At 39.0% G+C, this 115343-nt stretch carries 110 protein-coding genes, 3 pseudogenes and 1 CRISPR repeat array (2 of these 114 running past the window's edge); of the genes and pseudogenes, 66 read left to right on the top strand and 47 right to left on the bottom strand.

The window, feature by feature from the left end; all coding sequences use genetic code 11:
- Positions 1-1140, top strand: the final stretch of a protein-coding gene (locus tag ANA7108_RS27005) for a S8 family peptidase (protein WP_016950099.1). The gene continues 1251 nt to the left of window position 1, outside the view; 1140 of the gene's 2391 nt are visible here — the last part of the coding sequence; the start codon falls outside the window, past its left edge; it ends in the stop codon at positions 1138-1140.
- 97 nt (positions 1141-1237) lie between these two features.
- On the opposite strand, the gene ANA7108_RS0107210 is transcribed toward ANA7108_RS27005, so the two are convergent.
- A complete protein-coding gene (locus tag ANA7108_RS0107210) occupies positions 1238-2104 on the bottom strand; it encodes a TetR/AcrR family transcriptional regulator (protein WP_016950100.1) in 867 nt (288 codons plus the stop codon).
- A 125-nt stretch (positions 2105-2229) separates the two neighbouring features.
- On the opposite strand from ANA7108_RS0107210, the gene ANA7108_RS0107215 reads away from it, so the two are divergent.
- The 3 genes from ANA7108_RS0107215 to ANA7108_RS0107225 all read left to right on the top strand — a co-directional run bounded on the left by ANA7108_RS0107215 (position 2230) and on the right by ANA7108_RS0107225 (position 5565).
- Complete coding sequence (locus ANA7108_RS0107215) at positions 2230-3534, top strand: ABC exporter membrane fusion protein (RefSeq protein WP_016950101.1); 1305 nt, start codon at positions 2230-2232, stop codon at positions 3532-3534.
- Positions 3531-4712, top strand: a complete 1182-nt coding sequence (devC, locus tag ANA7108_RS0107220; protein WP_016950102.1) for an ABC transporter permease DevC — start codon at positions 3531-3533, stop codon at positions 4710-4712. The genes ANA7108_RS0107215 and devC overlap by 4 nt, the downstream gene beginning before the upstream one ends.
- Before the next feature lie 136 nt (positions 4713-4848).
- On the top strand, positions 4849-5565 hold the full coding sequence (locus tag ANA7108_RS0107225; RefSeq protein ID WP_016950103.1) for a DevA family ABC transporter ATP-binding protein: 717 nt from the start codon (positions 4849-4851) through the stop codon (positions 5563-5565).
- 108 nt (positions 5566-5673) lie between these two features.
- Here the strand turns inward: ANA7108_RS0107225 and glcD are convergent, their stop codons facing one another.
- From glcD to ANA7108_RS0107240, 3 genes are all read right to left on the bottom strand, one after another.
- On the bottom strand, positions 5674-7143 hold the full coding sequence (gene glcD / locus ANA7108_RS0107230) for a glycolate oxidase subunit GlcD (RefSeq protein WP_016950104.1): 1470 nt from the start codon (positions 7141-7143) through the stop codon (positions 5674-5676).
- 139 nt (positions 7144-7282) lie between these two features.
- Entirely contained in the window at positions 7283-8413 is a 1131-nt protein-coding gene (locus ANA7108_RS0107235) for an aldo/keto reductase (RefSeq protein ID WP_016950105.1), read from the bottom strand.
- A 132-nt stretch (positions 8414-8545) separates the two neighbouring features.
- Positions 8546-9043, bottom strand: a complete 498-nt coding sequence (locus ANA7108_RS0107240; protein WP_016950106.1) for a bifunctional nuclease family protein — start codon at positions 9041-9043, stop codon at positions 8546-8548.
- A gap of 341 nt (positions 9044-9384) precedes the next feature.
- Here ANA7108_RS0107240 and ANA7108_RS0107245 point away from each other — a divergent pair, with 341 nt between their 5' ends.
- Positions 9385-10062: a riboflavin synthase gene (locus ANA7108_RS0107245; RefSeq protein WP_016950107.1), complete on the top strand. Its 678-nt coding sequence runs from the start codon at positions 9385-9387 to the stop codon at positions 10060-10062.
- A gap of 193 nt (positions 10063-10255) precedes the next feature.
- Here ANA7108_RS0107245 and ANA7108_RS0107255 read toward each other — a convergent pair whose 3' ends face one another.
- Positions 10256-11881 (bottom strand): M23 family metallopeptidase, encoded by a 1626-nt coding sequence (locus ANA7108_RS0107255; protein WP_016950109.1) that lies wholly within the window; start codon positions 11879-11881, stop codon positions 10256-10258.
- Positions 11882-11972: 91 nt separating this feature from the next.
- Positions 11973-12785 (bottom strand): biotin--[acetyl-CoA-carboxylase] ligase, encoded by an 813-nt coding sequence (locus ANA7108_RS0107260; protein WP_016950110.1) that lies wholly within the window; start codon positions 12783-12785, stop codon positions 11973-11975.
- Positions 12786-12862: 77 nt separating this feature from the next.
- On the opposite strand from ANA7108_RS0107260, the gene pgeF reads away from it, so the two are divergent.
- Complete coding sequence (pgeF, locus tag ANA7108_RS0107265; RefSeq protein ID WP_016950111.1) at positions 12863-13642, top strand: peptidoglycan editing factor PgeF; 780 nt, start codon at positions 12863-12865, stop codon at positions 13640-13642.
- A gap of 115 nt (positions 13643-13757) precedes the next feature.
- On the opposite strand, the pseudogene ANA7108_RS28640 reads toward pgeF, so the two are convergent.
- A pseudogene (locus ANA7108_RS28640) lies at positions 13758-13934 on the bottom strand (Uma2 family endonuclease); the annotation flags it as partial.
- A 44-nt stretch (positions 13935-13978) separates the two neighbouring features.
- Here ANA7108_RS28640 and ANA7108_RS0107275 point away from each other — a divergent pair.
- Both ANA7108_RS0107275 and ANA7108_RS0107280 read left to right on the top strand, forming a co-directional pair.
- Positions 13979-14431: a deaminase domain-containing protein gene (locus tag ANA7108_RS0107275; protein WP_016950113.1), complete on the top strand. Its 453-nt coding sequence runs from the start codon at positions 13979-13981 to the stop codon at positions 14429-14431.
- Positions 14432-14433: 2 nt separating this feature from the next.
- Positions 14434-15195: a hypothetical protein gene (locus ANA7108_RS0107280; RefSeq protein ID WP_016950114.1), complete on the top strand. Its 762-nt coding sequence runs from the start codon at positions 14434-14436 to the stop codon at positions 15193-15195.
- A gap of 32 nt (positions 15196-15227) precedes the next feature.
- On the opposite strand, the gene ANA7108_RS28645 is transcribed toward ANA7108_RS0107280, so the two are convergent.
- The 3 genes and pseudogenes from ANA7108_RS28645 to csaB all read right to left on the bottom strand — a co-directional run bounded on the left by ANA7108_RS28645 (position 15228) and on the right by csaB (position 17112).
- Positions 15228-15362 carry a hypothetical protein gene (locus ANA7108_RS28645; RefSeq protein WP_369750738.1) on the bottom strand — a complete coding sequence of 45 codons (135 nt, stop codon included), beginning with the start codon at positions 15360-15362 and terminating at the stop codon, positions 15228-15230.
- A gap of 210 nt (positions 15363-15572) precedes the next feature.
- Positions 15573-16013, bottom strand: a pseudogene (locus ANA7108_RS27010) (Uma2 family endonuclease); the annotation flags it as partial.
- Between the two features lie 52 nt (positions 16014-16065).
- Positions 16066-17112: a polysaccharide pyruvyl transferase CsaB gene (gene csaB, locus ANA7108_RS0107290; protein WP_016950117.1), complete on the bottom strand. Its 1047-nt coding sequence runs from the start codon at positions 17110-17112 to the stop codon at positions 16066-16068.
- A gap of 47 nt (positions 17113-17159) precedes the next feature.
- Between csaB and ANA7108_RS0107295 the strand changes: the two genes are divergently transcribed.
- From ANA7108_RS0107295 to hisA, 3 genes are all read left to right on the top strand, one after another.
- On the top strand, positions 17160-17495 hold the full coding sequence (locus tag ANA7108_RS0107295) for a DUF2499 domain-containing protein (protein ID WP_016950118.1): 336 nt from the start codon (positions 17160-17162) through the stop codon (positions 17493-17495).
- The gene (locus tag ANA7108_RS0107300) at positions 17492-17803 is read left to right on the top strand and encodes a DUF3593 domain-containing protein (protein WP_016950119.1); all 312 of its coding nucleotides are present in this window, start codon (positions 17492-17494) and stop codon (positions 17801-17803) included. Before ANA7108_RS0107295 ends, ANA7108_RS0107300 begins: the two co-directional genes overlap by 4 nt.
- 107 nt (positions 17804-17910) lie before the next feature.
- Positions 17911-18684 carry a 1-(5-phosphoribosyl)-5-[(5-phosphoribosylamino)methylideneamino]imidazole-4-carboxamide isomerase gene (gene hisA / locus ANA7108_RS0107305; RefSeq protein ID WP_016950120.1) on the top strand — a complete coding sequence of 258 codons (774 nt, stop codon included), beginning with the start codon at positions 17911-17913 and terminating at the stop codon, positions 18682-18684.
- Positions 18685-18952: 268 nt separating this feature from the next.
- Here the strand turns inward: hisA and ANA7108_RS0107315 are convergent, their stop codons facing one another.
- A complete protein-coding gene (locus tag ANA7108_RS0107315) occupies positions 18953-20032 on the bottom strand; it encodes a hypothetical protein (protein ID WP_016950122.1) in 1080 nt (359 codons plus the stop codon).
- A 96-nt stretch (positions 20033-20128) separates the two neighbouring features.
- Positions 20129-21112 (bottom strand): hypothetical protein, encoded by a 984-nt coding sequence (locus ANA7108_RS0107320; protein WP_016950123.1) that lies wholly within the window; start codon positions 21110-21112, stop codon positions 20129-20131.
- 692 nt (positions 21113-21804) lie between these two features.
- Here ANA7108_RS0107320 and ANA7108_RS0107325 point away from each other — a divergent pair.
- The 5 genes from ANA7108_RS0107325 (at position 21805) to ANA7108_RS0107345 (ending at position 27239) form a co-directional block, all read left to right on the top strand.
- Positions 21805-22557: a response regulator transcription factor gene (locus tag ANA7108_RS0107325; protein WP_016950124.1), complete on the top strand. Its 753-nt coding sequence runs from the start codon at positions 21805-21807 to the stop codon at positions 22555-22557.
- A gap of 49 nt (positions 22558-22606) precedes the next feature.
- Positions 22607-23938 (top strand): cell wall metabolism sensor histidine kinase WalK, encoded by a 1332-nt coding sequence (locus ANA7108_RS0107330; protein ID WP_026104031.1) that lies wholly within the window; start codon positions 22607-22609, stop codon positions 23936-23938.
- A gap of 30 nt (positions 23939-23968) precedes the next feature.
- On the top strand, positions 23969-24637 hold the full coding sequence (gene phoU / locus ANA7108_RS0107335) for a phosphate signaling complex protein PhoU (protein ID WP_016950126.1): 669 nt from the start codon (positions 23969-23971) through the stop codon (positions 24635-24637).
- Positions 24638-24908: 271 nt separating this feature from the next.
- On the top strand, positions 24909-25499 hold the full coding sequence (locus tag ANA7108_RS0107340; RefSeq protein WP_016950127.1) for a Crp/Fnr family transcriptional regulator: 591 nt from the start codon (positions 24909-24911) through the stop codon (positions 25497-25499).
- Positions 25500-25643: 144 nt separating this feature from the next.
- Positions 25644-27239: an iron uptake porin gene (locus ANA7108_RS0107345; RefSeq protein WP_016950128.1), complete on the top strand. Its 1596-nt coding sequence runs from the start codon at positions 25644-25646 to the stop codon at positions 27237-27239.
- 135 nt (positions 27240-27374) lie between these two features.
- Here the strand turns inward: ANA7108_RS0107345 and ANA7108_RS28650 are convergent, their stop codons facing one another.
- Complete coding sequence (locus tag ANA7108_RS28650) at positions 27375-27626, bottom strand: hypothetical protein (protein ID WP_084776884.1); 252 nt, start codon at positions 27624-27626, stop codon at positions 27375-27377.
- A gap of 81 nt (positions 27627-27707) precedes the next feature.
- Here ANA7108_RS28650 and ANA7108_RS0107350 point away from each other — a divergent pair, with 81 nt between their 5' ends.
- The 3 genes from ANA7108_RS0107350 to ANA7108_RS0107360 all read left to right on the top strand — a co-directional run bounded on the left by ANA7108_RS0107350 (position 27708) and on the right by ANA7108_RS0107360 (position 30126).
- Positions 27708-28319: a DUF3318 domain-containing protein gene (locus ANA7108_RS0107350; RefSeq protein WP_016950129.1), complete on the top strand. Its 612-nt coding sequence runs from the start codon at positions 27708-27710 to the stop codon at positions 28317-28319.
- Positions 28320-28565: 246 nt separating this feature from the next.
- Positions 28566-28904 (top strand): carbon dioxide-concentrating mechanism protein CcmK, encoded by a 339-nt coding sequence (locus ANA7108_RS0107355; protein ID WP_026104033.1) that lies wholly within the window; start codon positions 28566-28568, stop codon positions 28902-28904.
- Between the two features lie 40 nt (positions 28905-28944).
- Positions 28945-30126 (top strand): pyridoxal phosphate-dependent aminotransferase, encoded by a 1182-nt coding sequence (locus tag ANA7108_RS0107360; RefSeq protein ID WP_016950131.1) that lies wholly within the window; start codon positions 28945-28947, stop codon positions 30124-30126.
- A 260-nt stretch (positions 30127-30386) separates the two neighbouring features.
- Here ANA7108_RS0107360 and gyrB read toward each other — a convergent pair whose 3' ends face one another.
- Positions 30387-32825, bottom strand: coding sequence for a DNA topoisomerase (ATP-hydrolyzing) subunit B (gyrB, locus tag ANA7108_RS0107365; RefSeq protein ID WP_016950132.1), 2439 nt, complete (start codon positions 32823-32825; stop codon positions 30387-30389).
- 206 nt (positions 32826-33031) lie between these two features.
- On the opposite strand from gyrB, the gene miaA reads away from it, so the two are divergent.
- Positions 33032-33931, top strand: coding sequence for a tRNA (adenosine(37)-N6)-dimethylallyltransferase MiaA (gene miaA / locus ANA7108_RS0107370; protein ID WP_026104034.1), 900 nt, complete (start codon positions 33032-33034; stop codon positions 33929-33931).
- A 28-nt stretch (positions 33932-33959) separates the two neighbouring features.
- On the opposite strand, the gene ANA7108_RS0107375 is transcribed toward miaA, so the two are convergent.
- A complete protein-coding gene (locus ANA7108_RS0107375) occupies positions 33960-34253 on the bottom strand; it encodes an antibiotic biosynthesis monooxygenase (RefSeq protein ID WP_016950134.1) in 294 nt (97 codons plus the stop codon).
- A 128-nt stretch (positions 34254-34381) separates the two neighbouring features.
- Positions 34382-34783 carry a type II toxin-antitoxin system HigA family antitoxin gene (locus ANA7108_RS0107380; protein ID WP_026104035.1) on the bottom strand — a complete coding sequence of 134 codons (402 nt, stop codon included), beginning with the start codon at positions 34781-34783 and terminating at the stop codon, positions 34382-34384.
- A 433-nt stretch (positions 34784-35216) separates the two neighbouring features.
- Between ANA7108_RS0107380 and ANA7108_RS0107385 the strand changes: the two genes are divergently transcribed.
- On the top strand, positions 35217-35840 hold the full coding sequence (locus tag ANA7108_RS0107385) for a TMEM165/GDT1 family protein (RefSeq protein WP_016950136.1): 624 nt from the start codon (positions 35217-35219) through the stop codon (positions 35838-35840).
- A gap of 202 nt (positions 35841-36042) precedes the next feature.
- Here the strand turns inward: ANA7108_RS0107385 and ANA7108_RS0107390 are convergent, their stop codons facing one another.
- Positions 36043-36954, bottom strand: a complete 912-nt coding sequence (locus tag ANA7108_RS0107390) for a lipopolysaccharide assembly protein LapB (protein WP_026104036.1) — start codon at positions 36952-36954, stop codon at positions 36043-36045.
- Between the two features lie 379 nt (positions 36955-37333).
- On the opposite strand from ANA7108_RS0107390, the gene ANA7108_RS0107395 reads away from it, so the two are divergent.
- A complete protein-coding gene (locus ANA7108_RS0107395) occupies positions 37334-38341 on the top strand; it encodes a hypothetical protein (protein ID WP_026104037.1) in 1008 nt (335 codons plus the stop codon).
- 60 nt (positions 38342-38401) lie between these two features.
- Here ANA7108_RS0107395 and ANA7108_RS0107400 read toward each other — a convergent pair whose 3' ends face one another.
- The 3 genes from ANA7108_RS0107400 to ANA7108_RS30885 all read right to left on the bottom strand — a co-directional run bounded on the left by ANA7108_RS0107400 (position 38402) and on the right by ANA7108_RS30885 (position 41047).
- Positions 38402-39571, bottom strand: a complete 1170-nt coding sequence (locus ANA7108_RS0107400) for a homocysteine biosynthesis protein (protein ID WP_016950139.1) — start codon at positions 39569-39571, stop codon at positions 38402-38404.
- 79 nt (positions 39572-39650) lie between these two features.
- The gene (locus tag ANA7108_RS0107405) at positions 39651-40766 is read right to left on the bottom strand and encodes an AI-2E family transporter (RefSeq protein WP_016950140.1); all 1116 of its coding nucleotides are present in this window, start codon (positions 40764-40766) and stop codon (positions 39651-39653) included.
- A gap of 89 nt (positions 40767-40855) precedes the next feature.
- The gene (locus ANA7108_RS30885; protein ID WP_016950141.1) at positions 40856-41047 is read right to left on the bottom strand and encodes a hypothetical protein; all 192 of its coding nucleotides are present in this window, start codon (positions 41045-41047) and stop codon (positions 40856-40858) included.
- Positions 41048-41491: 444 nt separating this feature from the next.
- Between ANA7108_RS30885 and ANA7108_RS0107415 the strand changes: the two genes are divergently transcribed.
- Together ANA7108_RS0107415 and ftsH are read left to right on the top strand one after the other, a co-directional pair.
- Positions 41492-42160 (top strand): DUF1614 domain-containing protein, encoded by a 669-nt coding sequence (locus ANA7108_RS0107415; protein ID WP_016950142.1) that lies wholly within the window; start codon positions 41492-41494, stop codon positions 42158-42160.
- A gap of 93 nt (positions 42161-42253) precedes the next feature.
- Complete coding sequence (gene ftsH / locus ANA7108_RS0107420; protein ID WP_016950143.1) at positions 42254-44191, top strand: ATP-dependent zinc metalloprotease FtsH; 1938 nt, start codon at positions 42254-42256, stop codon at positions 44189-44191.
- Positions 44192-44371: 180 nt separating this feature from the next.
- Positions 44372-44693: a CRISPR direct-repeat array (repeat unit 36 nt; unit sequence GTTTCCATTAATTCCAATCTAAAGTGATCGGTAAAG).
- 501 nt (positions 44694-45194) lie between these two features.
- On the opposite strand, the gene ANA7108_RS28140 is transcribed toward ftsH, so the two are convergent.
- The 3 genes from ANA7108_RS28140 to ANA7108_RS0107435 form a co-directional block, all read right to left on the bottom strand.
- Positions 45195-48311 (bottom strand): CHRD domain-containing protein, encoded by a 3117-nt coding sequence (locus ANA7108_RS28140; RefSeq protein ID WP_016950144.1) that lies wholly within the window; start codon positions 48309-48311, stop codon positions 45195-45197.
- A gap of 224 nt (positions 48312-48535) precedes the next feature.
- The gene (locus ANA7108_RS0107430) at positions 48536-49096 is read right to left on the bottom strand and encodes a Uma2 family endonuclease (RefSeq protein WP_026104038.1); all 561 of its coding nucleotides are present in this window, start codon (positions 49094-49096) and stop codon (positions 48536-48538) included.
- Between the two features lie 105 nt (positions 49097-49201).
- Entirely contained in the window at positions 49202-50995 is a 1794-nt protein-coding gene (locus tag ANA7108_RS0107435; protein ID WP_026104039.1) for a WD40 repeat domain-containing protein, read from the bottom strand.
- 385 nt (positions 50996-51380) lie between these two features.
- On the opposite strand from ANA7108_RS0107435, the gene ANA7108_RS0107440 reads away from it, so the two are divergent.
- Both ANA7108_RS0107440 and rpoD read left to right on the top strand, forming a co-directional pair.
- On the top strand, positions 51381-52061 hold the full coding sequence (locus ANA7108_RS0107440) for an SDR family oxidoreductase (RefSeq protein WP_016950147.1): 681 nt from the start codon (positions 51381-51383) through the stop codon (positions 52059-52061).
- A gap of 1237 nt (positions 52062-53298) precedes the next feature.
- Positions 53299-54471, top strand: coding sequence for an RNA polymerase sigma factor RpoD (rpoD, locus tag ANA7108_RS0107445; protein ID WP_016950148.1), 1173 nt, complete (start codon positions 53299-53301; stop codon positions 54469-54471).
- 125 nt (positions 54472-54596) lie between these two features.
- Here the strand turns inward: rpoD and ANA7108_RS0107450 are convergent, their stop codons facing one another.
- Positions 54597-54776: a chlorophyll a/b-binding protein gene (locus ANA7108_RS0107450; protein WP_016950149.1), complete on the bottom strand. Its 180-nt coding sequence runs from the start codon at positions 54774-54776 to the stop codon at positions 54597-54599.
- Positions 54777-55127: 351 nt separating this feature from the next.
- On the opposite strand from ANA7108_RS0107450, the gene ANA7108_RS0107455 reads away from it, so the two are divergent.
- Positions 55128-55499, top strand: a complete 372-nt coding sequence (locus ANA7108_RS0107455; RefSeq protein WP_237741497.1) for a hypothetical protein — start codon at positions 55128-55130, stop codon at positions 55497-55499.
- Positions 55500-55567: 68 nt separating this feature from the next.
- Here the strand turns inward: ANA7108_RS0107455 and gyrA are convergent, their stop codons facing one another.
- Entirely contained in the window at positions 55568-58075 is a 2508-nt protein-coding gene (gene gyrA, locus ANA7108_RS0107460; RefSeq protein ID WP_016950151.1) for a DNA gyrase subunit A, read from the bottom strand.
- A 332-nt stretch (positions 58076-58407) separates the two neighbouring features.
- Between gyrA and ANA7108_RS0107465 the strand changes: the two genes are divergently transcribed.
- Positions 58408-58812, top strand: coding sequence for a response regulator (locus ANA7108_RS0107465; protein WP_016950152.1), 405 nt, complete (start codon positions 58408-58410; stop codon positions 58810-58812).
- A gap of 166 nt (positions 58813-58978) precedes the next feature.
- Here the strand turns inward: ANA7108_RS0107465 and ANA7108_RS0107470 are convergent, their stop codons facing one another.
- The gene (locus ANA7108_RS0107470) at positions 58979-59863 is read right to left on the bottom strand and encodes a tetratricopeptide repeat protein (protein WP_026104040.1); all 885 of its coding nucleotides are present in this window, start codon (positions 59861-59863) and stop codon (positions 58979-58981) included.
- 464 nt (positions 59864-60327) lie between these two features.
- Between ANA7108_RS0107470 and ANA7108_RS0107475 the strand changes: the two genes are divergently transcribed.
- The 12 genes from ANA7108_RS0107475 to arfB all read left to right on the top strand — a co-directional run bounded on the left by ANA7108_RS0107475 (position 60328) and on the right by arfB (position 73444).
- Complete coding sequence (locus ANA7108_RS0107475) at positions 60328-61887, top strand: efflux RND transporter periplasmic adaptor subunit (protein ID WP_016950154.1); 1560 nt, start codon at positions 60328-60330, stop codon at positions 61885-61887.
- A gap of 307 nt (positions 61888-62194) precedes the next feature.
- Positions 62195-63472 (top strand): ABC transporter permease, encoded by a 1278-nt coding sequence (locus ANA7108_RS0107480; RefSeq protein WP_016950155.1) that lies wholly within the window; start codon positions 62195-62197, stop codon positions 63470-63472.
- 69 nt (positions 63473-63541) lie between these two features.
- Positions 63542-64213 carry an ABC transporter ATP-binding protein gene (locus ANA7108_RS0107485; protein ID WP_026104041.1) on the top strand — a complete coding sequence of 224 codons (672 nt, stop codon included), beginning with the start codon at positions 63542-63544 and terminating at the stop codon, positions 64211-64213.
- Between the two features lie 12 nt (positions 64214-64225).
- Positions 64226-65602: a TolC family protein gene (locus ANA7108_RS0107490; RefSeq protein WP_016950157.1), complete on the top strand. Its 1377-nt coding sequence runs from the start codon at positions 64226-64228 to the stop codon at positions 65600-65602.
- A gap of 317 nt (positions 65603-65919) precedes the next feature.
- Positions 65920-67572, top strand: a complete 1653-nt coding sequence (locus tag ANA7108_RS0107495) for a sensor histidine kinase (RefSeq protein ID WP_026104042.1) — start codon at positions 65920-65922, stop codon at positions 67570-67572.
- A gap of 64 nt (positions 67573-67636) precedes the next feature.
- Positions 67637-68230: a TetR/AcrR family transcriptional regulator gene (locus ANA7108_RS0107500; RefSeq protein WP_016950159.1), complete on the top strand. Its 594-nt coding sequence runs from the start codon at positions 67637-67639 to the stop codon at positions 68228-68230.
- 291 nt (positions 68231-68521) lie between these two features.
- Positions 68522-69991: an efflux RND transporter periplasmic adaptor subunit gene (locus ANA7108_RS0107505; protein WP_016950160.1), complete on the top strand. Its 1470-nt coding sequence runs from the start codon at positions 68522-68524 to the stop codon at positions 69989-69991.
- On the top strand, positions 69991-71208 hold the full coding sequence (locus ANA7108_RS0107510) for an ABC transporter permease (RefSeq protein WP_016950161.1): 1218 nt from the start codon (positions 69991-69993) through the stop codon (positions 71206-71208). Before ANA7108_RS0107505 ends, ANA7108_RS0107510 begins: the two co-directional genes overlap by 1 nt.
- Before the next feature lie 344 nt (positions 71209-71552).
- The gene (locus ANA7108_RS0107515) at positions 71553-71837 is read left to right on the top strand and encodes a type II toxin-antitoxin system Phd/YefM family antitoxin (protein ID WP_016950162.1); all 285 of its coding nucleotides are present in this window, start codon (positions 71553-71555) and stop codon (positions 71835-71837) included.
- On the top strand, positions 71827-72147 hold the full coding sequence (locus ANA7108_RS0107520) for a Txe/YoeB family addiction module toxin (protein WP_016950163.1): 321 nt from the start codon (positions 71827-71829) through the stop codon (positions 72145-72147). Before ANA7108_RS0107515 ends, ANA7108_RS0107520 begins: the two co-directional genes overlap by 11 nt.
- A 76-nt stretch (positions 72148-72223) precedes the next feature.
- Positions 72224-72988 carry an ABC transporter ATP-binding protein gene (locus ANA7108_RS0107525; RefSeq protein ID WP_016950164.1) on the top strand — a complete coding sequence of 255 codons (765 nt, stop codon included), beginning with the start codon at positions 72224-72226 and terminating at the stop codon, positions 72986-72988.
- A 42-nt stretch (positions 72989-73030) separates the two neighbouring features.
- Positions 73031-73444, top strand: coding sequence for an alternative ribosome rescue aminoacyl-tRNA hydrolase ArfB (gene arfB, locus ANA7108_RS0107530; RefSeq protein WP_016950165.1), 414 nt, complete (start codon positions 73031-73033; stop codon positions 73442-73444).
- Positions 73445-73665: 221 nt separating this feature from the next.
- Here arfB and ANA7108_RS0107535 read toward each other — a convergent pair whose 3' ends face one another.
- On the bottom strand, positions 73666-74199 hold the full coding sequence (locus tag ANA7108_RS0107535) for an orange carotenoid protein N-terminal domain-containing protein (protein WP_016950166.1): 534 nt from the start codon (positions 74197-74199) through the stop codon (positions 73666-73668).
- 217 nt (positions 74200-74416) lie between these two features.
- Between ANA7108_RS0107535 and ANA7108_RS0107540 the strand changes: the two genes are divergently transcribed.
- On the top strand, positions 74417-74794 hold the full coding sequence (locus ANA7108_RS0107540) for a hypothetical protein (protein WP_016950167.1): 378 nt from the start codon (positions 74417-74419) through the stop codon (positions 74792-74794).
- 112 nt (positions 74795-74906) lie between these two features.
- On the opposite strand, the gene ANA7108_RS0107545 is transcribed toward ANA7108_RS0107540, so the two are convergent.
- Positions 74907-75545: an HAD-IA family hydrolase gene (locus ANA7108_RS0107545; RefSeq protein ID WP_016950168.1), complete on the bottom strand. Its 639-nt coding sequence runs from the start codon at positions 75543-75545 to the stop codon at positions 74907-74909.
- On the bottom strand, positions 75520-76515 hold the full coding sequence (queG, locus tag ANA7108_RS0107550) for a tRNA epoxyqueuosine(34) reductase QueG (RefSeq protein WP_016950169.1): 996 nt from the start codon (positions 76513-76515) through the stop codon (positions 75520-75522). Before queG ends, ANA7108_RS0107545 begins: the two co-directional genes overlap by 26 nt.
- Positions 76516-76736: 221 nt before the next feature.
- Here queG and ANA7108_RS0107555 point away from each other — a divergent pair, with 221 nt between their 5' ends.
- Both ANA7108_RS0107555 and ANA7108_RS27020 read left to right on the top strand, forming a co-directional pair.
- On the top strand, positions 76737-77258 hold the full coding sequence (locus ANA7108_RS0107555) for an orange carotenoid protein N-terminal domain-containing protein (RefSeq protein WP_016950170.1): 522 nt from the start codon (positions 76737-76739) through the stop codon (positions 77256-77258).
- 356 nt (positions 77259-77614) lie between these two features.
- On the top strand, positions 77615-78064 hold the full coding sequence (locus ANA7108_RS27020) for a nuclear transport factor 2 family protein (RefSeq protein ID WP_042490910.1): 450 nt from the start codon (positions 77615-77617) through the stop codon (positions 78062-78064).
- Here ANA7108_RS27020 and ANA7108_RS0107565 read toward each other — a convergent pair.
- The 4 genes from ANA7108_RS0107565 to ANA7108_RS0107580 all read right to left on the bottom strand — a co-directional run bounded on the left by ANA7108_RS0107565 (position 78061) and on the right by ANA7108_RS0107580 (position 81794).
- The gene (locus ANA7108_RS0107565) at positions 78061-78501 is read right to left on the bottom strand and encodes a hypothetical protein (protein ID WP_016950172.1); all 441 of its coding nucleotides are present in this window, start codon (positions 78499-78501) and stop codon (positions 78061-78063) included. The two genes, ANA7108_RS27020 and ANA7108_RS0107565, sit on opposite strands and share 4 nt — an antisense overlap.
- A 298-nt stretch (positions 78502-78799) precedes the next feature.
- Positions 78800-79228 carry an anti-sigma regulatory factor gene (locus ANA7108_RS0107570; protein ID WP_016950173.1) on the bottom strand — a complete coding sequence of 143 codons (429 nt, stop codon included), beginning with the start codon at positions 79226-79228 and terminating at the stop codon, positions 78800-78802.
- Between the two features lie 3 nt (positions 79229-79231).
- On the bottom strand, positions 79232-80905 hold the full coding sequence (locus ANA7108_RS0107575) for a SpoIIE family protein phosphatase (RefSeq protein WP_016950174.1): 1674 nt from the start codon (positions 80903-80905) through the stop codon (positions 79232-79234).
- 169 nt (positions 80906-81074) lie between these two features.
- Positions 81075-81794 carry a response regulator transcription factor gene (locus tag ANA7108_RS0107580; protein WP_016950175.1) on the bottom strand — a complete coding sequence of 240 codons (720 nt, stop codon included), beginning with the start codon at positions 81792-81794 and terminating at the stop codon, positions 81075-81077.
- A 492-nt stretch (positions 81795-82286) separates the two neighbouring features.
- Between ANA7108_RS0107580 and ANA7108_RS0107585 the strand changes: the two genes are divergently transcribed.
- Both ANA7108_RS0107585 and ftsE read left to right on the top strand, forming a co-directional pair.
- Complete coding sequence (locus ANA7108_RS0107585; protein ID WP_016950176.1) at positions 82287-83051, top strand: WecB/TagA/CpsF family glycosyltransferase; 765 nt, start codon at positions 82287-82289, stop codon at positions 83049-83051.
- A 43-nt stretch (positions 83052-83094) separates the two neighbouring features.
- Positions 83095-83841, top strand: a complete 747-nt coding sequence (ftsE, locus tag ANA7108_RS0107590) for a cell division ATP-binding protein FtsE (protein ID WP_016950177.1) — start codon at positions 83095-83097, stop codon at positions 83839-83841.
- 201 nt (positions 83842-84042) lie between these two features.
- Here the strand turns inward: ftsE and ANA7108_RS0107595 are convergent, their stop codons facing one another.
- Together ANA7108_RS0107595 and ANA7108_RS0107600 are read right to left on the bottom strand one after the other, a co-directional pair.
- On the bottom strand, positions 84043-84801 hold the full coding sequence (locus ANA7108_RS0107595; protein WP_016950178.1) for a hypothetical protein: 759 nt from the start codon (positions 84799-84801) through the stop codon (positions 84043-84045).
- A 125-nt stretch (positions 84802-84926) separates the two neighbouring features.
- The gene (locus tag ANA7108_RS0107600) at positions 84927-85520 is read right to left on the bottom strand and encodes a hypothetical protein (protein ID WP_016950179.1); all 594 of its coding nucleotides are present in this window, start codon (positions 85518-85520) and stop codon (positions 84927-84929) included.
- A gap of 676 nt (positions 85521-86196) precedes the next feature.
- On the opposite strand from ANA7108_RS0107600, the gene ANA7108_RS0107605 reads away from it, so the two are divergent.
- Positions 86197-87096: an alpha/beta fold hydrolase gene (locus ANA7108_RS0107605; RefSeq protein WP_016950180.1), complete on the top strand. Its 900-nt coding sequence runs from the start codon at positions 86197-86199 to the stop codon at positions 87094-87096.
- A gap of 256 nt (positions 87097-87352) precedes the next feature.
- Here ANA7108_RS0107605 and ANA7108_RS0107610 read toward each other — a convergent pair whose 3' ends face one another.
- Positions 87353-87886 carry a DUF4330 domain-containing protein gene (locus ANA7108_RS0107610; protein ID WP_016950181.1) on the bottom strand — a complete coding sequence of 178 codons (534 nt, stop codon included), beginning with the start codon at positions 87884-87886 and terminating at the stop codon, positions 87353-87355.
- Between the two features lie 336 nt (positions 87887-88222).
- Here ANA7108_RS0107610 and ANA7108_RS0107615 point away from each other — a divergent pair, with 336 nt between their 5' ends.
- Positions 88223-89098 (top strand): M48 family metallopeptidase, encoded by an 876-nt coding sequence (locus ANA7108_RS0107615; protein ID WP_016950182.1) that lies wholly within the window; start codon positions 88223-88225, stop codon positions 89096-89098.
- A 66-nt stretch (positions 89099-89164) separates the two neighbouring features.
- On the opposite strand, the gene ANA7108_RS0107620 is transcribed toward ANA7108_RS0107615, so the two are convergent.
- Entirely contained in the window at positions 89165-89926 is a 762-nt protein-coding gene (locus tag ANA7108_RS0107620; protein WP_016950183.1) for a metallophosphoesterase family protein, read from the bottom strand.
- Positions 89927-90175: 249 nt separating this feature from the next.
- Between ANA7108_RS0107620 and ANA7108_RS0107625 the strand changes: the two genes are divergently transcribed.
- The 6 genes from ANA7108_RS0107625 to ANA7108_RS0107650 all read left to right on the top strand — a co-directional run bounded on the left by ANA7108_RS0107625 (position 90176) and on the right by ANA7108_RS0107650 (position 96940).
- Positions 90176-90454, top strand: coding sequence for a DUF2470 domain-containing protein (locus ANA7108_RS0107625; protein WP_016950184.1), 279 nt, complete (start codon positions 90176-90178; stop codon positions 90452-90454).
- Between the two features lie 361 nt (positions 90455-90815).
- The gene (locus tag ANA7108_RS0107630; RefSeq protein WP_016950185.1) at positions 90816-91133 is read left to right on the top strand and encodes a hypothetical protein; all 318 of its coding nucleotides are present in this window, start codon (positions 90816-90818) and stop codon (positions 91131-91133) included.
- Positions 91134-91226: 93 nt separating this feature from the next.
- Positions 91227-92954 carry a succinate dehydrogenase/fumarate reductase flavoprotein subunit gene (locus tag ANA7108_RS0107635; protein ID WP_016950186.1) on the top strand — a complete coding sequence of 576 codons (1728 nt, stop codon included), beginning with the start codon at positions 91227-91229 and terminating at the stop codon, positions 92952-92954.
- Between the two features lie 77 nt (positions 92955-93031).
- The gene (locus ANA7108_RS27025) at positions 93032-93490 is read left to right on the top strand and encodes a hypothetical protein (RefSeq protein ID WP_016950187.1); all 459 of its coding nucleotides are present in this window, start codon (positions 93032-93034) and stop codon (positions 93488-93490) included.
- A 48-nt stretch (positions 93491-93538) separates the two neighbouring features.
- Positions 93539-95470: a P-loop NTPase fold protein gene (locus ANA7108_RS0107645; protein WP_016950188.1), complete on the top strand. Its 1932-nt coding sequence runs from the start codon at positions 93539-93541 to the stop codon at positions 95468-95470.
- 6 nt (positions 95471-95476) lie between these two features.
- The gene (locus ANA7108_RS0107650) at positions 95477-96940 is read left to right on the top strand and encodes a DUF1802 family protein (RefSeq protein WP_016950189.1); all 1464 of its coding nucleotides are present in this window, start codon (positions 95477-95479) and stop codon (positions 96938-96940) included.
- 51 nt (positions 96941-96991) lie between these two features.
- On the opposite strand, the gene ANA7108_RS0107655 is transcribed toward ANA7108_RS0107650, so the two are convergent.
- The 5 genes from ANA7108_RS0107655 to ANA7108_RS0107680 all read right to left on the bottom strand — a co-directional run bounded on the left by ANA7108_RS0107655 (position 96992) and on the right by ANA7108_RS0107680 (position 100372).
- Complete coding sequence (locus ANA7108_RS0107655; RefSeq protein ID WP_016950190.1) at positions 96992-97354, bottom strand: hypothetical protein; 363 nt, start codon at positions 97352-97354, stop codon at positions 96992-96994.
- A complete protein-coding gene (locus tag ANA7108_RS0107660; protein ID WP_016950191.1) occupies positions 97351-97668 on the bottom strand; it encodes a hypothetical protein in 318 nt (105 codons plus the stop codon). The genes ANA7108_RS0107655 and ANA7108_RS0107660 overlap by 4 nt, the downstream gene beginning before the upstream one ends.
- A 245-nt stretch (positions 97669-97913) precedes the next feature.
- On the bottom strand, positions 97914-99497 hold the full coding sequence (locus ANA7108_RS0107665) for a glucose-6-phosphate isomerase (protein WP_016950192.1): 1584 nt from the start codon (positions 99495-99497) through the stop codon (positions 97914-97916).
- A 375-nt stretch (positions 99498-99872) separates the two neighbouring features.
- Positions 99873-100133: a hypothetical protein gene (locus tag ANA7108_RS0107675; RefSeq protein ID WP_016950194.1), complete on the bottom strand. Its 261-nt coding sequence runs from the start codon at positions 100131-100133 to the stop codon at positions 99873-99875.
- 41 nt (positions 100134-100174) lie between these two features.
- The gene (locus tag ANA7108_RS0107680) at positions 100175-100372 is read right to left on the bottom strand and encodes a hypothetical protein (protein ID WP_016950195.1); all 198 of its coding nucleotides are present in this window, start codon (positions 100370-100372) and stop codon (positions 100175-100177) included.
- Positions 100373-100568: 196 nt separating this feature from the next.
- Between ANA7108_RS0107680 and ANA7108_RS0107685 the strand changes: the two genes are divergently transcribed.
- The 6 genes and pseudogenes from ANA7108_RS0107685 (at position 100569) to ANA7108_RS0107710 (ending at position 103786) form a co-directional block, all read left to right on the top strand.
- On the top strand, positions 100569-101702 hold the full coding sequence (locus ANA7108_RS0107685) for a branched-chain amino acid ABC transporter permease (RefSeq protein WP_016950196.1): 1134 nt from the start codon (positions 100569-100571) through the stop codon (positions 101700-101702).
- Between the two features lie 49 nt (positions 101703-101751).
- Positions 101752-102348: a hypothetical protein gene (locus ANA7108_RS0107690; RefSeq protein ID WP_016950197.1), complete on the top strand. Its 597-nt coding sequence runs from the start codon at positions 101752-101754 to the stop codon at positions 102346-102348.
- Between the two features lie 36 nt (positions 102349-102384).
- Positions 102385-103158 carry an ABC transporter ATP-binding protein gene (locus ANA7108_RS0107695; protein WP_016950198.1) on the top strand — a complete coding sequence of 258 codons (774 nt, stop codon included), beginning with the start codon at positions 102385-102387 and terminating at the stop codon, positions 103156-103158.
- Positions 103159-103326 (top strand): annotated as a pseudogene (locus ANA7108_RS28665) (hypothetical protein); the annotation flags it as partial.
- A gap of 66 nt (positions 103327-103392) precedes the next feature.
- Entirely contained in the window at positions 103393-103569 is a 177-nt protein-coding gene (locus ANA7108_RS27035) for a hypothetical protein (RefSeq protein ID WP_016950200.1), read from the top strand.
- Positions 103562-103786, top strand: a complete 225-nt coding sequence (locus ANA7108_RS0107710) for a type II toxin-antitoxin system HicB family antitoxin (protein ID WP_016950201.1) — start codon at positions 103562-103564, stop codon at positions 103784-103786. Before ANA7108_RS27035 ends, ANA7108_RS0107710 begins: the two co-directional genes overlap by 8 nt.
- Before the next feature lie 92 nt (positions 103787-103878).
- Here ANA7108_RS0107710 and ANA7108_RS0107715 read toward each other — a convergent pair whose 3' ends face one another.
- Together ANA7108_RS0107715 and glpX are read right to left on the bottom strand one after the other, a co-directional pair.
- Entirely contained in the window at positions 103879-105165 is a 1287-nt protein-coding gene (locus ANA7108_RS0107715) for a glutamyl-tRNA reductase (RefSeq protein WP_016950202.1), read from the bottom strand.
- Between the two features lie 157 nt (positions 105166-105322).
- The gene (gene glpX / locus ANA7108_RS0107720) at positions 105323-106360 is read right to left on the bottom strand and encodes a class II fructose-bisphosphatase (protein WP_026104043.1); all 1038 of its coding nucleotides are present in this window, start codon (positions 106358-106360) and stop codon (positions 105323-105325) included.
- 323 nt (positions 106361-106683) lie between these two features.
- Here glpX and grxC point away from each other — a divergent pair, with 323 nt between their 5' ends.
- From grxC to ANA7108_RS0107735, 3 genes are all read left to right on the top strand, one after another.
- Positions 106684-107001 carry a glutaredoxin 3 gene (grxC, locus tag ANA7108_RS0107725; RefSeq protein WP_016950204.1) on the top strand — a complete coding sequence of 106 codons (318 nt, stop codon included), beginning with the start codon at positions 106684-106686 and terminating at the stop codon, positions 106999-107001.
- A 113-nt stretch (positions 107002-107114) separates the two neighbouring features.
- On the top strand, positions 107115-107597 hold the full coding sequence (tadA, locus tag ANA7108_RS0107730; protein WP_144052365.1) for a tRNA adenosine(34) deaminase TadA: 483 nt from the start codon (positions 107115-107117) through the stop codon (positions 107595-107597).
- Between the two features lie 114 nt (positions 107598-107711).
- Positions 107712-108479 (top strand): 1-acyl-sn-glycerol-3-phosphate acyltransferase, encoded by a 768-nt coding sequence (locus ANA7108_RS0107735; RefSeq protein WP_016950206.1) that lies wholly within the window; start codon positions 107712-107714, stop codon positions 108477-108479.
- A gap of 478 nt (positions 108480-108957) precedes the next feature.
- On the opposite strand, the gene ANA7108_RS0107740 is transcribed toward ANA7108_RS0107735, so the two are convergent.
- Positions 108958-111051 (bottom strand): S8 family serine peptidase, encoded by a 2094-nt coding sequence (locus ANA7108_RS0107740; protein WP_016950207.1) that lies wholly within the window; start codon positions 111049-111051, stop codon positions 108958-108960.
- Between the two features lie 171 nt (positions 111052-111222).
- Between ANA7108_RS0107740 and ANA7108_RS0107745 the strand changes: the two genes are divergently transcribed.
- The 3 genes from ANA7108_RS0107745 (at position 111223) to grxD (ending at position 112656) form a co-directional block, all read left to right on the top strand.
- A complete protein-coding gene (locus ANA7108_RS0107745; RefSeq protein ID WP_026104045.1) occupies positions 111223-111804 on the top strand; it encodes a hypothetical protein in 582 nt (193 codons plus the stop codon).
- Positions 111805-111953: 149 nt separating this feature from the next.
- Positions 111954-112190: a BolA family protein gene (locus ANA7108_RS0107750; RefSeq protein WP_016950209.1), complete on the top strand. Its 237-nt coding sequence runs from the start codon at positions 111954-111956 to the stop codon at positions 112188-112190.
- 142 nt (positions 112191-112332) lie between these two features.
- Positions 112333-112656 carry a Grx4 family monothiol glutaredoxin gene (grxD, locus tag ANA7108_RS0107755; RefSeq protein ID WP_016950210.1) on the top strand — a complete coding sequence of 108 codons (324 nt, stop codon included), beginning with the start codon at positions 112333-112335 and terminating at the stop codon, positions 112654-112656.
- Positions 112657-112715: 59 nt separating this feature from the next.
- Here grxD and ANA7108_RS0107760 read toward each other — a convergent pair whose 3' ends face one another.
- Both ANA7108_RS0107760 and ANA7108_RS0107765 read right to left on the bottom strand, forming a co-directional pair.
- The gene (locus tag ANA7108_RS0107760; protein WP_016950211.1) at positions 112716-113930 is read right to left on the bottom strand and encodes a LeuA family protein; all 1215 of its coding nucleotides are present in this window, start codon (positions 113928-113930) and stop codon (positions 112716-112718) included.
- Between the two features lie 522 nt (positions 113931-114452).
- Complete coding sequence (locus ANA7108_RS0107765; protein ID WP_016950212.1) at positions 114453-114707, bottom strand: DUF6761 family protein; 255 nt, start codon at positions 114705-114707, stop codon at positions 114453-114455.
- Between the two features lie 528 nt (positions 114708-115235).
- Here ANA7108_RS0107765 and ANA7108_RS0107770 point away from each other — a divergent pair.
- Positions 115236-115343 carry the beginning of a response regulator transcription factor gene (locus tag ANA7108_RS0107770; RefSeq protein ID WP_026104046.1) on the top strand. It continues 663 nt past the right edge of the window, so only the first 108 of its 771 coding nucleotides appear in the window; it begins with the start codon at positions 115236-115238; the stop codon falls past the right edge of the window.

Here is a 115343-nt window from a genome sequence, read left to right on the forward strand (position 1 = left end):
TCTGCGATCGCACTAACTGTAGGTTCTTTATCCTATGGACATGGTAGTATGACCGAACCTGCGGATGTGCGTCGTCAGGCGATCGCAAAATTACCAGGATATCCTTCTCCCTTTACCAGAACTGGTTTTGGAGTAGATGGAATGATTAAACCTGATGTTGTAGATTTTGGTGGAGATTTAGCATTAGACCTCAGTTATCGAGAAGGTTTAGATTTGCCTAAAGTTAGTCAATTAGGAGATAATGTTGCTGGGGTTTCTGTTGTTACTTTCTCCAAAAATTTCCAAAGTTCTTTATTTCACATCTGTAGTGGTACAAGTTTTGCTGCACCTCGTGTAGCAAACATTGCTGCTCAACTCTTTACAAAATATCCAAATGCCAGTTCTAACCTCATTCGAGCATTAATTGTTAACTCTGCGGTACTTCCCAAAGAAATTCCAGATGAATTTAGTAAGGGTACAGAATCTCAAAAAATTAAAAAGCAGCTACAAATCTATGGCTATGGACAGACTGATTTAGAACGTGCAATGTATTCTGCTGAAAACTATGTTGTTCTATCAGAAGATAATATTTTTATTCCAGTAGGCAAGTTTCATATTTATGAAATTCCCCAACTACCAGAGGAATTTTTTGATATAGAAGGTACTCGTACACTATCAGTTACCTTGGCATTTGATCCTCCAACTCGTCCAACTCGTGGCGATTCATATTTAGGGGTAACAATGGAATTTAATATTTTTAAAGGTATAGATAAGCAAAGTGTCATCAACGCTTATGTAGATGCAAGTAAAACAGATAAACCTGATGAATTTGCAGAAATATCAATCCAAAATTTGAATAAAAAACATCCAAACCGTAGTATCACTATTGATTTATCTCCAGGTTCTAATCTCCGTAAGAAAGGAACTGTACAAAGAGGACAAACACAACTAAAGTCAGGAGCTAAAAAATATAACAATTTACCTATGACTCTGGTGGTGAGTTGTAATCGTAAATGGGCAAATGCAGATGAAATTCCAATACAACGTTATGCTTTAGTCGTTAACATTAGTCATTCCGATCCTCAAGTTAATTTATATAATCGTCTGCAACTCAAGGTTGATGAGATTGATCTAAGAGAAAGAAACCGAGCAAGGGTTTAACTAATGATAGGGTGTGGAACTTACTGCCTCATCTTGGAATCAAGTTAGCGATCGCTCTGACCTCAAGTCCTGTAGCTCTATCCATGTATATACAAAATTACCCCTCCGAACCAAAGCCCTGACGAGCAAAGATTTCAATCATCTCGCTGCGGGTCAAATTATTTGCTTGGGCTAATTCATCCAATTTTGCCCAAGCGGTATCTGTCAGCCGGATAGAACGCAATTTTTTAGACTCATCACCATAATCAGCCTGAAATTTACCCCCTGCTGTACGCTTGCGTCTGGGTGATTTATGCCTTGTTCCTGAATACTTATTGCCATGTATATCTATTTTATTACTGGTAATTAAATTGACCAGATTATCAATCAAGCGATCGCGCTCCATTGGTAAAATATCCGCACCATGTAACATATACTGAATAATCGTAAAATACACCAAAGTCCCCAGAAAAATCCGTGCTGCTACCTGTGCATCTGGTAACTGTAATTCTGGATGGGTGGCAAAATACTGAGTAATTGCCTGTAACCCAGTTTTATCTAAATTACGGACAAAAATCTGTGCTAATGAGGGAAAACGCCCTGATTCAGCAATAACTAACCTGACAAAATTCAGTGATTCTTGGGAACAAGCAATGTTATCTAAAATCTTGTTGGCGATCCGACGCAAAACTATTTCTGGTTCTCCTGCGAGAAATTGCGGATCTTGAGGGTTATAAACAGCTAAATATTTCTGCTGTGCTAATCGTTCAATCAGTGCAGTAAATAACCCTTCCTTATCTTGAAAGTAGCTATATACAGTTGTTTTCGATACCCCAGCGGCTGCTGTCACCTTATCCATTGTTGTCGCAGCGTAGCCGTGCGCTAGAAATTCCTGCATTGCACCAGCCAAGATCGCATCAACTTTTTCTACTAACAGGAATCTTTCCACAGGACTTTCTTCGACTTCTTTGCTCTTTTTTCGCATATCAGCTACCGAGATTAATTATTTTTGCAGTAACTCTTGACAAGATTATAATGTACAGTCTAGTTTAGTTACAGGCAACTAAACTAATTAGTTTACCTCCCATCTTAAATAATAGGGGAAAACTTATGGTGCGTGATGTAACACCCAAAGATTCCGTATTTTTAAAACCTAGTTCCCGTCAGCTAATAATGCTGACAGCAGCTATAGCTATGACAATTTTGGGAATCAAAGGGTATAGATTTTCACAACTTCAACCAAAAACCGCTGCAATCCAAGCTACCCAAGTAACTACACCGCAAATTAAGACGGTGACAGCATTAGGGAGAATTGAACCCAAGGGAACAGTAATTAAACTTTCCGCACCGGCTTCTAGTCAAAGCAGCCGAGTAGAGAAACTTTTGGTCAAAGAAGGGGATAAAGTCAAAAATGGGCAGGTAATAGCCATTTTAGATAATCGTCCCCGTCTCCAAGCCGCTTACCAAGAAGCCCAAGCAGCAGTGAAAGTTGCCCAGGTAAACTTAGATAAAGTTCAAGAGGGCGCGAAAGTAGGAGAAATAAATGCACAAAAAGCTGAAATTGCCAGAATAGAAGCGCAAAAGCTCGGAGATGAAACCGGACAAAGGCAAGCAGTTTCGAGATTAGAAGCACAATGGCAAGGTGAGACAACTGCACAACAAGCAACAATTAATAGACTCCAAGCCGAACTCAAAAATGCTCAAGTAGAACTGCAACGCTATCAGCAACTTTACCAAGATGGGGCAATTTCTCAGTCATTATTTGATACCAAACGTCTCACCTTTGATACTATTACCCAACAATTGAGTGAAGCCAGAGCTAACCTCAATCGTATTGATAGCACGGGACGCAAGCAAATTAGCGAAGCCAAAACCGCGCTCACCCGAATTAATGCCACAGGTAGCAAACAAATTACCTCTGCCCAAGCCACCTTAAACCAAATAGCCGAAATCCGTCCGGTAGACGTAGCCGCAGCCAAAGCCGAAGTTGGCCGCACCATAGCCGCAGCCGAACAAGCAAAAGCAAATTTAGATCAAGCTTATGTGAAAGCACCTCAAGATGGTGTCATATTTGATATCTACACCCGTGCTGGTGAAGTAGTATCCAATGATGGCATCGTTGAAATTGGGCAAACCAAACAGATGTATGCAGTTGTAGAAGTTTACCAAAGTGATATCAAGAAAATTACTCCTCAGCAAAAAGTAAAAATGTCTACTAACTCTATTCCAGGGGAGTTACAAGGAACAGTAGATTGGGTTGGTTGGAAAGTACAACGGCAAAATGTGATCAATTCTGACCCTAGTGAAAATATTGATTCTAGAGTAGTAGAAGTTCATGTGCAGCTAGATGAGACATCAAGTGAGAAAGCAGCAAAATTTACCAATTTGCAAGTTAAGGCAGTAATTTCACTATGATAGGATTAATTCAAAAACTCCAAAGACGCACACCCCTGGGATGGTTGCAACTCAACCATAATAGAAGTCGCTTGTTAGTTGCTTTATCAGGTATTGCTTTTGCAGATGTACTGATTTTTATGCAGCTTGGCTTTCAAAATGCCTTGTATGACAGCAATACCACCTTAAACCGGGCTGTGCTTGCAGATATCGTTCTCATAAGTCCGCAAAGCCGGAATATGCAAAATATGTCCACTTTTTCCCGGAGAAGACTGTTTCAAGCTGCTGATGTCCAAGGTGTAAAATCAGCAGAACCCATGTATATCGGATTAGTTACCTGGAAAAATCCCCAAACACGACGCAAAACCACAGTCCAAGCAATAGCCTTTAATCCTGATCAACCTGCATTAAATATACCAGAAGTCAATGCCCAATTAGATAAAATTAAATTACCAGATAACTTTCTTTTTGATCGTGGTGCAAGAGGAGATTATGATCAAGTTTTTAGCCAAATAGACGCAGGTCAAAGTGTTTCCACAGAAATAGAAAAACGGACAATTAATATTAGTGGATTATTTAAATTAGGAGCTTCATTTGGTGCAGATGGAACGATAATTTCTAGTGACGAAAACTTTTTACGCATCTTTCCTAGAAGACAAGTAGGAAGTATCAATTTGGGCTTAATTTCCATTCAACCAGGATATGAAGTAGAACAGGTAGCAGCAGCCTTAAAATCACACCTGAAAGATAATGAAGATGTGAAAGTTTTCACTAAACAAGAATTTATTAAATTTGAAGAAGCATTTTGGAAAAAAGAAAGCCCCATCGGTTTTATTTTCACACTAGGTGTATCAATGGGATTTATTGTTGGTGTAATTATTGTTTACCAAGTTCTCTCCACAGATGTAAATGCCCATCTCAAAGAATACGCTACTTTTAAAGCAATGGGATATCAAAACTCATATTTATTAGGTGTAATTTTTGAAGAAGCAATAATTTTAGCAGCATTGGGTTTTATTCCCGGATTCATAGTACCTTTAGGAATTTATCAGTTAGCAAGAAACGCCACCAACTTACCGATATACATGACATTAACGAGAGCCTTAATAGTCCTAATTTTAACAATTATCATGTGTACAATTTCCGGGACAATAGCTACTAGTAAACTACAATCAGCAGATCCAGCAGATATGTTTTAAATTAGGGAATCGGAACAGAAAAATTGTAGGTTTGCTTAAGCCATAGCGTAACCAAAGATAAAGTTTACTCACATCTTGGTGAAAATGTTAGATTTCCTTAACTCAACCTACATAATTTTAAAATTAACGATTAATTATGCAAAACCTTAATTCTTCAGAACCAGTAATCTTTGTTCAAAATCTCGACCATTATTTCGGAACCGGACAACTCAAAAAACAAGTTTTATTTAATATAAATCTCACCATTAACACAGGTGAAATTATTATCATGACGGGACCATCTGGGTCAGGGAAAACCACTTTATTAACCTTGGCGGGTGGTTTACGATCCGCACAATCTGGAAGTTTAAAAATATTAGGTAAAGAACTATGTAAAGCTAATGCTAAACAACTAACCCAAGCGCGACGAAATAACGGTTATATCTTCCAAGCTCACAATTTACACGGTAGCCTAACTGCAATTCAAAATGTGAAAATGGGTTTAGAATTACATCCGAAAATATCAACCCAAGAAATGATCAATCGTTCCAAAGCAATGCTAGAAGAGGTGGGATTAGGAAATCGAATTGATTACTATCCAGATAGTTTATCAGGGGGACAAAAACAACGAGTTGCGATCGCACGCGCATTAGTCAGTCAACCGAAAATTATCCTAGCAGATGAACCTACAGCCGCACTGGATAAGCAATCGGGACGGGATGTGGTGGAATTAATGCAGAAATTAGCAAAAGAACATGGTTGTACAATTTTACTTGTTACCCATGATAATCGGATTTTAGATGTTGCTGACCGAATTATTTATATGGAAGATGGACATTTAATTAGAGATGGTGTCGGTGCTGTGACTGCGTAAAGGTGGAATTAAAATCTGGAAGAATTGGGTTAAGCAACAGCATAACCCAACCTACGTAAATATTGATTTTGCTGTCGCAAATAAACTGTATTAGCTGATCTTTCTTAATTAAAATCTTTCCACTCCTGAAAATTGCTGAATTGCAGCCTTTGCTCCTTCTCCACAAGTGCGAGGTGTGGGGAAAATTTTCCCAGGATTTGCTAAACCTTGAGGATTAAAAACTTGTCGTACCCATTGCATAGTTTCTAAATCAGCTTCACTAAACATATCTGGCATATAGCATTTTTTATCAGCACCAATACCATGTTCACCAGAAATACTACCACCTACTTTTACACATAATCTCAGAATTTCTCCGCCTAATTCTTCTACTTTTTCTAATGCGCCATGTACAGAATTATCAAATAAAATTAGTGGATGTAAATTACCATCTCCAGCATGAAAGACATTCGCAATTGGATAACCATATTTTTGACTTAAAGCCTCAATTTCCTTTAATACATAAGGTAGTTGAGTCCGAGGAATTACACCATCTTGCACATAATAATCAGGACTTAAATGTCCAGCAGCAGCAAAAGCGGCTTTTCTTCCTTTCCACAATTTTAATCTCGTTTCTGGATCACTAGCAGTCGTAATATTTCGAGACCCATTCTTTTTACAAATTTCAGCTACTCGCTTTTTATTGACCTCAACTTCTATATCTAATCCATCAATTTCTACTAACAGAATTGCAGTTGCATCACGAGGATAACAATTAGTAGCAACAACATCTTCTACAGCATTAATACTAATATTATCCATCATTTCCATACCACCAGGAATAATTCCCGCGCTGATAATATCTGAAACGGTTGCGGCTGCATCTTCAACGCTAGTAAAATCTGCTAAAAGCACACAAATTGATTCTGCACTTTTGAGAATTCGCAAAGTGATTTCTGTCGCAATTCCTAAAGTTCCTTCGGAACCAACAAATACACCAGTTAAATCATAACCTGGCATTTCGGGAATTTGTCCCCCGACATCAACAATAGAACCGTCAGGAAGCACAATTTTTAAACCCAAAACGTGGTTAGTGGTGACACCATATTTTAAACAATGTACTCCCCCTGAATTTTCGGCAATATTCCCACCAATTGAGCAGATAATCTGGCTAGAAGGATCAGGTGCATAGTAAAAACCAGCACCGCTAACGGCTTGTGTCACCCAGCTATTTATTACCCCAGGTTGAACTACAGCAAGCTGATTTTCTAAATCAATTTTGATGATTTGTCGCATTAAAGATGTGACAATTAAAACTGAATCTTCTGATGGTAAAGCCCCACCTGATAAACCTGTACCTGAACCCCTTGCAATGAACGGGACGGAGTGTTGATTACAAATTTTGACAACTTCGGCTACTTGTTCTGTGGTGCGGGGTAAAACCGCAACTGGGGGAGTTTGGCGATAGCTAGTTAAACCGTCACATTCGTAGGTGATAAGTTCTTCTCGGCGTTTTACTACTCCTTTTTCACCAAGGACAGTGATGAATTTTTTGATTATGGGTTTCCAGTCGATTTGTTTTTTTTCTTGGGTAAGCATAGTCTATTAATGGTAGATGTTTATTTTTACTTTAAGGCTATTTGTGTAGTTATGAAAGTGGTTTTTTTGATCACGCAGAGGTACAGTGGTGCGGAGAGGAGAAGGATTTTGATATAAGTATATTATCGGTAATAAAAAACTAACTCCACAATCTTCTCCCAGCTTTCCCATTTAATCTCTCATGGGTATCTGCTAATAAAGCCGGAATATCTAAATTTTCAGGACATTTAGGTAAACAATCACCGCATTCTGTACAACGATTTCCCTTCATTCCTGGAAACCAATGACCAGCATTTTCAAACATTCCATAACGATATTTTCCATAAGCATTCATGTCATAAGCTACTGCTAAATTTCTTAATCTTAAAACTTCAGGAATATTGATATTTTCAGGACAAGGTAAACAAGCATAACACTGACTACATTTATCAGTATTTAAAACTATATTTTGCTGATTTTCTAATTCTTCAAAAACAAGGTTTTCTGCTGAAGTTAACTCACCAACATGATCAGCAACTTCCAAAGGTACAATTAATTCTTCTGGAGTTGCAGCACCTACACTTAAAGTTGTAATGCGGTTGTCACTCAATAAAAATCTATAGTTTAATTCCAAAGGTGTAAATGGCTGACAGAGTTCTTTTAAAGTTGAAGGTGGTGTATAAAGTCTTCCTCCCTTATCAGCGGGAGAAATAATAAAAACACCCATATCTTTTTTTGCTGCTGCTTGAATAGCTGAAGCATTGTGTTGGAAAAAATAATAATAATGCAAATTAATAAATTCAAAAAAATCTGTATTAATAGCTGCCAGAATTATATCTAATGAAGCGTGGGTAGAAAAACCAACGTGTTTTACTCTGCCATCATTTACTGCTTCTTGTACAGCTTGCATACAGCCGTTTTTAGCTTGTACGCATTCTAAATGTTCTGGGGTATTTAAACCATGAATTCCCAAACAATCAAGATAATCTATATTTAAACGTTGTAATGATTCATCAATACACTGACGCATCGTCTCAGCATCGGGTGTGGGAGTAATTTTGGTAGTAATATACAGTTGATTTCTGGGTACTGACAAACCAGCTTTTATCGCTGCACCTAAATACTCCTCACTTTTACCGTAACCTCTAGCTGTTTCGATGTGATTAATTCCCAAAGATAAAGCTTTTTCAATAGTTTTTTGGGCAGTTTCTGCGTTAGCTAAATAACGCATTGTTCCCAAAGAAAAAACCGAGATGTGTAAATTAGTTTTCCCAAAACGTCGATATTGCATAAATCAGTTTGGATTTATGTTGTCAAGATTTTATATTTCATGAAATTGATTAAATTAGTAGGGGTTTAGCATTGCTAAACCCTTACATTGATAGCAACTTAAACACAAACAGACTTTTAACCCTGTCACCTCTTAACTGTCACCATTATCAAATCTTTTAATCAAATCTTCAGGACGAAGATTGGAAACAAATTCACGGAAAGCTTGCTGTTCAGCTTCGTCAGCATCTCTATCAACTGGGATAGAAGCATCAGCTACTACCTCTTCCATCACCCAAATAGGTGTATTTGTACGGAGGGCAATTGCGATCGCATCGCTAGGACGGGCATCAATTTCTTTTTTAACCTCCCCTTGCTGAACTATCAAAACTGCATAAAATGTATCCTTTTGCAAAGAATGAATAATGACCTTTTCTATAGTCATATTCCATGCTTCTAACATATTCACAATTAAGTCATGGGTTAAAGGTCTAGGAGGCTTTTGGTTTTCCAGCGCTCCCATAATTGCCCTAGCCTGTTCTTGACCGATATAAATTGGTAAAGCCCGACGATCTGAGCTATCTTTTAGAAGTACAATCGGGCTGCGGGTTATGGCATCTAATGCTATACCAGCGACTCTCATTTCAATCATTGGCTAACCCTCTAAAATCCTTTAAGCGCTTGAGTAGTCAGTTGTAAATAATACCCTTGGTTGGGTTTTTCTGGGACAGAAGTAAACATAGGGCTTTTATTCTCTATAATTGCTTCTATTAAACTCCGAACTTGTGGTGAATGCCAGAATAAATCAAATTGCTTTACCAAAACAAGAATCTTCTTACTCAAGTATGCCTTGAGATTGATGTTAATGTGTTAGTGTTAGTTTGTCCAAAAAAAATCTGAAAATTATATTTAAAGGTTTTATATTGTTTTCAGCATTAACAGTTCATTTCAGCCAAAATTAAGCAATAAATAGAATTAGTTTGGCAAAAAACCGTGTTCACAGGATTAATTCAAGGCTTAGGTACTATCAAACCCTTAGGGAAAAATTCTTGGCAGATTAGTTTCGTCAGCGAGTCTGAGACAATTATGCAGGATTTGACTTATGGTGACAGTGTGGCTGTAGATGGCGTATGTCTCACAGTAGAAGAAATTTTAAAAGATGGGTTTATTGCCACTGCTTCACCAGAAACCCTGCGGCGCACGACTTTAGGTAGAGAAGAAACTCAAGAAAAATATGTCAACTTAGAAACATCACTGCGAGTTGGCGGCAAAGTCGGTGGTCATTTTGTCATGGGTCATGTAGACGGAATTGGGAAATTAATTTCTTCAGAACAGACTGCTACTTCTTGGGAAATGACTTTTATGGCAACTCCTGCGATCGCTCGATACATTGTCCCCAAAGGTAGCATCGCTGTCAATGGCATCAGCCTCACGGTAGCCACTTATGAACCTGAACAGTCTCACTTTACTGTAGCAGTGATTCCCGTCACTTATGCCAAAACTAATCTCAACTATTTAGTTCCTGGCAGCTGGGTAAATCTCGAAGGAGATATTCTCGGTAAATACGTGGAAAAATTCCTATATCCTGGCAATCAACCCAATCAAGATGTAGATGAGGTTGGTTGTGATATGATTACACCCGCATTTTTAACAGAACACGGGTATTTGTAAACTGGGGCAGGGTGCAGGGTGCAGGGTGCAGGAGGCAGGAGGCAGGAGGCAGGAGGCAGGAGGCAGGAGGCAGGAGACAGGGAGAAAGAGGGTTTTAATCTACTTAATTGCTGATCAAATAAACTCTCCGCGTCCCCGCGTCCCACCGTCACCGCGTCTCCTACTCCTCGCGTCACCCCATCTCCCCATCAACCTATTGTGCAGAAGCTGTGCCTGTGCTTTGCGCCAAGTTACCGAGTCCAGATTGTAATTGTACACCTGGGTCAACAGCAACCCAACCATTTGCTGTCAAATGGCGGACTTCAAAATGGAGGTGAGGTCCTGTAGAGTTGCCAGTGCTACCAACTCGACCAATGACAGTTCCTGGTTCTACCCATTGACCGGGACGAACAAAGACTTCTGACATATGACCGTAGAGAGTTTGTTGAGCAGAACTATGATTAATAATTACTGCTAAACCATAACCACCAACCCAGTCAGCAGTTTCGATTTGACCTTTAGCCGCTGCCAAAACTGGTGTTCCCATTGGCGCACCCAAGTCTGTACCAGCGTGGAAACGTCTATCCCCTGTAATAGGGTGAACCCGCCAGCCAAACAAAGAAGTAATAGGCGCGGCTACAGATAGGGGAAACATCATTCCCCCACCACCACCACGATAAGCAACAGCACCACTATAAGGAATTTGTGGTAAGACTGATGCCAGCGAAAACTCATAAGACACATTGCTGGGGCGAGGTGCAATGTTACCCTCTGCCATTGGTGCAGGTAAACTACCAAAACTAGGCGCAATGGGAGTAGCACTCACGCTTGTAGTGCTGAATTCGCTTGGTTGAGGAATAAAACGATTGGAGCGATATGCAGTTTTTGTATGACTGCTACGACCAATGTGGGAATTACTCCAACTTCTGTTATTCACAGCACTAGCAACAGTCTCAACAGCATTTCGAGGTTCTGGGCTGTCCTTGGTTGCTATTTGCCGGACTGTTGGTGGTACTTTGTCTAAACTAGCGGTTTCACTTTTTCTCAGCCAAGTGGGTGCTGATTTTTTGAGAGAATCAGCTACACGGGGATTGTCAATTGCTTTTTTACCACAAGCACCACGAGCAATTTCTCGTGCTGAGAAAACCGCTCGACAGCCCCCAGCGTGTTCTGTGACTACTACAGAACTGGGTGCTTCATAGTTACTTGTAGCAGTACCGTTGTAATTTGTGGGGTCAATGAGGGTGTTATTGTAATCTTTTGTTTTCCTGGCGGTGGTACTAGCAGTTTCGTTTGAGTTATTTGCTGGTTTAACAAATTCTACGGCTTGATCGGGTGCTGAATTAGCAGAAGTTTGCGGTTTTTCAGCCTGTACTCTTTCTACTTTGGGTTTAGAAATTCTGACAGTAGCCTTAGGTTCAGAATTCTCTACTCTGGGTTTAGAAATTCTTACAGTAGGTTCAGGTTCAGAATTCTCTACTTTGGGTTGAGAAATTACGACAGGTTGTTTTGATTGGGAAACTTTTTCCCGGTTAAGTTTTGTTTTGAGTCTGGCTCGACGTGCCACAAAATCTGGCTGCGCTTCCATGTTTTCTGGTGCAACAGTAGCTTTTTTGACTGGTTCGGCAACCGCTGCGGGCTGGGAATTGTCATTAGTAGGAACAATGTTATCTACCGATGTTTCCATTTGAGCAGACACAAAACCACCACCAAGGAGGCTAATGCTGCTCAACCAGCAGAGACTTTGGGCTGGTAATGTGGATGCAAAGCGTTTCTTTTTTAAACCTTCTGTCTGCAAATTATGCAAGTGGTTATGGGCAGATTTATGGCGCTGAGTCATTTGTTCTCTCAGTTGTGAGTAATTAAGTTTAAAGAGATGATGTCAGTGGTTTGTCTTGCCCAAAGAGCTAAATTTTTAACAAACCTAAAAGTTAAACAGAAGATTTACAGTAACCTAAACTGATTGTACCGGGTGCGACGGAAATTTCTGGTGTTATTGATTCCTTCGTATCATATGTAGCCATTCTTAAACGGAGATTTCCTTGTGGTGTTACCCCAACTACAGTGCCTAAATTATTATTCACATACACCTGATCACCGATATTTGTCAGTAAATCAAGATAACGAGATAATAGTATGCCTATTCCTTCGTCACTTAGGCACTCTAGACCGGATTCTATTCCCAGCAAAACTCTGGAGGTGAGAATTTCCAGACTAGGAATTGGTTGTCTATTTTGGGACTTTTGCCACAATTCTAAATTGATGCCGGTTTGGGGTACTGGATTTACCCAGTTAATACCCACACCAATTACTGCTTGAGTTACTTGTCCTTTATAGACTTTGGTTTCCGTCAAAATGCCGCCTAGTTTGCGACCATCCAATACTAAATCATTCGGCCATTTTATGCCTACACTTACGCCACACTTTCGCAATTGGGCGGCAATTCCCCAAGCACTGGCTAAAGTTAGCTGATATCCATCTGCCGCTATTAGTTTAGAAGAAATCCCAACCGACAGATATAGTCCGCCAGTAGGAGATAGCCACTGACGACCCCATTGCCCTCTACCTGCGGTTTGTTGTGTGGCAATAACGACACATCCTGGTTTTTCTCCTTGGGCGAGTAATTCCCACAGAGTTTGATTAGTTGAGGATAAGCTGTCAAAAATATGTAGAGAATATGGTAAATCTGTATACTCACGCTCTGCTTTCAGAGTATTTACCAAAAGTTGCTGATCAAATTCCACCGCTGTTCCCCTAAATCCCGTTGTTCACGTTAGCATTGATTGGCGGTTTTAAATTTTTTGTTTAGGTTTGGTTAAAGATGCACACTTGGCACTGGCACAATTGGGAAGGTCTACCCTACCTGACTTGTAATCTATTAGAACTTTGGCCTCATGGTTTCTTTACGCAGCAGTTTTGGCCTCTTCCGCCACATGAGTTAACAAAAGTGCTGCAACCAGACGCTTTAGCTTATCGTTTACAACAAGTACATGGCAATACTGTCCTGACTCCCCAAGAAGTTGATATCCAGTTAAGTACAGGTGAAAATAACTTGGCTTTGGCAGATGGCTTAATCAGTGAGCAACCTTTACAAGCTGTTTGGGTGGCTTCTGCCGATTGTACACCGGTGCTGATTGGAGATGTGAAAATCGGACAGGTGGCAGCTTTACACGCTGGTTGGCGGGGTACGGCAGCAAAGATTGTCCCCCAAGCTATTCAGAGAATGCAATCCCAAGGCAGCAAACTAGAAGATTTGCGAATTGCCATGGGGCCTGCTATCGCCGGCGAAGTTTACCAAGTTGCAGTGGAAGTTGCCGCTGAAATTGGAAACACTATTATACCACATAATGATCCACAAAAAATTATTACTGCTTTACACAATTTACCTGATTCGCCTTTATTTGCAGATCCAGAACCAGGAAAGGTGCGTTTAGATGTGCGTCGGGTGAATGCTTTGCAGTTGGAGCAATTGGGAATTAGTGTAGAACAAATTGCGATCGCACCTTATTGTACTTTCCAAACTCCAGAGCATTTCTTTTCTTATCGACGGGAAAGGGAGAAAAAGGTGCAATGGTCAGGAATTGTGAGTGCAAGTAAATAACAAGCTAAAAAATCTCTAATTTGCACAGCATATTGAAATAAAACTCTTGTGGGACGGGCATCTTGCCTGTCCAAATATCTGCAATATAAATTATAAATGCACAAAAGCTTAATATCTATCCCCAAACAATTCCCATATTTAAAATAAACCCCGGTAAAATATCTTCACCTGATAATTCTTGAGGAAAGTCTAATATTTCCACTGGTTTACCAAGACGATAAATTTCCACTTGACGCATTTTCCGATTAATTAACCAACCTAATTTAACTCCGTAATCTAGAAAAAGCTGCATTAATTATTTCATGTTAATTATTTCATTATTATTACCAGTGCAAAATGGAAGAACCAAATTTAATCTCAGATGCAGCTAATATCCGACAGATATATCTTAACAAACCATTTCCGAAAGGTAATATTGCTATTATCGAAGTACGATTAGAAGATGGTAAAGCTTTTGGAATGGGTGCAACATCTAGAGCCAACAGTCCAGCACCTAAACCAGAACCTAAGTCAAAGGGAGGACAATTTGAACCTACTGTAGATTCCCACTCACGACGTACTACTCCTATGGATACTGATGCGGAATATAAGGTTTTATCAGCTATTGCAGAAACTTTAGAATTTATCTACAATAAGGATAATAACCGCGTTAGAGGGCAACTGTATCTTTACACAGAAAGAAAACCTTGTGAAAGTTGTCAACGCGTTATAAATCAGTTCGAGCAAAAATTTCCTGAAGTAACAATAAATATTTCTTGGACATATCCTTATCCTCCAAGTAGCAATTAACTATGACATTCATATTACATGAAGTTGAAAAGTCTCCTCTAATTTTAGCTAGTGAAATTCCTGATTCTTTACGTTTAGTCATAGAGAGAATTCAGGGATATTCTTATGCAGAATTATATGAAGAAAAAGATATTCAGGGAATAAGTTTAGAAAAATCTTTAAACACAGTATTTGATGCAATAGAAAAAGAAAAAGAAAAAAATAGTTTAGATATAAGTTATTGCTATTTTTTTATGGCTATAGTTATGGGAATCGCTGTGCAACCAACGATTAAAACTTATTTACCTCGTGAGACAATAACTGGTAAGATATTTCAGTATATTTTTCAAGATTGGATCTATCCTCAAAATAATTATCAGCAAAATTTAAACGTTTCATTTCGGGATTATCAGAATTATTTGGGACAATATCAAGCTCTTGATGAGGCTATTGATGTTTTTGAGAATATGCTGCAAGCACTGGAATCTGTGAAAACTAGAGAAGCCATATTAAATATTTTAGATGATTGCTTCCAGGGTTATGCTATTTTTCCAGGTTCGCAAGGTAGACGAGAACTTTTTGATTGGTGGTTATTAGATGTTGTTCCATCTGTTTTTTGTGGACGTTTACCTAAAAATATTCATACTTTAAAGGGAATTGATAAAGTGACTAAACATATTACTAAAATACGGAACTATTTTTGGAAAGTAGTCGAGAATAATCAGTCTCAAGGACATATAGATTTGGAAAAACAAAATTTGTTATTGAGTTTTCTGGCTAGATAGTTTTTGTTAATTTCTAAAATAAGAAGTAATATCTATCCCCAAACAATTTCCATATTTAAAATAAACCCCGGTAAAACATCTTCACCTGATAATTCTTGAGGAAATTCTAAGATTTCCACTGGTTTACCAAGACGATAAATTTCCACTTGACGCATTTTCAGATTAATTAACCAACCTAATCAGGGGAAACGCATCTTATCAATAAGGGCAATTTAATCTCAATAATGACCAAAATATTTGCATTAATGACCCCTTATTGACAATATTTTAGTCCATCACTATGACTCTGAAAAAATCAATCAAACGATAAATTGGGATTTATTGGTTTATACATTAAAACGATATTTTGTCAATAAAATTTAGATGCGTTTCCCCTGCCAACCTAATTTAACTCCGTTATTTATATATTCTTGCATTTTGGTTTGCGTTTCCTGCAAACTATCACTAGGTGACATTAATTCTAAAACAAAATCTGGGGCAATTGGTGAAAATTTTTCTTGTTCTTCTGGTGTAAGTGCATCCCATCTCTCTTTTTTTATCCAAGCAACATCAGGAGAACGATTTGCACCATTGGGAAGTTTAAAACAGGTAGAAGAATCGAAACAAACTCCTAGTTTAGTTTGACGATTCCAAATAGCAAAATCTGTTGAAATTTCAGCATTTTGATTTCCTGTTATTCCTCCTGTAGGTGATATTATCAATAATTTTCCGTCTGCATTGCGTTCAAATTTGACTTCAGGATTTTCTCGACAGAGTTGATAAAATTGGTTGTCGGTAAGTTGGATAATAGGGTTTAAGTTGACGGTGATAGCTGTCATAATAAATTTCCTTATGGATGATATCAACCTTAACTAAATTATAGAATAAATCTCATTTTAACGCTTCCTTCAACAAATCCCGATGCAAAAAAGCCGCATTTACCAAAGATTGAATTTTCGCATCTGACAAAGATTCACTCTTATTATAATAATCAATCCAAGTTTTACTAATTAAATCTACATCATCTGGTAAATCCTTTAAATCCCATCCAGGTATTTCTAAATCTTCCATTAAGCGATTTACTTTTGGGTCATAACTCAATGCAAAACAACGAGAACCTTCTGATGCTGCCATAATTAAACTATGTAGCCGCATTCCTATAGACATTTCCACACCGCGAAACACGCCTTTTAAAAGTTGCGGTTCTTCCAAACAGATAATTTTACTACCGTCTTTTAATTGAGTTTGAATTTTTTCAGCAATTCCTAAATCTTCGCTTTTTTGAAATGGCAATAATAAAATAAAAGCTTGAGTAGATTTTTGCAAATTAACTAAAGCAAGAGTTAAATTTGCTAACCGAGTTTCTGTAAGTTGGGGATGATTTCTTAAAGTAACCGCAATTCTGGGTTTTGGTAAATCTGCTAATTCCGGTACTGGCTTCGATTCCAACGCCCAAACCGGGTCTGGTGCAAGGATATGAGGTATACTCCAATCTGATAATAAACTAGAACTAGAGCGATCGCGCACACTCACTTTCGTACAACCTGCAAAATTCCTCTTGGCTAAAAACCGAGTTTGGGAACGCAACAGAGGACCAATTCCCTGTCCCCAAGCCACAGTTTTCAAACCCATGACTTGAGCTAAAGCCATCAATCCGCCATAATAAAAAGGGCTAATGGTGCTAGTCACATCTTGAATTAAACTCCCACCACCCCAAATAAAAACCTCACAAGAACGCAAAGCCTTGATTACCTGTAAAAACGCCATGCGGTTGTAACATTCCACACCATAACGTTGATGAGTTTCTTCAGGATTTCCAGAAAGCACCACAGGAGTGACATCAGATGGTAGCATTTGCAGAAGTGTCGCTAACAAAGCTTCATCACCACCATTACCCTTACCGTAATACCCAGACAATAAAACTCGCATTTTCCCCATTTTGGATTTTAGATTTTAGATTTTAAATTTTGTATTTTGAATTAATTATGCACGCACTTTCGATTCCTACCTGGATAATTCATATTTCTAGCGTCATTGAATGGATAGCCGCTATTTGGCTAATCTGGACTTATGGTGAACTTACCAAAAATCGTAGTTGGTGGGGATTATCTTTTGGTATGTTACCAGCTTTAATTAGTGCAATGTGTGCTTGCACTTGGCATTATTTCGACAATTCCGAATCATTAGAATGGTTAGTGACACTGCAAGCTACCATGACATTAGTTGGTAATTTTACCTTGTGGGCAGCAGCTTATCTAATTTGGCGTTCTACCAAGTCTGCAAACACAATTGAAGCACAATCTATCAAATCAGAACAATGATATCAAAAGAAACCCTATTTGCCCTCTCTCTATTTCCCTATTTGGGTTTCTTGTGGTTTATCAGCCGCAGTCCACAAATGCCACGTTTAGCCCTATATGGATTTTACGGCACATTGGTATTTGTTGCTGTCACCATTCCCGCCGGCATTTACGCCAAAGTCCATTATGGAGAACAATTAGCTAACATAGACTGGTTACATGGTAGCGCAGAAGTCTTTTTAACTCTCTCTAACATCTTACTAGTCTTAGGTTTTCGCCAAGCAGTACAGGAAATAGGGAATAGGGAACAGGGAACAGGTGACAGGTGACAGTTAAGAGAGAATAGGGAAGAGAAAATAATAATTTAGAAATCACCAATTACCAATTACCAATTACCAATTACCAATTACCAATTACCAATTACCAATTACCAATTATGGAAGTCATACCAGCAATTGATTTACTAAAAGGTCGCTGTGTGCGACTATATAAAGGAGACTACGAGCGATCGCAAGTATTCAGCGAAAATCCGGTTGAAGTTGCGAAAATGTGGGCAGACCAAGGCGCAACCAGATTACATTTAGTTGATTTAGATGGCGCGAAAGCTGGTAAAATCGTCAACCTAGCCGCAATTGAAGCCATTAGAAATAATCTTTCTATCCCCATTGAAGTTGGGGGAGGATTGCGCGATCGCTCAAGTGTGCAACAATTATTTAATCTGGGTGTAAATTGGGCAATTCTGGGAACTGTCGCCGTCGAACAACCGCAGCTAGTTCAAGAACTTTGTCAAGAATTTCCCCAACAAATTATCATAGGTATAGATGCCCGTAACGGCTTAGTTGCCACTCGCGGTTGGTTAGAAACATCAGCAGTATTAGCCACGCAACTCGCAGTACAAATGCAAGAATTAGGTGCAGCAGCCATAATTTACACCGATATCAATCGTGACGGTACGCTAGAAGGTCCAAATTTAGACGCATTACGAGAACTCGCAGCGGCAATTTCCATACCCGTAATTGCTTCTGGTGGTGTCAGTTCCGTCACCGATTTGTTAAGTTTATTAGCTTTAGAACCCCAAGGTGTAACAGGTGTGATAGTAGGAAAAGCTTTGTATACCGGCGATATTATTCTCAAAGAAGGATTAAAAGCAATTGGACCAGGAAGACTTCAAGATATTCCCCCCAATTTCGACTTTTCTAACTTCGCTTAATAAGTTTCTCCGTAAAGCTGCATCAATTTCTGGAATGATTGATATTCTGGGTGTAGCTAAAATCATCACCGATTATACAGTTAACTTTTATGTCTGATAAAAACGGCAATTCTAACCAAAATTCCAACCAAAACCAGACAAACAACAACACAAAAACTAAAAGAAGACAACCACCTCCAGGATTAGGAAAACCAAAAACAGAATAATTACAGAATTCAGAATTCCGTAGGGGTTTAGCAGTGCTAAACCCCTTTCTTAATTACTTAATCTATTTATTTTTTACTTGACTTTTTGCTTGTTCTAAAGCTATTTCTTTAATAGCCTGATAGGAATTGACATTTGCAGTTCCTTCAATTGCTTTAACTGCTAAATCCTGAACTTGCTTGAGTGCAGATTCTAGTTGTCTGGAAAGGTTCTCAAGTCGCGTTTGCTGATTAGTAATTGTCAATTCTAAAGATTGCAATCTTTGTTCATAAAAACGCTTTTGTCCTTCCACTTCTTTCCCATACAAATCTGCTTTTACTTTAGCCTGATAACCAGCAATACCTTTCCCTTCTTCCGTAGCTTTTTTAATCGCAGCTTCTTTCTCTTTCGGGAATACTTCTACCTTAGTTTTCAACTCTTCAAATTGTTTTTCTCGTTCAGAAATTTCCTTTTCCCGTTCAGTCCACTGTTTGTCTGTTTCTTGTTGCAGTTCTTCTAGTTGTTTAGATAAAATTTTCTGTTGTTGTTCATATTCATCATTCCCTAGTTTACGCTGGAGTTCTAAATTATATTTATACTCGGCCGCGTCCCTTTGTCTAGTTCTGTTAATATTTTCATTTCGTTCTTTAATTGTGCGTTGATATTCTTCCTGTTCTTTTGTCCAAGTATTCTTAAGTTCTAATATTTCTTGAGATAAAATTTCATAGCGTTGGCTATACTCTTCGTGATAAGCCTTTTCATTATCATCATAAGATGCAATTAAAGTCTCTAAAATATCTTCAGATACTTCTAAAGTATGCAATTGGGATAATTGCTGAATTTCATTTCTTACAGATTCACCAATTTCTGCCAACTTAGAAGCTTTTGTACTTAGCTGTTCTGACAATTCATTAGCAGCACTACCAAAACCTAGCTGTATTTTGGACAAGCTTTCAATAGTATTATTCATCTTTTGTTGAATGCTATTAATCTGAGTCATAACTATTTTAGGTTCTGTCTTTGGTTTTTCTTGGGGAACGGTTTGAGTTGATTTTTGTGCTTGTTCTAGTTCAGATTTCAGGGCGATTTTTTCTTTGGCTAATTCTTCATAAGCTTGAAGAATTTCCGCTTTAGTATTTTTCTCGTTCGGTTTTTTAGCTGCCATTATAAACTTCCTAAAAATTCAAAATTCACTAGATCAAAAATAATTAAATCTGCACAGACTTAATTTGTATTTATGGGAATTTTAGCCAAGCAAGATTTATTTACCATTAGAAGTATCAAAAGCCCGCATTGCTAAATCCTGAGCTTGTTTCAGTGCAGTTTGTAATTGAGCAGCGATACCTTCAATTTGCTCAGTTTGTTTAGTAATTGTTTCTTCCAGAGATTGAATTCTAAATTCATAACTCTGTTTAGTAGATTCCCATTCTTTTTCAAATAAATCAGCTTCAACTTTTGCTTTTTGGCTGGTGTCTTTAATAGCCTCTTCCCTAGCTTTCTTAATTGCTTCTTCCAGTTCAGTGGGAAATGCAGCTACTTTTTGTTGATATTCAAGAAATAGCGGTTGACGTTCAGTAATAATTTTTTCCCGTTCCGACCAGTCTTTATCTTTCTGTTGTGTATTTTCTTGGATTTGCAATTCTAATTTGCGTTTTCTCGCTTCATAAGCATCTGTATTGAGTTTGCGAGTTGTTTCTAATTTATATTGAAATTCCTCTTCTTCTTGTTGGCGTTCTTTAACTAATAATTCATTGTAATTTTGCAGTTTTTCTGCAAATTCAGTTTGCTCTTTTTGCCATTCTTTCCGCCTCAAAGAAACTTCTTTTTCTAATGCTTCTCGTTTATTCGCCGTATCTTGTTCTAAAACTTTTAATTTTTCTAGATGTTCTTGAGTAAAAACATCTAGAGTATCGGCTACAATTCTAATTTGCTGTAGTTCTTGTAGACGTTGCGTTTCAATTTCTATTGCGTGACTTAGTTCATCTAATTTAGCATTTTCTCTAGCTAATTTTTCAGCAAGTGCATTGACTATGCTGCCAAACTCTAACTGTAAATCAGCTAAACCTTTAACAATACTATCAACTGTATAAGTAGAAGCTGCTGTGAGAATTTCTTGGTTTTTTACCTTTTCTGCTTCTTCTTGTTTGGTGGCTATTTTGGATTCTAGTTTTTTTCTTTCAGCACGAATTTGTTCAAATGCTTGTACAAGTTGTTGTTTACCGTTTTTAATTGCACCTGTGGTCATATTTCAACTCCCTGGAATAGGTAATGATAATGATTGATTGAGTAGTAAGTAGGTAGGCGAAAATAAATCAAATTAAGTAAAGTAACAAATTCTGCAATTGGCTCGTAGTGTGGGCTTTAGCCCTACTTTGTATCGCCAAAGACGAGGCTTCGCTGTCCTCGTAACGTCTCGTTAGCAAAGCATCGACCACAGGAGATATAGAGGTCTAAAGACCTCACTACGAACCTTTAATTATTTACGTTACTCTTCTTAATATCATGCTCGGTAATCGCTTATTAAAAAAACTCTCCGCGCGGTTCTCTGATCATAAGTATTCAACCGGATACGATATCAGACATACCCTATGCAGACATAAGGTTAGCTTTTAAATGATCGCTTGGATTACAGTATAAATACTGAACCAAGAAAATATATACACACCTTGTAGTCAAGATTTGTTAAGTTCAAATTTCTTTGGTGAAACTAGGATAGTATTTTTGTACTAATTAATTTTACTCAAGCAATTTGCTCTTGTCAAGAAGAAATCCAAATCATTTAAAATAATATACAAAGTCGCTAAAAATACTTGGACGCAGGTAGTCAATGTGATTTATAATAAGTTCGGTTTGTTATATACAATACAATTTACCAAAGATAAATCCACAGTCAAAGAATTATCGATACAAGCATAATCTCAACATATTGTGTTATCAATGTATACCAGCGAATTAACGAAGTATTCTGCCAAAGCGGATATCGGACAAACCAGCCGCATTCTAGTCGTGGAAGATGAAGAACTGATCCGGGAAATGCTTGTTGTGGCCTTGGAGGAAGAAGGTTATGGGGTAATTGCTGCTGCTGATGGACGATCAGCCATAGAATATCTCAAAAGCTGCGAATCTAATTCTGGAGAATTGCCGTTTGATTTGGTACTTTTAGATTTAATGCTGCCACAAATTAACGGACTGGATATCTGCCGTCTGTTACGCCATCAAGGTAACTCAGTACCTATTTTGATGCTGAGTGCTAAGGGTAGTGAAACTGACCGTGTGCTGGGTTTAGAAGTAGGCGCAGATGACTATCTAACTAAACCATTTAGTATGCGGGAATTAGTCGCCCGGTGTCGCGCCCTGATTCGCCGTCAACGTTTAAGTATTGTTCCACAAGTTCCAGTACTCAAGCATAAAGATGTTAGCCTTAATCCCCAAGAATGTCGTGTACTGGTGCGTGGACAAGAGGTGAATCTTTCGCCTAAAGAATTTCGCTTGCTAGAATTGTTTATGAGTTATGCTCGGCGGGTATGGTCACGAGAGCAATTACTAGATCAGGTTTGGGGGCCTGATTTTGTTGGGGATAGCAAAACTGTAGATGTTCATATCCGGTGGTTACGAGAAAAGTTAGAGCAAGACCCCAGCCATCCAGAATATATTGTGACTGTGAGAGGTTTTGGCTATCGATTTGGCTAATCGCTGGCGATAGTTGCTAGTTTTTAGTAATTATACTGCAACTAATCAAATGCTTTTATTGGGATTTTTTCTGGGTTTAGCGGTCGGACTTGGGTTTTGGCTGTGGCAACAGGTTCAACTAAACGGCTATTTAGAACGTGTACTCCAACCGTTAACCTCCAATTCTCATAGAATAGAGTTGCCATTGCTGGGTCGTTTAAGACAGGAAATGTCAGTGGTGAAGCAACAGCAGCAAGATCTACAACTGTCTTTGCAAACCTATCAAGAATTGCTAGATTTTGCACCTCTGGGATATTTGCAAGTAGACGAAGAAAATCAGCTGCTGTGGTGCAATCAGCAAGCACGGGAAATGTTACATCTGCAAAGATGGCAAGCGGGACAGGTACGCTTGTTACTGGAGTTGGTAAGGTCTTATGAACTTGATCAGCTAATTGAGCAAACTCGTGATTGGCAAAAACCCCAAGTGAGAGAGTGGGTTTTTCATCCCTCTCGTGAAAATGCTACAGCTATGTCAGAGTTAAAATCTTTAGCTTTACAAGCATCCAGCTTGCCTTTACCGAAAGGACAAGTAGGAGTATTCTTAGAAAATCACCAACCGTTGCTAGATATGAATCAGCAGCGCGATCGCTCTTTTTCTGATTTAGCTCATGAACTGAGAACTCCCCTGACTTCCATTCGTCTGGTGGCAGAAACGCTTCAATCTCGCTTAGAACCGCCCTTAGACCGTTGGGTTAATCGCTTGATGCAGGAAGTTGATCGGATGATTAATTTGGTGCAAAGCTGGCTGGAACTGACGCAAATGGAAACAAACTCAACCATGCAATTGCATCTGGAAACAGTGGAAATGCGATCGCTGATTGCCTCGGTGTGGGAAACCCTCGAACCACTGGCCAAGCTTAATTCCCTCAATATGACTTATTCTGGTTCCGAAAATATCTGCATTCAGGCTGATAAATCACGGATGTATCAGGTATTGGTTAATTTATTGGATAACAGCATCAAATATAGCCCTCCTTTCACAACTATTCATATTGAAGTTAAATGTATAACAGCTAAGGAACTTTTTCCAGGCGATCGCAATTCTCAAATCTTGGAAATTAATATCATTGACTCCGGTGTGGGTTTTTCCCCTGAAGATTTACACCATGTATTTGAGCGCTTCTACCGGGGGGATAAAGCTAGATATCGTTCCCCACTGTCGGAAAGTAGTTCAACAACCGCTATTACTGGTAGTGGCTTAGGTTTAGCGATTGTCCGGCAAATAATCTTAGCTCATGGCGGTGACATTAAGGCGATGAATCATCCAGAAACAGGCGGAGCCTGGATGCAAATTCAACTCCCTGAGGTCATGGCAAACTCATCCACTCAAGACTATAGTTAAAAAAATATCTTCTATTTTGAGATTAAAAGTGTGAAAGCTGTTGTTCATAATCCCAAGCCAGAAAGACCACAGCCAGAACGCGCCATTAGGCGTTTAGAGCGTGATGTATTGCGTATGGGTGCTTTAGTCGAACAATCATTCCGTCTCAGTCACCAAGCCCTGTTTGCCCGTGACTTAACAGCCGCTGAGGAACTGCCCCGATTAGATAAGAAAATTGATCGCTTTTATAGACAAATAGAATCTGACTGTACATCGATTATGATATCCCAAGCACCTACTGCTCAAGAGTTGCGTTGTTTAAGTGCTTTTATGCAGTTAGTACGAGACTTGGAACGGATTGGGGATTACGCCAAAGATTTAGCCAAAATAGCAATCAAAAATTTTCCTTATCCTCCTCATGCTTCTCTACCAGAAATTGCCCTCATGTCTTACCATGCCCAGTCAATGTTAGCAACTAGCTTAGTAGCTTTGGCGGATTTGGATGAAGTGAGTGGGCTAAGGATCAAGTATTTGGATGATACTGTAGATAATGCTTATGACCAATTATACCAAATTCTCGCATACCAGCGAGATGTTCCAGGGGTGATTGAGCCAATTCTACTCTTAACTTTAGCAATTCGTTGTTTAGAACGCATGGCAGATCACGCTACTAATATTGGTCAACGAGTGGCATATATCGTCACTGGTCAACGTCATTAACAATCATCAGTGAACAGTTTGCAGTTATTATCTATCAGTCTGTTCACTGAAATCAACTTTTTACTGTTACTGAATTTTTTCATAATTGTATTAATAATAACATATAAATTGAACTAATAAGTTAACTAACATACATTTCACTAGAAGCTTACCTATTCTTAAACTTTCCCGATTAAAGTATCAAAATATGGCTTCAATCAGTTAAGGATTTTCCCTAGTGATTAATTCTTAGGATACCTCATTTCAATTTCTTAATTAATCCAACATTAAAATGACGTATTCTACAAATCACACCCTAAAATCTACTCTAAGCAAACCGTTAATCCAACATTTATTTACTCGTCGAGCAGTGATTCCAGTCCGAGAGGATGTACTGTGGCGTATTGACCGAGGAATAGTTCGCACCTTAACCTGGAGCGAAGAGGGATCATCTATTACGTTGGGTTACTGGGGCTTAGGAGATATAGTTGGCTATCCTTTGTCCAAAGTCAAACCTTACCAAATTGAATGTTTAACCAGTGTGGAAGCAAGCATTGTTCCTCCTCATCTTTGGTATCAAGATGTAGATGCTTTACTCTGCCATATCCAACAAGCCGAAGAGCTTTTAAGCATATTGCACCGAAAACCAACCTCACTAAAATTATGGCAATTTTTGGTGTGGTTAAGTGAAAAATTTGGTCGAGATTTAGAACAGGGTAAATTGATTGATTTGAATGTTACTCATCAGGATATATCGGAAGTTCTGAATACAACACGAGTCACAATCACACGTCTATTGCAGCAATTTGAAGAAGATGGAAAGATATTACGTCACAAACGTAGTATTGTGCTGAATTTACCTACTAAATTCACTAAGGTTTGAGTATTAAAGGTTAGCAGAGGGGGTTGTGCTAACTGCGAAAGATATTGTATAGTAATTACAGAAAATTTATGTGTAAATTCTCTGAATTAAAAAGAGATTTTATCATAACGTGGAGTTTGTTTAGGTGTGAGAGAGATTAAAAACATGACAAAACTATTTTGGAATGTTCTGAAGGTTAGTCCAGTTATTGCAGCTACTTTTCTGTCTGCAAACAGCGCTTTGGCTGCTGAAGTTGACGAACAAGCAACAAGCGTTGCTCAGTTATCCAAAGAAGCTAACAACATTGGTCAGGTAACATCTGTTTCTCAATTTTCCGACGTGCAACCCACAGACTGGGCGTTCCAAGCTTTACAGTCTTTAGTTGAACGCTACGGTTGTATTGCCGGTTATCCCAACGGTACATACCGTGGTAATCGAGCTTTGACTCGGTATGAATTTGCAGCTGGTTTGAATGCCTGCTTAGACCGAGTTAATGAACTGATCGCTACAGCGACAGCTGACATGATCAACAAGCAAGACTTGGCTACATTACAGCGCTTGCAAGAAGAATTTTCTGCTGAATTAGCAACTCTGCGTGGACGTGTAGACGCACTAGAAGCTCGTACCAGTGAGTTGGAAGCTAATCAATTCTCCACCACCACCAAGCTGAAAGGTGAAGCGATTTTTGCTGTAGAGCAAGCTTTTGGGGATAAAAAAGCTGATGGTAGTAATGACGATTTGGAAGCAAATACAACTTTCTCTAATCGAGTGCGGTTGAGTTTAGAAAGCAGCTTCATGGGTACAGACAAGTTGCAAGTTCGTTTGAATTCTGGAAATATTATTCAAAACGACGCTGTCACTGGCACAAGAATGACTCGTTTGGGCTTTGCAGGAGATACTGAAAACAACGTTGAGATTGATAAAGTAAACTACGCTTTCAATTTTGGTGAAAAAATACGTGTCAAAGTTGACGCTACTGGTGCTGAGTTATACGAGAATATTGATGTTTTCAACCCTGACTTTAAGAGCAGTGGTTCAGGCGCTCTTTCCCGTTATGGACGGTTTAGTCCCATCTATCGCCAAGGTTCAGGTGGTGCTGGTGTGACGGTGGAATTGAAGCCTAGCAGTGCATTTAGCTTGAGTGCCGCTTATTTAGCCCCAGTGGGTGCTAATGACCCCAGTGATAAAAACGGCATTTTCGATGGTAATAGCACCATTTTTGGTCAGTTAGCATTCAAGCCCAATAAAGCTTTCAACGTGGGTTTAACCTACGCTCGGACTTATCAACGGAGTGGAGAAGTAGACCTTTTTGGTAGCACTGGTAGTAGTACAGGAACTGTTAATGCCCGCAGACCATTTGGTAACGTTGCTACCACATCCGACAACTATGGTTTGCAAGCTGCCTTCAGTCCTAGTTCTAAATTGACTCTTGGCGGTTGGGTTGGTTACACCACCGCGCAAAGTGAAATTGATAATCGAGATGCAGACCTATTTTACTGGGCTGCTAACTTGGCTGTGAAAGACTTCGGTAGAGAAGGTAACACTTTAGGTCTGGTTTTCGGACAACCACCTAAAGTTACTGGTGGTAGTGGTATTACAAAAGAAGACGGCACTTCTTACCATATAGAAGGTCTGTACAAGATGAAGATTTCTGACAACATTCTGGTAACACCAGGCTTGTTGGTAATCCTCAATCCTGAACACAACGATAATAACGACACAATTTATGTTGGTACACTCCGTACCACCTTCAGTTTCTAAGATTGGTTTAGCTTAGAAAATCGCATCTACACAAACTAAGGTAAAATTAGGTTTTTCCTGTGTAGATGTGATTTTACCTTACCCTGACAAATGTAGAGATGTTGAAAAAACGTCTCTACATTGTTGTTTAAAGGCTCATTTTTGTTCAGACAAATTCGTTGGGGGGGTAGGGCGATCGCTACTCCAAGCCCACCAAGCACAACCACAATGACAATGGTAGAATTCTTGCCACTTGCGACGATGATCCGCTGTTGTTACAGGCGATCGCCTATTTAGCCAAACCTCTACAGCTTCTCGACTACTTGAGTGACATTTAGGACAGCAAAACTCATAGGCGTGAAATGCCTGATTTGTCCATTCTGGCGGAGTGGGAGCGAAAGCATCCATGTGAATTATATGTAAATAATAAAAGTCTAATCTTAGTAGTAATTTAAGATACATATACTATTATCCCTAATAATTAACATCATGGAGCCAAATATTGAAATTCGCCGTTTGTTAGATGTAATGCCTGCTTCTGGGCGGATGATGACGAAAATCGTCAGTAAAGTAGAGCAAAAAAAGGTCATAGATGCTGATTTTCCCTTACCCTGGAATCAGGAAAGACCGATATATATTAATTTCGATTTGTGGAGACGCTTGACGAAACCGCAACGAGATTTACTGCTATTGCATCAGGTTAGTTGGTTAACAGGAGTAAAGTGGCTGCAACCAGATATTTATCAAGGTGTGGTGTTAGCAGGGTTGTTAGGTGGAATAGTGGAAGCCACTCAGTCGGATTTGGTGGGTGTGGTGATAGCTGGAGGATTAAGTACTTTAGCTGCTGTTCGCATTTGGCGCAGTAACCAATCACAAGAATCACAGTTAAACGCTGATGTAGCCGCCATTCGTGTCGCCCAACGCCGGGGTTACTCAGAAACGGAAGCAGCACAGCATTTGTTAACCGCCATTGAGACAGTAGCCAAAATTGAAGGGCGTACTGGGTTAGATTTTAGCGAATTAATTCGTTGTCAAAACTTGAAATCAATAGCACTTTTGTCTCCAGTCGGTATACCTGAAGGGGAGATTGGTGATTGGTGATTGGTGATTGGTGATTGGGAGCATCCCAATTTTGCAAAAATATACGCAACTAACCCAAAAAACCTGTTTTACCTCTTACCTTCGCGCTCTTCGCGTCTTCGCGGTTCGTTTATTTTATGCTTTGTATTCAGTTGGAAGCTCAGATAAAAAATAAACTTACACATTTGGGATGCTCCCTGGTGATTGGTGATTGGTAAAGATTTTTAATAAAAAAAATTATTAATTTTGAATTGGAGGGAAACAACATTGACATTAGCACTGGGCATGATAGAAGTATACGGCGTTCCCGCAGCAGTGGAAGCAGCCGACGCAATGTGTAAAGCAGCCCGTATCACTTTTGTTGGTTATGAAAACACTGATTTAGGAAGAATTACAATATTGATTCGTGGTGATGTGGGTGAAGTGAATATGGCAGTAACTCAGGGACTAGAATCAGTTTTAAAAGTTAATGGTGGCGAGATACTTTCCCATCATATTATTCCTCGACCCCATAAAAATTTAGAATCTGTTTTACCAATTCATCAAAGTGCTAATATTCCTAGTTTCAATGCTGATATTCGTTTTCCTCCACCATTGAGTAATTAAAGTTTTTAACCTGAAAAATTAAAATAAATCAGCCCATTTTATGAATTACGAATTATCTCGAATGAATGCGGTACAATCGCCGATTATTCCCGTTGTTGGGGAATTAATTAAAAACTCTCCCGGTACAATTTCTCTCGGACAAGGTGTAGTTCACTATAGCCCTCCACCGGAAGCAATAGAAATTTTACCAAAGTTTCTGGCTGAAGCGAATAATCATGTTTACAAAGCAGTTGTAGGAATTCCCCAATTATTAAGCGAATTAACTACAAAATTATCAATATTTAACGGCATTGATATTAACAACGAAAATTGTATTGTTGTCACAGCCGGCAGCAATATGGGGTTTATGAATGCTATTTTAGCGATTACTTGTCCTGGTGACGAAATTATATTAAATATACCCTACTATTTTAATCATGAAATGGCGATTAAAATGGCGGGTTGTTGTCCTATATTAGTGGGAACAGATGAAAATTATCAATTACGTCCTGAAGCTATAGCCCAAGCTATTACAACCAAAACCCGCGCTATAGTCACCATTTCTCCTAATAATCCTACAGGTGTAGTTTATTCAGAAACAGCATTACATCAAGTTAATCAAATTTGTAGAGAAAATGGTATTTACCATATTAGTGATGAGGCTTATGAATATTTCACTTATGATGGAGTGAAGCACATTTCTCCTGGTACATTTTCGGGAAGTAGTGAATATACAATTTCCCTTTATAGCCTTTCTAAAGCTTATGGTTTTGCAAGTTGGCGTATTGGCTATATGGTGATTCCCCAACACCTGCTAAATGCTGTCAAAAAAGTGCAAGATACGATTTTGATTTGTCCTCCTGTGGTTTCCCAATATGCTGCGGTAGGGGCGTTACAGGCAAAAGAAGACTACTTAAGAGATAATATTAGAGCGATCGCACAAGTTCGCCAAGTAGTTTGGAATGAACTCAAGCAACTACAAGGATTTTGTACTATTACACCAGCAAATGGCGCATTCTATTTTTTCTTAAAAGTGCATACCCAAATGGATGCTTTTGAATTAGTGAAACAACTGATTCAAGAACATCAAGTAGCCGTTATCCCTGGGACAACATTTGGGATGGAAGATGGTTGTTATTTACGAGTTGCTTATGGTGCATTGCAACAAGAAACCGCAAAATCAGGGATAGAAAGATTAGTCAAGGGTTTGAAAAAAATCTTATCATCATCCTTTTCCAGGTGATTTGAAAAATCCTTTTTTTTACTCTGTGCCTTTGTGGTTGAGAGGTAATTTATCGAACCGCAGAGGCGCAGAGAACGCAGAGGAAAGAGGATAACCCCTTACCTATTGCTAATTTTTAAGATACAGCAGATTGCAAATCCATGAGGTACAGAATCAAAATTAAAACCTAGAAACCAAGCCAGTTTTACTCCTGGTTCCTGTACGGGCGAACGGCCGTTCGCCCCTCCTGACTCCTGAATTCTGCTGTAAGGAAGTTGATGTTAGATATCTAAATCCATCATATTCAGCTTAGAACCATAGGTTTCAATGAATTCCCGTCTCGGTGCGACGCGATCGCCCATTAAGATGGTAAAGATACGATCAGCTTCGGCTGCATCTTCAATTTCTACTCGTTTGAGGGTACGGGTTTCTGGGTTCATTGTAGTTGTCCAGAGTTGTTCTGGCATCATTTCCCCCAAACCTTTAAAACGCTGAATGGTATAGTTAGCATTGCTGGGAAGAGTAGCTAGGTGCTGTTGCAATTCCCGTTCGCTATAACAATACTGGTAATTTTTGCCCCGTTCTACTTTATACAGTGGAGGACAAGCAATATAGATGAAACCTTGTTCAATCAGCGCCCGTTGATATCGATAGAAGAAAGTTAACAACAGAGTACGGATGTGCGCCCCATCTACGTCAGCATCAGTCATTAATACTATATGATGATATCGTAATTGGGCGGGGTTGAATTCTTCACCTTTTACACCTAAACCGAGTGCAGTAATTAACGCTTGAATTTCGTTATTTTTATAGATTTTTGCATCGTCGGTTTTTTCGATATTCAGGATTTTACCACGCAGAGGGAGAATTGCTTGAGTTCGGCGATCTCGTCCTTGTTTAGCACTATTGTGGACGAATACGCCACAGGCTAATTGAAAGTTATGTGTTTCAGGGACTTCGATATCGTAAACGTCAACACGCTCTGTTAAAAGTTGAACTTTATCAACCCTCAAACTAGACAGTTCACCGTTTTCCCCTATAAGTCCAGCATGAGTACGTTTTTGCTTGAGTAAATGGGAAGATGTTAAATTTTTAGCTTGCTCATAATGGTCATCTTTACTTGGTATTCCTATTTCTATTCCTTTTGCTTTAAGTTCTCGATTTCCTGCAATTAAAAAGAGGTGATCTGGAGTACAGATAACACTTTCGCCATCGTTAAATATTACCTTCACAACGTCAGCATTCTCTTTGGTCATCCGGGGATTGATAATTTGTCCCGGTACCATTTCATCACCTTTCATAGTGAAGCATTCATGTTGTATGCCCTGCTCTCGTTCAGCAATAATTTGCTTAAAGGTAAGCGGTTCTCTATCAACTATGTTCACCAATGTATCACCATGAAAACAGCCACCCGCTGAATCGCCTTCAACTATGTATATTTCAGATTCAGCAGGATCACGGGAACTGCAATCTGCTAATTTACCTGGTAAAGGCGAAGATTCCAAAACCGATTTCCGCCGTACCAACTCCCGCGCGTGACGGGCGGCTTCAGCGGCTTTAAAGGCTTGAATAGCTTTATCTAAAATCGAATCAGCTATGGCTGGGTGAAATTCTAGATATTCTGTCAGGACTTCTCCCACAAAAGAATCGACAATACCGCGAACTTCTGTATTACCAAGTTTAGTTTTGGTTTGTCCTTCAAATTCAGGATCTGGGACTTTAACTGAAATGACTGCGGTTAAACCCTCGCGGACGTGTTCACCACTGAGGTTAGTTTCACCTTCTTTAATTTTATTCCGTTTGCGAGCGATCGCATTTAATGTCCGAGTGAGAACTGCTTTTAAACCTTCTAAGTGCGTACCACCATCAATTGTGCGAATATTATTAGCAAAACCTAGGACATTATCAGTATAAGCATCAGTACACCACTGTAACGAAACTTCCACCTGAACATTGTTTCGTTCCCCTTGGACATAGATAATTTCTTCATGTAGGGGCTGCTTCTCCCGGTTCATGTAGGCGATATACTCTTTGATACCGCCTTTATATTCGTAAGTTTCTATCCTCGGTGTTTCACTTTTGAGGAGTTCGAGACGATGATCAGTGAAAATAATTCTGACACCTGCATTCAGATACGCCAATTCTCGCAAGCGACCTGATAAAGTGATGTAATCAAATTCAATGCTGGTGGTAAAAATTTCCGTATCTGGCTTAAAAGTGATAGAAGTTCCAGTTCTAGCTTCTTTATAGGGCTTTGCTACCAATTCCGTAACGGGGAAACTCCGTTCATATCGCTGAGTATGAACCTTTTTATCTCGCCAAACTGTAACTTCCACAAACTCAGATAGGGCATTAACTACCGAAATCCCTACACCGTGTAAACCCCCAGAGACTTTGTAGCCACCACCGCCAAACTTACCCCCGGCGTGAAGGACGGTTAACACTGTTTCTAAAGCCGATTTCCCCGTTTTTGGGTGAAGATCGACAGGGATACCCCGACCATCATCTGTTACGGTTACGGAACCATCAGCATTGATATCTACCTCAACATGGGTGCAATGACCCGCTAAAGCCTCATCAACAGAGTTGTCCACCACTTCGTAAACTAAATGATGGAGTCCTCGCGGACCTGTAGTACCGATGTACATCCCTGGTCGTTTGCGGACGGCTTCCAGACCTTCCAGAACTTGAATCTGATCGGCACTGTAACTGCTCGTCATGAAAATTCTCCTGATGCTTGGGGTTGAACTTGCTAAAAGGCTGAAAAAGTCAAATCACCCCAAAATTATAACACAAAAGCCTTGCTGCCGTCTGTAGGGCAATTTAATGAGAAGTTTATATAGGGGATGGAACCCATAGGTGACAGGTAATAGGTGACAGGTGACAGAGGGAAGAGGAAAATAGGGGAAAGTAGCTAATGACTAATTTGACTAAATTAATTGTAATTTGTGGAGCGACAGCGACGGGGAAGTCGGGGTTGGCTTTGAGTTTAGCTAAAAGATTGGGTTCTGTAATTCTGAGTGCGGATTCTCGTCAAGTATACCGTGAGTTTGACATTGGCACAGCTAAACCAACGGTGGAAGAACAGAAATTAGTACCACATTATCTAATAGATATCTGTCAGCCAATTGAAACAATGACACTAGCAGATTACCAGGAACAAGCACAAGCTGTAATTGCTAATTTGGGAGTTTCTCCAGTTTTTTTGGTTGGTGGAACTGGGTTATATATACGTTCTATTGTTCAAGGAATGAAGATTCCCAGAGTTGCACCACAACCAGAATTGCGATCGCAATTAGAATCACTTGGCCAATATCAACTTTACCCGATGTTGCAACAAGTTGATCCAGTTGCAGCCCAAAAAATTCACGCTAACGATTTGGTGCGGACTTTAAGAGCATTAGAAGTATATTATGTTACTGGAATTCCTATCTCTGAACAACAAGGTGAGAATCCACCCAACTATCCGATTTTGCAAATTTGTTTAGATTGTGAAGCGGAAAAATTAGATATCAGAATTCGTAGACGCACTGAACAAATGATTGCAGATGGATTAGTCGGTGAAGTTGAATATTTATGTCAGAAATATGGCACTGATTTATCTTTATTGAATACTTTAGGATATCAAGAAATCAAGCAATATTTAGCTGGAGAAATTAACTTAGAAGAAGCTACAGATTTAATTGCTTTGCACACCCGACAATTTGCAAAACGTCAACGAACTTGGTTTAGACAATCTGCTAATATTGAATATTTTGATATGGATAATCCTGATTTATTAGAACAGGTTTTACAGCGAATAAATGATTTTATTATAAACCCATAATAAAATACAGCAGATTACAAGTGCGCTACTATATTTCTACTTCTTCAAAATGTTCAACAGTGGGAAATGGCTCATAAAAATGGTGGAGCAATTTCTTCCACTCTTGGTATTCAACTGAACCTCTAAAACCTACAGTATGCGCTTCCAGATTTTCCCATTTGACAAGTAATAAGTATTTACCTTTGACTTCTATACATTGATGGAGTTCATGGGAAAAATATCCATTCATTGCAGAAATAATACTAGAAGCCTTTTTGAAAGTAGATTCAAAATCCTTTTCTAGTCCAGGCTTAATATACAATATTACTGCCTCAAGAATCATAATATTTTCTCCTAAAGATTTTGAATTTTCCCTCTTATCATAGGAGAGATTTAGGGAGATTTTCTTAGACAGAAGTAGAAGTGTTGATAGTTGATTTGATTTTTCTAGAATTCAATAAAAATCGAAATTCAAATAAACAAACTTGGAGAAACTTTAAAATATTCTCCCAAAGCTTTAGCTTGTGCTTTACTAATGGAACGTTTACCGTTGACAACTTCTGAAATCACACCGCTGCTAGAACCAAGAATACGCACTAAGTCAGCTTGACGAATTCCGCTAGATTCCATCATATGTTGTAATATTTCATGAGGTGTAGACTTATCCATAGGATAATTTTCTTCCTCATAATCTTCAATTAGTCTGACAAGCAATTTGTCTAATTTTCGCTCTTCTGAAGTAAGATTTTTCTTAAAAGTTATAAATTCTACAACTTTTAAAAGACGTTCATACTCAGTTTCAGTTTCAATTACTTGAGGAGCGACTTCTGCTAGTAATTGACTATAACTTTTATTATCAAAAGTAATCATTATTTTTCCATTTGTGACTCTCATAACGACAATGATATTTTTACAAATTTGAATCACTATTATCCTTTCAAAACGAGAGTAAATTGTCAAGCCCCAATCACGACTAACGCAAAATCTCTCTTAAACTTCTTACCTTCGCGCTCTTCGCGTCTTCGCGGTTCATTTCTCTTGAATTCCCAAACCCTTGACACCCAACCGACATAAATGTATGATTTATATCGAATAGAAGGGGAGTAGCTGCTGGCGCGACATCAAAAGCCAGTACATTTGAATCAACATACTGGCGATGAGCCTGGTTCAGATGGCGAATAATAAAGTATTTGAAAGCGAGACCTTCACTGAGTTCACACCAAACGATTGTGTGAGCTTCAGTGAGGTCTTTATAATCTCATTAGAAGCTCCACACAGGTAAAAAATCCTTCAGGAGCTTGAGAGAGTGTTAACAGCATTTACCGCAGGTTTAGTTCTAATTACCATTTCCGAATTAGGTGATAAAACCTTTTTTATCGCTGTAATTTTGTCAATGCAGCACTCACGACGAGTAGTGTTCGTTGGTGTGACAGCTGCTTTAGCAGCAATGACAGTTTTATCAGTGATATTTGGGCAATTGCTGTCTGCTTTAACACAAGGCTCAAAAATTTATGTTCATTATGCGGAAATAGCTTTGTTTATTGCCTTTGGGTTGAAACTGCTCTATGATACTAAAAAAATGCCTGTTCACGCGGAAGAAGAAGTGATAGAAGAGGCAAAAGAAGCAGTAGAAAAGGCGCATTTAGACAGTCAGCAAAAAAGCATTTGGTCAATGTTACTGAAATCTTTCGTATTAACATTTATAGCAGAGTGGGGCGATCGCACACAAATAGCCACCATTGGACTAGCAGCCAGTAATAATCCCATTGGTGTAACAGCAGGAGCAATATTAGGACACGCAATTTGTGCAGCGATCGCAGTCATCGGTGGTAGATTAATAGCAGGTAAGATATCTGAACGACAAATCACCTTCATAGGCGGCTGTTTATTTATTCTCTTCGGTATCGTCGCCGCCATAGAAGGAAATTAGGTGAGAGAAGAAGCAGGGGGCAGGGAGCGGGGAGCAAAGGGTAAAATACGTAACCGCTCAATAATCCGGTATAAATCGTTCAATGACAAGGCTCAAATGGCGTAAAATCGTTCTCGAACAGGTAGTTCGCCCCCATTTATTGAGCGGTTAAGAAAATACCTCTCCCCTGCACCCCGCACCCTGCTCCCTTTCCTCTTCTCCCTCATGGACTGGATGTTGTTGCTGGTGATGGTGTAGTTTCTGGAGAAGAAGTAGGAGAAACTGCTGGGCTGGGAGTCAGTAATTCTGCTGCCTTGTTAATCTCGTCTTTATACTGAGCAGGAGCTAAAGCAGTGGCACTTGCAAACAAAGGTTTGGCCTCATCAACCTTACCCTGATCCTTTAGCAGCATAGCCTTTGCCAACACAGGACGAAAATCCTTAGCATCTTTCTTAATGGCTTGGTCGTATACAGAGATAGCTTGAGTATCGTTTTTCTGAAAAGCGTACACACTACCCAAAAGCACCTGTACAGCAACTACATCCACACTTCCAGGCTGAATTGTATTAGCTTGGGTAGAAGCAGATAAAGTATCTTGCAATAAGCCAATAGCAGCTTCAGGGCGTTTCTCACTGAGTTGGAGATTGACCATTCCTTGTAAAGCTTTGAGATCACCTGGTCTTGCTGCTAAAATCGAACGATAAGTTTGTGCTGCTCCTTCCTTATCGCCAATTTGCTGCTTGGCTTGTGCCAATAACACACCATACTCTGATTGTTGGGGATTTAATTTAGCCAGCTTTTCTAAAGGTTCAATTACCGCTTGAATATCAGCTGGTTTAACTTCACCTCTACCTTGTTGACTAAGTAATTGCAGCCTTGCTTCTAAAAGTCCCTTGAGTGCAGTTTGATTTTCTGGTTCTCGCTGCAAAACCGATTCATAACCCCGAACTTCATCAGCCAGTTTTGACTTTTGGTCAGATGAGGAAGGACTGCTAGGGGTGCTGGTAGTATTTTGGGCTACCGATTCAGAATCATTGAAAGCCGTAATTATGGGTAGAAGCGAAACCCCAATAAAAGCAACAACTGCCAGAATTAAGACGACCTGAACTATCCACCGATTGCGCGGTTGAGACACAATATTTTCCTCCTTCTGAATTTTAACGAGATTAACATTTACACAGATCGTAAAGTCAAAAATTTCTAAAACTTTGCGGAATACGGTCATTAGGCTGTGAATTTTATAACAAATAACTATTTACGCTGCTAAAGTAATTGATGACTTTAGGAGGAGCCTTCAGAATTGTAGCTATGCTATGCTTCCGAAACTAGTGTCAAGGCGCTAAATTACACATTTAGTCTCTAAATGCCAAATTTTGCGCCTTTCTGTTCGCTCTGGGCGTTCTAGAGTGGCTAAATTAAAAGGAAATATACTTTTATCAGCCGCACAAACGCTCTTTCCATTTGCTTTTGTAAAATCCCATAATTGGGATGTGTCTCCGCCGCAAGGAGTTTTTATGAATTCCGACCTGATGCCGTCTCCTGAATCCGCTAATACTACAGCCTCTAAAGAGGTTCTCACTGAAATCGAAACAGCCGCTAATGTGAAAACAGTAGCAGCCAAATCCTCTGAACCTGATAATTTATCTGTTAACCCTAGTGATGATAACTCAAATGGAAATTTAGCCCATCGGCAACAACCGATTCCACCTCCTAGCGAAGCAATGCAGTATCGAGCTATCGGATTAGTCCGGGGTCGCTACTTTGCCAGCAGTGAACAATTTACCCAAGGAACATTGCTCACTGTCGATGGTGTAGAACTCAATACCGTCCTATTAGGTCGGATTATGAGTTTGGTCAAAAATCATTTGGATCTGGAAACAGAACATCTGTGGGTAGTTTATCCCCGCACCAGACAAGAAAATGACACACTACACATCCAAATTGTCGGAGTTTGGGAACCAGAAAATCTGGCTAAACATTTCCTAGAAGAAGATCACCAAGATTTGGGTGCAGACGAGTTACAGACACCCGAAGAAAGTTCCAAATCCCCAAAACCCTCGCCAGAAATTCCTGATGGCTATTTTTCTGTACGTGGTGAGGTCGTTTACCAATCTTTTGACGACAAGAGTTTGGTAGTAAAAATTAAGCAAGCTCCGCGTAAACCAACTGATAAACCTAAGTATTTTAAGTTGAAACTGCGAGGTGTGTTAACAACCAAAGCGGTAGGCAAGTTTTGGGATTTCAAAGTCAAGCGAGAAGTGGACGTATTAATAGTAGAAAATGCGGAAGCGATCGCTGATTTGCCCAAAAAACGCAAACCACCATTCAGAAGCGCCCCTCGTGGTGGTGGTGGAAGAAGGCCATTCCCCCCAAGACGCAATGGAGAAGCTCTCCCACTTCCTATCAAAAAAACTAGCGGCGATCCATCTGCTGCGTCTTTTACACGACCAGAGGTGTCTAAACCTGTACCAAAAACGCCTCTTCCTAAGCCAGTGAAGCGGCCAAAACCAACCCAAGAGTAGGTCATGGGTAATAGGAATAGGAATGTTATTTACCTTTTTCCTCATTACTAATCCCCAAGATCAAAAATCTGTTCGGCGGTCTTGGGGTACAAAAGTACGATCCATGGGAATGGGAGAAACTGGTTCTGTGAGGGTAAATGTGCCTGCTTCAATCCACTGTTTTAACTCTAGAGCAACTTGTCTTGAGAGAAACATACTGGCTAAAGGAGCAACTCGCACAGCTTTACCCTCAATGGATATCCGTCCAGATTTGAGTTGAGCGTAACTGACTAAACCAAAGGTGGGACGGACACGACGAGGAATGGAAAAATCTACTATTGGCGCTACTAAATCTTGATCTTGTACAGCGCAACGTTCAATTACTCCTTCATTTAAAACGGGAAGTGGGACACCTACTCCCAACATTAAGGAAGGCCCGTAACTTTTGAAGTAACAACCTCGCACCCAGCGCGTATCCATTTGTTTAGCATCACCAATTAAGGCTAAAGTTGCTGAGGGTCCAATTGGTGTTCGATTAGCTAACCGCTTTTGTAAGGGGAAGTGCTGCGTACCTTCCCAAGCTACATAACCTATTCCACCACCTAAGAATATTCTTGTTCCAATCCCCACAAGTTGTAAATCTGGATCATTGAAAAGGGGGGAAATTGCACCAGGGTTTGAGTAAACTGCATTCCCTAAACGTGGTTGCAGGGGTCCGAGATAAGTATGAAGTGGGCGATCGCCTCCATTTACCCCTACAATAAAATTTTGATAAAGATTGCGTGGATTAAATAAATAAAACTGATTGATAGTTTCACGAGTAACTGTCGTCTCAAAAGTGGCTCTTGGGTAGCAATCGGTAACTTGTCCTAAGGCTCGTACTTGTACGGGTTTCCCTGCAATTAAATCTTGGATAACATGACCACCACCACGTTCTCGGAGTTCTTCTCCGTCCATTGTTTCCACCGCACAACTAGCACCTAAGTATAAATCTACAGCCCCAAAGCCGGGGTATACTGGTACGCCATCTAACCAGCAACGGCGAATTTTGATGGGTGGATCTGTGTGTCCGAGATTAATAATTGCACCGCTTGACTCCATTGGTTCAAAGGTGCCGGTGGTAATGACATCAACTTCTTTAGCAGCTTTGGTGACACCGATTTCTGTAACTCGTGCTTTTAATTCTTCAACCGTCCACACTACGGCGCGTTTATGGTTGATTTTTTCGTTAATTTCCGCAATGGTTCGCATTTTTTAAAAGTTTCGCTATATAGTTTATCAAAAAAGCGATGGCTGCTGTTGCGATCGCTTTCAGATATGCTATTTACAATTAATCTTCATCCTTTCCTATAACTTCTGCTTCCTGAATATCGTTGATATCAGCAGATTCAGAAACCATCACTAACTCAGTATCTTGTTGATGATTATGCCGCCACTCATCTAAAACATCTTTAACTAATACTTCTTGTACCCAAATTTTAGCAACAACAGTTAAAGGGAGTGCTAAAAATAATCCTAAAAAGCCAAAGAAAGTCACGAAAAATAATTGAGAAATTAAAGTTACTGCTGGCAATAAAGATACCTGATGTGCCATAACTATAGGAGTAATAAAATTACTCTCAGCTTGTTGAATGAAAAAGTAGAGAACTAAAACAGCAACAGATTTCCAAGGAGAATCTAAAAGAGCGATTGCTATTGCTGGAACTACACTCATAGTTGGTCCGAGATTAGGAATTAAATTCATAAATCCCGCCAAAACTCCCAGTGCCAAAGCTGCCTTTACACCCAATATTGACAAGCCCACCAAACTCATCAATCCTACTACGAGAACGGCAATAAAAGCCCCTGTCACCCATCCTTCTAATGCAGTTTCACACTGTTCTAAAATTCCCTGTACTCGTCGTCGATAAAATGAGGGAAACAGCCGGATAAATACTTTTATATAAGCATCAGGAGCAGCTAAAAACATTCCCGTCAAAACTAACACTAATAAAATATTGAGGACAATTACTAAAGATCCAGAAACAAAAGCAAACGAGTTTCCCAATACGCGATTGAACAAAGGTTGTGCTTCTGCAATTAATCCGTTAAGATCGGGGATGAAGGGTGCTAATTGATCAGGAATATGCGTTCTTTGTTCATCAATCCAATTATTAATAAGATTAAATCCTTGGGGAACTCGTAAGGTTAATTCTTGAAATTGTTGGGCAAATGGTGGCACAATTAGCCAGAAAAAGCCGATAACTCCAGCAAAAAAAATAGCTACTGATAAAACAACAGCAAGTCCACGTTTTATTCCTAGGCTTTGAAAAGTGCGTGCTAACCGATTTAAGGTAGTTGCTAAGACAACAGCCGCAAATATCAATAACAACACTTCACGCAATTGCCACAATATATATAAAGATATAACTAAGGCGATTAAACCGATCCATTGACCAAGTTTCACAAACTAACTCCCAAAGCTTGGTAAGACAAAATTTTCTAGCTATGCAGATAGGTTAGCTGATTTTAAGGGTTTATCATCAATATTTTTAGCTAATTTTGTTTTTGTGCAGGAATTCGTAAAAGTAGAGCAGTTATCATCATCATAGTAGGTAACAAAACCATAATTAGCGCATTAGTTGATGTTTCTGGAATTAAAAATGTCGGAGCTGCATACTTAATCAAAAATGATATTAAAGCGGAGAGTAGAAGTAGCTTAAGTAAGAAACCTAGTTGATTTTTCATCAAAGTACGGCAATACGCATTTTTTTGGTAGGGTATACACGAATTTAGTCTTTACTATCTTGTCTCTACAATAGAAAAAAGACACAAAACTTTACTTGTTTAGATTTTTTAGGAAGCATCCACAAAGTTAATTTCTGGAAAATAATGGAATAAACACATTCTATAGTTAGTTGGAAATTTCCAAAAGGCTAGATTTTAGGACTTACGCATTGACAGAAAACATCAAATATGAAGTATGCGTTTTGTGTCTCTTGTCAGGTGCGTCAGATATGGAAAATATGTTAATTATGCCAAATTGTCGAGTCTGACGCACCCTACTAATATGCTGTCCCAAAAGCCGACAATCAGAAATTATCGTTGATCCATATCATGTCCAATTTGTATAGTGCGTAAGTTATAGACTTAATGATGTGAGTTCCAAATTCATTCTATTTCTTCATTTCCATGATTTATCTACCAGTTTCATTACTGCTATTTCTGGCTTTATTACTGTTGCTGCCATTTATTTGGTTTGCTGTCGCAGTAGACGTGGTAGAAGTTGCGGTAGCCAAGTTGGGTTTTTCTCCTAACATTGCTTTTTTATTGTTGTTGCTAGTAATTATTACCAGCACAATCAATATTCCTATCTACCGATTAGAAGCTCCCATCCAATTAGCAGATGAATTTGCAGCATTGTGGTTAAAGGAATTTTGGGGGATTCCACTCAGAAAAGTGCCAACTTTTACCGTAATAGCTGTGAATGTCGGAGGTGGATTAATACCTGTGGCTTTGGCATTATACCAATTTTCTCAAGGAAATGCCTTGGCAATTCTGCTAGTTACTGCCATTGTGACTGTTATTAGTTACTTTTCGGCGCGGGTAGTACCGGGAATTGGGATTCAAATGAATCCATTGCTTGCTCCTTTGACTGCGGCTGTTTCCGCAATGTTAATAGCCTCACCTCATGCTGCACCAGTGGCTTTTGCAGGTGGTGTACTAGGTACTTTAATTGGTGCTGATTTGTTACATCTCAAAGACATTCAAGCCATGAGTGCGGGTGTATTGAGTATTGGGGGTGCTGGTGTATTTGATGGTATTGCTTTATGTGGACTATTTGCTTTGTTATTAAGTTGAAAATAGATGCCAGGTGACAGGAAAAACCGATGAAGAATTGCCCATTACCAATTACCAATTACTAATTACAAAATTTCATTGAGGTAAAAGAAAATGCCTGTAGAAACTAATAACAAGAACAAGATGAAACCACCTAAAATACAACAGTTTGGTGGTAGTTTTCTAATTTTACTGACTTTTTTGTTATTGCTAAATTTGATAGTTCCCAGTTTATTTGGGACTCGATTGCCGCAAGTTCCCTATAGTGATTTTATCGCTCAAGTACAAGCAGGTAAAGTAGATAAAGCAATTGTGGGGAGCGATCGCATTGAATATGCAATCAAAACCCAAACCCCCGAAGGTAAACCCATCGAACAGGTATTTAGAACTACACCTGTAGCCATTGATTTAGATTTACCGAAAATTCTCCGTGATAATAATGTCGAATTTGCAGCACCACCACCAGCGGAAAACGCTTGGATTGGTACTTTATTTAGTTGGGTTGCACCTCCATTAATTTTCTTCGGGATTTGGGCGTTTTTAATGAATCGTCAAGCTGGGGGACCCGCTGCACTGACGGTAGGTAAAAGCAAAGCGCGGATTTATTCTGAAGGTAGCACTGGGGTAAAATTCCTAGATGTGGCTGGTGTGGATGAAGCCAAAGCTGAATTAGAAGAAATCGTTGATTTCTTGAAAAATGCCACCAAATACACCAACTTAGGCGCAAAAATTCCCAAAGGTGTATTGTTAGTTGGACCGCCCGGAACTGGTAAAACATTACTAGCAAAAGCCATTGCTGGTGAAGCTGGTGTCCCTTTCTTCAGTATCTCCGGTTCTGAATTTATCGAATTATTCGTTGGTGTTGGTGCTGCGCGAGTCCGAGATTTATTTGAACAAGCAAAACAACAAGCACCTTGTATAGTCTTTATTGATGAATTAGACGCTTTAGGTAAATCTCGCGGTGGTCCTGGTGGTTTCGCTGGTGGTAACGACGAACGGGAACAAACCCTCAACCAGTTATTAACAGAAATGGATGGTTTTGACGCAAACACCGGTGTCATTATCATCGCTGCTACCAACCGTCCTGAAGTTCTCGATCCCGCTTTACGTCGTCCTGGTCGTTTTGATCGGCAAATTGTAGTCGATAGACCTGATAAAATCGGTCGGGAAGCTATTCTTAAAGTTCATGCTAGAAATGTCAAACTAGCGGAAGATGTGGATTTAGGAATTATTGCTGTTCGTACACCTGGTTTTGCTGGTGCAGATTTAGCTAACTTAGTTAATGAAGCCGCATTATTAGCAGCAAGAAATAACCGTCAAGCTGTACTGATGGCAGATTTTAATGAAGCCATTGAACGTTTAGTTGCTGGTTTAGAAAAACGTTCTCGTGTGTTAAATGAAATCGAGAAAAAGACCGTTGCTTATCACGAAGTTGGCCACGCTATCATTGGTGCATTAATGCCCGGTGCCGGTAAAGTTGAAAAAATTTCTGTTGTTCCTCGTGGTGTCGGTGCTTTGGGTTATACAATTCAAATGCCAGAAGAAGACCGTTTCTTAATGGTAGAAGATGAAATTCGTGGACGTATTGCCACTTTATTAGGTGGACGTTCTTCTGAAGAAATTGTATTTGGTAAAGTCTCTACTGGTGCTTCTGATGATATCCAAAAAGTCACTGATTTAGCAGAAAGGGCTATTACAATTTATGGCATGAGTAATAAACTCGGACCTGTAGCTTTTGAAAAAGTTCAACAGCAATTTATTGAAGGTTATGGAAATCCTCGCCGTACAATTAGTCCGCAAATGACGGCAGAAATTGACCGAGAAGTGAAGGAAATTGTTGATAACGCTCATCACATTGCTTTAAGTATTCTGCACAATAACCGCGATTTACTCGAAGAAATTTCTCAGGAATTGTTGGAGAAAGAAATTCTTGAAGGTAGTTATTTACGCGAAAAGCTAACTCAAGCAAAAGCACCAGATGAAATGGCTGAATGGTTGAGAACTGGAAAGTTAAATAGTGATCAACCTTTAATGCAAACGCTTTTGGTTTAGTATTGAATAAATGTAGGGGTTTAGCAATGCTAAACCCTTATTTTTTGGGATTTTAATTAATTTCAATTTAGGTTATTTATCAAATAGAAAGTTTTTAAAAACTACTTTAATACAAGATCCCCGACTTCTTTTTTCATGTTGTTCATAGATGATGAACTGATGAGAGAAGTCGGGGATCTGAGTTTGATTAATTCCAATCTAAAGCGATCGGTAAAGGTTTTCTCTATCAAGTCTGCTGTGATTGCTGGTTGTAGTTTCCATTAATTCCAATCTAAAGTGGAATCGAGGCTATTCTTCGCTCTGGTCGTACGAAAACCGTTTCCATTAATTCCAATCTAAAGTGATCGGTAAAGTTTCGCAGCGCCCGCTAATGCCCAGTTTCGGATGAATGTTTCCATTAATTCCAATCTAAAGTGATCGGTAAAGTTTTCTATTAAATTTTTGGAGATTTCAATCATGTCTTTACGTTTCCATTAATTCCAATCTAAAGTGATCGGTAAAGAGTTCGTCTAGGGAGCCTTACCCAGTAAAGGTTTCAGCCACCAAATCGACACACCTCTCAAATACAATGTACACATAGCCAAAAAAAACGTCAAGTACATAGCTCAAACCCTTATCTGGTAAGCAATCGACACACCTCAACGAAAAATATAGGGTTTCGGGGATTTGCCGAGGTGTGTCGATGACGATGATACAATTTTTGTCTATAAATCGCTGAAACTCATCACAGGTGGTAATTTCAGCCTTTGGATCACCAAAAATTTATCTCGTTATCTCGTTCCCAGTCTCTGACTGGGAATGCCATCATAGAGGCTCTGACTCTGATTTAATCGAAGGCAGAGCCTTATTAAATTCATTCCCATACAGAGTATGGGAACGAGAAAAAGTCAAAATTTTTTGTCTGAATCAGGATTTACAGGATTTGAGGATTTACAGGATTAAAAGTTACTAAATCTCTATAAAAGACGGGGTTTAGCATTGCTAAACCCCTACTGACTGACTGTTATATTGAAACTACACTGGCAGAAAAAGCAAAATCATTTGCTGTGAGACTGTTAGCGTTAATTCCTACTAACAAAGCGATTTCTGTTGTGCCGGTTTTGAGTAAGGTATCAGCACCCATTTGTTCTTTGATTACTTGACCAAAGTTAAGGATTTCCACACCACCAAAGCCGATTTTATCAACTCCAATTGTGAAATCTGTAACGGTATTTTTGGTTATTGGTAAACTACCATTAGCAACCCAAAACTGATCAATACCAGCACCACCAGTAAGTTTATTACCTCCTTCTTTTCCAGCAAAGAGGACATCATCACCTTCACCACCAGATAGAGAATCATTCTGGTTGGAGACTAAAACATCAATTCCTGAACCACCAAAAAGACGGTTATTGCTACCCTGACTAACTATTTTGTCGTCTCCAGAACCACCAAACAAGAATTGATGTGAACCTTCAATAACTGTTATTTCATCTGCGTCTGCTGCACCGAATATATTATTAGTTCCATCGGCTTCAGCTACAAATAGTTTATCTTCACCATTACCACCATTAACAATGGTATCGTGAGCGGGACCATCCACACCAACAGTAACATTATCATCACCATCTCCTGCGGAAACGGAAGAGTGACTATTTACTATGACAACATCATTACCATCACCTGCAAAGATGTCATTATCGGCGGTGGAATTGATTGTATCATCTCCGTCACCTGCTAATAATATTTGTCCTGGTTCAGGGTTGAGTTCTTCACCATTAGGAGTCCCGAAGATGAGTTTTCTGGATGGGTGATCATCATCCATAATTGTAATAACTTGTTCCCCTAGAATTTGAGAACTATCAGCAGCATCAGATAAGACTATTTTGAAAGTCTCATCAGCTTCAATCTGAGTATCTCCAAAAATAGGAACTTCAACAGTTTTGCTGGTTTCTCCTGGTGCAAAAGTTAGAGTTCCAGATGTGGAAATATAATCAGGTGCGGTACTAACAATTTGTCCCCGCAATTCTCCATTGGGATTGGTTGTGGTGTGGATGTTGAAATAGTAAGGAGTATCTGTACCTGTAGCGGCTGATTTTAGGCTTTCGATTTCTTCCGCAGTTAGCCCTTCGCTGGCTTCCCAAATGCCTGTGATGATGGTTTTACCATTTTCAACAGTAATTTGTTTATCATCATCTGCAAGAATGTCAAAATCTACCGGACCATTTACACCTCTAGCTGCATTGTGAATATGTGCCAAGATGACATCATCATCAGTTGTCGCTGTTTGATTATTAAAGTCTAATCCGGTGACTTCTAATCTATAACTAAACGTTGCGGCTTCTGTGTCAAGTTCTGCACTGGCCATACCAGAAGCGGTAGTTGTCACACCTGTGGGAACTTGTTGATTACCTTCTAAAATCGCTGCAAATACTTCTTTGGTGGGAACAAAAACAGGTGTTTCATTAATAATTTGTCCCCGCAATTCTCCATTAGGATTAGTTGTGGTGTGAATGTTGAAATAGTAAGGAGTATCTGTACCTGTAGTGGCTGATTTTAGGGTTTCAATTTCTTCAGGAGTTAAACCTTCGCTGGCTTCCCAAATTCCTGTGATGATGGTTTTACCATTTTCAACGGTGATTTGCTTATCGTCATCTGTGAGGATATCAAAATCTACGGGACCGTTTGCACCTCTAGCAGCATTGTGAATGTGTAACATTGTTACATCATCATCAGTTGTAGCTGTTTGATTATTAAAGTCTAATCCGGTGACTTCTAATCTATAACTAAACGTTGCGGCTTCTGTGTCAAGTTCTGCACTTGCTAAACCAGAAGCGGTGGTTGTCACACCTGTGGGAACTTGTTGATTACCTTCTAAAATCGCTGCAAATACTTCTTTGGTGGTATCGCTGACGGGAGTAGCGGTAATGGGGACAGTTTGATAGTTGACTGTGACAGACTCGGTGCTTGCTTCGTCTAGGAAAACTGTAAAAGCTTTGGTGTTAATCCCGCTGTTACCTTCAGATGTAGAAACGTTTATTCCTTGTATTTGCAGAGAGAAGATATCTGTAGCTGTCAAACCTTCTTTATCTGTAGCAATCACTTTTACATCTAGTTGACCTACATTTTCGTCTGTAGGAGTACCACTAAAGGTTTGAGTTATGGAGTTAAATTCTAACCAATCTGGTAAATCACTACCATCTGCTAAAGTAGCTGAATAAGTAATTAAATCAGGAATAATTCCATCATTGATCAATGTTTCTGCAAATCTTTGGGAAACTAATTGATGCAGTCTTGTAGTTGGGTGAACATCATCCCAAAACGCATACTCATCAGGATTAACATCACCCGTTGCACTAATCAGAGGTTCGGTGAGATTAGTAAAGTTGTAATCTTCAGGATTGGCTTGAACTGCATCATTCAAACCAAATATATCTACTACAGATATATCAATGTTGAGAGATGGTTCTAGATCATTGACTTCTTGACTTAAAGCATTTTTAAAGTCAATAGAAAATGCTCTACCATCCTCAGTATTATTGCTATTAATGTTTAAAGGTCTAGCACTTAAATCGGTTAAGTTAGCAACAACAATTTCTTTTGCCCCTAAAGTGCTTAATGTCGTAATTGCATTACCAATATTGGTAACAGATTGGACAGGATCAGCAGTAGGATTGGGAAAATCAAAATCATTAGAACCAGCCCAGATTACATATAGTGTATCTTCACCAACCGGAGTATTTGCATTTACAGTTTTAAATTGCTCAATTTGTGATAGTAGTCCTGGTATGATGATGGGGAATCCATCAATAACATTACTTACCCCTGTATTCGCTCCAGCAAAGGCAAAGTTTTTTACTGATTCATCGCTAAATTCTAACTTCTGAGACAGGTAATCTACCCAAAGTAGTCCATTAGAAAAACGCCCTTGGTAATAGGGTGGTAGGGGAAAAGTATTACCTGAAGCTTGATAGGCATTGCCTGTATCAGATAGACTATCACCAAAGATCACAAAGTTATCAAAGGGATTAATTGCATCTGGATCTGAGAAAATATTGTTAGAAATGCTAAAGTTAAAAACAGAATTTGCCTTAGCATTTTGGTCTGAAAGGGGATTATTAAGAATTGGTGATTGATTCATGGTAGATCCTGATTTTTTCCTAACTGTAAATATTCTGATTATCCTTTAATATCAAAATATTCTTTTTCGTACTCAAGTGATGTTTTTTAGTTAAAAGAGTAAATGGACATTTAACCAAAAAATAAGGATAGAGGTTTATCTATCCATCCTATACGAGTATAAAATTTATTCTAAAAATCTGCAACCCCAAAAAATTGATTGGGTGTGTTTAGGAATTTCTGAGCTTAACCAAAATTTAACCAGCTAAAAATTTCTGTGACTGTTAGTTCCAAGTCTATATCTGCCAGAATCGGTAATTTATCATCACTTTCATATAATTCCACTTTTTGACCAGGAAACACAGCTAATATACTTTCTTCCTCTGGATTCATCAACCATCCTAATTCTGTGCCATTGCGGGAACAATGCAATAATTTAGTTAGAACTTTTTTCTGTTGTTGATCTGGAGATAGGATTTCAATTACCCAGTCAGGATGAATTTCAAAGCGGTTGCTGATTTTCCCTGTTGTGGTTTTGGGGATTCTTTCCCAACGGAACACCGCTATATCAGGTACAATTGCATCACCTCCAAAAGTACAGCGTAGTTCTGGGAAAGCATACGCTATTTTTTGAATTTTGGCTTTAGCACTTATAACTTCAATTAAATTAGCCTGAAGTAAACTGTGTTCACCCTGTGGCATAGGTTTTTGTGTAATTTTTCCGTTAATAAATTCTGATGCTGGTTTAGTTTCTGGTAACTTGAGAAAATCATCTACTGTAATTTGGCGAGTTTTGGCTATAGTCATAATCATTAATCAAAAAGTATACACCAATTCTAAATCATTTTTGAATAATAAGAATAAGATCCCCGACTTCTCAAAGAAATCGGGGATCTAGTGATATGAGTAATATTAACTCCGTTGCCAGATTTTAATAGTTTTATCCAAACTACCACTGACTAACATTTCTCCAGATGCAGTAAATACTAAAGCTGTCACAGTGTTAGCATGACCTGAAAAAGTTCCTAATAATTCCCCCGTTTCCAAATGCCATAGTTTGATAGTTTTATCAGCACTGCCACTAGCTATAATTTGTTCATTAGGACTAAGAGAAACAGCAAAAACACCTTCTCGATGACTTTTGAGAGTGTGTATTAATTCCCCAGTAACTAAATTCCAAACCCTAATAGTTTTATCTTGACTACCGCTGACTAAATATTTAGCATTAGCACTAATTGCTAGAGAATTAACGATATGAGAATGACCCATTAAGGTATGTATTTGTTTAATTTCTTGCTGGTTTTTCTTATTTAGTGAAGATGTTAATCGCCAAACTTTAATTTTTCGATAGCTACCAGTAACCAAAATTTTACCATCTTGACTTAATACCATTGAATGGGCAGCCGTATCATCTAAACATAAGGTATTTTCTACTTGGCGATCGCGCAAACTCCAAAACAATATTTTTCTGTCATCTCCACCAGTCGCTAACATCTTGCCATCTGGTGTAAAGGCAACACAACGCACGTTACCATGATGGGTATGCAAGATATCAATTAAATCCAATGCCCCAGTGTGCCAAATTTTAATCGTCGAATCTGCACCAACACTAACTAAAGTTTGTCCATCTGTACTAAAATCTAAAGAATTAACTTCATCAACTACCCCAGAAATAGACCAAGGATATTCTGATAATGTCTCAATTAATTCACCTTTAGATAAATCCCATAATTTTGTTTCTCCACGACTTCCACTAGCTAAAATTGGTACAGATTGAATATAATTACACCCTACATTATTCACTCTTGAAGTTTTTAGAGAATAGGCTAAACAGTTAATTCCTTTATTGTGTCCTTTCAATGTTTGCCAGCATTCCCAGTCACCTATAATATCTTTTTGTGGATGTTCAGATGGTAAAGTTTCAATTACTTCTACCATCATTTTTTCATCAATTAGGGGCAGACTTTTATTCTGTCCACAAAGAGATTGTAAATACCAATTTAATCCCCCTGCATACAATAAATTACTGGGAGTAATGAACAATTTCGGTTCATGAAATTCTAGTTGGTTGCTGGGTAAAAAGCCAGTAATTACAGTTTGCTTATGGTATCCCAATTTGGTGGTTCCTGGATAGAACAAACATATAAAAATTAATGCTTGGTGCTTTTTAATATCTTCTTGATTGACTGACCAACGTATTTTGTCTTTCTTAATTCCATTAAAACTTTCTCCGTCAGTAACATGAATTTGAATGCTCTCTTTCGGGTTATTAGTCAACCAATAAGTAAATTTACTTTCACCACGTAAATTTCCTTCATCATCCAAAACCATGTTTTCTAAAGTGTCTTGTGGCACTTTTTTCACTAATTTACCCAAGCGTTCCGTAATTATCCGATCTACAATTTGTTCACGGACAAGATAATCTTCAGCTTGACGCTGAAAATATGTAGGAAAGGGAATTGTCCAATCCGGTGGTTCAGGATATTCTGGTGGGGTTGGTGGCGGGTTTTTGGCCAGAATTTCCGCTTGTTGGCGAGAACATTCCAGAATTTTGGTCAATGAATCGCCCCAAAACCCCATAATTTCACTGTGACAACCTTTGACTTGACCTTCTAAGAGAGATAGATCAGTTGTCTTTGGTTTTTTTACTCGTTGAAGGAAGTCAGCTTGTTGAGCTTTTAGTAAGCTAATCCAATCCATCTGCATGATAGCGGTACACTATTGCATATCGAGAGTAACTTATACCAATGCTATTATTCTAATTTATAACCGTTAGTTAAGGAGAAATTTAGTAATCTTAACAGTCTAAGAAAAGACCAACCAATTTTTATGTTTAGACTAAAATTCATCGGGATAATAATCAAATCTTTGATCAACTTATTAAGCATGATATGGAGATTTCGCTGATTTCCATAAATTCTAACTAATTTAGCAACCTAGTTACTGTTTCTAGAGAAACATTTATGGAGACAAATGAGGTGTATGATTTACAAATTAATCAATTTTTTATAGAAAAATGATTTCTAAAATTAAGCAAAGCAAGATATATTAATTATTTGTGTAACCAATGCATCTATCTGAGAAAATATCTATGTCAAGTACATCTTACATTTTTGTAGCTGGGGCTAGTCGCGGTGTTGGGCAAGAAATAGCCAAATATTTGACAGCACAAAAAATCCAGGTAAAAGCACTTCTGAGAACAGAATTATCTGCACAGGAACTAGAAGCTATCGGTGTTCATCCGGTTTTGGGAGATGCTTTGAATGCGGATGATGTTGAACGGGCAATTTTGGGAGATGAACCTGTCCGCGCTGTTATAAGTACTCTGGGTGGTTTACCTACAGATGATATAAAACCTGATTATATCGGCAATAAAAACCTGATTGATGCCGCAGTTAAAGCAGGAGTGCAAAAGTTTATTCTGGTAACTTCTATTGGTAGTGGTGATAGTGCAGTTTCTATGCCTCCCCAAGCATTAGCAACACTCAAACCACTTTTAATTCTCAAAGAACAAGCTGAACATTACTTGATTAATAGTGGACTGAATTATACGATTATTCGTCCCGGTGGTTTAAAGTCAGAACCAGCTACAGGGAATGCTATCTTAACTGCAGATCCACGTATTGTTGGCAGTATTCATCGTGCTGATGTTGCCCAATTAGTTTGTCGGTGTTTAAATTCTGATCAAGCTAATCATCAAGTATTGTCAGCATTAGACAAAAATATGATCTATCCCGGTTTACCAGAATTTGTAGAATTTAGTTTGGATTAATTTGTCCCTAGGGTGGGTAATACCCACCACAAATGTATATCTTTATTTCAGTACAGCTTGTTACAATAGTTGCATTTATAACTCAGCATTAAGCTTATAAAAATAATATTAACATTTAGAGTCAAAGTACGTAATAATGCTATTGGCATAGAAAAAAGCTGAACAGCGACCTCTCTACCAACCAACTGCTCATTGTCAGAAACAGGCAACAAATATCTTAACAACTGCTGATATATTCATATTTCGCTGTGGTAAAGACTACTGTTTTCCTTTTAACAATGCACTTTTAGCATCGAGAGAGCAAATTATCTAACATCTCCACTGACAAATTATTTCTCGACTGATTAAAATAACCTTGTATACAATAAGAACAGTTTGTCAAGTTGCATAAGGCTGAAATCTCAGCATTGCGCTAATGTGTTAATAAGGCAGAATTGAGATTTTACTCAATTCATCTGTCATCCTGCTGGTTATGCTACAACTTTAACTCCTAAGTTCGGGTCTTTAGCACACCATATACAAGGTTAAGCGCCTGTAAACAAGCGCGACCACTGATCTACTACTAAGATATCTACCGAGCAGTTAGCCCTGCTCCGTTCTGGTAAACTTGACTGCTGGCTCCAGGAAATGTAAACACGGGTGCATTAATCCTGCTGACTTTCAAGTTAGTATTCAATGTCCTGTTGCCAGAGAATTATTGTTGTACCTAATATCTAGAAGCTTTTAGAAGCAAGTGTGCCTACCTTTTAATTTAATGAGAATGCCACTGCAAAACCAAAAAGTTTTCGACAAGATTTAATGGTGTGACTACCGTTTTTAATGTCTTTTTGATAAAAGTGGCTTCACCTTTCTGAATGAGTTGGCGATTAACACACAAAAAGAGTGCAATTTCTGTGAAACAGGCTACAATCGGAACAGTCTTTACAGGTAAATCTGCCAGCGATCATACTCATTGGTCTAAAATGGCAAATTTTAGCTTAAAGTACTTCTGGTTTTAACCCAGTCAATCAGAAGTTGTGTACGACGGCGACAGCGACGAAATTTACTTTCCTAAATGCAAATCACATAAAAGTGATATTTGCCACTAAAGTAAAAAACTCTGCCTCATAGAGGGGCAATACTGCCGAAAATAGGCAATTAGCCAAAAGGCTATTTTCGGTAACTAAATTAGCTCGATTAAAAGAGCAGTAAACACATCTTGAGTAATTGATTCTGCAAGGAGCATGAGGAACGCGGCATGAACCAGGCTAACAACGTACTCGACAGCATTTATCAGCCTGACCTAGAAATGATAAATCCGCCTGAGATCGAAGAAGAACTCTTATTAATTGAGGATGAAGAGGACTTACTGCTTACCGATGACGGCGAAATTGATGATTTTTTAGAGCCTCAGTCTGATGAGGACGACGCAAAGTCTGGAAAAGCCGCTAAGTCGCGTCGTCGGACACAAACTAAGAAAAAGCATTACACCGAAGATTCAATTCGCCTTTATCTGCAAGAAATTGGTCGAATTCGGCTGTTGCGAGCGGATGAAGAAATTGAATTGGCACGGAAAATTGCCGATCTACTGGAATTAGAACGGGTAAGAGATCGACTGTACGAACAGTTAGAACGCGAACCTGAATTTAAAGAATGGGCAGAAGCTGTTGCACTACCATTACCTACCTTCCGTTATCGTCTACACGTTGGACGCAGGGCGAAAGATAAAATGGTGCAATCAAACTTGCGCCTGGTGGTTTCAATCGCCAAAAAATACATGAATCGTGGCTTATCCTTCCAAGATTTAATTCAGGAAGGTAGTCTGGGCTTGATTCGCGCTGCTGAGAAGTTTGACCACGAAAAAGGTTATAAGTTTTCTACCTACGCTACATGGTGGATTCGTCAGGCAATTACCAGAGCGATCGCTGATCAATCTCGCACTATCCGTCTACCGGTTCATCTCTACGAAACCATATCACGGATCAAGAAAACTACCAAACTGCTCTCTCAAGAAATGGGTCGCAAACCCACGGAAGAAGAAATTGCTACTCGCATGGAAATGACCATCGAGAAACTGCGGTTTATTGCGAAATCCGCCCAGTTACCAATTTCTTTAGAAACACCAATTGGTAAAGAAGAAGATTCTCGATTAGGGGATTTTATTGAATCTGACGGAGAAACACCAGAAGACCAAGTTTCTAAAAATCTGCTACGCGAAGACCTAGAAAAAGTACTCGACAGCCTTAGCCCCCGCGAAAGAGATGTTTTGAGACTACGCTATGGCTTAGATGACGGTCGGATGAAAACCCTTGAAGAAATTGGCCAGATTTTCAACGTTACCCGTGAAAGGATTCGTCAAATTGAGGCTAAGGCACTCCGCAAGCTACGCCATCCCAATCGTAACAGTGTTCTCAAGGAGTATATTCGGTAGTTATTAATCATTAGCTTGAAAACTATACCTAATAACTGAAGGCTAATAACCAACTAATAGAAAACCTGGTAGTTTTGATTAGCTACCAGGTTTTTTTATTTATGAAAAATTTTGTATCTTAGTTCTTACAGGATACCCCAAAAGTGCAGGAAGCCTTGACCAGAAACAACTTCGATCAAAGTAGCTGCTAAAAAGCCAATCATTGCCAAGCGACCATTCCAAATTTCTGCTTGTGGGGTGAATCCCCAACGCCAGCCGTTGCGATCTTCTGGTACGGAAGTAATAGTTTTTGTTGCGTTAGTCATGGTTCGCACTCCAAGATAGATTTACTAAGCTTTATTGCCTTATGTAAACTAATATAACAAATATTTTCAGCAATGCAACATTTATTGACTTATATTTATTGTGATTGAGTTATATACGTAGTTTTTATTAAGCCATCTTATGTAAGTAAATTACTTCAAAAGTTGACTGGATAATCTTGTTTTCACCTAATTTGCTTTGTTAATATGTATTAATTATTACACTCTACTCATAAATAAACCTTCTTCATCTATATCTATAGATAGATATTTGCAGTCAAATAGGCATCTCTCAAAGCCTGTTGTGACTGGAGATGAAATTTACAACTCATGAGGATTTGCCCAATGAAAAAGATGATCATTGCCTTCTTAATGATGCTGTCTTTATTCTTCTCCCTAGGACAAGAACAAGCATTAGCCGAAGAATGTATCACAACAATGAACCAGGGTTCGGCTACCGTACCTCTTGGTCTTTATGAACAATCGTGCGCTACATTGGGTTTTTCAAGTGGCTCAATCACAAAAGATGTCAAATACAACTGCTGTGGGCAATCTGCCACTATCCGCATCAACGGAAATGACTGGCAAAATCTGATTGGTCAAGGAAAGCTTGATGGACTCAGATATGAAAAGTTTGACAAAGACAACACAACTTACACTTTGACCTTTAGAAAAGTTGTAGGTACTACACCTGAAAGTATCGCCGGTGAAGATTTCTTCAAATAAGCCAGAGGAGCAACTATTTTTAAACTTGATTTTTTAGGGACACAATGTTGTGTCCCTAGTTTTTTGACTCACATTCGCACTTCCACGACTGAGATAATTTTCTCATCACGATTGATTTGCAAGATATTCTCACCTTTAGCATCTCTATCTAAAAGTGGCACTGTATCTACAGGAATTCTCACCACGCGCTCTTTATTCGTCAACAGAGCTACTTCTGTACCTGGGATAGCGCGTACCATAGCCGCTAGGTTATCAGTTTTGTTGTTAAATTTCAGCATTTGGATACCTAAATCGCCACGATTAGCAGCCCTTAAGTTACTTGCAGGCATTCGTTTGGCATATCCTTCTTGAGTAACTAGCAATAACTGGTCATCTTTAGCGACAGTTACACAACCCACCATTTGCTGATTTTTCAACAGCCGGAATGCTTGTAAACCCATTGCGGCACGTCCCATTACAGGCAATTGTTCATCATTAACTGCAAACCGCAACAAGCGCCCACCGGAACTAGCTAAAATTAGATGATCTCCTGTTCTGGTGAACTGGGTAAAAGATAATTCATCATCATCTTTCAGCTTCAAAATCGTAATTCCGCGCCGAGTCAGGTTGGTGAATTCTTCCAGAGACAGACGCTTAATTCGCCCTTGTTTGGTGAGGAGAATCATCTCAGTTGTCGCTGGTGTTTCTGGCAGTATAAAGCGACTAACAACAGCTTCTACATTACCTTGTGCCGTACTTGTGAGCATGGTAATCAGTGGTGTTCCGCGTGGAGAACGTCCAGTTGTAGCGGGAATTTCTCCCACTTTCACAGGGTAGACTTTACCACCACTATTGAGGATCAACAAATCTTTGTCAGTGTCAGTTGACTCGGTGTGAATAATGAAGTCGTTCTCATGCAAACCATTTTCCGCTTTTGGCTTTTTCCCAGTCGGGGAAATGCGACGCACATAACCACGCTGGGTAAATTCTAGAACTGCTGGTTCTGGTGGTTGTTCCGATTTGGGATTTGGGATTGTGGATTGTGGATTGTCCTGTGTTTCTGTTTTTCCCTTTTCTGGTTTGATTGGGGTTTCGCTGGGCGCTAAAATTTTTGTCCGTCGAGAATCACTATATTTGCGCTTGAGACTTCGCAAATCCTTTTTCAAAGCTTTCAATAATTCCCGTCTATCATCCAGCAATCTCCGCAATGAGGTAATTTGCTCGTTCAGTTGGTCAAATTCCTGCTGCAAATTTTGCTGTTCTAAACTAGTGAGACGGCGTAATGGCATGGACAAAATGGCATCCGCTTGTACCTCGCTTAAATCTAGTCGGCTACAAAGGTTCAATTTGGCTGTACTACCATCAGCAGCTTGCCTTAAAATTGCAATTACATCATCGAGGTGAGACAACGCTTTCAGTAAACCGGCGACAATCTGCACTCTATTTTCGGCTTTACCTAACTCATAACTGTAGCGACGATTGAGAGTATGTTCTCGGAAATTCAAAAATTCCTGCAACAGTTGACGTAAACTTAACTGTCGAGGTTGTCCATTTACCAAGCCCAAAAGAATTGCGCCAAAGGTAGTTTGTAAAGCGGTTTGGTGATACAAGTGTTGGAGGACTTCTTGAGGGTTGGTATCGCGTTTGAGTTCAATGACTACTCGCATCCCTTCGCGATCGCTCTCATCCCGCAAATCAGAAATTCCTAGTAAGCGCCCTTGATTGACCAAATCTGCTACTTTTTCAATCCAACCCGCCTTATTCACCTGATAAGGTAATTCAGTAATAATAATTGCAGTTCGCCGCTTGCTGCCTCTAGTTGCCGGAATCTCCTCCAAGGTAGCCACACCCCGCAACAATATCCCACCTTTTCCTGTGGTGTATGCTTCCCGAATTCCCGTACTAGCAACTATTTCTCCCCCTGTAGGAAAGTCAGGCCCCGGAATTAGCTCAAATAACTTTTCATCCGTTAAGTCTGGGTTATCAATTAAAGCAATTAAGCCATCGACTATTTCCCCTAAATTGTGCGGGGGAATATTTGTCGCCATCCCTACAGCAATACCAGAACAGCCATTAAGTAGTAAAAATGGTAACTGAGCAGGTAAAACAGTTGGTTCTTGCTGGGAATTATCAAAATTACCGCTAAATTCCACGGTTTCTTCGCCAATTTCCGTTAGCATTCCCTCATGGCCAATGGGTGCCAGACGCGTTTCTGTGTAACGCATTGCCGCTGGTGGGTCGTTATCCACGCTACCAAAATTACCATGTCCCGCCAGTAAGGGATAGCGGCTGGAAAATTCCTGTACTAGCCTTACCAAAGCATCATAAACTGCTTGATCACCGTGAGGATGGTACTTACCCAATACGTCTCCAACTACACGAGCGCATTTACGATAAGGTCTATCTGGTGTCAGCCCAAGTTCATGCATGGCGTACAAAATCCGTCGATGCACTGGTTTTAAGCCATCACGCACGTCTGGTAACGCTCGCCCAACTATCACACTCATGGCATATTCTAAGTAAGACCGTTGCATCTCGGTGTGCAGGGCTGTTGTGATGACCTGTCCCGTTGAGAGCAGGTTTAACTGTTTTGCCATGAGCTTTTTCCCTGAATTTTAACTACACAAAAGTCGCTGGAACTTAACACTTTAGAAACCACAGCATAACGGATCAAATGAGATTCATAATAAAATCTTGATCCTCATAGGATAAAAAACAGTAGTATTATCCTTGATATTGGGGATACACATTGATTACTAAATAAGGTAGCAGACATTATCTGCTGCTTAGGTCTTATACCAAATTGGGAGAGGTTGTCTTATTTCATCGCGTTGGAACAAGACAACTATCCATGTTCCCAATCCAAAATCCAAAATCCAAAATCCAAAATTTGTTTTAATCCTCCTTCACCCTTATAGTTTAAATTCTCATGAAAACTGTTTTAATTGTCGAAGATGATCTGATTAACGCTCGTGTTTTTTCTAAAATTTTGACCAAGCGTGGTGGATTGGGTGTGAAACATACAGAAAATGTGGAAGAAGTCATAAAAATTGCCCAAGCGGGAGAAGCTGACCTGATTTTAATGGATGTTTCACTCTCTCGCAGTGTTTACCAAGGTAAGTCTGTTGATGGTATCAAAATTACACAGATGTTAAAATCTGACCCGCAAACAGCCAACCTACCTATTATTTTGGTGACAGCACACGCTATGGAAGGTGATCGTGAGAACTTTCTCAAGCAAAGTGGTGCTGATGGCTACATATCTAAACCCGTGGTTGACCATCAACAATTTGTTGACCAGATTGTGGCACTTCTACCTACACAAGATTCTTGATAAATAATGGCTGATGACAGCAGCCTAAATATATAACTATTTTGGACTACTTCTGTTCTTCCTTAGTTTATATGTACTACAGATAGGTAAAGTTAGGCAAGTATTAATGGGTAACGGGTAATAGTACAACTAATTACCAATTACCAATTACCAATTAATAAACTTCCTATTTTGTCGGCTGTTGTGTTGGCTCTGCGGAGTCTTCCACTATTCCTAGACCTGCTTGAATGCTGGGTAATTCTAGGAAATTTTTTGTATCAGACAGTAGGCGTTCACCCCAAAGGTTTTGCTTAAGAAAATCTAAATCAGCATAGCGCTGATCGATACGGAGTGCCGCTACGCCCATTGCTAGTCCTTGTTGAGTATCGCCTTTAGTATATAAAGCCACAGCAAGTGCTAATAAAGGTTCTGCGGCTTGCTTATCAATAGCAACTGCCTCTTGCCATTGTTTAATTGCACCTTGAGCATCACCTTGTTCGTATTTGATTAAGCCAATATTATTAATGGCTGGCCAGAACTTTTTGTCTTGGGAGACAGCTTGATCAAATTGAGCGATCGCATCAGGCAACCGACCCAACATATAATAAGCATTACCCAAATCAAATAAACCTTCTGGGTCATTGGGTTTTAAGGTCAACCCCATTTGGTAATTGGCTATAGATGCCTGATAATTTTGTTTCTGGAAGTTAGCTGAACCCAAAGCAAATAGAATATCAGCATTTTTGGGATTGAGGGTTTGAGCTTTTTGTAAAGCAGCGATCGCTGCATCAAACTCTTTCATTTGCAAATGCAAACCACCCAAGAGCAACCAGACTTTATCATTTTCAGGAAGCAATTGAGTAGCCAACCGCGCTCGTGGCAAAGCCAAATCAATTTGCTGAAACTGTGCTAATTGAGCAGCTTCTTGAGCCAAGCTCAACCCCTGCTTCTCCAACTTGGCTGTATCAAGTTGCAGCGTATGAGGTATTAATGCCTGTGCGTGGACTGCTTTTGGCATATTCCACAAACTACAGACAACTAGAAGAGAAATCAAACGAAGGTGTTTTGGCACACTACCGCCTCTAAACCACAAATCAAAGAATCTTTCAGATAGCTTAGACGATATCTGCTCTGGACGAAAGGTAAATTTTACCGAACACAGTGCTGAGTAGTGAGTATTGTGTGCTGAGTAAGGATTATTGCTTTGCTTTTTGCCAAGCACTCACCACTCGTTACTGATTACTTTTTTAGTGACTTTGGTCATATGGGAGATATCGAGTAATTGTTCGATAATTGCTTTCATTAAGATCCGGTTTTTCAACTGTAAAGGTGGCGATAGCTCGACACGCCGTAGGCATCGCACAAAAAAATAGCAAGAGGTCTAATAAACTGGACATTTTCTCATTAAAAGCCTAGTAGGCTATGGAGTTCCAGCCATGAGAACTACTACACTACGGCGTAAGTTAAGTATTAGAAATTAATGAATTTTTAATTTTTAATTCCGAGAAAGCGGTTTCTTTTATACATAAAGTAAAAATGACAATTGATACATCTGATCCATCAAAACCTATAGATTCATCTTTATCACTTCCCGAACTCAAGAGAACAAAAGGCAGAAATCATTGGCTACCCTGGCTAATCTTCCTTGGTTTGATGGGTGGAGTTAGCTACCTAGCTTATTTCCAGTTTATAGTTATTCCTAGTCAACAAGCACAACGTCGTGTTGTTACCCGGCCTGTACAAAGACAAAGCTTATCCATCACAGTTGCTGCCAATGGCACAGTCAAGCCTGAGAGATCAATCAACCTCAGTCCTAAAAATTCAGGTATCCTCAAAAAACTGCTGGTTAAAGAAGGCGATATAGTCCAACAAGGACAGATTGTAGCTTACATGGATGATTCCAACCTGCAAGGGCAACTTACCTCTGCTAAAGGGCAAATAGCCCAAGCTGAGGCGAATCTACAAAAGTTGATCGCAGGTAATCGCCCTGAAGATATTGCTCAATCACAGGCACAACTGGATGAAGCTCTAGCAAATTTACGAAAAATAGAAGCAGGTAATCGTTCCCAAGATATTGCCCAAGCACAGGCACGTTTAAAAAGCGCTCAGGCTAATTTCAGTAAAGCTGAAGATGATTTTCGACGGAATCAACAACTTTTCAATTCAGGCGGAATTTCTTTGCAAACTGTTAACCAAAAATTAGCAGATCGTGATAGCGCCCAAGCTCAAGTAAATGAAGCCCAACAAGCACTAGCTTTACAAAAAGCAGGATCACGTCCAGAAGATATTCAACAAGCACGGGCTGTAGTCCAACAGAGACAGCAAGCACTGGCATTACAAAAAGCAGGAACACGTCCAGAAGATATTGACCAAGCTCGCGCTCAGATGATGTCGGCTCGTGGCTCTCTCCAAAATGTCCAATCCGACATCAATGACACAATAATTCGCGCTCCCTTTGAGGGTGTGGTGACGAAAAAATACGCTGATCCTGGTGCTTTCGTGACTCCCACAACTGCCAGTAGTTCTGTATCTTCTGCTACTTCTTCCTCTATTTTGTCTCTAGCTTCTACCAATGAAGTTGTCTGCAATTTAGCCGAAACCAATATTTCCAAAATCCAAATTGGTCAAGAAGTCACAATTAAAGCAGATGCCTACCCAGGAAAAACCTTTACAGGGAAAGTCAGTCAAATTGCTGCTCAAGCCATAGTTGAGCAAAATGTTACCAGTTTTGAAGTTAGAGTCTCACTCTCAGACCCTCAAAAATTACTCCGGTCTGGGATGAACGTGTCAGCAGATTTTCAAGTCGGTAAATTGGAAGATGTCTTAGTAGTACCAACAGCCTCGGTAGTACGCCGACAAAGGTCAACTGGTGTGTATGTAACGGGCGCGGACGGCAAACCTGTATTTACTCGCATTAAAACTGGTGTGACAGTAAATAATTTTACGGAAATCAAATCTGGATTAACAGGAGACGAGAAAGTATTGCTCAGTTTCCCTTCAGGTTCACGACCACAATCAACACCAAGAGGAGGAGTTTTTCCTGGTCTAGGAGGCGGTGGTGGTGGTGGCGGTCGTTCCAGACGCGGTGGTTCTTAGGAGTAATGAGTAATTAATCTCTAATCACCCCACTCTTACTAGTAGTCTGTCAAATAAATTTTGACGGATAAAGGAACGAACCGCGAAGACGCAAAGAGCGCGAAGGAAGAAGGAAGAAGGAAAATTTATTTAACCGTCGATTAGTTCTTGACAGACTACTAGATGCTTTTTCTACTCCAGTACTTACGCACAGATAAAGGAAAATCGTTCGCGCAGCGTGCCGTCAGGCATACCGCAGAGGAATAAGAGTTTAAGAGGTTTTTGCGTAAGTCCTATACTCACCACTCACTACTCGGTACTTGTAATTATGGCTAAAGCTTATTACGCAAATAAAGCGAAGAATACCCGCACCGTTCCATTGCTGGAAATATTTTTAATGGCGGTAGAGACACTGTGGAGTAACAAATTACGCACAGGATTAACGATGTTGGGGGTAATTATTGGCATTTCTTCAGTTATTGCCATTACTTCAATTGGTCAGGGAGTGCAAAAGGGAGTTGAGCAACAGATTCAAGCTTTGGGTACAGATGTGCTACAAATCTTTGCTGGTGCAGCCAGAAGTGGGAATGTGAGACAAGGATTAGGCTCTAGTAGTACCTTAACTTGGGAGGATGCCAAAGCGATCGCTACACAAGCACCATCAGCTGAACTTGTCTCTGCTTATCTACAACAGAATGCACAAGTTGTTTATGCAGGACAGAACACATCCACAACAATTATCGGCACAGATTTAAACTACCCAGAAGTCAGAAATACCCACCCTCAACAGGGGAGATATTTTACTCAAGAAGAGCTAGATAATGCTGCCCAATTTGCCATTATTGGACCGACAGTTCAACAAACACTGTTTACTCAAAGTAGTAATATCATCGGTGAAAAAATTCGCATTCAGGGAGAGGCTTATGAAGTGATTGGAGTGATGGAACCGAAAGGTTCTCAAGGAAGAACAGACCGAGATGACCAAATTTTCATCCCTCTAACTAGTATGTCCAAACGACTAGTTGGTAATAATGCTTTGGTAGGCGTTTCTGTAAATGGAATTTTAGTTAAATCTGCTAATCAAGAACAGTTGGAAGCTGCACAATTTCAAGTTACCAATCTCTTACGTCTGCGTCATAATATTTATCCACCACAAGCTGATGATTTCCGATTAACCAACCAAGCTGATATTGTTGATACTTTCACTGGTGTTGTGGGTTTATTTACAGTAATGATAGTAGCAATAGCTGGAATTTCTTTAGTTGTAGGCGGGATTGGTATTGCCAACATTATGTTAGTTTCTGTTGTAGAAAGAACGCGAGAAATCGGTATTAGAAAAGCAGTTGGAGCGACTAATTCAGCCATCCTCAATCAATTTCTAGCCGAAGCAATCGTCATTTCCATTTCTGGAGGAAGCATTGGTATTAGCAGTGGCATTATCATTGCTTTTATAGCAGCAACTATATTTAAATTTCCGTTTATTATTTCTTTTTTATCAATTATCGTCGGCTTCGCACTTTCACTGAGCGTTGGCTTAGTAGCTGGAGTAATTCCCGCCAGAAATGCGGCTAAATTAGATCCCATAAATGCCCTAAGAAGCGATTAAATTAAACCTCCGCGTACCTCTGCGCTAACCTTTGCGCTCCTCTGCGTTTAAAATTAACTCCTCAATGATATGACAACGATGATTTGGCTGGAATCTATTACTAAAACCTACCATTTAGGAGAAGTTGATGTTCCCATACTTAAAGGAATTGAACTATCAATTGAAGAAGGCGAATATGTCTCCATAATGGGTGCATCTGGCTCAGGTAAATCTACATTGATGAATATTTTAGGATGTTTAGATCGTCCCACGGGAGGAAATTATATTTTTGAAGGTAGAAACCTGACTACTTATGATGATGATGAATTGGCGTATATTCGCAATCAAAGAATAGGTTTTGTATTCCAACAGTTTAACCTTTTAGCACGTTCAACAGCTTTAGAAAATGTGATGTTACCGATGGTTTACGCTAATTTACCCAAGCCAAAACGCCGGATTAGGGCTTTGGAAGCTTTAGAAAGGGTTGGTTTAAGCGATCGCATTGCTAACCGTCCTAGTCAACTCTCTGGGGGTCAACAACAACGAGTTACGATCGCACGAGCTTTGGTTAACAAACCAGCATTAGTGTTAGCAGATGAACCCACAGGAGCTTTAGATACTGAAACTTCCTACGAGGTAATGAATTTACTCACAGAACTTAATCAGCAAGGAATCACAATTGTGATTGTTACTCACGAACCTGATATCGCTGCTCAAACACAAAGAATAATCCGAGTTCAAGATGGTTTAATTGTTAGTTAATTAGGAAAAATCATGTTATTTAAAGTGCATTCTACCTGGTTGGGAATAGCTTTCGCTCTGATGCCGACTTTAGCGATTGCCGCAACTCCGCCAATTTATAACCTCAATCCCAATCCTAATCCTTTACTATTTCCTACCCGTCCAGAGGAAGTTAAAATTCAAGAAAATGTGCCAATTACCTTATCACAAGCTTTAGAAATTGCACAACGGAATAATAACGAATTACAGGTAGTAAAATTAGAATTAGAACGGAGTCGTTCTGCATTAAAAGAAGCTCAAGCAGCTTTATTTCCTAATATTGGTGTTAATGGTCGCATTACTAATAATGGTGATGGGTTTATTAACAATTCATCTTCATCATCTAGCACTTCTTTTAATGGTCAAGCACAAATTAATTATGATCTTTATACATCTGGCAATCGACAAGCTAGTATTAGAGCGGCTGAGGAACAATTAAGAATAGATGAATTAGAGGTTGAAAACCGATTATTAGAAATTCGGTTAAATGTCACGACTGAATATTATGATTTGCAACAAGCAGATGAACAAGTCAGAATTAATCGATCATCTGTAGAAAATTCCCAAGCTAGTTTGCGAGATGCTCAAGCTCTACAATTGGCCGGAGTAGGTACAAAATTTGATGTTTTGCAAGCTCAAGTAACTTTAGCAAATTCTGTCCAAAATTTAACTAATGCAATTTCACAACAACAAATTGCTCGTCGTCAATTAGCAACTCGGTTAAGTTTGCCACAGTCAATTAATATCACTGCGGCAGATCCTGTAGAATTAGCTGGTCTTTGGCAACAACCACTAGAAGAAACTATTATTCAAGCTTTTCAAAACCGTCCAGAATTACAACAGTTTTTGGCACAACGTAATATTAGTGAGCAACAGCGACGACAGGCACTTTCACAACTAGGTCCACAAATTAGTGTAAATGCCAACTACAATTTATTAGACCGTTATAACGACAGTGTTAGCATTAGTGATGGCTATTCGCTAGGACTTCAAGCCAGTCTAAATCTGTTTGATGGGGGTGTAGCAAGAGCGCGTGCGGCTCAATCAAAAGCTAATATGGCGATCGCAGAAACTCAATTTTCTAATCAGCGTAATCAAATCCGCTTTGATGTTGAACAATACTATTTGCAGTTACAGTCCAATTTGGATAATGTGCAAACTTCGACTGTGGCTATAACTCAAGCCAAGGAAGCTCTAAGTATAGCAAGGTTAAGGTTTCAAGCAGGTGTTGGTACTCAAACTGAGGTAATTTCTGCTGAAAATGACCTGACTATATCTGAAGGTAATCGAGTCACCGCTATTTTAAATTACAATCGCGCTTTGGCTAATTTACAAAGAGCCAGTAAACAGAGAATAGGGAATTTACCTTAATTAAACACTACCTTTACAAATTTAAAAGGGTGAATAAACTCTTATTTTGGCAAAGTTATTGAGTTCTAATACAAAATTATTTATCGTATAATCTGACAAGTTAAAGTAAGTAGATACAAGTAAACCAAACTATGTAACAAAATATAAAACATTTACAACCTTTACTTTCTTAGAGCGTGTCTGCTTAGTCTTTATGCTTTACTTCGCTCTGTTAGCAATGACATAGTTATAAATTTTTTGCCTACTTACAAATGCACAAGTTGTTTGTACATTAAATTGGATTACCATATCTCAACATACTATATAAAAGTATAAAAATGCACTTATTTTATAAGTTAAAATTTAGTCCTTCCCAGTTAGTAAGCATGACAGTATTGCTGACATTACTATTATTTATTCCACAAGTTTGGCTAAATTGGCAAGCATTTTATAACTTCAATAATATTACTAAACAAGAATTTAATCTACAAAGAATAAGTGATAAAATTACTTATTTAGATGAAGTATTAACCATGTCAGCTAGAATGAATGCAGCTACAGGTAATACTTTTTGGGAAAAACGATATCGCCAATTTGAACCTAAACTTGATATTGCCATTAAAGAAGCTATTAAACTGGCTCCTGAAACATATAAAGATGAAAATGCCCAAAAAATTGATGTTGCTAATCAGCAGTTAGTCGCAATGGAATATCAATCTTTTGATTTAGTTAATAAAAATCAAAAACAGGCTGCACAGCAATTATTATCCAGCCCCAAATATGAAACTCAGAAACAGATTTATGCTGATGGTGTTGCTAAAAGAAACCAGAATATCTTACTTGGGTTGCAACTGAAAGTTGCTGAGTATCGCCAAAGAATGATTTGGGCTATTTTAGGCTCTACTATAAGTTTAACAATACTTATCCCAGTATGGCTTTTAGTATTACGTTTATTGCAAGAATATTTAAAAGCTAAAAAAAATGCTCAAGTTGCCTTACAAGAAACTAATTGTAAGTTAGAAATGCAAGTCACGGCTAGAACGGAAAGATTAAAACAGAAAAATATTCAATTAAAAAAGACACTACAAGAACTACAGCAGACTCAAGTACAACTGATTCAAACTGAAAAAATGTCTTCACTAGGTCAGTTAGTCGCTGGTGTTGCACATGAGATTAATAATCCTGTAAATTTCATTTATGGCAACTTGATATACGTTAAGGAATACACTCAAAATTTACTAACTTTGATTAAAGTATACCATCAAGAATATTCTCATGACAATCCGAAAATAAATATTTTGACTGAGGAGATAGATTTGAATTTCATTATTGATGATCTACCTAAAATATTATCCTCAATGACAGTTGGTGCTAACCGTATCCGTGAGATTGTCTTAAGTTTACGGAACTTTTCTCGTCTTGATGAAGCGGAAATGAAACCTGTTGATATTCATGAAGGAATTGATAGCACGCTGTTAATTTTGCAAGATATTCTTAAAGGTCAGCAGAAACAGCAGGAAATTGCAATTATTAAACAATATCAAAGTTTACCTCTTGTTGAATGTTATGCAGGAGGATTAAATCAGGTATTTATGAATATACTCATTAATGCTATTGATGCTTTACGCCAACAGGAAATAGATACTGATAAAAATATGAAACAACACTTCAGTTCTATTATTATCCATACTCAAGTCAAAGATAAAGACAACGTAAGTATCAGTATTAAAGATAATGGTACTGGAATCAGGGAAAAAGTTAAAAATAGATTATTTGAACCGTTCTTTACTACTAAACCTGTAGGTAAAGGTACTGGATTAGGATTATCTATTAGTTACCAGATTATAGTAGATAAACATAGGGGAAAGATAGAGTATATTTCTGAACCTGGAAAGGGAACAGAATTTTTGATTGAGATTCCTATTCAGCAAATAAAGCCAGCAAGTACATACACGAACAGGAATACCGACGCAATCACTACAAGGGAGTAAATAATCTTCTTCTTGACATTACCATCAACTTCCGTTAAATTAATAAGTGACTACATACTTATTTATGGCACGCACACCAAAAATCACCAATGAGCAAATTTTAGATGCAGCCCGTGAAATCTTTCTCGAACAAGGGTTTGGTGCTTCGACCTTAGATATTGCTCAAAAAGCAGGAATTTCCGAAGCATCGATTTTCAAGCGATTCTCAACCAAAGAAAAACTATTTTTTGCGTCAATGGGAATTTCTGAAAGACCTCCTTGGGTGCAAGAACTTGATTCTTTAGCTGGTCAAGGAAATCTTAGGCAAAATCTCATTAATTTGTGTCTACAAACCTTAGAATTTCATCGTCAAGTGATGCCACGATTGATGATGCTAAAAGCGTGCGGTAATCTACTTCCAGAAACCGCAAGTATGATCAAGTCAAAACCTATCCGCGAGGTTAAAATATTTACTAACTTCCTAGCGCAAGAAATAGAACAAGGACGGCTGCGCCCCAGTGACCCTAAGACTATTGCTATGATATTGCTAGGCTCACTCATGAACTATGTTTTCTTAGAACAAATGCAACCTGCAGAAGTGATAAAAACAGAAGAAGCTATATTTGTCGAGAATCTTGTCGATATTGTTTGGCAAGGAATTGCACCGATTGAGGATTAATTGCCCAACTGAACTAAAAATTTTTTGTGGGAAATTAATAAGTGATTACTTACATTTTATTGTTGTCACTTGTTGATTGGCAATTATATCTTTGTTTTATGTCTATCCCCAAAAACCATTCAAATTCACCCAATCAGATGATGGCTGATCTTATATTTAATTGTTAGTATAAAAGCAAAACTAACAATCAATAATCTATTGATTTTATTGGTGATTTCTATAAACAGTATTCTTCATTCTTGAGTTAAAAACTTTAACAACTTTCAACTTTAGTAAATAGTGCCAAATAATATGACTACTCACATAGAAATTCCGCTGATAGGTAAAAAAATCAAGTACCCATTTCGCTGGTTAATCGGGTTGATGGCATCTGGTATTTTGATAGTTGGTACAACTACGGCCTTACAAATAGCGAATCCAGAAAACCGTAAACAAGACATTACTAAACTTACTGTTCCAGTTACAGAAAAAAGTGTTACTGTGCGGATTACTGCTAGTGGGAAAGTGCAACCAGTACAAAGCGTGAATATTAGTCCCAAAAATCCGGGAATTATCACTGACTTGGATATTGAACAGGGAGAAAAAGTTCAGAAAGGGCAAATTATTGCTCTTATGGATAACTCCGAGATTAAGATGCGAATTCTCCAATTTGAAGCTAATTTAGAACAGGCAAAAGCACAATTGGCGGAGAGTCAAGCCGGGAGTCGTCCTGAAGAAATTGCTCAAGGAAAAGCTCGTTTAGCCCAAGCCGTAGCCCAGTTAGCGATCATTAGGGAGGGGAATCGTTCTCAGGAAATTGATCAAGCTAAAGCTGCTGTAGACTCAGCTAAAGCCCAAGTAGAACTAACCCAAGCCAGAGTTAGACGTTATCAAGGATTAGCAAAAGAAGGGGCGATTTCTCAAGATTCCCTAGAACAATATATCAGTGAAGATAAGAGAGCAAAAGCTAGTTTAGAAGAAGCTCAAAGAAGATTATCTTTGCAAAAAGTAGGTAGCCGTGAAGAAGATATTAAAAGACAAGAAGCAGTAGTTACCCAAGAACGGGAAGCACTGCGACAGATAGAAAATGGTAGTCGTCCCGAACAAATTGCTCAACTTAAAGCCTCTGTAGCGGCTGCTAGGGCGCAATTAAAGCAGCAGCAAGTCCAGTTGGCAGATACCGTAATTCGCGCTCCTTTTACAGGGATTGTTACCCAAAAATATGCGAATATAGGGGCTTTTGTGACACCAACAACCTCAGCTTCGACGAGTACATCAGCAACTTCTAGTTCAATTGTGGCTTTAGCAAGGGGTTTAGAAGTTTTAGCTCAAGTTCCTGAAGCTGATATTGGCAGAATTAAGCAGAGACAGCAGGTAGAAATTGTCGCTGATGCTTATCCAGATCAAGTTTTTAAAGGCCGTGTACGTTTGATTGCTCCTGAAGCTGTGGTAGAGCAGGGTGTGACATCTTTTCAGGTGCGGGTGGTAATTGATATTGGAGCAGATAAACTGCGTTCTGGTTTAAATGTGGATGTCACGTTTTTGGGCGATCGCATAAACGATGCTTTAACTTTACCAACTGTAGCAATTCTCACTGAAAATGGCAAAACTGGTGTACTCGTACCAGATGCAAATAATAAACCCCAATTTCAAGAAATCACAATTGGAACACAAATAAAAAACGAAACACAAGTTTTAGAGGGAGTAAAACAGGGTGATTTGATATTTGTGAACCCACCCAAAGACTACAAAATTCAAAAATATAAAGAAGAGAAAAACTAATGAACTTCCTAGAAAGTATGCAAATGGCAGCTAAAACTTTGCTCTCTAACAAGTTACGTAGCGCCCTGACAATGTTAGGAATTGTAATTGGTAATGGTTCAGTAATTGCGATGATTGGCATTGGAGAAGGAGGACAAAAATTTGTAGCCAATCAACTAAATTCCTTGGGACCAAATGTTTTATTTGTCATTCCCGGTAACGAAGAAACCGAGCGAATTGCTAGAGATGTAACCAGAACTTTAGTTTTAGAAGATGCTAATGCGATCGCTACTCAAGTACCAACCATAGCAGCTACTACAGCCGAATTGAATAGCAGACAGGTAATTACTTATAAAAATAGAAATACTGATGTCAATATTATAGGTACAACTCCCAGCTTTTTAAAAGTGCGTGATTTTGAAGTAGCCACAGGAAGATTTTTCACCGACATAGATATGAAGCGCAGTAATCAAGTTGTGGTTTTAGGTGCAAAATTGAAAGAAAAACTTTTTGGTAATACTAATCCCGTTAGTCAGCAGATACGCATCAAAAATGCCAGCTTTCAAGTAATTGGAGTACTAACAGCTAAAGGTTCAAACTTAGGTGTAAGTTATGATGATTCAGCATTAGTCCCAATTCTCACATCAGCAAATCGTTTGGTGGGAAGAACTTCTCCCTATGGACTAGAAGTAACTTATATTGTCGCTTCTGCTAAAGATGCAGATAGTGTAGATGCAGCAGAGTTTCAAATTACCAATTTACTACGACAACGCCACAAACTTGTCGGTGAAGATGACTTTACTATTCGTACACAAAAAGATGCTTTGCAAACAGTAGGTCAAATTTCCGGTGCGTTGACAACCATGTTAACTGCAATTGCTGGGATTTCACTATTTGTCGGTGGTATTGGTATTATGAATATTATGCTCGTTTCTGTTACCGAACGTACCCAAGAAATTGGCTTAAGAAAAGCAATTGGTGCTACCGAACAAGATATTTTACTTCAGTTCATTATTGAAGCAGTAATTGTTTCTCTAGTTGGCGGTTTAGTTGGAACTACAGTTGGTGTTGGTTGCATAATTTTAGTATCAGCCCTAACTCCTTTAGAAGCGAGTATTTCCGTTGTTTCTATTACGATGGCTGTTGGTATTTCCGGGGGAATTGGTTTGTTTTTTGGCGTAGTTCCTGCCCGTCGTGCTGCTCAACTTGACCCAATTGTGGCATTAAGAAGTGCGTAAATAATTAAAAATAGGACTTACGCATTGACAAAATTTATCAAACATGACTTGTGGATTTTATCTCTTCTATGGTGCGTCAGAGCCTATAATTTGCCCACAATTAACAAAATTTTGCCATCTGACGCACCCTACTAATATGCTGGACGGAAATAACTAATTTGGGTTGATACAGATCATGTTTAATTTGTATATTGCTTAAGTCCTAAAAAATTAAAAATTAAAGATTCAGAAAAAGTTTCATTCTTAGATTTCAGAATTCAGAATAAAAACTACTGTAACGCAAATTTTTGACAGTCACAATCTTATATTGTACAATAATATTGTACAAGTCTTAAAAAAAGATAATGTTAAGCAAAGAAACTACTTACTCTCAAGCCAGATTGAATTTAGCAAGTATTTTAGATCAGGTATGTGATCAACGGGAAATAATGGTAATTAAACGTCGTAATCAAAAAAATGTCGCGTTAATTGCAGAGGATGAACTTTCAAGTTTATTGGAGTGTGTTTACTTATTAAGATCGCCTGAAAATGCTAAACGTTTATTTCGTGCTTTAGAATGGTCTGAAACAGCAACGGAAACTCCTCAAACATTAGCAGAATTAAAAGAGGAGTTAGGAATTGACCCCTAAGAAAAAAAAGCAAGATGAGAATGAAGAAAAACAAGCATCTGGTTATATTCCTATTTTCAGTCCTGATTTTAAAGCAGATTTAGCTTGGTGGTATAGTCAAGATCCCAAAAAAGGCAATAAGATTTTGGATTTAGTAGCGGATATTCTTGATGGTAAACCATTTACAGGTTTAGGTAAACCAGAACCTCTTAAATATATTGCTGCTGATACTTGGTCACGACGCATTGATTTAGAACATCGTTTAGTTTATAAAGTCACCGAAAATAAAGTTTATTTTTTACAAGCTCTTTATCATTATGAATCAGACTAAAATCAAAATTAATCCATATCAACCTTTTTTTTGTTAATGTGTGCAATTAGTAGTTTAAAAAAAGGATATAATTATTGTGGCAAATACTCTGACTTTAACTGATTCAAACATTCCTAATTCAGCACCACCATCAGGAATTATTCAGCTTGATAACATCTTTAAAATATATGGTAGTGGTGAAACAGAAGTAAAAGCACTAAATGATATCAACTTAGTTATAGACAAAGGTGAATATTGTGCGATTATGGGACCTTCTGGTTCTGGTAAATCTACCGCGATGAATATTATCGGCTGTTTAGATCGTCCCAGTTCTGGACATTATTATTTAGACAATCTTGATGTAGCCCAAATCGGTGATACAGAATTGGCACATATTCGCAATAAAAAGCTAGGGTTTGTATTTCAACAATTCCATTTATTAAACCAATTGACAGCAATGGAAAATGTGATGCTGCCAATGGTGTATGCTGGTGTTAAGCCTGGGGAAAGAAAAGAACGGGCTACAGAAGCATTGATAAAAGTAGGTTTAGAAAAACGACTCAACAACAAACCTACCCAATTATCAGGGGGACAACAACAAAGAGTAGCGATCGCACGCGCTATTGTCAACCGTCCCGTTGTTCTCCTTGCTGACGAACCCACCGGCGCACTTGATTCCCGCACAACTCAAGAAGTTTTAGACATTTTTGGTGAATTAAATAGCAGTGGAATTACAGTTGTCATGGTGACGCATGAAACAGAAGTTGCGCGTCAAACTAAACGCATTGTTTGGTTTCGTGATGGTGAAGTGGTACATTCTCACCTGACACCAAGTGAGTTACATCAGCTTGTAGTTTCTTGATTAGAACATCAACAGTCAAATCGAAGGTATTAAAAAACCATCATGCTGCAAATTACCGACAGAACCACCATCCCTATTAGCGAAATCAGTATTAGTGCAATTCGTTCTCAAGGTGCAGGTGGTCAAAATGTTAATAAAGTTGCTACAGCAATTCATTTGCGCTTCGACATCAACGGCTCTTCTCTATCACCGCTTTACAAAGAACGTCTACTCAATTTGGGAGATCAACGCATCACCAAAGATGGAATAATTGTTATTAAAGCCCAGCAACATCGGACTCAAGAACAGAATAAAGAAGACGCTCTTGAACGTCTCCAAACTTTAATCAAAAGCGTCACCGTCATCTCCCCAAAACGCAAGCCCACGAAACCCACGCGCAGCGCTAAAAATAAACGCATTGACAGCAAAACAAAACACGGCGAAATTAAAGCCCTACGACGCAACATCACAGAATGAGTACCACAACTAATACATCTCAGGTAAAGTAATACATTTTCACCTCAACCCAGTTGATTTAAATTAACTCATACCATTTATTTATTGTTGTAAAGACGTTCCATGGAACGTCTCTACGGTATTTATTTGCTGCTTTTTAATTCCTAACTCAAAATTCAAAATTCTGAATTCAGAATTTTGAATTTTGAATTTTGAATTTTGAATTTTGAATTTTGAATTAATTACAAACTCGATGTTTTTCCTGTTTCTGCTTGCGTCGCAATTGGTTTAACATCGCTATAACCCATCTCACCAGCAATTGTCCGCAAAATAGAAATTTGCTCTTGAAATTCTAGTTCTTCAATTTGAGCAAGTAAATCATTAATTTCCTCAGTTGATTCATAATTATCTGGCATTCCTACCACTGTATCCCCCATAGCTTCTGCCCAAACATACCAAATGAACAACTGGTTATTTTCTTTTAATGCCCCATAAGCACGAGAATAGACTGTATCCTTACAGTTAACTATATCCCGCATAATTTCTAGTTGTTCCTCATCCGATAATTGCAAATAGTCTCCTACCAACATGGGAGCTAATTCTGGTTCAGCTGCTGAGGGAGCCGCTGGAGTAACAGTATCACCCATTTTTTCATAAACAAAATATAGCCAAGCTAATTTTGCATCGGTATCTAAAGTATTAAACGCTTCGACTAAATTTTGAGTTGACTGGCTCTGAGCTTGATCAGAAATAGTTTTATTGTAACTCGCGGTCATAATTAATCCTCAGCCTAATTTAACAGTTAAGACTTATAGGATTATCAGACATTTATAATTATGATCTACCTCCAAGAGAAGGATGTTTATTAAATAGCTAAACTTGATATTATCTATCTTGCAATAGATAGTAATATCTATCTTGTGTAAAAAGATTTTAGTAAATTATTTTGATAGACTTGCCCCAGCAATGTAAATCTTAATTAAGGTTTTAATTATGTCTGATAAAGTGCAGCCTAATCCCAGTGAAGCTCCCACCCATGATGCACAATTAGCTGCCGAACAAATAGCTAGTGGTGAAAAAAAAGTACCAAAGGTAAATTTTGAAGCTGATTATGCAGCCGCACAGCAATTCAGTGTCAGCGAAATTGATCGCACAGGTGAAGGAAAAATTGCTGCTGAAGCTGTTACTGCACCTAAATATGAAATCCCTGATCAAGAAGAGACAAAAACTGAAACACAGTCCACAGGTAATCCTGATGATTATGTAGAGATGGCTGATAAAATTGGTGCTTCTAGGATTGAGGCTGTCACAAGTGTTAGTGATGATTTAGTACAACAAGCTTTGCAAAAGGGTGAAGCCGCTAAGGAGTAATTCCAATTAGTTAACATCAACATCAAATACTCATTTTTTGTCCAAGTTCAATCTTTAATTAGGTTGAGCTTTTAACTAATTCTGGGGTCTAAATCTCAATTATAAAACTTAATTACGAATTATTTTTTATCACTTCTAATAATTTGCTTGGATGATCAATTAAAAAATCCGGCTTTTGCTGTAATAATACTTCGGCTGAATTAAATCCCCAAGTCACAGCAATCACCTTGATATTTGCTTTTTTTGAAGCTTCAATATCTCTGGTTTCATCCCCTACATAAATTACTGATTGAGGTTTGATCTGCCTCTGTCTCAATACATTATTAATTATTGTGGTTTTGCCAAAAATCGTCACTCCTGAATGGATAAATTCAAAAAGATAACCTAATTCATGACAATTTAGAAATTCGGTAACATTCTCTTGTGAATTAGATGTAATAATTCCCAGCCGAAAATCTTGATTTTTTAGTTCTATTAGCGCTTCTTTAATTCCAGGTATAGGCTGGAAATCTTTGATTTTATCCTTTAATTCTGATTTAACTTTTTTAAGTAAAAAAGGAATTTTAAACAGCGAAATACCTGAATATTTAATAATTTCTCTAGAGGTTAAATTCCTTAAAAGAGCAAGTTCATTAGGAGTGATTTGTACATAACCGAACTCTAAAGCTAAACGATTAGCAAGAGTTACAAGTGCGTCAACTGTATCAGCAATTGTTCCGTCAAAATCAAATATTATTACTTTCTGAGTCATTCTTTAGCCTAGATGCATCAAGATTAGCACGAGCATTCCGTCGTAACATTTCAGGTTTAATCCGTCGTAAGGCTGATGCTGTAAATTGTCTATCCCACTCCTGATCTGAGATTTGCGCTAATTCTACCAGCTTAGGTGCTAAATTCCCAGCATAAGGACGAAAATCTGTGACATCACTAACTTGAGCAAAACGCTGATTCCAAGGACATACATCCTGACATATATCACAACCTGCTACCCATCCCTGTAAATGAGGTGTCAGGTTTTCTGGCAATGTTTCTGCTCTGTTTTCAATGGTATGATAAGCGATGCAGCGATTGGCATCTACTACAAATGGTTCGGTAATTGCACCAGTAGGACAAGCCTCGATACAACGGGTACAAGTTCCACAATGTTGTGTAGCTGGGCGATTCCTACGGAGCGCTTCGCTATCGCTCTCTAATTCTATATTAGTGAATATTTCTCCCAAAAATACCCAAGAGCCATACTCTCGCGTAATTAAATTCCCATTTTTAGCAATCCAACCAATCCCGGCTTTTTGCGCCCAAACTTTATCTTGCACTGGGCCTGTATCTGCGTAATATCTAGCTTTTATACCTTCACCTAATGATTCTAACCAGGTAGCTAATTGCTTGAGTTTCTTGTGCAACACCTTATGATAGTCCCGTCCCCAGCCATAACGGGAAATTTTGGCGTATTCTTCACCTTCTGGACGTTGATCGGGAGTGTAATAATTTAGAGCCACACACACAAGCGATCGCACTTCTGGCATGACTAAACGAATATCTTGGCGCTTGGGGTTAGCCATCCATTCCATATCAGCATGATAACCAAGTTCCATCCAAGCTTGCAGTCTTTGTACTTCTTTTGCATCTATCTCATTTACAGATGCAATACCAACTAGATGAAAACCTAACTCCCTGGCTTTTTCTTTCACCACACTGCTGCTGGTTGAGGCACAATCATTCATTTTTCTGATTCCGAATTCTGCCAGTAGGTTGATGTTAACTATACATTATAAATTTAATATATTTATCTTTATTAAATTTTGTTCATAAAACTATATGTAAATATTAATGTTAAATTATTAAGAAATAATGCACAATAGTTTTCAAGAGGTCAAGCAACCCAGAGTGATGCAAACCTCCCACTAGTTAACAGCTGACTTAGTTAATAAATTGTGGTGACAATATGACATTCACTTCTGACACAGCTTCAACCCGCTTTTCTGGCGGTTTTAAATACGGTATCCAATCTGGAGATGCTGTAGCTGCAACCACTGCTGTATTCAAAGCCCTCAGCGTGGATGACCAACTAGCTGTACTTTGGTATGCGTACACAGAAATGGGACGTTCCATCACTCCAGCCGCAACAGGTGCAGCCCGTTTGCAAATGGCTGAAGGTCTTTTAAATCAAATCAAACAGATGTCCCATCCAGAGCAGTTAGAAGTAATGCGGGACTTAGCTGCTCAAAGAAATACACCAGTTTCTCGTGCTTACGGTATTTTCAGTGTCAATACAAAATTAGCTTTCTGGTACGAGTTATCAGAATTAATGGTCAAAGGTTTTGTTATTCCTGTACCAGCAGGTTATCAAATCTCTCGTGATGGCGCACAAGTGTTAGAAACACTTAAGGAATTAGATTTTGGTCAACAAATCACAGTACTACGGAAAGTAGTTGCAGACATGGGTGTTGATCCTCTGGCTGACTAAGCAAGTTTAAAAAATTCGTAATTTTGCGGTTTTAATTACCCCTTTTCCATACCTAATTTTTTTACAAGGGTCTAAATCAATAACTGTAAGCCTTTAGCCTCCCATAAGGCTTTACTTTCGGAAATTACGAATTATTTTGGGCGTTGCTCCCATTGCGGGATGATTTGAGAATCTGCATCAATATATAATCACCGCGTCTGGAGTGTCCCCGCGTCCCCGCGTCAGCCTCAATCATCCCCTTATTCAGCAACGCCTTATTTTGATATCCTTCCAACCTCAATGTCTGAATGAATAGTTCTCAGGTACTTCTCTGGGGACTATTCTTTATTAAAAATCCCCAATCCCATAAAACGGCTATGACATCTGCTGAATTTTCGCTATCAACAGAATTTAAGATTGAAGGAATTACCGAAACCAGTATCCTACGTTATTTTTCCACGTTAAACGCTGGAGACTTTACAGCTACTGCTGCGTTATTTGCTGAAGATGGTGTGATGCACCCACCATTTGAACCTGGTATTGTGGGAAGAAATGCGATCGCTGCATACTTACAACAAGAAGCCCAAGATATCCAAGCTGAACCCCATCAAGGAATTAGCGAAAACTTACCAGACAACTATATCCAAATCCAAGTCACAGGAAAAGCACAAACTTCTTGGTGCGGTGTCAATGTTCTCTGGCTATTTATCCTGAACCAACAAGGAGAAATTTTAGAAACTCAAATCAAACTCCTAGCTTCTGGGAAAGAGTTACTTTCTTTGCGTCCACCTAACAAAGAATATACACTTACTTCAGAAATTGTCTAACCTTTAGTAGCAATAGTTTGCTCTAAAGAACGCAATAACAATTTTCTTCCTAACTCAACATCTGATGGCGAACATTGCCAATCTGGGTGTGCGGTCATTAACAGACTATCTAAAGTCTCTTGATCAAAAAGATGCCATACAGGAGCATCATTAATTCTACTTTCTAGAGCATAGCAGTTAGGAGAAACACAGCGAATCATGCATCGACTGGAAATTCTTGCCAAACTCATCATCTCCCCAGGTTGTAGAGAGCGAAATTTACGAATCACTTCTTTGAACTCATCAAAAGAAGACACGATTAACCCAGGAAGAGCCATTGTAACCTTTTTCTCTCCATTCACTGCAATCCAGTAATGACGACTGGGATCAATGCCTTCTAACCAAGGTGATTCATCATCAAGACGATAGCGAGGGGACAAACAAAATAAAGGTTGCATAGTTTAAATTTAGTATTAATTTCCAGATGATTTCCATTACCTGAAATTGGGTTTCAAGTACATAGAAACTCACCCTTTAAGTAAATTATTTAGTAAATAATACTAATAAAGCAAATAAATTTAGCAAAAGTTATTAACTTACTTAATAATTCTTAATTTATTTATTAAATATACACAAATAAAATTATCAGAAATTAATCGGATAAATCAATTAATTTTCAGCATTTCACCTAACTTTGATAGCAAAGGGGAATCATACACCCTGGCGAAAACACATAAATTTTGAGCTAATTTTGAGCTAATTTTGAGCTAATTTTGGGATAGTTGCTTCTAACTTGAGACAGTTAGCACCATCAACTTGCAACTTGTACTCCACTTTATCCATTAGGCGATTCATAATCAGCCACCCATAACCACCTTCTTGCTTCTCCGTAGGATTGGGAGCAAAATAAGTAGACAAATCAAAGCCTTCACCGTAGTCCCAAACTTCGATGGATAACTCACTATCTTTTAGTTCCAAGCGCAGTAAAACTGGTAAATTCGGCTTGTCTTTATGGGCATGACGTACTACGTTGGAGTATGCTTCCACTAACGCCAGCCGCAAACGAACTGATTGCTCTGACCAATCCACTGATTCACCTAGTTGGATTTTTAAGCATCCCAGCAACCAAGTTTCGACGATGTTTACAAAACTCAAATCGCTTGGTACGTGAAGCTCACTTTTCATAATTTATAGAACCTCCAGAGAAAGTATAGTTTGGTCATCTTCTTGCACATGATTGTTTGCTTGGATATGAGTTATTAAGTGTTTAAGAGACAGAGGTTTGGGTTGCTTTTGTATAAGTAGCCACAGTCCTTCTTGATTTAACATAGAACGGTTAGTTGTGCCGGAGCCATGATTTACTTCTATACTAGAATCTGTTTTATTTAATACTCTTGATTCCGTAATTCCGTCACTAGCGAGTAGTAATGTGTCCCCCGAAGCAAGTATCAATCGTCCCGACTGCGCCTGCCATTTCGGTAAAATTCCCAAAGGTACACTGCGGTTTTTGAGGTACTCAGGTTGAGTGACTAAATTTGCTTGACGTGACCATAGTAGAGGATAGATGTGACCAGCATTAGCATAGACAAGTTCCTTGGTAGCAGGGGTGTAAGATGCAATCACAAGAGTAATAAAATAATTGTTACTGATTAAGTCATCAGCAAGAGCGTAGTTGAGATTTTGCATGACCACATTCGGCTCGGCTGGTGATTCTTGAGATAATTCCCGACGCAATAAAGAAATAGCGCTGGCCATGAATAAAGCCGCTGGGACACCTTTACCGGAAACATCACCTACGGCTATCCATAAGTCACCTTTAGGGTGAACAAACACTTCAAAAAAATCTCCTCCCACTTCTCGTGCGGGGTAGCAGCAGGCTTGTACCTTTACACCTTCAAGATCAGGTAAAGTTTGGCGAAGCAGGTTGTTTTGGATTTGGCGTGCTACTTGTAATTCAACCCGGATTTGCTCTTGTTTTTCTTGCAGGCTTTGGTAGAGTTTGGCTTGGGATAGAGCTAAAGCAGCTTGTTCTGCCACACCTGTAATTAGTTGAATATCTTCTTCTTGCCAAGGATGCTCACTTTGCCATTGATAAAGGCACAAAACCGCTAGTAAGTTGTGCTGGTAGGTAAATGGTACAACTAAATAGTGAAAAGGATGTCCATTGTGTGTGCCTTGAGTTAATTGATAATGCTGGGTTTGTAGAACTGCTTCGGTTAAATGAAAGGGGTCGAAGGGTAGATTAATAACTGGGGATTGAGGATCTTGATAGGAAAACAGGTGTTGTGTCAGTTGATCATCCTCTACTAGTTTCAGTAAACAACTGGTAGCGGCAAATGTTTGTCCAATAGTGACAACAATATTTTGCAAAATACTGTCATAGTCTAAAGATTCCCTAATTGTCGTGGTGACAGCGTTAAATAAAGATTCACGTCTGAGAGCATGACGCAATTCTTTTGTCCGCTTTTTTACCAGACAATATGTATCACGGGCTTGCTCAACTAATGCCTTTAGCTGCTCAGGTTTCCAAGGTTTAGTGATGTATTTAAATACCTGACCCGAGTTAATTGCATCCACTAAATCTTCGACATCAGTAAAACCAGTTAGTAAAATCCGAATAGTATCAGGAAAGCTTTCTACAGTCCGACTGAAAAATTCTGTACCATTCATCTCTGGCATTCTTTGGTCAGAGATAATCACCGCCATTTCCCCGACTTGCTCTAAGATTGCTAAGGCATCATAGGCATTATCTGCTCTGTATACTTTGAAGTCTCGCCAAAAGGTGCGGTAGAGTAGGTCTAAGTTATCTGGCTCGTCATCTACCACCATGAGCTTGAGCTTTTCTACCTCTGGTTCAGTCATATTTGACTATAATTTTCAGTTCGTTCTTATGGCAAGATAATACCAAGTTTAGATCACTTGATCATCAACTAACCATCAAAAAGCATTCTTTTACATTTATTAAAAATTTAAACAGCCAAAAGGCTATTTCAAATCTATGATCTGCCTAAATTCAGAGAATTATAGAGATTTATTCCACTAATCCAGTACGTAAAGCGTGTACCGCTGCCTGGGTGCGATCATCAGCACATAGCTTGTTAAGAATATTGCGAACGTGAGTTTTTACAGTGCCAATGGTGATGTAAAGTTTTTCTGCTATCACTGCATTGCTACAACCTTCTACTATTAATTGCAATACTTCTAATTCTCTTTCTGTGAGGGAGTTAGATTCAATAGGCTGTTGATGTTCGGCTGATTCTGAAGAATCTACAAAAGGTTGATGATCTGAGGATTTAGATGTTAGGCTAGGTGGATTTTGTTGAGCTTGTTGCAATACTATACGAGCGATCGCTGGATCAATCCAAGCATTGCCATCATAAGTTACTCGCACCGCTTCTAGTAAATTATCGAATTTGATATCCTTCATACAGTAAGAGTCTGCCCCTGCGGCAAAAGCCGCCAAAACAGCTTCTTTATTATCACGCAGTGTTAAAATCAACACTTTTGTCTCTAGATATTCACTTTTAATAATGGCTTTTAACTCTCTGGTTAGCTCAATTCCATCCTTATCTGGTAAACCGATATCGACAATCGCAATATCAGGTTGTAATTTTTTTAACATTTTTAGCCCTTCAACCGCATTGGCAGCTTCTCCTACAACTTCAATTTCATCTTTTTGTAGTAGTGCTGTCCGAATGCCCACACGAGTGAGATCATGATCTTCAATTAGCGCGATCCGAATTTTACTCATAGTCAACTTATATCAGTTATACTAAGTTTTACAATCTTTACACTTAGAAGGTGTGAGATTCTTCATTGACAGTCAATCTAACCATTTTACTCAACATCTCTGACCGTAGTGTAGCGGGAATTTTTGCCATTATGAATACTTTTATATCTATTCAAGTATGGCAATCATCTCAAATGTGTAAATTGACTCTCAGAATAGAATAGTGATTCTGAGGGAACTCTTAACAGAAAAAACTCATGTTTAAAAACATAAGATTGAAATAATGACACTGTTTCTGATCTATTTCCTGTTCCTTGTGTCCTTTTTTTTGGAAAAATCTTGGTAAAAAAACAGATATTTCAAGTTATCTTCAAATAACTACTCATAAACTAGATTTTTGAGTTTCAACAGCAATGAAGCAAAAACTAAGCGGATGTGTCCCATCTACCTGGGAAAAAATTTGATAAACTTAGCTTCAATATAATTTACTGTAGGTTTAATTAAGTAAAATTTATGTATAAATCACCTAGGGTATCTTCCGTATTAGGTTTACCAGTCCATGTCATGACAAATTATACAGACTGGTTGCTAGAATGCTTACAACAAGGCAGAGGAACTCATGTAGTTACTCTCAATGCAGAAATGACCATACAAGCCGAGCGAAACCAATCCCTAACACAGGTAATTCAAAAAGCTGACTTAGTGATTCCAGATGGAGCTGGAGTTGTTCTGTATTTGCAGTGGCTGTTAAGGCAAGAAGTACAACGTTGTCCGGGAATTGAACTAGCAGAAAAACTGTTACAAGAACTTGGTCAACAAAAAACTGCGCCTACAGTATTTTTCTATGGGGGAGCGCCAGGGGTAGCGGCCACAGCAGCAGAGTTGTGGCAGATGGAAGTTCCAAATCTAAGTATAGCAGGTACTTACTCAGGCTATCATTGTCCAGAAGAAGAAGAAGTATTACAACAAACTTTGACTCAGTTACAGCCACAAGTCATTTTTGTGGGTTTGGGAGTACCACGTCAAGAGTTGTGGATTGCCAAAAACCGACATTGGTGTCCTCAAGCAATTTGGATAGGGGTTGGTGGTAGTTTCGATATTTGGTCAGGTAAAAAAACTCGCGCTCCCCGATGGTTAGCTAATAACAATTTAGAATGGCTATATCGCTTGTATCAAGAGCCTTGGCGTTGGCGACGAATGTTGGCTTTGCCTGAGTTTGCACTAAAAGCCTGTGTTTATCGTGTAACTGTTAGGAGCGCTAATGGTGTTGAGTGCTAATTAGGAAAGAGTTGATTGGGAAACAACGGATAACTGATAAGCGATGCCAATGTTAAAAGCTCCAGAACAGACAAACACATCTGTTGATAACAAGGTACAAGATAGTCAACAACAGGGTAATCAAGCCCAGACAATGGTGGAATTACGCTCTGTAACTAAGACTTACACCACAGGCTATCATGCCCTGTTAGATGTGAGCCTAGAAATCAAAAAGGGAGAATTTCTTTTTATTACCGGCGCTAGTGGTTCTGGTAAATCGACTTTTTTAAAATTATTGTATGGACAGGAGTTACCTACACAAGGAGAGGTAATTGTTGATGATTTGAATGTAGCAAACTTGCAGGGCGATCGCTTGTCATTTTTGCGTCGTCGGATAGGTATTGTCTTCCAAGACTATAAACTCATTCCTCAGCGAACAGTAGCAGAAAATATCACTTTTGTACTGCAAGCTCAAGGCTATACTCGTAAAGAAATTCAACGACGCTTGGAACCAACTTTAAAATTAGTAGGTTTGTTGTCTAAAGCAGACCGCTTTCCTGATCAACTTTCTGGGGGTGAACAGCAGCGAGTAAGTATCGCTAGAGCAATAATTGCTACTCCACCTTTATTGCTGGCAGATGAACCAACAGGCAACCTTGATCCTGATAATTCATGGCAAGTAATGCAGATTCTGCAAAAGTTAAATACTTTTGGCGCGACGGTAATTGTGACTACTCATGATGAACAACTAGTCAGACGGTGTAATCATCCAGTTGTGCAGGTCAAAAATGGACGACTATATCGGAAATAGGCGTTGCTGAATAAGGGGATGATTGAGGCTGAGGCGGGGACGCGGGGACACGGGGAAGCGGGGACGTGGAGACGCGGTGACGCGGTGACGCGGTGACGCGGTGATTATAGATTGATGCAGATTCTCAAATCATCCCGCAATTATGCAACGCCCGGAAATAAAAATAAAAAATTAAGTTCAAGTAGCTTGGAGTCATCACTTTTATGAATGATGAATAATTTCCTGTTTAACTTTTGCAGATACAGGTACAAAAGGTTTGGCATTGCTGGATAGTAGAACTTGTAAACCTTCCAAGCTTTGTAAACTATTCAAAGCTGCTTCACGAATTACTGTTTCCTTCTCTTGACTTAATAGAAGTTGCAAGCATTGGATAACTTCTGACTTGACTGAAGTATCAACTTGCTTACGAGTGATAAATTTAGTGAGTTGACGCACGGCAATTAACCGTTTCAATGGGTCTGTTTCTATTAAGTTTTTCAATAACTGATCAAGACGATCTTGCTCTTGATTTGCTTGCAGGCTAAAGATTTGCCAAACCAATAAAATTAAAGTCAACAACGTTCCCAAACCTTGCACAATCATACCAGTGGCTATCCAATGACTTGGGGAATCAACCCAGATAGCAGCAGTCATATAAGTAATGAAAGTAGCAATACCGCCACTGGCAACTGCTAAAGCTAATCTAATATTAGTACTGTTTAAAAATCTCTGTGTTTGTAACCAACTTAGTTGCCAGTTCCATCTTGGTATGGAGTAAGCCAAGATCATGACCCCAATCCCAATTGTAAGTGCTAACAGCAATTTCCAGTTCCAAAACAGCATGGCCACGAAAATGGTGATAAAGGCAAGAATGCTGCCAGGTTCAGAAATACGCTGTAAAGTTTGCCGTTTTGGGCTTCCTATCTTGATCTCTGGAAGTCTGTTGATTAATTGTCGCCAAGAAGACGAAGCCTGAGCCACAGTTTTTTCCTACTTGATTACAAAATTGTGTCATGGATAAGTTTTACCTGATATGGTCATCCTCATCTCAGGTTAATTGTACTGTTTACTTTTAATTTTACTTTTTTTACTCAGCACTGTTTCGGTCAGAATGAAAAACAAAACTTAAATTCATCAAGGGTAAAGTGGCCGTCGAAACAGCAGAAGTTAACTCTGGTGATATTATTGATCGTGACGGATAGTGGCTGATTTGGGAGTATCCCGGAGTCAGAATTGACAAGATTAGCTGTAGGTAAAACTGATTGAGTCAGTAAGTTATCATCTTGGTCGTAAGCGGAAAGCACTAACCGTTGGGAACTAATCACTAAAGAACTAACTAAGTTGACAGGACGTAAGAAAGTAGCTTCTAAAAATGCACTTTGGGGAGATCCCATTAAAACTTTTAGCCCTGAATGTCCAGAAAATAGTGGATTCGACGGCTCTATTGCTAATGAATTGTGAAAAATGACACCCAATTCCTGATATTGACAATCAACTGCTTCAAAAGGTTTCAGATTGTCCAAGTTTAAACAAATGCATCTAGAAGATATGGGTATTTGTTTAGCATCAATTTCCGCTGCTTCCAGTTCCTGCCAAGCTGAAGTAATAATTTGGTTTTGGACACCACTTCGGTGAGGCTGAAATTTATTGTTTTCAAGGGTTTGGACTTGATCTAATTGAAGAGTAGCCTGATTTATCATGACACCCTGCTTTACCGTTGTCTAGAGATTAATCACATCATTAAACATAAGACTTACGCATTGACAGAAAACATTAAATATAGGGTCTGGGTTTCAGTCTCTTGTCAGGTGCGTTAGATTTATAAACATAGAGTAGATATAAAATTCCGTAACTTCTGAATAAATAAGCGCTTATTCCTGCATAGACAAAGAGGCTCAATAATTGATTTAGGTCAGCTTTGCGACTATCTTTAATGCTCGAAATTGACCGTGATTTCTCTGATAGATTAACATAAAAATTTATGGGGAGCAGCGCGATTTTGTGAGGTGCGTAAATTTCAGGTGCTAAATCACCTATTTAGGGGTGCGATCGCGGCAGAAAATGTGTTTTTATTGAGAATTAGGCAATTTAATTGAGAATTAAAACCCGATCTAACAAAATCGCATCGCTCCCAAATTTATGTTGGTCTTTATTTAGCTGTAATTCTCAGTACGTTTAAAAAGCTTTATTTTATAATAGTTTCAGTATGATTTTTGGGAATGATAGAGAAAACCACACTAAATCTTTATCAACTGTTTAAGGATTTTACATTTACAGAATCTAAACCATAGTCGGAAATTATCGGGAGTTGATACGCAATAAAGCAACGACAATTTTTAACATCAGTCTACTTAGTTTAAACAACAAAACATACATATGTTACAACCACTGGGATTTGAGCAGCGCTCGATTAATACCTCACTAGGTAAGATGGTATACTATACTGCTAGTGGCTTGCCTTGGCAGGATAAAAGTGAAAAAACTGACAAGGAAACTTTAGTATTTTTACATGGCTTTGGTGGTGGGTCTTCTGCTTATGAGTGGTCGAAGGTGTATCCGGCTTTTGCAGCTGAATATCGGGTGATTGCACCAGATTTAATCGGTTGGGGTAAATCTGATCATCCACAACGCAGTTACAAAGTTGATGATTATTTGACGACGATTCGGGAGTTTATTGAACAGACCTGTACAAGTCCAGTCACAGCGATCGCATCTTCTTTGACGGCAGCGTTTATAATTCGGGTAGCGATCGCTGATCCTGATTTATTTAAGTCGTTAATTCTAGTCAGTCCTGCTGGTATTTCCGACTTTGGACAAGACTACTCCCGCAGCTTTTTTGCCCAATTGGTCAGCGTTCCCCTAGTTGACAGATTTGTGTATAGTAAGGGAATTGCCACAGATGCAGGTATTCGCACCTTTTTAGAACAGCGACAATTTGCTCAAGCTAATCGAGTTTATCAAGAGATTGTGGAAGCTTATTTACAATCTGCACAAGCTCCAAATGCCGAGTATGCAGCTTTGTCCTTTGTCCGGGGAGATTTATGCTTTGATTTATCTCTTTATGTTCAACAGTTGACAACTCCCACGGCTATGATGTGGGGACAAAAATCGCAATTTACTGCTCCTGAAGTTGGTCGTCGCTTGGCGGAAATTAATCCCCAAGCTATTCGCTTTTTTCAAGTTTTAGAAAATGTAGGATTAACACCGCAATTAGAATTACCTGCGGTGACAATTGGATTAATTCGCCGATATTTAACTTTGCTAAAGGGTAATTAAGGATTGGGGTGATGAGGATGTTATCACCCAATTACAAAAGAAGGGAACAGGGAACAGGGAACAGGGAACAGGGAACAGGGAACAAATAAAAAACTAAAGTTTAAGAGTTTAAAGCTCAGTCAAAAAAAAGGATGTTTTTACAAGGAGAGTGACACGAAAAAAACAGTGTCATTATTTCAATCTCACGTTTTTAAACATGAGTTTTTTCTGTTCCCTGTTTCCTCTGAAGAATTACTCATCACCCATTACCAAAATGCTATTTATCTTTTAGGCGAATATCAATGACGGAAGCGTTGAAATTATAGTTAAAACCTTCTAATTCAAAAGGCATTCCGATTTTTACTTTATTATTACCTAAAACTGGACCGCTGTCGGTAACTTGAGCTTGGCCTGCTAAAGTCAAAAGAAAATCTGTACTAAAATTATTTGATCTTGGGTCTGGTAATTCTTTGACAGAACCGTCTGGTTGGGGAACAGAAATTGTTCTAGGTAGTTCTTGAATTGATTTTATTCCAATTTGACCATAGGGTTGATTACGAATAATTACACTTGTTTTACCACCTTTGGTAAATCCTTGTTTAAATAACTGCTCAGGATCACGGATATTTAAACCACGAACCACTAAATCTACCTCCATTGGTACTGTTTTTTTACCGACTTGAGCAACAGAGCCAGAGGTTCCGGGAAATATAAAGATGCCAAATATAACTAGCAAAATTACCAGCCCAGCACCTAAATCGAGTAAGTTGATTTTGCCGAATAAGCGACCTTTTGAATCTAAAATAGCCATAATGAAGTTGTGTCAGTGATTGTAAGAGCAAGGTTTTGGCGGAAAGTGGCAATTTTCTCTATTTGGTAATAACTTAAAGCTGCTTGGTGTTGGGGTCATGGGTCAGTCTATCATTTACTGGGACAGTTCCCAGCAATGGCAGCCGAAAGCCAACTAAGTTGCAGTTGAGAATTTCTGATTTTTAATCATAGCTCAGACTTTGAGGGTTTTCCGCGTGGTAATCTTGGAGTCGATATAGTAGTTGAGATTAAGGGTATTAAGTTGAGAATGCAACTCCAGTAGCTATAAATACGTCCCCTATTTTAAGTTCTCACGCAACTCTATTTTCTGAAGATTATGATTAACTGGAATGGATTTTTAAGAAATTACCGTCTATGGCAGCGCCGCTGGTTGTATCCGTTGATTTCGCTAAGTGTTGCTATTAGTCTGTGCTTGAGTACATCCCTTCCTAGTCAAGCGATAGATATCTGGCAGATTATACGCAAGGCTACGGAAATAGCACCGCAAGTAACGCAGGTAATTCAACTGTCTAATTTATCAATTAGGGACGAAGTTGAGCTTGGTAAGCAGATGAATGATGAATTGCAGCAGGAAGTTAGACTTTCTCGCAATCAACAGCTTAATCGCTATGTAGATCAAGTTGGTAGACGTTTAGCCGCTCATAGCGACCGCGCTAATATTCCTTATACTTTTCAAGTGGTTGAAGATGAAGCTGTTAACGCATTTGCTACTGTGGGTGGCTTCGTTTATGTGAATACGGGATTATTAAAAGTGGCAGATAATGAAGCGGAACTAGCTAGTGTCATCGGTCATGAAATGGGACACATTGAAGGTAAGCATTTGGTCAACCAGATGCAACAAAGAGCGATCGCTAGTGGTGTAGCTACAGTAACAGGTTTAGATCGAAGTCAAGCTATAGGTATTGGTGTCGATTTAGCTCTAAATCGTCCACGTAGTCGTCAAGATGAATATGATGCTGATCGAAGAGGATTAATTACCTTAACACGCACTGGTTATTCTCAATTAGCGATGGTTTCGTTTATGAAAAAACTACAGGGAAAGAGTTCGGTTCCCACGTTTTTGAGTACACACCCTGGAGCCAGCGATCGCGTATTAGCTCTCCAACGTCAAATTAATAGCCAACCAAGCAAGGGAAATTATGGCTTGGATAATACAACTTATAAAGCTAATATCCGAGCCTTTTTACCGTAGAAACACTGCCTTGGTTAGTTAAAAAATACCCCCATATTGTCATTGCTCTCAACCTAAACTTTCATCTTAGGCTCGTTGCTTATGACGATTACTAACTTTAACTTTCTTTGGCTCAACTATACTTACTGCTTTTTCCAAAGGTAGAGTCCGAACGCAGTGGTTAAAAACATTGGCTTGATAAACCAATTTATTGGTAATGTCTAGCCCGGTTAACCAACCACTGCGAGGATGATAAGCACCGGTATCAATGTCTAACCAGCCTTGTCCTTGTGCTAATTGCCCAGGAGCCACCCCTGGTAGACTGAAGGTGATAGTGTGTCCGACAATAATTAATTTGTCCTGAAAGTAAGGCTGTTGAAGGCTGTGAAATTCATCACGTATCCAGCAAAGATCATCTGCTGTCTGTTCTGATACAGATTTATCGGGATCTACACCTGCATGAGTTAACCAAACATCTCCCAAATCAAGATAGATAGGTAAACTTTCAAACCAATCAATATGATCTTGGGGAATTTGGGCGGTTTGATAACTAGCAATAGTTGCTTGTCCACCACTATACAGCCATGCGTGCATTGTTTGATTAGAACTAGATTTGTTACCAACCACGCTCAGTAACATTTGTTCATGATTACCTAGTAGACAAGAATAGTTATTCTCTTTAACAAAATTTACTACTTGTGCGCTTTGGGGTCCACGATCAATTAAGTCCCCCAAAAAATACACTTCATCTGTTGATGTAACTGCTATTTCCGCCAACAGAGTCATTAAACCTTGATAGTAACCATGTACGTCCCCAATAATAATTCTTCGTGGACTAATTTCGCTCATCGGCTCTTGTCTTGAATAAATTTACTAGATACTTTTACTACAGTCTTATTTGTCTAACTTTCTTATGACTAAGTTACTAAATACCTGATACCTGATGAATTACATAACTGAATTTTAAACAAATATCTTCAGTGACTTAATCAGTGACTTAAGTAAAATCTTATCAGATATAACATACCTATTGTAAATGTAAATCCAGTATAGCTTAAAATATAGATGATATTTATCTACCTTGTTGGGAGCAGCACAATGTCTGATCAGTTTTCTCCAGAAATTAGCGATCGCATCTGCAAACACATGAATGAGGATCATGCTAATGCTGTTGTTATCTACGCACAGGCTTTTGGGAATGTAAAAAATGCTACGGTAGCCCAGATGCTCTCAATTGATGCTGAGGGTATGAATTTAAGCGCAGAGGTAAATGGAGAAACAGTACCAGTTCGCGTCCAGTTTGATCATATTTTAGCAGATGCGGAAGATGCTCATCAAACCTTGATTGCAATGGTGAAACAAGCACGGGTGAAGTAGTATTGAGTGCTGAGTGCTGAGTGCTGAGTGCTGAGTGCTGAGTGCTGAGTATTGAGTATTGAGTGCTGAGTGCTGAGTGCTGAGTGATGAGTGATGAGTGATGAGTGATGAGTGATGAGTGATGAGTGATGAGTGATGAGTATTGAGTGCTGAGTATTGAGTATTGAGTGCTGAGTATTGAGTATTGAGTATTGAGTAGAAACAGCCTCACATAATTTTCTAGTTTTTGTTGGATTATTTGGAGCATTAACAACTAAATTGTTAAGTGATATTACAAACCTTGGCAAAATATTGAGAAATTGACCGCTAGTCAAACATGGCTCTAAGGTAGAACCTATAGGATAAAATTGAGGCAAATAAGATGAATAAGAATAATATTCAAAACTATCGGTTTGTCTGCACCTTGACTTTTGGTGATATTTACGGTCAAATCATTGTTTGGTTAATCACAATTACTATCAGTTTAGCATCGGCTTTGGCGCTGATGGGTGCGAGAAGACCAGTGTATGCTTTAGCTACAGTCGGATTAGTAGTTTTTCTGACACTGCCTTTCTTGCTGTTTGCCTTTGTGACGACATTGTTAAATCATATTGAATTAACTGCTATAGAACCGGGGACAAAAATGGAACCTATACCAGGTAATATTTCTCAGCAACAACCTGTACAAGCAACTAGTTGAGAAATGGGTAATTGGGTAATGGCAATAAACTAATAACTTAAGATAACATCCCTGTCTAGAGGCAGGGTATTTTTTTGCAATTGGGGGTTGATTATGTTACAGCATGATGTAATTATTGTTGGTGGTGGTTTGGCGGGATGTCGGGCTGCGCTAGAAATTGCCCGCACTGACCCTAGTTTAAATGTGGCGGTAGTTGCCAAAACCCATCCGATTCGTTCTCACTCCGTTGCTGCTCAAGGTGGTATGGCAGCATCTTTGCAAAATGTTGACCCAGAAGATAGTTGGGAAGCACACGCTTTTGATACTGTCAAGGGTTCCGATTATTTGGCAGACCAAGATGCTGTAGCTATTCTCACCCAAGAAGCGCCCAATGTGGTAATTGATTTAGAACACATGGGAGTTTTGTTCTCGCGTCTTCCTGATGGTAAAATTGCTCAACGGGCTTTTGGTGGACATTCCCACAACCGCACTTGTTACGCTGCTGATAAAACTGGTCATGCAATTCTGCACGAATTGGTGAATAATTTACGGCGTTATGGTGTGCAGATTTACGAAGAATGGTATGTAATGCGCCTGATTTTAGAAGATGGACAGGCAAAAGGTTTGGTGATGTTTCACCTGTTAGATGGGCAAATTGAGGTGGTGCGGGCTAAGGGCGTGATGTTTGCGACGGGTGGATATGGTCGCGTTTATAACACTACATCTAATGATTATGCTTCGACCGGTGACGGTTTAGCAATGACTGCGATCGCTGGTTTGCCTTTAGAAGATATGGAATTTGTGCAGTTTCATCCTACTGGTTTATATCCTGTAGGAGTGCTGATTTCCGAGGCTGTGCGGGGGGAAGGGGCGTATTTAATTAATGCTGAGGGCGATCGCTTTATGGCTAATTATGCGCCTAGTAGAATGGAATTAGCTCCTCGTGATATTACCTCAAGAGCGATCGCTTATGAAATTCGTGCCGGTCGTGGTGTCAATCTCGATGGTAGCTCAGGTGGACCCTTTGTTTACCTAGATTTGCGCCACATGGGTAAAGAAAAAATCATGAGTCGCGTTCCCTTCTGTTGGGAAGAAGCACACCGTTTAGTAGGTGTTGATGCTGTCACTCAACCGATGCCAGTCCGTCCCACAATTCATTATTGCATGGGTGGTATACCAGTTAACACCGATGGACAAGTCCGCAGCAGTGGAGATGGTTTAGTTGATGGCTTCTATGCTGCTGGAGAAACGTCTTGTGTTTCCGTTCATGGTGCCAATCGTCTCGGTAGTAATTCGCTGTTAGAATGTGTAGTTTATGGCAAGCGCACAGGGGCAAGTATAGCCAGATATGTGCAGAACCGCAAATTACCAAATGTAAATGAGCAACATTATATTACCGAAGCAAAACAACAAATTCAATCTTTACTAGAACAACCTGGAAAATATCGAATTAACCAAATTCGCCAAGAATTTCAAGACACAATGACGCAATATTGTGGAGTGTTTAGAACAGAAGAATTAATGCGAGAAGGTTTGCAGAAACTTGAAAAATTACAACAACAATATCCACTGATTTATTTAGATGATAAAGGAACTTGTTGGAACACGGAATTAGTAGAAGCTTTGGAATTGCAGAGTTTAATGGTAGTAGGACAGACAATTTTAGCATCAGCTTTAAATCGTCAAGAAAGTCGCGGCGCACATTTCCGGGAAGATTTCCCAAATAGAGATGATAGTCAATTTCTGCAACACACAATGGCTTATTATTCACCAGCGGGAATTGATATTCAATATCGTCCGGTAATGATTAATATGTTTGAACCAAAGGAGAGAAAGTATTAACTCTAGTTACTAGTTATTCATTTGCGGAGATTTTATAGTTTTTAGGGTGCGTCGGACAAGATTAGGACTAAAGCTGCGTGTCACACCAAAAATCTATTGTAGGGTGTGGTTCGGCAAGCTCACCAACCACGTCAGATATCAAAAATCCTATTGTTGGTACTTGGGCTGCTAATGCGTTGTTGCGGTGGATAGGTCAGATTGATGTTGCGGTAAGTGCGCCAGTTGCGTTAGTTGATGCGGTTAAGAGTGGAGTTATTGCTTCTTATGAGGAGTTTAAGTCTGTCGCATTGGATGTTTATGACAAGTTGAATAACGATTACAACCTAGATGATTTAGTACCTATCTATCGCATTAGAAGAGAAATAGGTGAACGAGTTAGCCGTGAAAAATTCAATAAATGGCTAGTAGAAATGCAAGCTGATGACATTTTGCAGCTAATTGCCGGAGAAATACCAGACTTTACCTCTGATAAACGCGAAGATTCAATTTCTATACCTGGTACACAACTACGTTCTTACGCTAAACGCTTGAGTTAATCAAATTATCCCCGCAGTTTCTAGTTCCTCGCACCATACGAAATCACCATGACAGATACCCCTATTTCTCCCATAGAAGCCGTTAATGCTGTAATTAATAGTCATAATCCATTTATTAACGCTGGGATTGTTAAAGAACAGGATGTTTGGGGAAAAGGAGTCCCCGACGTACCGACATTAAACGCCCATGCTTCTAATCAAGTTTTTAAAGCCATTGAATTTGTTCGCAAAAGTCAATCTAGTCAAGATAAAGTAACTTCAATTGCTATTACTGCACAGCAGGGAGTTGGTAAAACTCATCTTTTGAGTCGCATTCGTCATGAACTAGAAAAAGTGGGTGGTGCTTTATTTGTTTATGCCAGTGCTAATAACTATACAGACTTAAATTTAGTTAAATACCAATTCCAGCAAACTTTGGCAGATAGTCTCAGTAAAACTGGTAGCCAAAAAGTCATGCAATGGCAAGAAGTTGCCGCAGCTATGGCCAACGAAGGTAGAGAAAATGCTACTACTCCAGCAGAGTTAGTCAAAAGATTTGACAATGCGTATAAAAAAAATAAAAACTTAATGAATACTCTGCAAAGACAGGTTATTAAAAATAAATCTGATGCAGATCCTTATATTATTCGCGCTATTCTGTGGACACTTTCAGAAACGCAATCGCCTTTTGCCATTAAATGGCTATCTGGTGAAGAATTAGCTCAATTGAATGCTGATGAGTTGGGATTACCTAATCCTAGTAAAACTAATCAAGATAGAGAAAGTGAGGCTCTTAAAAATATTCAACAAGTTTTGAATCTAGTTAGTTTTTACAACTCAATTGTTATTTGTTTTGATGAAATAGATGTTAAGAATAACTCTACTGAAGATGGGTTTCCAACAGAAAGTGTAATTGCTAATTTCGTGAAAATTCTCCATGATACTTTAGAAAATTCAGACCTCAGCCAAGGTGTAGTGATTCTGACGGTAATGTTACCAGAAACATGGAGAGATAAAGTAAATTCTCTTCAAGGTGGTACACCTGATAGAATTTCTAAATTTACACAACGAAAACCGATAGATTTAAAACCTGTTAGTGCCGATTATATGGTACAATTAGCAACTGTCTGGTTACGAGAATATTATAGTTCAAAAAACTTAATTCCTCCTCATCCACTTTACCCATTTGAAGAAAGTCATCTGAGAGAATACGGTAAGAATAAACCAACTGTTAGAGAAGCTTTACGATGGTGTGCTGATAATTTTAAAGTTGAAGAAGAGCAACTACCTGGTGATCCATTTGAAAGGTTTGAATTAGCATTCACAAGGGAAAATGAAGCAAAAATTGAAGAATATATAGAAGATAGTTCTCTCATAGCTGAAGCTCTATATTTTGGATTTAATACTTTAAAAGGACAGACTTTAGAAGGAGTAATGATTGAAGAACTTACAAATGATATCAAGCCCAAAGCACACAATAAAAATTTTATCAACTTCAAAGTTATTGGTAATGAAAATGGTAAAGAAGTGAAAATTGGTGTAGCAGTTATCCAAGATTCTCAATCTACATTAAATGCAGGTTTAAGACGGTTAAATGACTATCATACTTTTGATTTAACTCGTGGTTGTTTAGTGCGTTCTAAATCCAAAATAAAACAAATGCAAAAAAAATCAGCAACATATAGGTTGTTTGATGAATTGATTTTACAAAGAGGAGGAGAAAATGTAGATGTAATAGAAGATCAAATTCGCCCACTTGTAGCCATATTAGCTATTTATCAAAAGCGACAAAATTATAAACTAACAGAAGAACAGATTTTAGATTTTATTTCTAAGAATAAGATTACATTTGATAATCTGTTATTAAGAGAAATTTTAAGTGATCCATCTGGTAATATGCCTGACGTTGACGATGGTAATTTTGGAGGATTATTTGATGATGAAGATGATAATATTCCTGACGTTGATGATGATGGTGGTTTAGGTGATTTATATGGTTAATTAATTATGAATAAATCTGTTTCAATTTATAATGCCTTATGCCTACCTGTTCATGATGTTGAGGCTTTAATACAAGGGCAAATTATTGCCGCGATACCTCGTAAATTGCTGAATACTGGGCAAACATTTGCTCTTTATCCTGTTGATATTTCTACAATAGAAATTGAGAAATATTACCGTACAAGTTTTTTACCTAATGTTCAAACTGCTATCAAACAAGTTAATACTGATAAAGTATTAATTAAAGCATGGGCTAAATGTGAACTTTGCGAAATTCTAGATAAAACAACACCATTAGATATTTTATCTCAATTAACAATCTGGAATTTAGAAACTTTGGAAGCAATGATACAGAAACATCAAAATATTTTTCTGGCTTATTTGCGCGTTTATCATTTATCTCAACCTTTGGAAATTCCAGCTATTCCAAATATTCAAGATAAGTTAGGTAAATTTGCACCTTTACCGAATAATATTTCTGCTTCTGAAGATAAACCCGTATTAAGTGATCAAGTATTTATTCGACGCAAACGTCAATTAGAAAACCTAGAACCTCCTTTACATCCTGAATTAGAAGAATTGCAAAGTGCATTGTTAAAAATAGCTAATAATAACCCATCAGCACAGCAATTAGAAAATGAAATTAAAATCTTTTTAGGTTGGAGTAATGCACCAAATACAAATACATCTGATTTAGCTTGGATAAAAACAATTACAACATTAGGAGATAGAAGCATAGAATTTGAAGAGAAAAAAAGTAATTATCAAGCGGGTACAGACTTTGAAAACATCTCCCGTCAAAGCCTTGATTTCTTAGGATTTCAAGTTGAAAATGCTTATAAAGGAGGTGCAGGAGGTTTAGACTTATATTGTTCACAACCTTATCCTTTAGTATGTGAATGTAAAGCAGGTAGAAGTATTCCAGATCGTGCAGTAGAAGAATTAGATAGAATTGGAAAAAGACATCTGCAAGAAAATTATCTGCAAGCAGTAAGGTTAATTATTGGACCAGGAGAACACACTAGACAACTCAAAAAATCTCTCGAAAAATCTGCGAAAATATCTAAAACCAGTATTATTAAAGCTATGACATTACAAAAATTAGTAGAACTGAAAGCAAAATATCCAGGTGCGATAAACTTAATTGAATTAAAAAAATACTTAGAACCCGGTCAAATAGATGATAAAATTAACGAATATATTGATAAAATAGAAAAAGAGATAAAATTGCGATCGCATATTATTCAAGCAGTAAAAGAAATCCCTAAATCAACAAATCAAAATTCTGTAACAGTCATAGAAATTCGTAGTCACTATAACGCCATCAATAAATCAACTTTAACAGATGAAATAGTACATGATTTATTAATAGAACTATCATCACCATTAACAGGATACTTAGGAAGAGAAAAAGGAAACGACTGGAAAACAGATAAATTCTATTATTTGCGCGACTTAGCAATAAATTAAAAATAACTCTTCTCTCTGTGTTCTCTGTGTCTCTGTGGTTCGTTTATCCAATCATCCCAAAGTCAAAACACCCGCTGGAAAATTCACCACCAAAGGGAAAAACTCCAACCACTCCGAACCCAATAAAATCTCCGTTAATTCATCTCCAACATAAACAGGAATTTCATACTCTTGGTTATCCAAAATTACCTTACCTGAGTAAAGTTCAAAAGTTTTTAATCCCTGTGCTGTTACCAATTCATCATCACTTACAAATTGCCAGTTAAGTCCATTTAAATCTTGTTTATTAATAGCCAAAAAGCCTGTGAAACCAGTATCAAATAAAGCATCCACAGGCAGATTTAAGCCATCAGCAGTAATTAATTCAATCTCAAAAAATAGTTGTTTTCCATTCCCAAAATAACCCTCAATCATATTCTGCCAACTGCCCCAATTTCATTTAACCTAAACATACAATGTACAGCATGAGGGTGTTGATCCCGTGCTTTTTGACTAGCAACTTCTTTATCCTCATCAATGAAATAATCACCGCTATCTGGTTCTACAGCAATATACCAGTTATAATGTTCTTTCATTAACTCAGGACGGACACGCTCAAAAATTGCCCGACAGCGTTTATGAAAAGCATCTCTTTCCGCTTCCCGTTTAGCTAACTCTTCCGGTGATAAAGTCAGTTCAGGAAAAATTCTGCCTCTTCTTCTTGGTTGTTGTGATGTTAATTGTGTCATAGTTTTTCACTCAATCAATTATTCAAACTAAGATAATTGTAACATATTATATTTTGTTGTAAGAATTCAAGTGAGGCGATAAGATCCCCGACTTCTTTTGTTTATTGTGTCCATAAATGATAAATTGATCTTAGAAGTCGGGGATCTGGGTATGAACGATTGCTATTTTGCGTGAGATTAAAAAAGTTAAATCCCCGACTTCTTAAAGAAATCGAGGATCTAATTAATTAACGAAGAGAATATTATTAACCGAGAGAAACAGTTAAACTACCTGGTTTAGCTAAATCACCAGTTAATACCACACCGCGATTATTAGCATGGAGATGACGGAGAATTTTGTAAATTGCTTCAACTTCATTAGCAACGCCGGCTTTATCAGCAATCTCAGAAAGAGAAAGTGCTTTCTTTTCTGTTTGCAAAACAGTCATTACTTTTTGTTGTAAATCGAGAATGACAGCGGCGGCTTTTTTACCAGCTTCCACACCTGGTTGGTGATAAGCATTGACATTTACTAAACTGGCATATAAACCTACAGCCCGTTCATACAATGCAATTAACGCGCCAACTGTGCGAGCATTAACTTGAGGAATAGTCACTGTAATAGAATCGCGGTTATTTTCATACAGTGCTTGACGAGTTCCTAACAAGAAACCAGCTAAATAATCACCAGCAGTCACACCAGGATCAATTTCTGGAGATGCACCTTGACGGTCTTCTAAAACCTCAATCAAGGTTGCAAAGAAATTGGGTACACCTTCCCGCAATTGTTGTACATAAGCGTGTTGGTCAGTAGAACCTTTGTTACCATAAACAGCAATACCTTGATATACAGTTTTACCGTCTAAGTCTTTTTCCTTACCCAAAGATTCCATGACCAGTTGTTGCAAATAGCGGCTAAATAATAACAAGCTGTCTTTATAAGGTAAGACAACCATATCTTTTTCGCCTTTGCCATTTCCAGAGAAATACCAAGCCAACGCTAATAAAGCCGCTGGGTTATTTTTAATATTAGCGACGCGAGTAGCGTCATCCATTTCCTTTGCACCATCCAGCATGGCACGAATATCAATGCCTTGTAATGCCGCAGGAACTAGCCCTACAGCAGACATTTCCGAGGTACGTCCACCCACCCAGTCATACATGGCAAACCGGGCTAACCAGTTTTCAGATTTGGCGACTTTATCCAAGTTGCTATCTGGTCCAGTTACAGCAACTGCATATTTAGCAAAGTCTAAATTTTTAGCTGTGTATGCTTTTTTCACCTCAATCATGCCGTTGCGGGGTTCGGGAGTACCCCCAGATTTAGAAATGACTAATACTAAAGTGCTGGCTAAATTGTCGATGTAGGAGAGAACCCGATCAATACCTGTGGGATCGGTATTGTCGATAAAATGAATCTTCAGCGGTGGAAAATCGGGTGCGAGGGCTTCAGCGACAAATTCTGGACCCAAAGCAGAACCACCAATACCGATAGAAATGATATCTGTGAAGCGGCTTTCTTTCGGGGGATGAACTGCCCCAGTGTGTACCTGGTCTGCAAAAGCCTCAATTTGTTCCAGGGTTTGGACTATTTCTTGTGTCAGTTCTGGAGTTGGTGCTAAATCGGGATTCCGCAACCAGTAGTGTCCTACCATGCGGTTTTCATCAGGATTGGCGATCGCACCTTTTTCTAGTTTTGCCATATCAGCAAAAGCTTTGTCAAACTTCGGCTGCAACGATTTCACAAAGGCATCATCGAACCGCATCCGGCTAATATCTAGATACAGTCCCAATCCCTCGTGGAAATATAACCAATCTTGGTATCGTTGCCAAAGTGCCTTAGCATCCATAAGAGGGAAATCTCAAATATATTGGTCAAACACCAGTTTAATGTATGGTTCTAGCCATCCCTGCTTTGTCTTATACAGTTTACATTTAGTAGCCAACGGGAAACGGGGAACGGGTAACAACTAGAAGGTGATTTATAATTCGTAATTCGTAATTCGTAATTCGTAATTCGTAATTCCTCCGCATCTCCCCATCTCCGCGTCTCCGAGTCTCCGCATCTCCCCATCTCCGCGTCTCCGTGTCTCCCCATCCCCGCGTCCCCGCGTCTCCGTGTCCCCGCGTCTCCCCATCCCCCCATCTCCGCGTCTCTCCATCCCCGCGTCCCCGCGTCTCCCCATCCCCGCGTCCCCGCATCTCCCTATCTCCCTGTCTCCAGCTTAAACATCTGGCATCGGGACGACACGTAAAAATTTGACTAGTTCACCCCTGATTTCTATGCCAATCAGATAATTATCTATGGTAAAGCGATAAAAAATACCTTGTTCATCAAGTTTTCGCAATTCTGGTAGTCCATGCAAATTCCACTTGTGTGCAGCACACTCAACAAATACAAAATCATACACCCGTTCATAAGCAACAGGTTCTAAACTTTTCAGGTCTACTAGAAAAGACCTAGCATAGCGGACTTCCAGATTCACTCTTACTCACCAAATCTTTTTGCTAACTTTTGTGTCTAAACTTAGAGGAACATTAATAATCGTATCGCCTCCTCATGGGTTAATATGTCCCACGGCTGCTGCAATGACTTAACTTGTTCCATAGTTTTAAGCATATAAGAGTCAAAATGTATGGCTTGGACTAATTCCCAAGCTATATATAAATCCTCATCAGCTAATTGCTCAATCAGATGATGCATTCTAATCCGTAGTAAATTCATAAAATTTAATGAAGATCAACACTCTGTCTAAATAAAAATACTTTTTCCACCAGAATAGCAATGATTTACAGCAATCTCCGACAATACCCAAGGTACACTACAATCTATTCGCCTGCATGGGAGACGCAAAGACGCTCTTGCGCGGAAAAAATGACCAATCACCAATCACCAATCACCAATCACCAATGACTAAATTATGATTGAATATCTGATTTTTTTGTCTATTTCTACCGCAACCTTTGCGCTGTTTGGACTAGGGCTTAATTTGCAGTGGGGCTTTACAGGGTTAATTAACTTCGGTCATATTGCTTTTATGACTTTGGGGGCATACACCACGGTCTTATTAAGTTTAAAAGGTGTACCCTTATTATTTTCAGCGATCGCAGGAACAATGGTGGCCGCTTTGTTAGGTTTAGTCATTGGTTTTGCCACTTTGCGGTTACGGGAAGATTATTTATCAATTGTCACAATTGGGACAGGAGAACTGATTCGTTTGGTTGTGAATAATCAGGAGTTACCTGTGGGTGATACTTGGGTAGCAGGGACGTTTGGTATCCAAAGTTATGCCATACCCTGGAATGCAACTCCCAGTTTATTTGTGCGACTGGTAATGATTGGAGTTCTTACCCTGTTAGGAATTGTCACTATTTTTTATTTAGGGCGTTGGGTAAAATCTGCAAAAATATCCTTAAGTAACGATGTAGCTAAAACTAACAGTAGCAAACAAGAATTTTTATCCCGTTTAGCAGTGGGTATAATCCTAGGATTGTTGACACTAGCAATTTATGTTTCTGGTGTGACTGGACTTTATAACTACAACCCGAAAGCGGGTTTGATGCTGTTAGCGTTGTTGGTATTGGCTTTTGTATTTTGGCGGTTAGAAATTTTAGTGCGATCGCCTTGGGGTAGAATTCTTAAAGCTATCCGTGAAGATGAAGAAATTCCCAAAGCACTAGGGAAAAATGTCTTTTGGTATAAACTACAATCATTAATGTTAGGCGGTGCGATCGCAGGTATCGCTGGTGCTTTCTTCGCTTGGCAACTTAGCGCCATCTACCCCGATAACTTTCAACCCCAACTCACCTTTGATGCTTGGATTATGGTGATTTTAGGCGGTTCTGGTAACAATATTGGCACAATATTGGGCGCAGTGATTTATTTTGCTTATGATGCCCTGACTAGAGAATTTTTACCAAAAATCGTCCCCTTAGATGTAGAACGCATTGGCGCTTTTCGTGTCATGTTTATCGGTCTAATTCTGATGATACTCATGATTTGGCGACCTCAAGGTATCTTAGGGAAAAAGGAAGAACTTACTCTTGGTAAATAATTGGTAACAGACAACCAGTGAACAAATAATTTCTTCAGAGGTTAACTTAATGGCTTATGGCGATTTCAAATTGCAGGAAATAGTTAAGAAATTCAGTTTAACCATTAATGAAAAAACTGATTTATTTGCTGATACACCAGAAATAGAATCTAGTGAGGTTTTAGCTGCGGTGCTAAAAACTACGGTTCCTTTGGCATTAGCAATTAACACTGAAAAAGCTCGCTCTGAAATGATAATTGCTCCTATTTTAATTGAAATCAAAAATAAATTCTCAGAAAAAATTAGTTTATTCTCAGGTGTTGATTTTAATGTAGAACCAGAGCAAGGGTTGAATGGTATTTGTGATTTTTTAATTAGTAAATCCTCAGAACAACTCTTTATTACTACTCCGGTGATCACAATAGTTGAAGCAAAAAATGAAAATATAAAACTGGGCTTAGGTCAATGTGTTGCCGAGATGATAGCAGCACAATTATTTAATCAAAAGGAAGGAAATTATATAGATTCGATTTATGGTGTTGTCACTACAGGCAATATGTGGAAATTTTTGCAGCTACAAGAACAATTGATTTACATTGATTTCAGTGAATATTACATTAAAGATATCAATAAAATATTAGGTATCTTATCCAAATTCATTGGTTAATAAAAACATAAAAAATTTAGCGAACGTACAGTCATGATGGTAAATAACCAACTTCCTCTATTAGCAGCTACAGGACTTTGTAAAAGTTTTGATGGTATCCAAGCCGTTAAAGCAGCAAATATCGAAGTTATCAAAGGCAGCATTACTGGTTTAATTGGTCCAAATGGTGCTGGAAAAACTACTTTATTTAATTTACTCTCCAATTTTATCCATCCTGATCAAGGAAGAGTAATTTTTGATGGTGAACCCATTCACAACTTGCAACCATACAAAATCGCCCAGCAAGGGTTAATTCGTACTTTTCAAGTAGCGCGGACTCTTTCGCGGTTATCGGTGTTAGAAAATATGCTGTTAGCAGCGCAAAAACAAACCGGTGAAAATTTTTGGCAAGCACAATTTCAACCTCACGTTGTCGTTCAAGAAGAAAGACAGCTAAAGGAACGAGCGATGTTTTTATTAGAGTCTGTGGGGTTAGAAAAAAAAGCCAATGATTACGCTGGTTGTTTGTCTGGGGGACAACGGAAACTGCTGGAAATGGGCAGGGCTTTGATGACTAATCCTAAGTTAATTTTGTTAGATGAACCAGCAGCAGGGGTAAATCCTCGATTAATTGATGATATCTGCGATCGCATTCTCAAGTGGAATAGGGAAGACGGTCTAACTTTTTTAATTATTGAGCATAATATGGATGTAATTATGTCATTATGCGATCGCGTTTGGGTGTTAGCAGAAGGGCAAAATTTAGCTGTCGGTACTCCCGCAGAAATTCAAAAAGATGCCAAAGTTTTAGAAGCTTATTTGGGACAATAATTAATTATTGAGCATAATATGGATGTAATTATGTCATTATGCGTTCGCCTCTGGCGCGGCGTAGCCCATCGCGTTTGGGTATTGGCTGAAGGGCAAAATTTAGCTGTCGGTACTCCCGCAGAAATTCAAAAAGATGCCAAAGTTTTAGAAGCTTATTTGGGACAATAAAGTTATATTAGATATGCCCAAGAAAATTAGAGAACTGAAAAATTTATTACTTCAATTAGGGTTTACTTGTCGCCCCCTCAAGGTAGTCACACTAACTGGTATCATCCCTTGTTATCTGGGAGAGTTACTATATCAGGTAATGATGGAAAAGATGCTAAAGAATACCAAGAAAAAGACGTTAATAATGCAATCAAAAGAATAGAAGAAATCAAAAAAGCTCAACAGGAAGAACAGAATGAATAATCATTACACGATAATTATTCAATGGTCAGAAGAAGACAAATGTTTTGTAGTCAGTCTTCCTGAATGGGGAGAGTTTTGTCATACTCATGGAGACACTTATGAGGAAGCTTTAAAAAATGCTCAGGAAGTGTTAGAAATGCTGATTTCATCTTATTTAGAAGATGGACAACCTTTACCAGAACCGCAAATATTAGGAAAGTCATTAAAAGCGGCTTAATAGAGACAGGCATATGGGGATATGGAGACTGAGAATAAGGTAATTCTCCCCCTGTCTCCCCTTTCTCACCTGACTCCTGCTTCCTGGAGATTTCAGCTAAATTGCTCCCCTGCGTCTAAGTTAAATAACATTTGCAGAGTCTGCATACAATTTCGTCTAGCTTCCACATCTTGCTGTGCGCGTAACTGCACCATTGGGTCATGTAAAATTTTATTAACAATCCCTCTGGTTAAAGCCTCTATCACTTCTTGATGCTTCTCACCAAATTCTGAACCTAAACGAGACAAAGCTTTTTCTAGTTCTTGTTCACGGATAGTTTCGATTTTATTTCGCAGAGAACTAATTGTCGATACAGTTTCTAAACTACGCCACCAGACATCAAAAGCTTCCACTTCTTCATCTAGAAGTTTTTCGGCTTCCTGTGCCATTTTCCGACGGCTTTCGTAATTTTGCGCCACAACAGCCTTCAAATCATCGACATTAAAAGCTTGCACATTAGCTAAGTCATTCACATCTGCATCAACGTTACGTGGTACAGAAATATCAAAAAGCATCAACCTTTGGCTAGGTTCTAAAACCATTTCCAACTTAGCACGATCTAGAATTGGCTCGGTTGCAGAAGTGCTAGTAAAGACAATATCACTTGCGGCAACCACGGTCATCATTTCTGGAAGCAAATGGATTTCGATTGGTTGTTCTGGGAACAACTTTGCCAGTTCTTCAGGACGTTGACGGGAACGATTAACAATACTAATTTGGGTTGCACCTTTAGAAATGAGGTGTTGTACCAATAATCGGGACATTTTCCCAGCACCGAGAATACAGATACGGTAAGTAGATAAATTTTCTACTTTCATCTGGGCTAATTCTACAGCCGCCGAACTAATCGAAACAGCACCAGTACCAATGCTGGTTTCAGTACGAACCCGCTTACCTGCTGTCAAAGCTTGTTTAAATAAGCGATTTAAAATTGTTTTTATACCGTTGTATTGCTGTCCCAGTTTGTGAGTATTTTTCACCTGAGCCAGAATTTGACCTTCACCAAGAACAAGACTATCTAACCCAGCGGAAACCCTCATCATATGAGTCACTGCATCATTATGCAGCAACATAAACAGGTGCTGTCGTAGAGAGACAACAGGTAATTTACTATATTCCGACAGAAACTGAGTAACTTCCTGAAGACCTTGGGTAATTTCACTGCTAACAATGTAAATTTCCAAACGGTTACAGGTGCTGAGAATAGCGACTTCATCAATATGAGGATAACTGAGAAGATGCGCGATCGCACTTTCGGTTTGAGGTTCGGGAATACTCAGCTTTTCTCTAACTTCTACAGGGGCTGTTTTATGGCTTAACCCCACCACTGCAATATTCATTTTTTAAATTGGTAATGGGTAATGGGTAATTGGTAATGGGTAATTGGTAATGGGTAATGGGTAATGGGTAATGGGTAATGGGTAATGGGTAATTGGTAATAGTTTTTTCTCTTCCCCAATCACCAATCACCAATCACCTATCACCTATCACCAGTTTCTAACGAAGTTGAATAACCTGGGGTTCGTTAACCAAGTGAACTGTATCCACAAATCGAGCCGTTTTGGATTGGCTAGAAATAACCAAGCTTTGGGTTCTAATTCCACCGTGGAAGAAGCGTACACCATCCATGAGAGTTCCAGGAGTGATACCGCAACCAGCGAATAGCACTGTTTCACCAGAAGCTAATTCATCAGCGTTATAAACCTTGTCTCCATCAGTAATACCCATTTCGTTTAAACGGGCAAGATTACCTTCTCTGCTTTCGCCAATCAAACCTGTTTGGACTACAGCTGGGTCATAAATCAATTGTCCTTGGAAGTGTCCACCCAAGCAACGTAAAGCAGCAGCAGAAATCACACCTTCAGGTGCAGCACCGATACCCATCAAAGCATGAATATTAGTACCAGCAAAAGCGCAACAAATAGCAGCAGAAACGTCACCATCGCTGATGAGTCTAACTCTTGCTCCAGCGGTGCGAATTTCTTGAATTAGGTCTTTGTGACGAGGACGATCCATCACTACTACTACCAATTCTTCAACGGCACGGTTTAAGGACTCAGAAAGGATTTTGAGGTTTTCTGTCGCAGACTTGTTGATATCAACTTTACCTTTTGCTGCTGGTGGTGCAGCGAGTTTCTTCATGTAGAAGTCAGGAGCAGCAAATAAGCCGCCTTTTTCGGAAATTGCCAAAACCGCCATTGAGCCATTTTGACCGTAAGCAACCAGGTTAGTACCTTCACAAGGGTCAACAGCAATGTCAATTTCTACAAGTTCATCAGGGTTACAGAAATTTTTGGCATCTGGTTGGGTACAGATACCAACTTCTTCCCCAATGTAGAGCATAGGAGCTTCGTCACGCTCGCCTTCACCGATAACGATGCGACCACGCATATGGATTTTGTTCATCCGTTCGCGCATAGCTTCCACTGCTACTTGGTCAGCAATGTTCTTTTCACCTTTACCCATCCACTTCGAGGAAGCGATCGCTGCTTGCTCTACTACTTCAATAATCTCTAGCCCAAGTGTATTTTCCACAGTGTCTACCCTTTCAATTGCTTGTTTTAGCGTCTTTTTATCGGCTATTTCAGTTTTCAAGTCTACCAAAGTGCGGATACAGATGGAAAAAAGTCTTGTGGAAAGCCTGTGTTAAGTTTTGCGACCAAGTCGCGGTTAGAGGTTTTGTTGATACTCTTGTATTAGTGAGGTGTAATCCCAATTTTCGGGTAAATCAACCAAATTTTTTGGTCTCACTCTCCAAACAAATAAAGAGTGTAGCCTAAAGATATGAAAGCTGTTGTGAAGTCAACAAACCATAACATCATCCAGGTAAATTGATATTAAAACCAACCATTAATACTATGTTCAACTTTATCAACTCCCTTTTAGGTCGCCATCCAGAACGTATTCAAGCCAATGTAGAAATCTACACTTGGCAAACCTGCCCTTACTGTATCCGTGCCAAGCTGCTGCTATGGTGGAAAGGCGTTAAATTCACCGAATACAAAATTGACGGTGACGAAACAGCCAGAACAAACATGGCAGAACGCGCCAATGGCCGCCGCAGCGTCCCCCAGATTTTCATTAATAACCAACACATAGGCGGTTGTGATGACCTGTATGCAATGGATACAAAAGGTCAACTCGATCCGTTATTAGTTCAGGTGACAAGTAACTGAAGTAGGGGCGTATTGCAATACGCCCTTACAGGAGCAATACGCCCCTACAGTAGCAATACGCCCCTACAGGAGCAATATCCCCCTACTCTCTGCTTCCCATCTCCCCAATCTCCATGCTTGACCACCCAGAATATCTAAAACATACAAAATGGATGAATCATGCCCTAGAACTAGCACAGATAGCAGGTGAGGCGAGTGAAGTTCCCGTAGGTGCGGTGATTATTGACCCAGATGGCAAATTAATCGCCGAAGGGGAAAATCGTAAAGAACGGGACAAAGACCCCACAGCACACGCAGAAATTATCGCTATTCGGGCAGCTGCCAAAAACTTGCAAAGTTGGCGTTTGCATCAATGTATTCTTTATGTAACTTTAGAACCTTGCCCCATGTGTGCCGGTGCGATCGCTCATGCACGTTTGGCAACAATTATCTATGGAGTAGACGATACCAAAACTGGCGCAATTCGTACTGTTATCAACATCCCTGATAGCCAAGCTTCTAATCACCGTCTACAAGTGCTAGGAGGTATTCTAGAATCAGCCTGTCGTCAGCAATTGCAGAGTTGGTTTGCTACTAAACGGCGACCGAAAAATTAACAGACAAAGGTAAAACTGTCCAGATCGGAATACACAAGTTACTCAAGAAAATCTACGGTGGACATAATTCAGTTTGCGTCACATTTTACCCGCTAACTAGCCGCCACCGTCATGATGGAAATTTACTCTGATTCTCACACCTCTCAATCTCAATTAACAAATACACCTGTAAAGTCTCAGGTTGTTTCTAGGACTTCACAGGTTTCTCCTTGGTTAACTCCCCTTGCGTATTTTTTGGGACGCAACTTAGTTTTACCCTTGTTTTTTGGTAACATCAATATCATTGGGATCGAAAATATCCCCACAAATGGACCGATTATTCTTGCACCTACTCACCGTTCTCGCTGGGATTCATTATTGTTACCTTACGCTACTGGTCGTTGTGTCACCGGTCGAGATATGCGATTTATGGTGACAAGCAGTGAGTGTCAAGGGTTACAAGGCTGGTTTGTGCTAAGAATGGGAGGTTTCCCCGTCGATACTCAAAGTCCGGCGATCGCAACTCTCCGTCATGCAGTAGAGTTAATGGCAGAGGGCGAAATGTTAGTTATTTTTCCTGAAGGCGGCATTTATCGTGATCACAAAGTTCAAACTTTAAAGTCGGGAACCGCACGTTTGGCTTTAAGTGCTGAATCTCTTCACCCAGGCTTAGGAGTAAAAATAATACCCGTTGGCATCAACTACAGTCAACCTTATCCCAATTGGGGTACAGATGTGAATCTGCATATCGGTGAACCCATTCAAGTCACAGATTACATGAATGGGAATTTAAAAAAAGGTGCTAAACATCTCACGACAGATTTAACAAATAAGTTACAACAATTAACCTATCAACAATCAGAAATCTCCTCTAGAAACTTTGCTGAAATAACCAATTCTTAATTAGATAGGACTTACGCACTATACTAAAATTAGTTATTTCCGGCATATTAGTAGGGTGCGTCAGATGGCAGAATTTTGTTAATTGTGGGTAAATTATCGGGTCTGACGCACCATAGAAGAGATAAAATCCACAACTCATATTTGATGAACTTTGTCAATGCGTAAGTTCTATTAGAGGTTGTTTGAAAAGTCTAAATTATTACAGCCCTGGCGACTAGAAGTCGCACGCCACTTGCTTTAAGTCGGCGAAGCCGCCCAACGCAGTGGCTTGGCTATACAAACTAAACCCGCCTGCGCGGGTTAAAAATCCCATCTTTTTATTAGACCAGGTCGGTGGACTTTGCCTGTGTAGTAGCGAATTATATTCGCCCAAAACTTTTAAAACATCCTCTTAGATATCTTCAAAAAAGAATATACAGATGTTGCATGATATCAAGGGGTTTTTAATCTTGCCTCTTGAACACATAATAAATTACTGCTAATACCCGATTACCAATTCCCAACTGTTAAGTTTGCCTACATCTTGGGGTGAATAATCAATAACTTGTAATTGCCAATTTCCTTTAGCTGCTAAGGAAAGTAATTGTTTAAGAACGGGATGAGATCGGACTGTATAGGTATTTTGTAACTGAGTCCGTCTACCTAAAATCCGACTCTGTAATAAAACTTGTTGATTATTGGGAGCAATCAGATAAACTTCCAAATCCCCTAAAAAATCATGAGTAATATTCACCGTCACCTGAATATCTGCAATGATGAGATTTTGATTAACAGCGATCGCACTCCTAATTCCTCGGTTATCATCATCAGGAATTATAACTTGGGCTTTATTCTCCCCCCGCACTTCTTTACTAACACTGGGTACTACTTGACGCAACTGTTGCGCTGCACGGACAGCTTTAGCCGCATTAACCTTACCATAGCCAAACCAAATGCAATGACCATTAGTATCATAACTACCCCCACGTAAACCTAATTGTGGATCTGCTTCAGTATCAACAATTTTATCCGTAGTTTCTTGCAAAATGCGGTTAACTTGTTGAGCAGTCAAATCAGGATTAGCTGACAAAATCAACGCCGCTACTCCTGCCACTATGGGAGTTGCACTAGAAGTACCGCCAAAATTTTTGGTAAAGTTACCAGGATCATAACCCGCAGCACCCAATTGGTCTGTCGTGAAAATTCCCAACCCAGAAATAGAAGTAGTGATTGTTGGTTGTGTGTAAACAAAACCCATTTCCTGAAACCACATCCCCGGTGGTGCATTATTACTAGGCGCACACACAGAAATATTTGCGCCCCAATTACTATAAGCAGCTTTTTTATTCAAACTCGTAGAAGCTGACACCGCAATCACATCTGGATGAATAGCAAAACCACTTAACCAACGCGTCTTACCTTGTAAAATATTCTTCGGCCAATTTTGCTCATCTACACTACCATCAACTGGGCGATTCGCATTACCAGCCGCAAACACAATTACACATCCCTTCCCATTCCGCCCCCTAGTTGCAGCGCGGGTAATAGCCGCTCTTTGGCGCAAAGACAGAGGAAAATAAACAGCAGACGCTCCCCAGCTACAGGAAATTACACTAGCACCCTGATCAATAGCCCAATTAAATATATCCTCAATAGCTTGATCATCTAAAAATCCTGTCGTGCGAATCGGCATTAATGCACAACCAGGCGCAACCCCGACAATTCCCGCACCATTTTCTTCAGCCACAGCTATCCCCGCACAAGCAGTACCATGACTAGTTTCTTTTTCCCCAGGTAAAGGTAAAAAATCATTTTCCTTCAAATCTCTGGGAGCAACAACTTTACCCATACCTTGAAAATCTGGGTGATTCAAATCAAAAGAATCATCCACCACCGCCACAACTACAGAACGGATACCGCGAGTGATATCCCAAGCTTGTTCTACAGCAATATGAGAACCCACCCCCAACTGATTACCACCATTATGATTGAGATACCATTGCTGGGAATACAGGGAATCACTAGGTTTATAATGTGGTTCCTGTTGGATAAATATATTTGGTTCAGCAGCTAAAACTTCTGGGAGTCTTTGCAACTGATTGGTAATTTTGATCGGGTTTTCTGTGGCTTGTTTGCTGACTAGAAAGACAAAGGTGTTGGGTATCCCCAATACTGTTTGATCTTGTATTAAGTGAAATGTGGTAGCAACAACATTGATTTTGGCCGCGTCAACCCAAGTCGCAAATTGAATTGTAATTTGGTCACTCAGATAAACGTAAGTTCCGGGATTATCCCTAAATTTGTATACATGACTGGCAAAAGCCACATTTTCATCAGCCCGTGCTTGAGACATGGCTGTCTCTAACTGGGCAGGTTGAATACTGAATAGTTCTAGATTGGCACTAGGTATACTACGCTGCCAAACACCCCAACTAACCTGAGATAATTGCTCACGAGGAAAGTCAGCACTGGGACGAATGGTGAAGCCAGACAAAGCTTTTTCTAGAATTAACTCTTCTCCACCGCGTTGTAAGGTCACTTCCAGGCTAACTGCGGGTAAACCTGTGGGTTGAGAATCCAAGGAATCACTCATAGAAAATATTTTTAGTTAATTTGTAGGGGGACTGGGAACTCTATTAAACCGATTTCCAGTCTAAATCAGAGAAACTGATTGTGCAGTTTTGCTGTATCTGAGACACAAACAGAGTTAAGATACCCGAAGTTTCCATACATTTTCTATAGACTTGTTGCACTAATTGACCCCATGAACCTTGCTGCTGCTTCCTTAATTCGGTTCACTTCTCTCTCTCTGATTATCGTGATGAGCTTGCTATCACCTGTTCATGCTCAGGTAATTCAGCAACCGGGTAATAACAACCAAGCCCAACCTATTGATCCTAATGATCCCAACACCCTCCGTCCAACTAGCAAAAACAACAGTGTCTTAAGCATTGAAGGGGGACAGCGGCTTTTAAAAGAGTCAGACGAGGCCGTTTCTGCTCAAAAATATGACGTAGCTGCTAAAAAACTCCAGGAAGCACGTCAAGTTTTTAATCAACTATCTAATTTTTATCAGGATCTCAACTCTAGCTTTTCGGGAATTGATATCAGAGTATCCGATTCCCAGCGCAAAAACGCCCTAGAGAGCGCCCAACTGCGAGATGATGCCACCTATCGTCTCGCACTAGTTCATCGGGCGCTAAATCAGCCAGAATTAGCAATTCCTTTGTTAATTCAAATTATTAAAAGCCAAAATCCCACACGTGAATTAGGCAAGAAGGCTTATCAACAGTTATTGGAATTGGGTTTTGTTGATGTAGCTTATCCTCGACAAGGAACTAAGTAATTCAAAATAATTCCTTCGGTACACTTCAGAGATACAAAATTGGGGAAAAGGTTATTGGTGATCACTTATTCTCCCCATTTCCCATCTCCCTCAGGCATTTCTTCCATATCTGTTAATAATAGAGAAGTAAGTTTTTTTCAGGAATGGCGATGATTACTCCGCAGCAGGTTGAGGCAATGATTAAGGCGGAACTGCCAGATGCTCAAGTTCAGGTACAGGACTTGACTGGTGGTGGTGATCACTATCAGGTGACAGTAGTTTCATCGCAGTTTGCAGGTAAAGGACTGGTACAACAACACCAGTTAGTTTATGGCGCGTTGCAGCAAGCTATGTCAACTGAAGCGATTCATGCGTTAGCTCTCAAAACAGCTACTCCCCAAGCTTGACCAAATAATTACTAATTTGTAATTAAATGTGTACAAGCTCTCACAGATTTTAACTAGGTTCGCATCGCTGGCGATCACTACTATTATCAATTACGAATTACATTGACCGTGCCAATTTTGCCAACAAAGGAAACAAAAAACCATGACCCCAGAAGTTAAAGAGAAAATTGATAACTTGGTACAAGAAAACAAGATTATGGTTTTTATGAAGGGAAACAAGTTGATGCCTCAATGTGGTTTCTCCAACAATGTAGTCCAGATTCTCAATACCTTGGGAGTTCCTTTTGAGACAGTTGACGTTCTCTCCGACCAAGATATTCGTCAGGGTATTAAAGAATATTCCAACTGGCCGACAATTCCCCAAGTATATATTAATGGTGAATTTGTTGGTGGTTCTGATATTTTGATTACACTGTATCAAACTGGTGAATTGCAGCAAAAGGTAGAAGTTGCTCTAGCTTCTTAATATCTTCCTCAGATTTTTAACAGTTTTATTGCCCTTGAAAAATTGGCATATATCCATTTTCAGGGGCTTTTTTGTGGATTTGGGTAGGAAAAAATAACATTCTTTTTAGCCATCACCTGCTTAATATGACAGCGAACTACAATTTCTGGTAGTTCTTTTTCAATATCAATCGGAGTACCTCTTTTAGCAATTGCTTTAATTTCCTGGAGAATCTTAGCTACTAACTCTTTGTTTTCAGCTAATTCTTCTCTACCAATTTGCTTCATCGCCAGTTGCACAGCAGTATATCCTGATTGTATTCCCAATGCCAAGCTACTTTTTTTTCCGAGAATCTGTGGATTTAAACTTTGATACAGCATTTCATCTTTAGCTACAGCTTTAACATGAACACCTGCATAATGTATGAATGTATTTTTACCTGTTATTGGTCGATGAGGAGCAATTGGGATATGAGAATTTTCACTCACAAAATTATATAAATCCTGTAAATGGCTTAGTTGCCAATGATTTTCTTCCTCACTCATTTCTCTTAAATTTATCAGTAATTCTCCTAAATCCACAATACCTGCTCTTTCTCCTAGTCCCATTACACTCACGTCAATAATATCAATCCCTGCTCTATATGCATCTAATGCATTTGCTAACGCTAAACCTTTATCATTATGGCAATGAATTTCTATTTCTGGATGTAAATCCTGTTTCTTTAGTTCTGCTTTTAGAGTTTTTACATAATTATAAATACTGCGTTGAGGATCAAAAGGATTAGTATAGCCAGTTGTATCAGCTATACTAATTATATTTACTCCGGCTTTAACTGCTGCACTTGCTGCTGCAATCACATTTTCTATAGGTGAGCGCACTGTATCTTCTGGTGTATACCTAATCAATAAATCATTTTGCTGCTCTCTTGCAAAACGGATCACTTCCACAATTTTCTCAATGGCTGCTTCTAAACTAATGTTGTAATCTTGGTACAACCGCTTTTTGGAAACACTAAAAAAGATTCCTAAAAAATCCACTCCACAATCTAGCGCTTTTTGGACATTGTCTATTTTACAAAGTGAATGAGCGCCTATTTTTGCCTTTAGACCAGCTTGAGAAATTCGACTAATAGCTAAAGCAATATCGCTATCAACTGCTGGATTACCTACTTCAATAATATCAATTCCTATCTGGTCTAAGAACTGAGCAATTACCAATTTTTTTTCAGGAGAAAAATAAACTCCTGGAGTTTGTTCTCCTTCTCTAAGAGTAGAATCAAGAATTTTAATCATAGCTACTATAGGAATCCGGTTTGATTTATGAAAAAACTAAGTATTGTAGGGTGCGTTAAGATGAAATCGGTAACGCACCGTTATTCCAGGCTTGGTGGGTTACGTTACCACTAACGCACCCTACGTATATGTTCAAAAATCAAATAGTAGTCCTATATCGATTTAAGGCGTTGCATAATTGCGGGATGATTTGAGAAACTGCGTCAATATATAATCACCGCGTCTCCCTGTCTCCGCGTCCCCGCGTCAGCCTCAATCATCCCCTTATTCAGCAACGCCCGATTTAGCTGCACAACAGCTTACTCTGCTTTCAGAGACTGCTAATGGAATCTCTATTAATTGCCGTTGCATTTTGCAAAGACAAGTCAAAATTCCCCTCAATCGCGTAATACTGAGGGGATGTTCTTGAGGAATACAATATTTACAAAATTTCATAGCACTGCACCCCGTTGACCAACGCAGAAATTATGTTACAGTTACCTGCGGTAATCTACAAGTTGCTACTGATAACACTGTTGGTGTTTAGTAGTAGCCGTGTTGTCTTTCTGGTTCTGGTTGTGTCATGGCAAAGTTTGATGCATCGTACAAATAGCGGCTAGCTTCTTCTTCTAGGCGATGAATCAGGTAAGGCTCAATGGCGTTACTTTGCCTCAGCGCTGCTAGATATCCATCCAAATACATCCGCATATCATCCATACGATAACCGCGATTCCATAGCTCGACGAAGGCGTCAGTAAGTCTTTGGTAATAACGGATGGTTTGTGTGTCTTGGAGCATAACTGCTGTGTTTATCTCTTGGGAATGAGAATTGTAAATGATCTACGCTCAAAAGTGAAGTATGACTTCTTTCTTAAGTATTAACTTAAAGTTAATATTTTGACGTTGGGTGAGACCCCTCAGCAGCTAAAAATGTAATTACATCCTATTCTAAAAAAGCTAAAATATGGTAACTTGATCAACTATTTTTATGATTTTACCTGTCTACAGACTTATTTTATACTTTGTAGTTACGGTTTATAATAACTACAAAATAGTATTCCCAGCCTTGATCTAACAGACATTTCCAGTTAAGTACACTTGTTTTCTAGATTGCTTTTCCACTAACTAGTAAAAAGTCTTCCAAAAAATTAGACCAAAATTAGAAAAAATTCTAATTTGGCTATAGACAATGGGAAAATTAAATTTATTGCAAGGTTTTATAGGAGTAAATGTAAAGATTCTAGCAGTTGAGGTAACAAAGGCTACAAAACCTTGTGCTTGAGATTGTTAATTTGAAAGTCATCGACGCTAAGGGGTCTTGCCACTGTGGGTTCGGTTTGTATTGAAATCGTTGAGGGGAATCCCCATCTGAGGTCGTTGCTTGGTTGGCACTTGCAACAACTGGAATACCGAGTACATCAAGCCGCCAGCATT

Origin of the sequence: Anabaena sp. PCC 7108, assembly GCF_000332135.1 — a bacterium.
Classification (GTDB): domain Bacteria; phylum Cyanobacteriota; class Cyanobacteriia; order Cyanobacteriales; family Nostocaceae; genus Anabaena.

Excerpts from the sequence above, each read along its gene's own strand:
- ANA7108_RS0107740 (WP_016950207.1), bottom strand. The coding sequence starts at position 111,051 with ATGAGTGATTCCTTGGATTCTCAACCCACAGGTTTACCCGCAGTTAGC.
- ANA7108_RS0107475 (WP_016950154.1), top strand. The coding sequence starts at position 60,328 with ATGACAATTGATACATCTGATCCATCAAAACCTATAGATTCATCTTTA.
- ANA7108_RS0107585 (WP_016950176.1), top strand. The coding sequence starts at position 82,287 with ATGTATAAATCACCTAGGGTATCTTCCGTATTAGGTTTACCAGTCCAT.
- ANA7108_RS0107255 (WP_016950109.1), bottom strand. The coding sequence starts at position 11,881 with ATGACTCAGCGCCATAAATCTGCCCATAACCACTTGCATAATTTGCAG.
- ANA7108_RS0107505 (WP_016950160.1), top strand. The coding sequence starts at position 68,522 with ATGACTACTCACATAGAAATTCCGCTGATAGGTAAAAAAATCAAGTAC.
- rpoD (WP_016950148.1), top strand. The coding sequence starts at position 53,299 with ATGAACCAGGCTAACAACGTACTCGACAGCATTTATCAGCCTGACCTA.
- ANA7108_RS0107565 (WP_016950172.1), bottom strand. The coding sequence starts at position 78,501 with ATGCAACCTTTATTTTGTTTGTCCCCTCGCTATCGTCTTGATGATGAA.
- ANA7108_RS0107750 (WP_016950209.1), top strand. The coding sequence starts at position 111,954 with ATGATTACTCCGCAGCAGGTTGAGGCAATGATTAAGGCGGAACTGCCA.
- ANA7108_RS0107210 (WP_016950100.1), bottom strand. The coding sequence starts at position 2,104 with ATGCGAAAAAAGAGCAAAGAAGTCGAAGAAAGTCCTGTGGAAAGATTC.
- ANA7108_RS0107710 (WP_016950201.1), top strand. The coding sequence starts at position 103,562 with ATGAATAATCATTACACGATAATTATTCAATGGTCAGAAGAAGACAAA.
- ANA7108_RS0107490 (WP_016950157.1), top strand. The coding sequence starts at position 64,226 with ATGTTATTTAAAGTGCATTCTACCTGGTTGGGAATAGCTTTCGCTCTG.
- ANA7108_RS0107620 (WP_016950183.1), bottom strand. The coding sequence starts at position 89,926 with ATGAGCGAAATTAGTCCACGAAGAATTATTATTGGGGACGTACATGGT.
- devC (WP_016950102.1), top strand. The coding sequence starts at position 3,531 with ATGATAGGATTAATTCAAAAACTCCAAAGACGCACACCCCTGGGATGG.
- grxD (WP_016950210.1), top strand. The coding sequence starts at position 112,333 with ATGACCCCAGAAGTTAAAGAGAAAATTGATAACTTGGTACAAGAAAAC.
- ANA7108_RS0107320 (WP_016950123.1), bottom strand. The coding sequence starts at position 21,112 with ATGACCACAGGTGCAATTAAAAACGGTAAACAACAACTTGTACAAGCA.
- ANA7108_RS27020 (WP_042490910.1), top strand. The coding sequence starts at position 77,615 with ATGACATCTGCTGAATTTTCGCTATCAACAGAATTTAAGATTGAAGGA.
- ANA7108_RS0107635 (WP_016950186.1), top strand. The coding sequence starts at position 91,227 with ATGTTACAGCATGATGTAATTATTGTTGGTGGTGGTTTGGCGGGATGT.
- ANA7108_RS0107625 (WP_016950184.1), top strand. The coding sequence starts at position 90,176 with ATGTCTGATCAGTTTTCTCCAGAAATTAGCGATCGCATCTGCAAACAC.
- ANA7108_RS0107375 (WP_016950134.1), bottom strand. The coding sequence starts at position 34,253 with ATGATTCTTGAGGCAGTAATATTGTATATTAAGCCTGGACTAGAAAAG.
- ANA7108_RS0107500 (WP_016950159.1), top strand. The coding sequence starts at position 67,637 with ATGGCACGCACACCAAAAATCACCAATGAGCAAATTTTAGATGCAGCC.
- ANA7108_RS0107275 (WP_016950113.1), top strand. The coding sequence starts at position 13,979 with ATGGAAGAACCAAATTTAATCTCAGATGCAGCTAATATCCGACAGATA.
- ANA7108_RS28650 (WP_084776884.1), bottom strand. The coding sequence starts at position 27,626 with ATGGATGCTTTCGCTCCCACTCCGCCAGAATGGACAAATCAGGCATTT.
- ANA7108_RS0107495 (WP_026104042.1), top strand. The coding sequence starts at position 65,920 with ATGCACTTATTTTATAAGTTAAAATTTAGTCCTTCCCAGTTAGTAAGC.
- ANA7108_RS0107280 (WP_016950114.1), top strand. The coding sequence starts at position 14,434 with ATGACATTCATATTACATGAAGTTGAAAAGTCTCCTCTAATTTTAGCT.
- ANA7108_RS0107315 (WP_016950122.1), bottom strand. The coding sequence starts at position 20,032 with ATGGCAGCTAAAAAACCGAACGAGAAAAATACTAAAGCGGAAATTCTT.
- ANA7108_RS0107615 (WP_016950182.1), top strand. The coding sequence starts at position 88,223 with ATGATTAACTGGAATGGATTTTTAAGAAATTACCGTCTATGGCAGCGC.
- ANA7108_RS0107605 (WP_016950180.1), top strand. The coding sequence starts at position 86,197 with ATGTTACAACCACTGGGATTTGAGCAGCGCTCGATTAATACCTCACTA.
- ANA7108_RS0107760 (WP_016950211.1), bottom strand. The coding sequence starts at position 113,930 with ATGATTAAAATTCTTGATTCTACTCTTAGAGAAGGAGAACAAACTCCA.
- csaB (WP_016950117.1), bottom strand. The coding sequence starts at position 17,112 with ATGGGGAAAATGCGAGTTTTATTGTCTGGGTATTACGGTAAGGGTAAT.
- ANA7108_RS0107345 (WP_016950128.1), top strand. The coding sequence starts at position 25,644 with ATGACAAAACTATTTTGGAATGTTCTGAAGGTTAGTCCAGTTATTGCA.
- ftsE (WP_016950177.1), top strand. The coding sequence starts at position 83,095 with ATGCCAATGTTAAAAGCTCCAGAACAGACAAACACATCTGTTGATAAC.
- ANA7108_RS0107480 (WP_016950155.1), top strand. The coding sequence starts at position 62,195 with ATGGCTAAAGCTTATTACGCAAATAAAGCGAAGAATACCCGCACCGTT.
- ANA7108_RS0107215 (WP_016950101.1), top strand. The coding sequence starts at position 2,230 with ATGGTGCGTGATGTAACACCCAAAGATTCCGTATTTTTAAAACCTAGT.
- pgeF (WP_016950111.1), top strand. The coding sequence starts at position 12,863 with ATGCACACTTGGCACTGGCACAATTGGGAAGGTCTACCCTACCTGACT.
- ANA7108_RS0107510 (WP_016950161.1), top strand. The coding sequence starts at position 69,991 with ATGAACTTCCTAGAAAGTATGCAAATGGCAGCTAAAACTTTGCTCTCT.
- ANA7108_RS0107695 (WP_016950198.1), top strand. The coding sequence starts at position 102,385 with ATGGTAAATAACCAACTTCCTCTATTAGCAGCTACAGGACTTTGTAAA.
- ANA7108_RS0107340 (WP_016950127.1), top strand. The coding sequence starts at position 24,909 with ATGACGTATTCTACAAATCACACCCTAAAATCTACTCTAAGCAAACCG.
- ANA7108_RS0107630 (WP_016950185.1), top strand. The coding sequence starts at position 90,816 with ATGAATAAGAATAATATTCAAAACTATCGGTTTGTCTGCACCTTGACT.
- ANA7108_RS0107600 (WP_016950179.1), bottom strand. The coding sequence starts at position 85,520 with ATGATAAATCAGGCTACTCTTCAATTAGATCAAGTCCAAACCCTTGAA.
- ANA7108_RS0107745 (WP_026104045.1), top strand. The coding sequence starts at position 111,223 with ATGAACCTTGCTGCTGCTTCCTTAATTCGGTTCACTTCTCTCTCTCTG.
- grxC (WP_016950204.1), top strand. The coding sequence starts at position 106,684 with ATGTTCAACTTTATCAACTCCCTTTTAGGTCGCCATCCAGAACGTATT.
- ANA7108_RS0107440 (WP_016950147.1), top strand. The coding sequence starts at position 51,381 with ATGTCAAGTACATCTTACATTTTTGTAGCTGGGGCTAGTCGCGGTGTT.
- ftsH (WP_016950143.1), top strand. The coding sequence starts at position 42,254 with ATGCCTGTAGAAACTAATAACAAGAACAAGATGAAACCACCTAAAATA.
- ANA7108_RS0107660 (WP_016950191.1), bottom strand. The coding sequence starts at position 97,668 with ATGACACAATTAACATCACAACAACCAAGAAGAAGAGGCAGAATTTTT.
- ANA7108_RS0107240 (WP_016950106.1), bottom strand. The coding sequence starts at position 9,043 with ATGATTGAAATGAGAGTCGCTGGTATAGCATTAGATGCCATAACCCGC.
- ANA7108_RS0107655 (WP_016950190.1), bottom strand. The coding sequence starts at position 97,354 with ATGATTGAGGGTTATTTTGGGAATGGAAAACAACTATTTTTTGAGATT.
- ANA7108_RS0107325 (WP_016950124.1), top strand. The coding sequence starts at position 21,805 with ATGTATACCAGCGAATTAACGAAGTATTCTGCCAAAGCGGATATCGGA.
- ANA7108_RS0107555 (WP_016950170.1), top strand. The coding sequence starts at position 76,737 with ATGACATTCACTTCTGACACAGCTTCAACCCGCTTTTCTGGCGGTTTT.
- ANA7108_RS0107360 (WP_016950131.1), top strand. The coding sequence starts at position 28,945 with ATGAATTACGAATTATCTCGAATGAATGCGGTACAATCGCCGATTATT.
- ANA7108_RS0107690 (WP_016950197.1), top strand. The coding sequence starts at position 101,752 with ATGGCTTATGGCGATTTCAAATTGCAGGAAATAGTTAAGAAATTCAGT.
- glcD (WP_016950104.1), bottom strand. The coding sequence starts at position 7,143 with ATGCTTACCCAAGAAAAAAAACAAATCGACTGGAAACCCATAATCAAA.
- gyrB (WP_016950132.1), bottom strand. The coding sequence starts at position 32,825 with ATGACGAGCAGTTACAGTGCCGATCAGATTCAAGTTCTGGAAGGTCTG.
- ANA7108_RS0107685 (WP_016950196.1), top strand. The coding sequence starts at position 100,569 with ATGATTGAATATCTGATTTTTTTGTCTATTTCTACCGCAACCTTTGCG.
- ANA7108_RS0107680 (WP_016950195.1), bottom strand. The coding sequence starts at position 100,372 with ATGAATTTACTACGGATTAGAATGCATCATCTGATTGAGCAATTAGCT.
- ANA7108_RS0107430 (WP_026104038.1), bottom strand. The coding sequence starts at position 49,096 with ATGACTATAGCCAAAACTCGCCAAATTACAGTAGATGATTTTCTCAAG.
- ANA7108_RS0107715 (WP_016950202.1), bottom strand. The coding sequence starts at position 105,165 with ATGAATATTGCAGTGGTGGGGTTAAGCCATAAAACAGCCCCTGTAGAA.
- ANA7108_RS0107540 (WP_016950167.1), top strand. The coding sequence starts at position 74,417 with ATGTCTGATAAAGTGCAGCCTAATCCCAGTGAAGCTCCCACCCATGAT.
- ANA7108_RS0107295 (WP_016950118.1), top strand. The coding sequence starts at position 17,160 with ATGCACGCACTTTCGATTCCTACCTGGATAATTCATATTTCTAGCGTC.
- ANA7108_RS0107435 (WP_026104039.1), bottom strand. The coding sequence starts at position 50,995 with ATGCAGATGGATTGGATTAGCTTACTAAAAGCTCAACAAGCTGACTTC.
- hisA (WP_016950120.1), top strand. The coding sequence starts at position 17,911 with ATGGAAGTCATACCAGCAATTGATTTACTAAAAGGTCGCTGTGTGCGA.
- ANA7108_RS0107350 (WP_016950129.1), top strand. The coding sequence starts at position 27,708 with ATGGAGCCAAATATTGAAATTCGCCGTTTGTTAGATGTAATGCCTGCT.
- ANA7108_RS0107465 (WP_016950152.1), top strand. The coding sequence starts at position 58,408 with ATGAAAACTGTTTTAATTGTCGAAGATGATCTGATTAACGCTCGTGTT.
- ANA7108_RS0107400 (WP_016950139.1), bottom strand. The coding sequence starts at position 39,571 with ATGCGAACCATTGCGGAAATTAACGAAAAAATCAACCATAAACGCGCC.
- ANA7108_RS0107455 (WP_237741497.1), top strand. The coding sequence starts at position 55,128 with ATGATCATTGCCTTCTTAATGATGCTGTCTTTATTCTTCTCCCTAGGA.
- ANA7108_RS0107485 (WP_026104041.1), top strand. The coding sequence starts at position 63,542 with ATGACAACGATGATTTGGCTGGAATCTATTACTAAAACCTACCATTTA.
- ANA7108_RS0107535 (WP_016950166.1), bottom strand. The coding sequence starts at position 74,199 with ATGACCGCGAGTTACAATAAAACTATTTCTGATCAAGCTCAGAGCCAG.
- ANA7108_RS0107575 (WP_016950174.1), bottom strand. The coding sequence starts at position 80,905 with ATGACTGAACCAGAGGTAGAAAAGCTCAAGCTCATGGTGGTAGATGAC.
- ANA7108_RS30885 (WP_016950141.1), bottom strand. The coding sequence starts at position 41,047 with ATGAAAAATCAACTAGGTTTCTTACTTAAGCTACTTCTACTCTCCGCT.
- ANA7108_RS0107650 (WP_016950189.1), top strand. The coding sequence starts at position 95,477 with ATGAATAAATCTGTTTCAATTTATAATGCCTTATGCCTACCTGTTCAT.
- ANA7108_RS0107330 (WP_026104031.1), top strand. The coding sequence starts at position 22,607 with ATGCTTTTATTGGGATTTTTTCTGGGTTTAGCGGTCGGACTTGGGTTT.
- ANA7108_RS0107300 (WP_016950119.1), top strand. The coding sequence starts at position 17,492 with ATGATATCAAAAGAAACCCTATTTGCCCTCTCTCTATTTCCCTATTTG.
- ANA7108_RS0107545 (WP_016950168.1), bottom strand. The coding sequence starts at position 75,545 with ATGACTCAGAAAGTAATAATATTTGATTTTGACGGAACAATTGCTGAT.
- ANA7108_RS0107580 (WP_016950175.1), bottom strand. The coding sequence starts at position 81,794 with ATGAGTAAAATTCGGATCGCGCTAATTGAAGATCATGATCTCACTCGT.
- ANA7108_RS0107395 (WP_026104037.1), top strand. The coding sequence starts at position 37,334 with ATGAATTCCGACCTGATGCCGTCTCCTGAATCCGCTAATACTACAGCC.
- tadA (WP_144052365.1), top strand. The coding sequence starts at position 107,115 with ATGCTTGACCACCCAGAATATCTAAAACATACAAAATGGATGAATCAT.
- ANA7108_RS0107645 (WP_016950188.1), top strand. The coding sequence starts at position 93,539 with ATGACAGATACCCCTATTTCTCCCATAGAAGCCGTTAATGCTGTAATT.
- queG (WP_016950169.1), bottom strand. The coding sequence starts at position 76,515 with ATGAATGATTGTGCCTCAACCAGCAGCAGTGTGGTGAAAGAAAAAGCC.
- arfB (WP_016950165.1), top strand. The coding sequence starts at position 73,031 with ATGCTGCAAATTACCGACAGAACCACCATCCCTATTAGCGAAATCAGT.
- ANA7108_RS0107570 (WP_016950173.1), bottom strand. The coding sequence starts at position 79,228 with ATGAAAAGTGAGCTTCACGTACCAAGCGATTTGAGTTTTGTAAACATC.
- ANA7108_RS0107665 (WP_016950192.1), bottom strand. The coding sequence starts at position 99,497 with ATGGATGCTAAGGCACTTTGGCAACGATACCAAGATTGGTTATATTTC.
- gyrA (WP_016950151.1), bottom strand. The coding sequence starts at position 58,075 with ATGGCAAAACAGTTAAACCTGCTCTCAACGGGACAGGTCATCACAACA.
- ANA7108_RS0107225 (WP_016950103.1), top strand. The coding sequence starts at position 4,849 with ATGCAAAACCTTAATTCTTCAGAACCAGTAATCTTTGTTCAAAATCTC.
- ANA7108_RS0107235 (WP_016950105.1), bottom strand. The coding sequence starts at position 8,413 with ATGCAATATCGACGTTTTGGGAAAACTAATTTACACATCTCGGTTTTT.
- ANA7108_RS0107515 (WP_016950162.1), top strand. The coding sequence starts at position 71,553 with ATGTTAAGCAAAGAAACTACTTACTCTCAAGCCAGATTGAATTTAGCA.
- ANA7108_RS0107610 (WP_016950181.1), bottom strand. The coding sequence starts at position 87,886 with ATGGCTATTTTAGATTCAAAAGGTCGCTTATTCGGCAAAATCAACTTA.
- ANA7108_RS28140 (WP_016950144.1), bottom strand. The coding sequence starts at position 48,311 with ATGAATCAATCACCAATTCTTAATAATCCCCTTTCAGACCAAAATGCT.
- ANA7108_RS0107765 (WP_016950212.1), bottom strand. The coding sequence starts at position 114,707 with ATGCTCCAAGACACACAAACCATCCGTTATTACCAAAGACTTACTGAC.
- ANA7108_RS0107735 (WP_016950206.1), top strand. The coding sequence starts at position 107,712 with ATGGAAATTTACTCTGATTCTCACACCTCTCAATCTCAATTAACAAAT.
- ANA7108_RS0107415 (WP_016950142.1), top strand. The coding sequence starts at position 41,492 with ATGATTTATCTACCAGTTTCATTACTGCTATTTCTGGCTTTATTACTG.
- ANA7108_RS0107450 (WP_016950149.1), bottom strand. The coding sequence starts at position 54,776 with ATGACTAACGCAACAAAAACTATTACTTCCGTACCAGAAGATCGCAAC.